Here is a 115343-nt window from a genome sequence, read left to right on the forward strand (position 1 = left end):
GCTCAGGTTCTGCTCGCTGCCGTATTCCCGGATGAAGAGGGAGTACATCGCAATTGCCTGATCGTAGTCTCCCACCTGCTTGTAGGAGTAGGCACCATTCATCGCCGCCTCGGGAGCCTCATCACGCGCTGGCGCTTTCTCCAGCGCAACCTGATAAAGCGCCGCCGTCTCCCGCCACGCTTTCACTCGCTCGGGGCCATCCGGCATCTTCTCGGCCTTGTCGAAGGCCCGAGCCGCGTCGAGATAATACCCACGAGAAATGGTGGGGCGCGCTATTTGCTCCTGCTTGAGCCGCTGCTCTTCGTTGACGGCGCAGCTCTTGGCCAGCGCCGCCTCTGCGAGCTTTCTGCTCATTTCCACGTTGCTCTCGAGGTTGGACATCGTGGTGAGCCGCTCCCAGGCGCGATAGCCCCACTCCGTCTTGCCACACTGCTCGTTGTAGATGGGCTCGAGCCGCCGGCGCGCCTCGTCGAACTGACCATAGAGGAAGTAGAAGTCGCCAGCCTGGAAGGCGTAGAGATCCATGTTCTTCGGCGCATCCAGCGCCGGCGGTACCCGCTGAATGTATTCTTCACGGGCCGAGATGGCGTCGAGGATGGGCTTGGGCACCGTCTCCTTCACCACCTGGAGCTTCTCGCCTTCGCCGACCGTCTTCACTTTGTCTCGCTCTTCGATGCCCTCCTGACCGCCGCTGTGCTGGTACCGCTTGTACTGATCGACCAGTTGCTGGTGAGCAGTATCGACGACCATGTACGCGGCTTGCTGCAGGAATCTGTCGTCCTCGTTGGAGTCACGCACGGCAATCCCTGTCCGGCGCGCGGCCTCCACATCTGCGGCCGACGGAGAGCGATCCATCTCTACCTGGAGCACCACCACCATGTGGCTGGCGTCTGCGAGCCAGTAGCGGCTCTCGTAGGCATCCGGCGAGTTCTCATCCTGGCTGAGATAGCCCTCCCACCCTTGAGCGGCCATCCGGTACTCGCCAAGCGCACGCTCCAGGAGTTTGTCTCGCTCTTCTTTATCGCCGATTCCGGATGCTCGCTGCGCCAGTGCACTTCCCGAATTGGTGTGATCGGCCGCCGCCCGCCGAAGGCCACCACGCACGAGCCGCTCTGCCGTCTGCAGCGCCTCTGGATCGTCTTTGTTCGCCTCGGTCCACCCCGTCTTGCCCACGTACTGGGCGAGCTTGGTCCTGGCGTCGAGCGCCTTCGCAGCGTTCTGCGCACGCTCCGCCGTCCCTTCTCGCGATTGCGCAGCAAGCATCTCATAGACGTCGGCGATCTGGTTCTGCACGACCGGCGCATCCCGATCCAGAGGCCACTTCGCCAGGATCAGCTCCCCGACCTCCATCATGTTCCGGAACTGAGCGAGCTCTTTGAACTCCTGCATGAGCGCGCGATAGATCGCGACGGACCACTTCTCCTTCTGTGGAACGAGGGAAGGATCCTGGACGCGCTGGATGGCGATCCGGAGCTTCTGCTCGGCGACGCCAGGATCGCTCTCCAGATCCAGCACATCATTACGCGGAACGAACGGCTCCGTGGCCCCTGGTCCAACGAAATCGGTATAGGTCAGCGCGCTGGCAATGTACGTATAGGCTTCGGCACGAAAATCCGCCCCTGGATCTCCCGACAGCTTCTCCTGCTCGTCGTTGTAGCGAAGCAGCTCGATGAAGGAACGGACGGAGGTCTCGTACCGCTGCTGCTTGAAGTAAGTCCACGCGAGCTTGTACCTCGCCACGCCGTGGACCGGAGGCTTCTTGTACTTGACCGACTGTCTGTAGGCAGCCTCTGCACGATTGAAATTGAACGGTCCCCCCGCCGCATCAATCTCGTCGAAATGATAGTCACCGATCTGCCACCAGACCTCGGGGACGTAACGTGGCTCATCTCCCAGAGGGACTTTTTGCGCTATCGGCTGGCAGCTGTCTGAATAGAGATTCTTGTAGACGACTTCGTCCTCTATCTGCGGCGTCTCCGGTTCCTCTCCCGGAGTTCCGGTCGGCCTGCGCTGACCTTGTGGTGCCGGCTTCACCGCGCCTATCGGCGTCGGATGCCTCGCCTCCCATCCCGTCCAGTAATCAGCATCGTGATCTTGAGGGAGAGGAGCGACCGTGTCCCGCCTGGGGTCTCTGGGATCTGGTGCCGTCGGGTAGGGGAACTTGTTGTGACAGACCAGCGACCGCCACACCTGCTGCGCCTCCGGTAGCCGCTCGGAGTCGTTCAGTGCGTGACCGAGGTAATAATAGACTCCGGCCAGTTCACGGTATGCTGGGAACTCACCAATGATTCGCTTGTAGAGCGCAATCGCGGGCAAGAGACCCACGCCGAGATCTTCGCTCGCATCGGAATCAGTCCGTATCCGCTCTTCGTAGAGCGCGGCCAGACGAAACATGGCATCGGGCGAGGCCTCAGGCTGTGCGTTCGGCCCTGTGTAGCGCTGAATGAAGGCCTCGAGCCTGCGAATCGCTTCTTCACGGGCCTCTCTCAGCGCCTTCCTCTCAATGGCGATTTCATTGTCGAGCGCGGTGATGATGCGCTGCCGGCGCACCTCATAATGCTGCTTGATGAGCCGGGTGATGTTGTCACGATAGGCATTCGCCGCCTGCTCGTAGGCTTCCACCTGTTTCTCGAGCCTGGTCAAGTCGGCGACCTGCTGCGCAGTCGGCGGTGGCAACGGCGGGGCCGCCTTGCGAACCGCTCTTGGGGTCGCAGACCCCTGCGCGGACGTGGGCACGCCGGGCGTCTGCAACGCTGGCGTCTGAGCACCGAACAGCGGGGTCGCACGCAGATCCACGGGCGCGGTCCCCCTCGGTGGATTCGTGGAACCTCCGGCTGCCGTACTTCCAGGCGAAGGAGATGGCGCCACGGATCCCGCCTGGCCCGGTACGGATGACGACGCTCCCGGCTCCCCACCGGACGGGGCCTGTTGCCCCTGCACCTGTGGGGTTACCATCATCGTGACAGAGAGGCTCAACAGAGCGGCCAGGCTCCGAGGCCGAAGACTCCTCGATCCGTGCCGCTCGCTCACGGCACCTTCTCCTTGGTGCTCTCGTCGGCTTCCCCCCCCGTCGGTCCTCCACCGTCGTCCAGGACCTCGTTCAGCTCGTCGCGCAGCATTTTGTCTTCGCGCGTCCGCTCCACTTGCAGGCTCCGCACGCGGGTCATCTGCTCCTCGCGCACCTCCCAGGCCTGCTCCGTGATCCCCACATCGGCTCGAAGCACGATGTTCTTGAGACGATCGCGCACCTGCCCGAAGTTGCGCATGGCCACCTCGCCGACCACGAGCCGTGCCTCCTGGTCGAGCGCCTCGAGCTGCAATGAGTAGTTCACCACGTTGGCTGTCTCCTGGGCGACAGCACGCTGAAGCTGGAATGAACGTCGCTCCACCTCCCCCTCCAGCTCTTGCATCGTCCTCTCGAGGAAGCTCTCCATCCCCTCGGCCGTCCGCAACAGCGGGTGGAGCCGCCGAGCGTAAGCGGCGAGCTCCGGGCCACCTCCTCCCTGCAGCGCCAGGGTCACCTCCCGGCCCAGCGCTTCGCGGTAGGCCTGGCGCACCTGCACGTCCTCCACAAAACGCTGATCTCCGAAGCCCACTTGCACCCGCCCGGCGCCGATCATCTTGCGGAGCTCCTCGATCTGGTGCCGAAAGCTCGCCAGCTCTTGCTCACGCTGCGCCAGGTCCTGTGCGTATCGCCCCATCATTGCCGGGTCGCGCACCACACCGGTCGTTGGTCCCTCTCGGAGCATCCGTCGAAGACCGTTGACGGTCGCTTGCAGGGTGTCGACCTGGAGGTTCAGTCCCTGCAGGGCTTGAGAGGCCTGGTTCCATTGCTTGAGCGCCTCCTGGTCACGTTGCAGGAAGTCACCCTCCGTCACGGGAATGCGTGCGAGACGCGCCTGAAGTGCACGCCGCTGCGCCCGCGCCTGCCCGATGGGGCCCGCCAGCGCCCCCGGCGTCACGTCGTCCATCCCTTGCCCCACCGTCAGCCGGGCCAGGCCGAGCCGGTTGAGCAGCGACAGCGTGCGTTCCTCCCCAGCCCTCAGCTCCGTGAAGGCCCGGACCCGGTTCGGAGAGCGGAGCAACGCATTCAACTTGTCGACCATCTCGCTCGACTGCTTGAGCAACGCGCGGCACCTGCCGGTGTCGTCGATGATCGCAAATGCCGTAGGGCCATCCTCGGCATCGCGCGCCCACTGGAGCGCGATCGGCGGCAGGCCCGAGCTGCTGTCGAGAACCTCTTCCTGGCTCAGCAGATCGTAGTAGAGGGCAGGATCGGCCGACCAGCCGAGGAAAGCGTCGACCCGCTCACGCATCGGGTCATAGCTGGCCCTGGTCCCTTCATAAATCTTGAGCGCTTTGTCGAAACGACCAGCCCGAAGGTTGAGGTCACCACGCAGTAGCGCGCTGTCGGCGATGTTCTGACTATCGGGCTGAGCGACGGCGAGCACCTCCAGGGCACGCTGCGCTCGGTCCACGTCACCGAGTCGAACGTAAACCCACGCGAGCTCGTAGAGCATGGTCCCGAACTCGGCCGACGCCCTCCCGACGCGGGTGTACGCTCGCGCCGCCTGGAGAAACTGATCGGCATCGTAAAAAAGACGTCCGATCGCCATCCATGACAGATCGATCACCTGCTGATGCTCGGGCGTATCTGCGGGAAGCTGGGTGACTTGCTGGAAGCGCTCGATCGCAGCCGTGTAGCGACTCACCGGGACTCGCGCAGGCTCCGCCTCTCCTGGAGCCGCCTGGTTTCCCGCGTCGGCGGTGTGCACCGGTGCGGCCGCAGCCGTCGCCTCTTTCAACGCGATCAGCGCCAGCAGGTATCCAGCCTGATGAAGGAGGCCACTGCTTGCGTCGACCACGCCGAGCGCGGCCCGTGCCGCTGCATGGTCGCGCTTGACGAACAGTGCCTTGCCACGCGCATAGGCGAGGGCACCGCCACCTGCCTCGGGAGGGATGGCGGACATCCCAGCCAGGACTTCATCGAGCGCGGCGTGCTCCCGTAGACGAAGCGCGATGTCCACGAGCCGCCCCAGCGCCCGCACCTGGTACGTGGCGAAGCGGGGCTCACCTCTACGTTCCACCAGCTGCTGGAACGTACGCCGCGCCGAGAGGTACTGCTTCGAACGAAAATAGGTCTCACCGAGCAACGCCAACGCATCTGGCTGAGCCGTCGAATGACCGGGGTACTTCTCGATCACCTCGTTCAGAACGGCGACTGCCCGATCGTAGTCTTTCGAGCCCATGAGCAGCACGGCGTCGGCTATCCGTGCAGCCGGGCTGCGCTCTTCTCCACGCGATCGGCGAATCGCATCCTGGATGATGCCGAGATCGCCATTGACGCCTGCGATCTCCTGAGAGGCACGCTGCGCGGCGCGCTCCGCATCGACCGCATGAGCCGCACCGGCGGACGAGAGGCAGGTCAGCAGACCAAGCCCTCCTCCCACCATCCGCGCTCGCGACAGGAACCGCATCGTGGGAATCCTATTTTCCGCCAGCGACCTGAGGCACGCTCGGGTCGGCGAGCCCGCTCGTCACCTTCTCCACGTACCGGATTGCGGGTCGTTCTTCGAGGGGGGTGGTGACGCCCCCTTTCTCGTAGGAGACCGCCTGCAGCTTGATCGTCTTGCCCTCGACGGCCGTGAAGGAGTGACTGGAGCGGACCTCGAAGCGATACCCTCGCAGGTACGAGAAAACCCCGAAGCCATTTCCCTGCAGGGTGACGAGCACCTGAAGGGTGTGGTCCCCGGGAGGGATCGTCCCGTTGAAGATCGGGATCTCCGATTGCTCCGAGAGCAGACCGGACTGGTCCGCCTTGTTGTATTGAACAGCGCCATCCAGCACGACCAGCACCTTCGTCAGCCTGAAGGCGCTGGACAGCTCGTTGTCGAAGCGGATCACCGCGCGCGAGCCGGCCCCACCCGTCGAAAGGATGGTATCGCTGAGCAGCGATAGACGGGTGTGGCTGCGGCGGATCTGCTCTTTGAGCTCGTCGATCCGCTGCTGCAGCCCACGCAAGCGTACCGCATAGGTTCCCCCATCCATCACAGGAGCCTGGGCCGGTGGCTGGCCAGAAGCTGGTTGCGCCTGGGGTGTCCCGACAGATGTGGAAGCCTGTCCTGGTGCCACCTGGGCTCCATCGGCAACCGACGGAGATGATGTCGCAGGCTGCACGGAGGGTTCACCCGATGCTCCACCAGGCGGCGTGGATGACCCTGGCACGGCCCAGCCCGACGCAGGCTGAACAGGCGCCGTGCCTGGCTGCACGGAGGGAGGTGCGGAAGCGGCCGGCGCCACGACCGGAGGCGACGGTGGCGCCCCTGCGGTCTGCGCAGAGGCGGGCGCGACCGTCAAGAAGGTCCCGACTCCCACCGCGAGCACCTGAATCAGACGCATCATGGAACACCTCGCCGTCGAATCCGAGCACCGACCAGCTTGAAGGAGCGCTCCCGACCGGCGGACCGGAGTGTAGTTGCCAGGGCGTAGTAGGTGCAACGACCTGGGATCCATTGTAAGGCCACGTTGACCAGCCAGGCGCCCTGACGCTTTTGCTCCGGGCAGTCGAAACCGTGCTCGAGCGCACGCAGGGCTCCCCTGCCCCCTGTGCTTCACGGAGTGAGCCTGTCTCCCCGAGTCACCTCGCTCAGCCGAGAGGCATGCACCAGAGCCAGGTGTTTCTGCTCGGGGCTCGCTCGCAGCCGGGGTGATCCGCTAAGGTGCCCCCTGTGTCACTCATCGGAGGGCGCCTCAGAACTTGGCCACACCTCGTGCGTCCAATGCAGCGCATGCCCTCCCCCTCCCCGGCTTCCCGGGGCACCGCGGGACTAGCTCCTCCCAGGTTTCCCGGACGTCAGCCCCAACCTGAGACGGCAGTTCATCGTGCTCTCGGGCCGTTCAGGGGTTGAGCATGAGTTCGATCTCTCGCGCTGAGCTGACGGACGAAGTCCTGATGATGCGGTTCCAAGGAGGAGACCGCACGGCCTTCGCCGGTCTTGTCAGGAGGCACAAGACACCCATCTTCAACTTCATTCTGCGCCAGGTAAGAACGAGGCAAGCGGCAGAGGATCTCACCCAGGACGTCTTCGTCAAAATTGTGCAGAACGCAGCCGACTTCAAGCATGAGGCCAGGTTCTCGACCTGGGCCTACACCATCGCGCGCAACGTGTGCATCGACCACCAGCGCAAGATGTCGCTGCGTCGTCATCCTTCGCTCGACCAGGCGAGCGGTGAGCACGGCGATGGCCCCACCCTCGGGGATCGCACAGCCGACAATGCCCCTGGCGCCTCGGTGGACCGGGTGGCCATCGGTGCGGAGATGGGTCAGCAGATCACGAAGGCCGTCGAACGACTGCCTCCGGAGCAGCGAGAGGTCTTTCTCCTTCGCGAGCTCGGCAACGTCCCGTTCAAGGACATCGCTCAGATGATGGGGGTACCCGAAAATACGGTGAAGAGCAGGATGCGCTATGCGCTCGAGCGCCTGCAGGAGGCGCTCGCCGAGTACGAGGACTACGCCCGGGCGCTGCGGTAGGGCGCAGGGAGCGAGCCGCTATGGACTGCGAGAAGTTCGATCAGCACGTGATGGACGCGCTCTACGAGGAGCTCGACGAGCTCACCCACGCCGCCCTCAAGCGGCACCTGGAGAGCTGCGTCCGCTGCTCCTCGACGCTCGCCGGTCTTCGCGCCACCCGCGACGCAGCGGTGCTCCCCCTGGAAGAGCCCTCTGACGATCTCGATGCGCGCATCTTTGCGGCCGTCGAGGTCGCTCAGCAGCACACCCCCTGGCGGCGCAAGGCACTCCGAGCCCTTGCCTGGGCAGGTAGCCATGCGATGCGCCCTCAGCTCGCCATGGCGGCCCTCTTCGTCTTGGTCATCGGTTCGAGCTTGCTCCTCCTCAGAGCGCGACCCGGCACCGTCGGGATGGGGCCACTCCGCGTGACCGAGCACGGCATGCCCGCCCCCGAGTATGCCGAACCGGCCTATGCCCCTGCCACGCCGGCTCCTCCTGCTCCCCTTGCGAACCAGGTGGTCACCACGCAGAGCGAGGCGAAGCGCATGGAGGACCGCGCGGCCGACAAAGCGGAGAGCGGCAGCCGCACCGAAGCAGCGGCTCCTGCGGCGGACCAAGCACAGACCCGAGGCGACCAGGAGGGCATGAACCGCGCGCCCGCGGGGAGTGCAGTGGAAGCCCTCGCACGCGCTCAGGCGGCGCGTGCTTCATCCGGCTGCAGTGCGGCGCTGCCCCTCTATGACGAGGTGGGAACCAGCTATCCCGGCACGGCGGCGGCACACACCGCCATGTGGGAGGCAGCTCGCTGTTACAAGGGCGCTGGAGACACAGGGCGCGCAAGAGAACTCTTCCTCGCCTTGCGTGCCGTCGACGGCTACCGCGACCGTGTCGAGGCAGAGCTGGGCGAACAAGAAAACCTGGCTCAGAGCCAGACGAAGAACATCGCTGGAGCTCCGGGGGCCGGAGCAGGTCACAGCTACTCGGCACCAGCCCCCGCGGCGCCTCTCCGCGCGGCTGCGAAGCCTGCAGCCACGGAGACGAGCAGAGGGAAACAGGGCAACACGGCCGCAGAGCACGCCGACTCGGACAAGGGTTCGCCAGCACGCGCGACGGGCCAGCAGCGGTCCCAGCCCGCAGCGAGTCCCGCGCCGAGCGAACCTGCGCAGGCCCGCTGATCGACACGCTCACGCTCACTGGCTCCGCTGTCATCGCGTGAGCAGCCAGGTCCCACGCTGACGCCAGACCCTTTCCTGCGACGACGCAGCCGCCCCACAAACCACAACGCCTCAGTTCAGAGGGTTCGGAGCCTCGCGCAGGTAGGCGATGGTCCGTATCGCCTCGACCAGCTGCTCTCGCTCGTCACGTGTCAGGCTCACGAAGCGGATGCCCATGCCAGGGTTGGGCGTCGGACGCAGCGGCGTCACGGCGTTGATCCACTGCACCATCCCCTGCAGCACGAAGGACGAGGCCGCGCCCGGCGGAGAAAACCGCAACGTGATGCGCACGCCTATCGAGAGGGGCGTGGTCGTCCGAACGAAGATTCCCAGCTCGGAGATGTTCGCGATCGAGGCGTAGAGAAAGGTGTCCTCAGCCTCGCAGTCGACGAGCCATGTAACCTGCACGCGCTCTGCTGAGCGGCGATCGTTTTCGCGACCCCCATCCATTGCTCTCTCGCTAGTCCCTTTCATCACCCGCGTCGAGGGCACCTGCAGCAAGCAGACGCAGGGCTTCAACCATCACTGCGCTGACGCGACGAGTCGAGACTCATCCTCGAATCGGAGGATCAGCGGACTCGTACGGGACCAGCAATCACCCGATTTTCGTGCTGCGGCCCTTCCGTGATGCGAAATCTGGAATCTCCGCTGAAGAAACCGAAATACAGCGTGAAATCCCCGGAGAAGTACGGCTCCAGCACGACCTCATGGTCGTCCACCACGACATCGCCCGTCTGCCAGAGGTTCATGGGGTAGCGCCCCTCGAGCACCGCGTGATCACCGTTGTAGCGACGTTGAGAGCCGTCGATGTGGATGAACATCTTCCAGCTCGCCGCGATCGGTCGGAGGACGCGGAAGTATGTCCGTAGACGGTACGCTCGCTGCGTCACCAGGCTGTCGACCACGCGCCCTTCTGCATCCACGAACTCCCAGCCCAGCAGCTCGAGCTGATCCTCGAATCGCGCCTGGAGCGGTCGAGCAATGGATGCCGGCGCCGCATCGAGCACCATCGTCCCCAGCCAGTTCTCATTCGGGTGCCCACCCAGATCGCTGGACACGAGCAGAATCTGACTCGAGCGGCCGTCGAGCACGGGAACATTCCGACCCGATGATTTCCGGTACAAGCTGTTCAGCTTGGGCAAATCGTCAGCCCGTACCACGAGCCAGCGTCTCGCCGAAGGTGGCGGAGAAATCGGTGCTCCCGGAATTGCGGTCAACCACATGAACGCGCGAGCGACGTCCGGGATGGTCTGCACCTCGCCCCCTTGATAGTACGTCGCAGCACGAGCACGGACTCCGAGCACCGCCAGAGGCTCCCCCTCCTTCCGCAAACGCAGATAGGACTCGAACACCTCCTTGGGCGAGAGCTGTGAGGCCAGCGCCGGATAGTACCCGTATCCGAGGATCCCCCCCGCCAGGAGCCCTGCGATGAGCGAGAACACCGCACGCGGAAGCCGCGAGCGTGCGACCACCAGACGAAACCCATCGCGCATCAGGAAAACGAGCAGGGGGACCACGGCGAGCACGACGGGCAGCACCCACCATGCGTTCACCCCGACATCCGCCATCAGCTTGCTCATCTTGGCCACGGCGCCCCACCCGGCACGCCGTCCGACGAAGATCATGCCGCCGAGCCCGACCAGGGCCGCTTCGACGATCACCATCAGAAACACCAGGTTGCCAGCCCACACCGCCAGAAGCGCCTCCATACCAGCCTGGTAGGCGGCCACCAGATCACGCCCCCAGCCCCGGAGCGACGAAGCGATCCGCGAAGGCTGCGCCTCGAACCAGGTCAGGGCTGTAAGGCCGAAGAACGCCCCGAAGGTCGCCATCATCGAGAGCGCCGCCGTGTCCTCGAAGCTCTTCGGAAAGGGCGCCTTTTCCACCGAGAACACGGCGAGCCCTTTGTCCGGCTGCAAGACGAAGTCGCGGTACAGGACGAAGCCCAGCAACATGCTCCCCAGTGCCATGGCCCTGGAAGGAGGAGCCCCCCGCTCGAGATCCAGGATGGCCAGCGCTGCCCCGGCAGCGAGCAGCGCGGGAGCATTGAACGGAAGCGCCCCCGTGCGTGGCGCGAGCAAAGTGATGGCGCCGTAGGCGATGGCGACCGTCACCAGCACCGACACGCGCAGCGCCACCTCCTTCTCCAGCGCATCTCCCTGGGCCCTCACCGCAACGTCGCCGCCAACCGCGGCGCTGCCTGATCCATCGACGCGAGTCCCCTCGCCAGCGTCACGCGCGCCGGTCTCGATGCCCGCCACGACAGGCGGGGGACGGAAGAGACGCCCGAATGCGAACGGCAAGAAGGCGCTCCACGGAAAGAGCGCATGGCCGAGCTGGCGAACCGTGAGATCGAACGTCGACTCCACGGGGGGCTTGCTCAGCAGCGCCACCCCGAGCTCCCGGATCAGGGGTGCATCACTGGGGGTCCCGGAGAGCAACGAGAGCCCGCGCGCAGCAGCGGCCGCCCCCACCACCAGCGCGACGCCGCCAACCAGGTCACCCGTCCTCAGCCCGCCGCGCCTCCACGCCCCGAGCGCCGACGCCCCGCCGCCCCCGACCCGCAAGAGCGCCCAGGTGCAGCCGACCCCCAGCGTCGGAACGGCTACCCCCACGATCAACCCGCGACTCATGTACCCAGCGCACAGCCCGAGCGCGCCCAGCACCCCCCACGCCATGCGCGCCGCCCCACGATCCAGCAGCGCTCCCGTGAGTCCCCCCCAGGCCATCGTCAGGGCCGCCATCGTGACGATGTCCCCGAGCATCGTCCGCGCCTGCATCACGTAGAGGGGCATCGTGCAGACGACGATCACCGCGTAGAGACCCGCCCGCCGATCGACGAAGCGAGCCAGGACCCCGTACAGCACCCAGACTCCCACGAGCGCCCAGAGGGCGAGCGGCAACCGACCGGCCCAGTCATGCAGGCCAAAGAGCTTGAACCCGAGGGCCATCGACGTGAAGCCCAGCTCCCCCATCCGGAGGTCCGAGAGGGTCGGCAAGCCGTTCATCGCGCCAGACAGCTCGAGCTGCCGCGCGCCGAAGACGTTCACGGCAATGCGGCGCGCCAGATCGGCGCTGTCGAGCTCGTACGGATCCCAGATGCCGCTCTTGCCGAGCAGGGGGAACAGCATCACCACCGCCACGACCAAGGCCAGCGCCGGGGCCCAGGAGCGGAGGAGGCTCCCCCCGGGGTGAACCTCTTGCATCACCTGTTTTGGTCGGCTCGAGCCCACCTGAGGGGCATCCTCCTCGCTCGGCGCGCCAGGGCGCACCTCGTCACCGGCGCTTTCCACGGCCGACCCCTTACCGTTTCCTTCGACGCGCGGCCATGGATCGCCGGGATAGCGTTTGTAGCGCCTCCTTCCGTCTGCTATCCGCGCCACGTGACGAAAGGACGTAGCGACAGCGGGCGAGCCGGGCGCGACCCGAAAAGGACAGCGGGATCCCGCGGACCGAAAGCCAGGTCGGGTTCCCCGACCGGAGCGCCAGGCGACAGGCCCGCGCTTCGCAGCAGCCATCGGTCGGCGAACCGCTCGGTTTCACCTCGGCCCGACGACCCATCGGCATCGGACGCTCGCTCTCCACGCGAAGGCGAGCGCTCGACCGACGACACGAAGCCGGCCCGAGGCGCCCGGGAGGACCAGCGACGCGACGATCGCCGAGCACCCCAGGATCGGAGCCACCGCGCCCCCAAGGGCCCTGGCGAGGGCCGCTTCTCGGGAGAGCGTCGAGGACCAGACGCCCGAAAAGGGCGGCCCAAGCCGCGCCCCCAGGCTTCTACGGACGCAGACCCCCGAGCACGACGCGATCCACACGATCGCTCCTCGGCCAAGGCCGGAGAGGTTCGAGGCCGACCTGCGAAGGGAAAGCGACCGTCCTCCGACCGCCCGGCAGGTGCCAAGCGTTCCCCTCGAGAACCCCATCGCGCACCGCCGCCCCGCGAGGGTCGCGCGTCGCACCATGAACCGGAACCCGCGCGCAGCGAACAGCGCCCGGTGCCCGAAGGCCCCCAGCGCTCCGGCAGGGTCGCGCTCCTGGGCCGGCCGAACGTGGGCAAGTCGACCCTCCTCAACGCGGCGCTCGGTCATCCCTTGGCGATCGTCTCGCCCACCCCTCAGACCACCCGAGACGCCATCCTCGGCGTCACGCACCACGGCTCCGCCGAGCTGATCCTCCTGGACACCCCCGGCCTGCACCGCCCCCTCACCGAGCTCGGACGCGCCATGAACGACGCTGCCCGCGAGGCTGCGCGGAGCGCCGACGTGGTCCTGTTCATGGTGGAGGTGCCGCAGGTGCAAGGCGACAAGCCGCGTCTGCCTCGACCTCACCCGGGCGACGTCACCCTCCTCGCCGATCTAGCCCCCGAGACGATCGTGATCCTCGTCCTCAACAAGATCGACCGCATCCATGACAAGCGGCTGCTCTTGCCCTTGATGTCGGCCTTCGGGCAGCTCCGAGAGTTCACCGCCATCGTCCCCCTCTCCGCGCTGAAGAAGGACGGTGTGGCGCATGTGCTCGACGAGGTCGCCCGTCACCTCCCCGAAGCGCCCTGGCAACATGGCGCCGAAGAGATGACGGATCGTCCCACGCGGTTCTTCGCGGCCGAGTACGTGCGCGAACAGATCCTGCGCGCCACCAAGGCCGAGGTCCCCCACGCTTGCGCGGTCCACATCGATCGCTTCTTCGAGCCTGCGGGCGGAGGCGTCGTCCATATCGACGCGACCATCCACGTCGAGCGCCCTGGCCAGAAGGCGATCATCATCGGCGCGGGCGCGGAGATGCTGAAGCGCATCGGGACCCAGGCCCGCGGACGCATCGAGGAGCTGGTCGGACGCCAGGTGAACCTGAAGCTCTGGGTGCGCATCTCTCCGGACTGGCGCAAATCGTCGCGAGAGCTCCAGCAGCTCGGCTACCGCGACGCCACGGGCGGCGCATCTGCGACCGGTGGAACGCTCCTCTTCGCCAACTTGCCGGACGACATCGAAGCCCCCCAGGGCGACGAGGTCGATCTCGACGCCCCCGAAGAAGACGACGGCCTGGAGTCCGAGCAGATCGAGATCGACGAGGACGAGACCGACGACGACTCCGCTCTCTCCCCCCAGGGCGACGAGGCGGATGCCGACTCGGACGATGAGTCCGGTGACAGCGACGAGGCGGACGAACCCGCCGCAGAGGAGAACCAGTGAAATCGGCGCGACGAAAGAAGAAGGAGGAGGAAGAAGCCCTCCTCGACCAGGAATCCCTCACCGAGGGTGACGCGCCGATCCCCGAAGCGTCCCGGGCCCCATCCTACGGGCTCGTCGCGCTGGTCGGCCGACCCAACACGGGGAAGAGCACGCTCTTCAACCGGCTCGTCGGCAAGCGTGTCGCGATCGTGCACGACGAGCCGGGAGTCACCCGGGATCGTCACTACGCCGACGCGATTGCAGGCAACAAGCGGTACACCCTCGTCGACACGGGGGGTCTCGATCCCGAGAGCGACGACCCCATGAGGCAAGGCATCGCACGCCAGGTCGAGCTGGCGATCGCGGAAGCCGATGTCGTCATCTGCGTGCTCGACGCCCGCGTCCCCATCACCCCTGCAGAGCACGCCGAGCTCGGCCTCCTACGCCGTTCCCAGAAGCCTGTCATCTACGTCGCCAACAAATCCGACAACCCCCGCCTGGAGACGGAGGCCACCGATCTCTACCGGCTCGGCATGGAACAGCTCCTCCCCGTGAGCGCCCTCCACGGCCGGGGCACGGGCGATCTGGAAGACGCCATCGAGGCGGCTCTCCCCAAGGAGCCTCGCGTGGAGCCCCCGTCTCATGAGGGCGCCATCCGCGTCGCGTTGATCGGCCGCCCCAACGCCGGCAAGTCCTCGCTGGTCAACCGGGTCTTCGGCGAAGAGCGCATGCTCGTCGACTCGCGCCCGGGTACCACCCGCGACGCCATCGACACCCTCGTCGAGCGCCGCGGCCACCGCTTCCTCCTCATCGACACGGCGGGCATCCGGCGCAAGTCCAAGGTCCACAAGGAGGGGAGCCCCATCGAGGCGGTGAGCGTGCTCCAGGCCATCCGGGCCATGGAGCGCGCCGAGGTCGTGGTGCTCCTCTGCGACGCGGCCGAAGGTGTGGCGGAGCAGGACGCGAAGGTCCTCGGCCTCGCCGTCGATCGCGGCAGCGGCGTGGTGATCGCCCTCAACAAGATGGATCTCCTCGACCGCAAGACGATGACCAAGGCCGAAGAAGATGCCCGCGACAAGCTGAGCTTCGCCCCCTGGGCCGACATCTCCCCCGTCAGCGCAAAGACCGGGCGCGGCGTCGACCGCCTCCTCGATCACATCGCCAACGTCGCCGACGTCTACCGTCGCCGCGTCTCCACGGGAGAGCTGAACCGCTTCTTCGAGCAGGTCCTCGCGACGCACCCGCCGCCGACCCATGGAGGTCGCGCGCCCCGGCTCTTCTACATCACCCAGGCCGAGACCTCGCCCCCACTCTTCGTCGTCCTGGCCAGCGACCCGGAGAAGATCCACTTCAGTTACCGGCGCTATGTCGCCAACCAGCTCCGCAAGGCCTTCAAGCTGGACGGGGTCCCCGTCCGCGTGAAGTACAAGGCGAGACGACGCCGCGGCGCAGAGTGACCCTCGGCCGTCGCTCAGCTCGACGGCCCGACGCCCCCACATCAACCCGAGAACATCCCTGCCAGGTCCCCCGCCAGCTGGCGCACCGAGGGATCAGGATCGAGCGTGGCGGCCTCCTCGAGATGAGGCACCACCTCGACCCAGCCAGTCCCCCCTACAGCTCGTAACGCATCCCAACGAACCTCTGGCGTCGGGTGACGCGTGTCCGTGAGGAGCGCGTGCAGGATCTCGGCGTCTGCGCATAATGGCGCGACGGCCGACAGCTCCAGGAGCGCCTGCTGCCTCGCGCCCGACTCGAGATCCAGCGCCAGGTGCTCGAGGATCTGACGGCAGTCCCGCGCAGGCAGCACGCTCCTGATCTGCAGGGCGGCGGCGCCAGGATCCGGACCTTCGAGCCACAGCGCGGGAGAGAGCCCCAGCCGCAGCGTCGCGGCACACCCCTCCGGGCTCGTCCAGGTGATGCTCGCGTACTCGTCAGCGTCATCGCGCTCTGCGCCCGACCACGCCCAGCCCAGGTGAGCCAGGTGCCGGCTCACATCGTGGTGTGTCAGGGAACCTGGAAGCGCCAGCTTGAGCGCGGAAGTCGACGAAGCCACCGGATCCCCTTGCGCCGCGTCCGTGGGGATCAGCGCGAACGCCTCCGTCAGCCACCGCGTCAGCTCCCCCTCCTCGTCCCCACGGATCACGAAGCGCTGCGCCTGCCGGATCTCGTCCTCCAGGTAATGCAACACGCTCGCACCGTCGGGCGTCAGCCAGGTGAGCGTCAGCGCCCGGTCCTTCCCGGCAGGCTGCACCTCGTCGAGCCACAGCCCTGCTTCCCACGCGAAGCGCATCACGGCCCGCCTCAGGATGGGGCTCGCGGTGGTGAACCGCGCCGCCACCCCGAGGTAGTTCGGTGGTCGTGGCATGAACCCCGTCTGACCGAGACACCGCGCAGCGGCGGTACGAACACGCCGCATCGGATCCGTCAGGGCCAGCCCCTGCACGGCTTCCTCCAGTCCATCGATCGCATCCGGCGGCGCGAACAGGAGCGCGGCGTGGCGCACTTCGGCTTCCGGGTGCTCGAGCGCCAGCTGGAGCGCCTCCCCTACTGGCGCATCGGGTCGCAGCTCCGCGATCAACGCAACGCGCGACAGCCCGGCCATCCACGTCTCTCGATCGCGGGTGACCCGAAGACGCTCGAGCAGCTCTTCCGCGAGCTCTCCACCGAGCAGCGCCGACATCCGCTCCGCGATGGGTGCAGGGTCTTCTCCTCGCACGACCATGTAGACGACATCGAGGCCCGAGTCGTAAGCCGTCGTGACCGCGGTCCGCTCGTCGAAGGTCGACCACTCCACACGGACATCGTGACCAGGCGTCGCGGCGTGAAGATCCTTCCACCAGAGACGCACCTCTGCAGCAGCACGACGGATGTCGGCGCAGCGCGTCCCAGGAGGCAGCAAGACCAGGATCGCGTCCTCGGAGAGCTCGAGCGAATGCACGCCCGCCTCCAGGTCGTCGTCGTCGTCTTCATCCTCGGAGCCGAAGTCGCCGTCCTCCAGGTCGTCGTCGTCGAGCGACGCGCTCGCCATCGCTGCGGCAAGGAGGTCATCGTCGTCTTCTTCCAGATCCATCTCGTCGGCGGCTCCCAGCATGGCCGCCGAGCAAGAGAGTTCGAGGACCACCTGCGGACCGAGCTGCTCGCGAAAGAACGGCATGGCGATCATCAGCTCTGCGACGAGCTGACGCACGATGACGTTGACCTCCTCTTCCAGGTCGAGCCTCCGCACGCTGCTCAGCGCGGCATCGACCGTCTCTGCGAGCTGCTGCCCCGAGAACGAGAGCACCACGCCGATCTCATCCAGCAGCGACGCTTCCTCGGACAGCAGCACCGCACGCGCGTGGTCGAGCAACTCCTCGAGCGTTCCCTCCCCTGAAGCCACCAGCTCCAGCTGCACCGGCAGGAGCGCGAGTGAACGCTGCTCGAGACACGGCGCCACCACGAACAAAAGGTACACGACCCTGAGCAACACCTCTCGATCGCACGGAGCTGCGTCGAATGAAGAAGCAAGGGTACACCCATCGAGCAGCACGAAGATCGCTCTCGCGATGTCCTCGTCGTTGACGTCGCCCCCCGACTTCATGGTGACGAGCTGCTCGAAGGTCTCATCAACGACCGACTGCCACGACGTCATGGGGCAAGACGCTACCAGATCACCGAGCGTCAGGAGGTGAGATCGCAGCGCTGCGCATCAAGTGAATGGGGCGGGCGGGCGGAGCGACGTCGTCCTCGGCGGCCGCCGAGCAGAGGCGGGCAGATCAGGTCGTAGGTGCACCAGACGACGTGAACGGCGCGAGCACGTCAGAGACACGAGCCAACCGCACGACGTCGTAGATGTCGTAAGGGAATGCCGGAACATCCACCCGGAGAGACCCTCCCCGACGCTCGGTGGCAATTGCCATGTCGAGATCGATGAGATGACGCCGGTCGAGCGCGCCCACCCGGCTCTCGTCGTCGACGGCCTGGAGTAGACGCGCCGCGCCATGCGCGCCGAACTCTGCGTGCCCGGCGATCACTGAATCCACCGCCTCCGGTGAAGGCTTGGAGGCATAGACGGGGTGGACCCGGTTCACCACGAACGCGTCGCGCTTCATCTTCTGCTCCCGCAGACGATCGGCGAAGAAGAGGACCTCACGGACGCAGAGCGGGTCTGGCGTGGTGACCAGTACGTACGCCACGTCCGGCCCTCGGAGGGCCGCGGAGACCGTCTCGGCTCGAGCCCGCCAGCCGCCGAAAACGGTGTTGATCTCCGTGATGAACGAGGCGACCTGCTCCAGGAAGCCCGAACCCGTGAGCTTGCCCATCCCCTTCAGGACGGCCGCGGTCGAACGGGCGAGGAGGTTGAGCGACAGCTTGCCCGAGCTCTGGAACGCTTGCACGAACCAGCGCGTCGCGGCGCTGTCGATGGCACCGACGAGGCGCTCTGGAGCGTCGAGGAAGTCGAGCGCGTTCGTGGTGGGGGGCGTGTCCAGCAAGATGATGTCGTAGGCGGGGTCGTCCTTCACCGCGTAGAGCTTCTCCATCGCCATGTACTCCTGCGTTCCGGCGAGGGAGGTGGAGATGTACTTGTAGAGCACGTTCCCGAGGATGCGGTCCCGCTGCTCCGCAGAGGGAGCGAGCTGGGTGACGAGGCTGTCGAAGGTCGACTTCGTGTCGAGCATCATCACCGTCATCGAGCCCGGGACATCGACCCCCGCACGGGCGAAGACAGCCGGGTCGATGGTCTGCGCCTCTGTCGTCATCTCCTCGATACCGAGACTCTGAGAGAGTCGCCGGGCAGGGTCGATGGTGAGGCAAAGGACGCGCTTGCCGCGCCGTGCGGCGGCGAGGCCGAGCGCTGCCGAGGTGGTCGTCTTGCCGACACCGCCGCAACCGACACAGAGGATCACGCGGCGGCTGTCGAGCAAGGCGCCGAGGCCTCCGGGAGCGCTCTCGAAGCCGGCGGGCGAGCGCCATGCCGGAGGCGGGGATGCGGGCTGGCCAGGCCGTGCAGGAGGAGTCACGGGGCGCCTTTAGCACGAACAGGGGGTCGACGGCGCACCCGGCGTGCGCTGCGCTCGCGAGCGAACGCGATCCAGACCCTCCGATCGCGACGATCCACCACGCGACCCGACGATCCGCTCAGGCCGCTGCGCGCAGGATCCGCAGGCAACCTGCCGCCGCCCGGGTCATCGAGTCATTGCGGGCAACCGTCCCACCACGCCCGCACAACAGCACCTCTGCTCCATCGAAATCCAGGCAACGCACCTCGACCTCCGGGCTGAGCGACGCAACCCGGGAGCCCACGGATGCGCTCGCGATGGCGTGAGGATTCGCGAGTAGCGGTGCGTAGGCCGCGAGCTCCTCGCAGGCCGGCCATGCCCCGGCACCGGCGACCAGACAGCCACTGTCGTCCACGAGCACCACCGCCTCCAGGTGTCCCGAGGCACGCGCTGCAGCGAGCTGATAATGAAGTGCAGTGATGGGATCTTCGCTCCGGCGGCGCCGACGCTCGGAGAAGCTCAAAGGGGAAGCGCCCTCGGCTGGGGCGGCGGAGGCAGGACGCTCGTTCGTTTGCATCGCGACAAAGCATGCTCGTCCAGCGCAGTGCAGGCCAAATTTGGTAACGTAGCGGCACGATGCGCGGGTTCATCGACCTGCATGCTCACTGGGTCGCCGGAGTCGACGACGGCGCCAGAAGCTTCGCCGACAGCATGAACTTGCTTTCCGCGCTGCATTCTGCGGGGTTCGACAAGGTCGTGGCCACCCCCCACATGCGCCCCGGCATGTTCGACAACACCCGCGATCAGCTCTGCACCGCCTACGAAGCGACCTGTGAAGCGCTCCGGGGAACGCGGCAGACACTCCCCGAGCTCGGCCTCGCCTCCGAGCACTTCTTCGACGATGTGGTTTACCAGCGCCTCCTCGAAGGCCTCGCCCTCCCCTACCCCGGAGGGCACGCCGTCCTGGTGGAGTTCCCGAGCCGCAGCTTCCCCGCACAGGTAGCGCACAGGTTCTTCGACCTCCGACGGCGGTGCAAGCTTCGCCCCGTGCTGGCTCACCCTGAGCGCTACGAGCCAGTCTTCAAGGAGGTGAGGGTGCTCGACCCGCTGATCGACGGCGGCGCGTTGCTGCTCCTCGACGTCGCTGCGCTCGTTGGCAAATACGGACGTGCACCGCGACGGGCCGCCGAGGAGCTGCTCGACGAAGGCTACTACTACGCCGCCTGCAGCGACGCGCACCACGCGAAGGACGTGATCGACGTCGAGCGGGGTATTGCCGCGCTGTTCCAGCGGGTCGGTGAGGAAGAGGCGACCTTCTTGATGGTGGACGGTCCACGAGGGATCCTCGACGGCAAGATCGAGGACTGACATTTCTCATCGAGGGGTCAGCACCCTCATGGCGCCGCGAGTGCGCGCCCCCGCGGCTCGACCTCCTCCAGCGACTCCTCCCTGGAGACTGCTGAATCCGCTCCCTGCGGAGCCACTCCGTCCCGCAGGGGCCTCGCCGCCGGATGCGCAGGCGCAGTCAGCGTGTGGGTCGCTGGCCGGAATGGACTGTCCAGGGAGGGACGCGCTGCCGAGCGAGGAGCGCCCCCTTCACGTGAGGAAGGAGGATCTCGATCCAGCGCCGGAGGAGGAATGTTGCTGTCGCCCGTGGTCGCTGAGCCGAACAGCGCGCAGGTCACGGCAGCCACCACCATGGCTGTCCCAGCCCGCGCACCGCGGCTGACGGGACCCTCGCGGCGGCTCTCCGGCGGAGCCTCGACGGCCGACTCGGCCCGCTCCACACCCCCGACGCGCTCGAGCGCCACCGCGCGAGACCTGACCGGACTCGGAAAAATTCCTGAAGCGCTCGGGAACACGCCCGAAGCCTCGGTGGATGTCACCGCCAGGGTGTACACGCACGGCTCGACGTCCGAGGGGGACCCACACCGAGGCATCCGCCGTCGATCCCGCGGTTGGTGCTCCACTGCCTCCAGCGCCTCACGCAGCTTGCGAGCCCGCAGCTGCAGCGCCTCCCCGAGCACCTCGTGGAGCCACTGAGCCACGGCGTGATCGCTGCTCGGCAGCGCCGCGCCCGGGACGGCTTCGTCGAGCGCTTGCATCAGCGCTCCCGCCGTCTGGAAGCGTCGCTCTGGCGCCCTGGCGAGCGCGGAGAGCACCACATGTTCGAGCGCCGGCGGGACAGGAGGCCCGCTCGGCGCCGGAACCCGGAGGCGCGCTCGCGGTCGAGACGAGATGGGCGCCAGCGGATAATCGCTGGCGATGCGGGTCATGGTGATCTGGTCGTCGTCTGCGAGGAAGGGGTGGGTCCCGGCCAGCATCTCGTATAGAAGAATCCCCACGGCGAAGAGATCGGCGCGACGATCGCTCGGCGCGCCGAGGATGTGCTCTGGCGCCATGTAGGGCGCTTTCCCGCGCAACTCGCCGCGCTGCCCGGAGGACGGAGGCGCCGCGACCCACGCCTCGATCGGGATGAGACCGCTCCGTTCCGACAGCGGCGGACCACCATAGAGTGCCACCCCGAAATCGACCAGTCGGACCAGGCCCTCCGACGTAATCAGCACGTTCTCGGGCGAGACGTCGCAATGAACGAGCCCGAGCGGCCTCCCGTCGTCGTCACAAAGCTCGTGTGCCGACTCGAGCCCTGCGCAGATCTGGTAGGCGATCCGCGCGGCGACGAGCGCAGGTGCGGGCCGACCTGCTGCACCGCGGAGTGCAGCGGACAGCGGCTCACCGGCCACCCATTCCATGACCAGGTAGGGCGTGCCACGATATTGCCCACGATCGACGCCCTGCACGACATTGGGGTGTCGAATCCGTGCGGCGACTTCCGCCTCGTCGAGGAACATTCGCTGCAAGGCAGGATCCTCGGCGAGTTCCGGCCTCAGCACCTTGATTGCGAAGAGCTGCTGATACCCGTGCTCTCGCTTCAGCCGCGCGGCCCAGACCTCTCCCATGCCGCCCGAGGCGACCTTCAGGACGAGCTCATAACGCCCGAGGGTCGTCCCCGAGCCCAGATGCAGTGCGCCCCCCACCCTCTATTTGTGGCGCATTGAACGTTCATTCGCCAGTCTTCCTCGCCCTCGTCCAATGCGATTGTGCGCAGTTTGTCTCACTTCAGCGCTGGCGAGGTTCGAACCGCCTTCGACCCAGGCATGAGGCACCGGTGCGACGATCGGCAGCTCCGCGAGGTCATGGCGCGTCTCGTCATCGCAGAACCACGTCGAGGGACGATGCGCGGCGGAGGATGCTTGTCATGAACGGAAGCGGCACGCTGGAGCATGCGCCTGGGGCGACGACGGGTCTCGTGCCTGGCGAGAGAATCGGTCCTTATGAGCTGCTGTTCCAGGCGGCAGAAGGTGGAATGGCGACCATCTGGGCCGCCCGCCCCTGGAATACGAGCGGCGCGCAGAACGTGGTGGCCGTGAAAATCCTCTCCGACGTCCTGCGGGAAGACCCGGAGGGACGCGCCATGTTCCTCGACGAAGCGCGCACGGCGGCGAGAATCACCCACCCCAACATCGGACAGGTTCTCGATTACGGGGAAGACCGAGGCCAGCTCTACCTGGCCATGGACTGGATCGAAGGAGAATCGCTGGCACGCCTCGACGCCGCCCAGCGCGCCCGGGGCGGCAGACTCCCGCTGCGCTGGGTGCTCCAGGTCGCTGCTGCCGCCTGCGTCGGACTGCACGCCGCGCACGAAGCGAGAGACGACGACGGGGAGCTCATGCACCTCGTCCACCGCGACGTCTCCCCCCAGAACGTGATGGTCACCGTCGACGGCATGGTGAAGGTAGTCGACTTCGGCGTGGCGAAGTCGCGCCGCCGCGCCCAGGTGACGCGTGTCGGCGTCATCAAGGGCAAGACGGGGTATTTCTCTCCGGAGCAGATCGCCGGCCACGAGATCGATCGACGGAGTGACATCTTCTCGTTCGGGATCATGCTCTACGTGCTCTGCACCGATCACCACCCGTTCCGCGGGCGCAGCGCCATCGAGACGGTGCAGAACATCGCCACGCGCGACCCGTTCTCACCGCGTGACATGGTCCCCGACATGCCCCGCGCCCTCGATGCGCTCATCCTGCGCGCCCTCTCCAAGGACCCAGCAGATCGGTTCGACAGCGCGCTGGAACTCGGGCGCGCGCTGGAACTCATCAACTACACCCTCGGCTCGGCGGAGGCCTCGACCCGCGGTGACGCGCGTGTCGACGAGCACCTCTCGAACCAGCAGGTCGGCGCCCTGGTCCACACCCTGCTGCCCGGCTCGGCCGACGAACGCAGGGAGCGCCTGGCCCAGACAGCGGCGCGGCTCGATGCCGCCCGGGAGCGCACAGCAGCTCAGACCAGCGCCTGTCCAGAGGCGGAAGCGAGCGGCTCCTGTGCGCATGGAGCCGGGGAGTCCGCCCTCCGGGCGAGCCTCTCGCTCACGGGCGTGTCGACCCCCGAACCGCCGTATACGGAGGGGACATGCGCCATCAGCTCGCCTCCTCGCGGCGAGTCCGTGTCGACCGAGGTCCTGAACCCCCGCCTTTCGCAGGAGGGTGCCGGGAGCGCCCAGAAGCTTCGCCCCGCGCAGCCCAGGCCGCTGGGCTTGCTCTCCGTGCTTGCCCTCCTCGGCGCCCTCGCCCTGGTCACGCGCGCCGGAGAGCAGCTCGCTGGGTCCGCCGCTGCGTGGGACCGCCCCCCAGCCGCACAGGCGCGCGCTGGCGTGGCCACGGAGATGATCGGCGCCGCCTTCGCTGCCCAGGGGGCTTCCACGCCGTCGCCGCCCGACGACGCCACCCCTCACCTCTCCGGGACGACGCCACCCGAGCCAGCACTCCCCACGAGCGATCCTCGACGCGCCACGCCATCCGAAGAGGCTGCGTCGCCCAAACCTCCCCGCGGGACCTCGCGGCTGCGCTCCCCGTGCAGCGTCCCTGTCACGACGTCGACTCCCGCCCCCTCGTCGAGCGCCCATCAGAGGTCAGCCCCGAGGCCGGCCCCAGCCCCCTCACTCCTTGAAGATCCCGCAGACCCACGCCGAAGATCCCACTGACACACGCCGCCCAGCACTGCCCGTGGCCTCACCCCGCCGCCCAGGAGTTCGGCTCGAGCGCTCAGCTCAAGCGCTCACGGCGCGCAGCTCCGGCGCCGAGCGCATGCTCGGGAGCCGATGAACCACCCCGCGAGCCCCGCTCCGCTCGCGCAGACCGAAGGCATCGAACATCGCCCGGTGACGCTCGCTCAGCCCTGCCGTCCGATCGAGCACCGTCTCGAACGAGACGAACAGCTCTTCGCGCCTTCCGTCGCCCAGCGTCCGCTTGAGCGACAACTCCCGCGGAGACGCCGAGCGACGCACGATCTCGCGAATGATGGGCGCGACCGCGCCGATCACCACCTCCGCGATCACCTCCGGATGCACGATGTCACCCACCTGCACCCCGCCGAGCGTCGCCTCGGTGGCCCCCGTCCGGTGAAGCACCAGCTCACCGAGCGTGGACTCGACCCGCGCCCACAGCCGCTTCACCTCTGCCGAATCCGTCGCGTCGAGCACCTCCGGCTCGCCGACCGCCTCCCCCTGCTTGTCGAGGCGCGTCGCCGTGACGCCCGTCGACGACCCCGAGCGCAGCACGATCTCGATCCCCTCCTGCCGCTTCGGGTTGTGCACGAGCGTCATCCTCGCGTCCTCGGGCGTGTGCGTGACCGAGGCGACGAACAGCTTGTCGAGCCGCACCGGACAGGGCCTCGGCTTCCGCAGCCAGGGCTTGCGCATCATCTGGATGGTCACCTCACGCTCCAGCTGGTTCACCCGGGGAGACCGCGACCACAGGTGCGTCACCGGGATCTCCACCCCGAACGTCGCCTCCAGCCCACAGTGCGCCCGCGAGAACACCTCGGCGCTCGCGGAGGCGACGCCCTTCTCCGCACCCCAGCGAATGCTCCACGTCGTCTCCGGGAGCTGGTGCGCCGTGAGGAACGCGCTCAGCGCCGGGAGCACCTTCGCATGCGGGGCGGCGCGGCTCGACGCGGCGACCGCCGACTCGCGCAGACCGAGCACCTCGGCACGCGTCCTCTCGAGAGTCGCCCAGGCGTGCTCCGCGATGCGCGCCGCCGCGAGCTGAACGGGCCCAGCGTCCGGCGCCACCACCGGCGGGTTCGCCCCGAGGCTCTCCTCGATACGGCGCGCCACCGCGTCCAGCGCAGCCAGCTCCTTGGTCACCCGCGCGTCCGTCTCCTGCACCGCGCGGTTACCGCTGTCCACCAGCTCATCGGCCCGGAGCAGCGCCACGCTCGCTTCGGTCGCCGCGCACAGCGTGACCAGGAAGTTCTCGGTCAGAGGAAACGGGGTCGCGTCGCCGTACAGGTATTTCATGACCTCTCCGTGCCGTGGGCAGACCGCCAGTTCGCAACGCCCATGCCACGACGTGAGGAGCCCCTCACCAGCGCCTCGAACGCAGCGCGCACAGCATGCGACTGCACGACCCGCACTCGCGCTGGACAGGTCAGGCCTTGCAGAGAACTTGGCCCGAAGGGTGGACCGGGTGGTGGGTGGATCTATGGTCCCCCACCCGGTACGGCATGGCCCCGGACAGCGCCGCGTCCACACCTTCCACGTGCTCGGATGCTGACTGGAAAGGTCCTGTGACGCTCTCCGACCCGCGCTTCAGGGCACGGCGGTCGGACTGCCCCGCAGCATGAAGAAGATCACCACGCCGGTGATCGAGACGTAGAGCCAGATGGGCAGCAGGATCTTCGCCACCCGACGGTGCTTCTCGAAGGACGCCTTGAACGCGAAGTAGAACGACGCGAGCGCCATCGGCACGATCCCCATCGACAGCACGATGTGGGTGATCAGGATGAAGAAGTAGACGCCCCGGATCGCCCCCGTCCCCTGGAACTTCGTGTCGCCGTGCACGAAGTGGTACGCCAGATAGCAGACGAGGAACAGCGACGACGCCGCGAACGCCGCCACCATCAGGTACTTGTGGACGAGCACCGCGCGGCGCTTGATGGCCACCCACGCCGCCACGAGCAGCGCGGCCGCGAGCCCGTTGAACATCGCGTTGATGGGCGGCAAGAAGCGCAGATCCGCGCCTCCCCCCCCGCGACGCACCAGCAGGATGTATGCGAGGAAAGCCAGCGCCGCCGTCGAGAGGATGGCGTTGAAGACGTAGAAGCTCCTGTCGCTGGTCCGGGCGAGGAGCGCCACGGGGCGGAGGGGCGACGGCATCTCGGGGCCCGTGGGGGACGCGGGCGTCGTGGGGGACGAGGACGACATCGGGGCGATCTGCTCCTAGCTGCTGGGTGGGTCCGGCAGCGGCTCGCGCATGGTCACGAGCTCCTCTGCCGAGGTGGGGTGGATGCCGACGGTCGCGTCGAACTGGGCCTTGGTGGCCCCGCATTTCAACGCCACTGCGAAGCCTTGGGTGATCTCGCCCGCGTCCGGGCCGACCATGTGGACGCCGAGCACCTTGTCGGTCTCCTTGTCCACGAGCAGCTTCATCATCGTCTTCTCCTGACGCCCGCTCAGCGTGTGCTTGAGGGGGCGGAACGTGGAGGCGTACACGTCGAGCTTCTTGCAGGCCTCCCGCGCCTGCGCCTCGGTGAGCCCCACCGTGCCGATGCTCGGCTGGCTGAACACCGCCGTCGGGATGTTGTGGTAATCCATCTTCACCGGCTGCCCGCGGAACAGCGCCCGCGAGAGCGCCATCGCCTCGGCGATCGCCACCGGCGTGAGCGCGACCCGGCCGATCACATCCCCGATCGCGTAGATCGACGGCACCGACGTCTTGAACCCATCGTCGACGACGACCGACCCGTTCGGTGCCAGCGTCACCCCGACCTCTTCGAGGCCCAGCCCCTGCACATTGGGGACGCGACCGATGGCGAAGAGTGCCGTGTCGGCCTCGATCTCGGTGCCGTCCTGGAGCGCCACGCACAGCGCGCCGTCGTCACGACGCGCGAGGCAGCTCACCTCGGTGTTCGGCTTGATCTCGATCCCCTTCTTGATCATCTCCTCGGCCAGGAAGGACCGGATGTCGTCGTCGAACCCGTTGAGCAGGTGCAGACCGCGCACGGCCATCGTGACGCGCGCTCCGAGGCCGGCCAGGATGCCGGCGAACTCCACCGCGATGTAGCCGCCGCCGCTGATGACCACCCGCTTCGGCAACTCGGGCAAGTGGAACGCCTCGTCGGAGGAGATCGCCAGCTCCTTGCCGGGGATGTCCGGCATGCGCGGCTTGCCGCCCGTCGCGACCAGGATCCGCTCCGCGGTGACGCGCTGACCGTCCACCTCGACCTCGTGCGGTCCGATCACCCGGGCGCGCCCCCGGAAGAGCTTGACCCCGGCGTTGGTGAGCAGGCGATCGTAGACGCCGTTCAGCCGCTCGATCTCCTTGTCCTTGTTGCGGACCAGCGTGCTCCAGTCGAAGCCGGGCGCCGTCACGTCCCACCCGTAGCCCCGGGCGTCCTCGAAGTCCTCGTGGAAGTGGCTTGCGTAGTACAGGAGCTTCTTGGGGATGCATCCCGCGTTCACGCAGGTCCCCCCGAGGTATTTGCCCTCGGCGATGGCGACACGCGCACCGTAGCTGCCGGACATCCGGGCGGCGCGCACGCCCCCCGAGCCAGCGCCGATCACGAAGAGGTCGTACTGGTAGGATGTGCTCATGGTGGTCCGATCGGGGCGAGTTGCCCTCCCACCGTCCTAGATCAAGGTCGCAGCCCCGTCACCCTGGCTGCACCTGCTCTCTGAACCGACACGCCCTCCTGGCGATCCGACGACCACGACCCTTCCCCGACGCGGAGCCCCTGTCGCCCTCGTGGCGCCGTGGTATCAGCCATGCGCCAGGAGGATGCCCATGAAAGCCGTCGGCCTCACCCGCTACCTGCCGATCCAGGACCCCGAAGCCCTCGTCGACGTCGAACTCCCCGACCCCGAGCCGAGTGCGCGCGACCTCCTGGTCCGCGTCCACGCCGTCGCCGTCAACCCGGTCGACACCAAGGTGCGCTCCCCCAAGGACAAGGTCGAGCCTTCTCCTCGCGTCCTCGGCTGGGACGCGGCAGGCGTCGTCGAGGCCGTCGGCCCCGACTGCACCCTCTTCAAGGTCGGCGACCCGGTCTACTACGCCGGCGACATCACCCGACCCGGCTGCAACAGCCAGCTCCACCTCGTGGACGAGCGCATCGTCGGCAAGAAGCCCAGCTCCCTCGACTGGGCCGAGGCCGCCTCCATCCCCCTCACCGCCCTCACGGCCTGGGAGTCGTTCCAGGACCGCCTCGGCATCGACCCCACAGGCGACCACGCCGGCCGAAGCTTGCTGATCATCGGCGGCGGTGGCGGCGTCGGGTCCATCGGCATCCAGCTCGCCAAGCTCTGGGGTCTCCGCGTCATCGCCACCGCGTCGCGGCCCGAGAGCGAGGCCTGGTGCCGGGAACTCGGCGCCGATCACGTGATCGACCACCGCAAGCCCCTCGCAGAGGGCCTCGCCGCCATCGGCCTCCAGACCGTCGACTTCATCGCCAACTTCGTCGACACCGCCGCCTACTGGGACACCATGGCCGACCTGATCCGCCCCCAGGGCCGCATCGTCGGCATCGTCGAGACGAAGACCCCCGTGAACGTCACCCGACTCCAGGGAAAGAGCGCCGGCTTCATCTTCGAGATGATGTTCACCCGCGCCATGTTCAAGACCGAGGACATGCAGGCGCAGCACACCATCCTCGACCAGGTCGCCGATCTCCTCGACACCGGACGCCTCCGCGGCACCCTGCGGACCCGGCTCGGCACCATCGACGCCGAGAACCTCCGACGCGCGCACGCCCAGCTCGAGAGCGGCCACACCGCGGGCAAGCTCGCGCTCGAAGGCTGGGGATGAGTCCACGCGGCTCTGCCCGTCGATGAGCACTCCCCCCCCAGAAAGATCGCCTCACCAGGCAGCGCCACGCTGGCGCCGCGCCTTGCCGTCACTCGCGGCCGTCGCGCTCGTGGCCTTCGCCGTCTCCCGCATCCAGCCGGACGCCTTCCTGGACGCCCTCGCGCGCGTCGATCCCCTCGCCTACATCACTTTCTCCATCGCCTTCGTCTTCGCCCTGCTCGCGGCCGACAGCTTCGCCACGGTGCTCGTCTACCGCGGCGCCGGCCTCCCCGTGCGCTACCGCGACTTCTTCGTCCTGCGTGGCGCCTCGTACCTGCCTTCGCTCCTCAACCACCACGTCGGCCAGGCCTTCCTCACGCTCGCCCTCTCCCGCGCGCACGGCGCCTCGCTCGCGCGCACCGCTGGCTCCACCCTGCTCGTCTATGCCTCCTGGCTCGGCTGCTTGCTCCTCCTCGCCGCCGTGACCTTCCCCTTGCACGGCGCCTCGCTCGCCTGGACGGCGCTGACGCTCGCTCCAGGTGTTCTCTACCTCGGCGTCCTCACCGTGCGCCCCGCGCTGCTCGCCAGAACGCGCCTCCTCGCACCGCTCTTCGAGGCGGGTGTACGTGGCCATCTCGTCGCCTTGATCACCCGCCTCCCGCACCTCGCCGTGCTGTTCCTCGGCACCTGGATCCCCTTCTCGTTCTTCGGCGTCCACATCCCGCTCACCACCGCGCTCGTGCGCGTCCCGGTGCTCATGGTCGCCGTCACGCTGCCCATCACCCCGCAGGGCCTTGGCACACGCGACCTGCTCGCGCCTCCCTTGTTCGAGGCGTTCACCCCGGGTGACACCCACGAAGCGCGCCTCGCCGTGCTCTCCGCGTGCACCACGAGCTGGGCGGCAGCGATCACCCTCGTCGAAGCCGTTCTCGGCCTCGCGCTGCTTCGATCCGCCATGCCGCGCGTCATGACGTCGCGCGCGCATCACCGGACGATGTCATCCGACCGGTTTGCGCGGTCGTCAGTTCAGGAGGACATAGACAACAGCACGAGTGAGGATTTGAAGGAGCGATCCGCCTCGGCCGAAGAAGAGAAGAGGGCCGACTTGCCGTGAGCGAGATCGCGCTTATAGGACACCGCAAGCGCGCTTCGGGGTTCCCCCTACCACCGATCATTTGCAACACTGAGGCGTCTGAGCGGGTCTGGCACTCCGCTTACAGAAAAGGACTATGACGAATCCCTACCGATTCCTTGCCACCTCCGATCATCCCATTGCTCGCGCTGCGCGCAGCGTCCGTCGTGCGGTGCAGGACTTCGCGGTCCCAGCACCGAAGCCGGTCGTCTTGCCGCTGCGCCTCGCCTTCGAGGCAGCAAGGGAGGCCTATTACTTCGGGGCACGGGTCTTCGTCAGCGAACCGCTGCTGAAATCCTACGCCAAGGAGTACGGTAGCAACGTTCACAGCGGCACATGGATCCACTGGATCCGTGGCAACGGAGACCTGATCCTCGGCGACAACGTCACGCTCGATGGACGGGTCGTCATCGTCTTCGCCTCGCGGTTCTCCGAGCGCCCCGTGCTCCACATCGGCGACGGGACCACGATCAGCCACGAGTGCCGGTTCACCGTCGGCAAGTCGGTCAGGGTCGGCAAGGACTGTCGCATCGCCGCCCGCGTGTTCATGTTCGACTCCAACGGCCACCCGGCCGATCCGGAGACGCGGCTCGCTGGTGCACCGCCGCCCGAGGAAGAGGTCCGGCCCATCGTCATTGAAGACAACGTCTGGATCGGCACCGGCGCGATGATCTTTCCCGGCGTCACCGTCGGCGAGGGCAGCGTCGTCTCGGCAGGCGCGGCCGTCATCTCCGACGTACCGCCCTACACCGTCGTCGCTGGCAACCCGGCCCGAGTCGTCCGGTCCCTGCGCGATCAGCCCCCTTCCCCGAACCTCTCCGGGCAGGGCGCCCGCGTCGTCTCCATCTCCAGCGCCACCAGCCCTGCGCCAGCGCGCAGCAACGCCCCGAGCGCCGTCCCCCTGGCTGCCGCCGCCTTCGAGGCGCGCCCCAGCGAGAGCGCACCGAACACCCAGGTGACCGGCGGTGGGCTCGACGTCGTGATCTCCATGATCCTCGACCTCGGCAAGCTCTCCCGCATCGGCCCCGACGACGACATCCAGGACGCGGGCTTCACCTCGATCAACATGATGAGCCTCCGCAACGACCTGGAGGACAGGTTCGTCATCGAGTTCCCCAACGACCAGTGGGTTGCCGTGCGCACCCCGCGCGCCATCTGGGTGCTCATCCAGCAGCTCGGCTCGGCCCATGGCGCAGCGCTCGACGCCGCCGCCCTCGCCGCCCCGGTCCCCGCCGACGCCACGCCCGCGCCGCAGGCCGCGCGCACGTCTACCGAGTCTGCACCCCTCGGCCGCGCGCCGGAGGTCACCCCCGACCTTCCGATCGAGCCTGCCTCCCTCGCGCCCCTCGTCCGCGTCGAGGTCGAGCTCAAGCTCCAGGCCTCGGAGATGGCCCAGGAAGAGATCCCCAAGGACATCGCCTTCCTCGACAAGCGCGTCGGCGAGATCGCCTTCCTCGACGATGGCAAGTCCCTCTCGTTCCTCGCCCCCGCCGATCGTGCCGAGGCGCTCGGCAAGCAGGCCATCGAGATCGCCTACCAGAAGCAGCGCAGCCTCCGCGGCCTCGCGCGCAAGATCGTCTACCAGAGCCCCCGCGTCGCCACGGCCGAGTTCCGCGGCACCGGCATGACCGAGGGCATCCACGGCATGGGCCGCGGCCAGATCGCGCTGGAGGGCAACGCCTTGCGCCTCTACCGCTACTTCGACCGCACCCTCGCCGCGCTCGGTGACCCCTTCGCGCCGACGCCGATGCTCACCCCCACGCTCATCCCGACGACGACGCTGTCGAAGTGCGACTACTTCCGCTCGTTCCCGCACATCGTCACGTTCACGAGCCACCTCCCCGAGGACAGGCACCGCATCGACGACTTCCGCAAGCGGCACCACGATCGTGACGACCTCGACGACCGGGCCCTCTCCGACCTGGTGACCCCCGAGGCCTGCCTCTCCCCCGCAGTCTGCTACCACGTGTACGCCGCCAACCGCGACCGGGTGATCGCCGCCGAAGGCCTGCGCTACGCCGTCGTCGGCCGCTGCTTCCGCTACGAGTCGAGCAAAATGACCGATCTCCGCCGCCTCTGGGAGTTCACCATGCGCGAGATCGTCTTCCTCGGCAGCCGCGACGGCGTCCTCGGCCTCCGCGAGCAGGGCAACGTCCTCGTGTCGAACTACCTCGCCGATCACGACATCGCCGGCGAGATCCGGACGGCCAGCGATCCCTTCTTCATCGCCCCCGACGCCGACGCGAAGACCTTCTTCCAGCTCAGCTCCGACACGAAGTGGGAGATCTCGCTGCTCCTCCCGGGCAACGAGCGCCTCGCCGCCGGCTCCCTCAACTACCACTCCGACTTCTTCGGCCGCGCCTTCGCGTGCGACGTCGAGGGCGCGGGCCCGATGCACAGCGTGTGCGTCGCCTTCGGCCTCGAGCGCTGGGTCTACGCCTTCCTCACCCAGCACGGAGACGACCCCTCCCGCTGGCCGGAGATCATCCGTCGCGCGCCCGAACTGGAGGGCAGCGGTGCCGCACGCGGCGCCTCCGTCTCCATCCCCTCGCACCCCGCCTGGCGCGCTGGCCGCAGCAAGCCCGAGCCCATCCCGGCCTCCATCGATCTCGCCCAGGACATCGAGATCGAGCGTACCGACGCCGTGACCCTCTCCGAGCAGTCCGCCACCGTGCTGCGCGAAGCGTGGGTCCCCCCGGTCCTCAACTACAGCGACGAGTACCTCGAGTGGCAGCTCCGCTTCCCTGGTGCCCCCGTCATCGGCGTGACCGCACGCAGCGGTGACGACGTCGGAGGCTTCGCGGCCATCACCCCGCGCCGCCTCAAGTTCCGTGGCGAGGCCTCGCTCGCGTACCTGCTCTCCTTCGTCGCCGTCCGCCCCGCGTTCCGCGGCCGCGGCGTCGCCAGCAAGCTGTACGACGAGCTGCTCGACGCGCTCAAGGGCAGCGGTCTACCTGCGGTCGTCTACGTCGACGAGCACTCCCCCGCCGCACAGCGCTCGCTGCTCGGCTCCGCGGAGCGCGTCGGCATGCGCGTGAAGCACCTCGGCCAGTACGCAAACCACGGCTTCGCCCCCAGCCACGAGTCCGAGCGCATCCCGCTCATCGTCCGGGATGCCACCGACCACGGCGAGGTGCTCTCGCTCATCGACGCTTGCAAGGACGAGCGCGTGCTATGGGCCGCGCCCGACGACGCGCTGCTCGACTACTACGAGCGCGATCCACGCGGCCGCAAGCTCCTGGTCGTCGAGGAAGAGGGCGTCGCCGTCGGCGCTGCGTCGGTCACCCTCTGCGAGATCATGAACACCCTCGGCGAGGTCGACCGCGTCACCTCCGTCGACTCGATCTGGATTCCCGATCCCACCATGCCGCGCGTCGCCACCCTCTTCCGCGGCGCCGCCATGGCGTTCCTCGGACAGGCTTGCTCCCCGGTCGTGAGCGCCCCCAACGTCAGCGCCATCCCCGCCGACGTCCTGCGCGCCGCGCGTGTCCGCCCGACCGGGGCGGTTTACCAGGCCTTCGCGCTGCACAGCGGGGATCATCCGTTCCTCGAGGCCGAGCTGACCAACCTCGAGGTCGTCTAGCACGTCCGCGCGACCCGGCGCGCGTCCGGGTCGCTCTTCCTCCTCGCCCACCTCCCGCGCGTTTTCTCGCTTCTCCGCGCGCCTTTCGCCCATCACCCGGCCTGCGCGCTGCCACACTGGGGGCAGGTCATCATGGTCGCCCCTCACTCTTCGCACAGCCTGTCACGCCCCCTGCTCCGAGCAGCGCGCATCCTGCGTCGTGCCGCCGTCGAGCTCACCACCGCCTCACCATTAGCGGCGCGTGACTCGCTCCGCGCCGCGTTCGCCGTCGCGAGCGCGGTCTTCGGCTTGCGCGAGCGCGCCCCGCGCCTCTCGCTCGACCCCGAGCCCGCGCCACCGCTCACGCGCACCGCCGTCTTCCACGATCCCGACGCGCCCGCGCCACGTGCGTCGGCGCCCAGGGACCTGCCGCTCACGTCGGCTGACGCCGGCACCTTGGCGCTCCGGCTCGCCCCCATCTCCTTGCTCTCGCGCCCCGACAACGACATCGCCCCGCCGACCCCACGGAGCGAGACCACACCCGTGCAGTTCGGACTCTCTCGCGCCCCGCTCTCGGCGCCCGCGCACAGCCAGCCCCTCACGCACGGCCAGAGCGCCTTCCAGAGCGCTCCCCCCGGCCAGCCCCTCGCACACGACGACCTCCTCGCGAACGGCCCGAGCACCGCCACCAGCCAGTCCCTCGCGAACGGCCCGAGCACCGCCACCAGCCAGTCCCTCGCGCACGACGAGCCCTTCACGCACGGCCAGCGCCCCCCTCGCAGCCACATCACGGCCCCGCCGCCGCTCCTCCTCACCACCACCGAACTCCAGCACTTCCCTGCCGAAGCCGGCCAGCTCCTCCGCGAGGCCTCCCCACCGCCCAGCATCCATTACAGCGACGAGTACGTCGCCTGGCACCTCGGCTTCCCTGGCCCAGGCGCCATGACTGCGATCGCACGGAGCGGCGCCCAGCCCGCCGCGGTGTTCGCCATCACGCCACGCCGCTTCCAGCTCTGCGGCCTCGCATCCGACGGCTACCTCCTCTCCCTCCTCGCCATCCAGCCCGAGCACCGGCGCGGCGATCTCGCCGCCCAGATCTACCTCGAAGTCCTCTCCTCACTCCGCGACCGCGCCGCCCCCACCCTCGTCTTTGCCGACGCCCACAGCGCCGAGGAGCAGCTCCTTCTCTTCAGAACCGTCGAGCGCCTCGGGTTCAGGATGAAGCGCCTCCACCCCCTCGTGAACCACGGCTGGTCCTCTCGTCGCGCCCCTCGGAGCGCGAACCGCACCCCGCTCCACGCACGCGAGGCCCGCGATGTCGGCGAGATCCGCGAGGTCATCGCCACCTGCAACGACGACCGCATCCTCTGGGGCGCACCGGACGACGCGCAGCTCGAACACTACCTCCGCGACCCCCGCTCCCGCCGCCTCCTCGTCATCGAAGAAGAGGGTCGCCTCACCGGCGCCGCCACCATCCTTCTCGGCGAGATCGTCAACAAGCCCGGCAGCATCGTCCAGGTCCCCACTCTCGACGCCCTCTGGATGCCCTACCCCACGACCGACCGCGTCACCGCCCTGTTCCACGCCACTGAGCGCCTCTTCGCCGGCGCCGAGAGCGCGTCGCTGGTGAGCGCGCCCAACGTCTCGACCCTCCCCACCGCCCTGCTTCACACAGCAGGCCTCCGCCCCACCGGCGCCGTGTACGACGGCTTCTTGCTCCACGCGACCCGGCACCCCTTCCTCGAAGCAGACGCCACGAACGTGGAAGTGACATGAGGAGCGCAGCGCCCGCGGCGTAACGACGGCTTCCGCGCGGGATGCCCACGGACCGCCCTCGCTTGACCAGCCGCCCTCTGCGACCAACCATGCCTCATCACGCATCGCGCACCGCGCGTGAGCCTCCGGGCGGCGGGCGCGGCGCAGGAGGTCTCATGTCGTCGCAGCTCGGCCTGAACGTAGCGCGCATCCTCTCCGACATCCCCGATCGCCCCCTCCAGGACCCGGGCCTCCAGATCGAACTGAGCAAGGCCACCCTGGAGCGCCCCATCCAGTTCGACGTCGCGGGCGCACGGATCGAGATCACGCCCTCCACCGAGGCGACCATCGAGGCCTTCAACGCCCCGGGTGACGTCGACCGGGATGGCATCGTCGCGAACGCGCCACCCGCCACCAGTGCATCGAGCGACGGCAGCGACCCCACCCGCCCCACGCCCGTCCTCTTCCTCGGCAAGGACGCCTGGCTCAAGTACGCCGTCCGCGCCGAGGCCAAGGCCAGCGGCAGCGGCGAGATGCCCTACCTCGCGGCCAGCGCCAGCGCCGAAACCTCCGCACTCGTCGCCGACTACCGCCGCCACCCCCTCACCCAGAGTGCCCGCGCGGCCGTCCTCGCCGACGTCGCCGCCCTGCGCGTCCCCTTCCTCGCGGAGCACGTCACCGCCCTCGGCGTCGACGACTCCCTCGTCCTCCGCGTTGGCGCCAACCTGGCCACCCGGCTCACCTTGCGCTGGACCGACGTGTTCGCCACCCACCTCTCCGCGCTCGGCAAGCTCCTCCCCGCAGGGACTCCCCTCGGCCTCACCATCGAGGCCGGCGCCTCCGTCAGCGGCTCGGTCCGCATCGCCGACACCTTCCAGCTCGTCTTCTGGCGACACCAGCCCGGTCGCGTGCGCGTCCTCGTCCAGAAGGCGGCCACGCGCGAGGCCAAGCACACCGCCTCCATCTCCGTCACCGTCGAGGCCAGCGACCCCGCCGCCTTCCAGCAAGCGCTCGACGGTACCCTCGACGCCCTGGTCGGCTCCGTCGGCGTGAAGCGCTTCGAGGCGTTGCTCGACAAGCTCGTCCTCGCCCAGCTCGCCGTGAACGAGCTGCCCGTTCTCCAGCGCACCCTCGACCGGCTCGGCCTCGCCCACCTGGAAGCCGACCCTACCGCACTGAAGCGCGCCTGGGAGCAGCTCCAGCAGAAGGCGCGCGACATCCTGCAGAAGATCGCCACGCAGAAGATGACCGCGGGCTTCCGCTACGAGTACGACCGCATCGCCGAGAACGCCACGCTCGTCGACCTGGACCTCACCGACGCCCGCGTGAAGGAGCTTCACCCCCAGCTCGTCACCTTGCAGCTCGCTGGCGCGCTCGGCCGCCTCGCCCCCGGAGAGCTGAAACGGTACCTCCACCAGCGCTCCACCACCGTCACCGAGGCCTGGGGCTTCTCGCTCGACCTCGGCGCCTGGTCGGTCCTCGGGAGCAAGGACGGCAAGACCCTGCGCGAGGTCCGCCTCTACAACACACCGGATCACGAGAACGGACCGCAGAAGGTCGCCTTCCTCGGAACGCGCCTCTACGAGGGCCAGCTCTTCGGAGAGAAGGTCCGCTGGGGTGGCGAGCTCAAGGCGGCGATGAGCACCTTCCGCCAGCACCCCACCGCCGCCGATCTCGCGTACGGCGTGTACCTCCACCTCGCCCGCGGCAACGCGCTCTCCGCGGATGAACTCCGCCAGGCCGTCGACGAAGCCGCCGCCTGGGGTGCCTTCCCCACCAGCGAAGCCGACGCCATCCTCGCGCGGATCAAGACCGCCGCCGGCAACCAGCCCGTGCGCACCCGCCTCGAGCTGCGCATCGACGAGGACCGCGTCTGCCGCGAACTCCTGCGCCTCGTCGCGAGCGCCGCCGTCGACCCGTACGCGCGCGCGCTCTGCCGCGCCCTCCCCTCGAGCACCAACGCCGCCAGGGCCACCCCCGAGAACCGCATCCGCATCTACGGTCCCCTCTGGAAGATGTACCTCACCGAGAAAGGCAAGGACTGGACACCTGCGCGCGCCGCCCGCGAGGCCGAGCACCACCTCGCGAAGCGCCACCCCGAAGCCGCCGACTTCCGCCTCTGGGAGCAGCAACAGCGCGCCGGCAGCCTCGCGGACGTCCTCGAAAAAGAGTCCAGGAGCGGCGGCCCCAACGACTACCTGGGCCTCTACCGCAAGTGGAGCGGGATGACCTCCGCCGTCCAGCAGCTCCACCAGGGCATCCAGGGCCGCGCCGACTGGAGCTGCGTGAAGCGCGCGTTCCAGTCGGTCGAGGACCTCTGGAAGAACGCCTTCGAACTGAAGGCCTTCGGCGCGCTGCTCCTCGACCTCGCCGCGCAGACCACGGCGGGCGTCGGCGCCATCGAGCGCACGTTCACCGTCACCCTCGGCCAGGGCGACGCGGCCCGGAACCTCACCACCACCGCGACCCCCTCCACCTGACGCGAACACCTCTGCGTCCGACGCACGGCGACCCCCGAGAACCGGCGACGCCCCAGGGCCCCCGAGAACCAGCGACGCCCCGGGGCACCGAAGGCGGCCAGCACCGACCGCCATCGGCCACACCCACGGAGAAGATGCGCGTTACGGCGTCCCCTGGCAGGTCACCGCCGCGCCGGCCTGGCACGTGGGCGTGAAGGCCTCACCCGCCACGCGCGCCGAAAGGAACGTCAGGATCTCGGGCAGCGCGTTGGTGGTCGCCTGCGTGTGCGAGGAACCTGCGCACTCCAGATACTGGAGCGGAATCCCCTCGTTGCACAGCGTCGCGAAGGCTGCGCGCTCCGTCGGCGTGTCGACCAGCGAATCGTTCGTGCCGGTCACGAACAGGATGCCGTAGCTCGCCGCGTCCTCCTGGATGCGGGGCACCGACGTCGTCGTCAGCCCGTTCTCGACCCCCATGCAGCCCCAGGGCTCGACCGTGGAGAAATCCCCGCTCGTCGCCGCCGCGAGCAGCTCGGGCTGGTAGACGTCGGAGAGCGACGACACCTGCCCCCCGAGGCCACTGAAATCGCACGACCCGCCGAGAGCGGCCGGCACGTTGACGTCCCACGGCGACACGAACACCTCGTCCAGCCGGTCGGCCGCCCCGTACCACCCCGCGCTGGCTCCGTAAAACGCCGCCATGTTGCTCGACGACGAGCGGAGCGACGTCAGCGCCAGCGTGGCCTGACCGACCAGGTCCGCCGGCGGTACCGTCGCCGCCACGCCGACCAGCTCCAGCTCCCGCGCGTAGTACGGTGCCAACCGGTCGACCCAGAGCGCCGCGTGCCCGCCTTGCGAACCACCGACCACGGCCAGCTTCGACGACGGCAGCGCGCCCCCCTTGCGCAGCTCTTCCGGCCAGTGGCCCAGCACGCGCACCGCGTCGAGCGACGCGATCGCCGTCGCCTGCCCCACCAGGTAAGGATGCAGGAAGCCCGTCGCCGACCCCGAGTGCTTGAGCCCGATGTAGTCCGGCGCCACCACGATGTACCCCGACGAGGCCAGCACGGCCGCAAGCGCGCCCCACGTCGTGTCCGCCGACGAGCCACAGCCATCTGTGAAGCCCGTGGTGCCGTGCAAAAGCAAGAGCGTCGGCAGAGGCGCCGTCCCGGCAGGCACGTTCCCCGGCCACGCCACCAGCGTGGTCGCCTCGATCGGCAGCCCGCGATCCTGCGTCTGGTACGTCACCAGACGGACATCGACGTCGTACTGCAAGGTCACCGGCAAGCTGCCACCGAGCACCTGCCCGGCCAGCGCTTGCAACAGCGCCGCCGAGTACGCGCCAGCGCCCGCGTGCGCCGTCACCTGCCCCAGGGCGATGTCCTTGAGCCACGCATGATCGGCCTGCCCGCACCGGGCCGGCGCGCTCGCCAGCGCGTCGGTCTCCGGCGTCCCACCGACCTGCGGATCGGGGAAGTTCCACGCCGAGCCGCCCCCTTCCCCGCCAGCGCCCCCTTCCCCGCCAGCGCCACCTTCACCCCCCTCGCCACCGACGCCCGAGGTCGTCGTGGTCGTCGTGGTCGTCGTCGTACCGGGATCGGGATCGTCACCACCACAAGCTGCCAGCGCAGCCGCCGCGGAGACCAGCGTCAGCAGGAAGGGAAAGCGTGCATGAAAGAGCGCCATGACAGGACCTCGCTGTGTGGAGGCGCGCAGCCTACACGACCCTCTGCGGCGGAGAAACGCCGCGATGTCCTGCTGGCCCCGGGCGCACACGCCACGCGCGTTCTCCGAAGCACCGCACGATCACACGAGAAATCCCGCACGAAACACGATCCACGAGGCCATCACGCCCTGTCGCCTCGAGCGCCCCCGGGGTGACCCACGGGAGAAAAACAGGGAAGATCAGGCCTCGACCTCCGGCACGGAGCAGTGCGTCGACGACGCGAACTCCCGGACCACTTCGAGGAGCGCGTTGAATGAGACCGGCTTGCGAATGAACCGGACCGCACCATCCGGTGGCCCCTCGTGCGACGCGCTCACGACGACCACGGGGATCGCCGCGAGCCGGTCGTTCTTGCGCATTGCTTCGAGCACCTCACGGCCATCCATGATCGGCATCATCATGTCCAGGAGCACGAGACACGGCCGGGTGAGGCGCGTCAGGATCGCGAGCGCCTCCCGGCCATTGCAGGCGGTCTCCACGTCGCAGTCGGTCTCCATCTGGATGAATTCCTTGACCACATCGCGGATGTCATCCTCGTCATCGACGATCAAGATCACGGGTTTCGGGATCACGATGGACGGAGAAGCAAACTCGCTGCCAACCCGCAACCCCAGGGGAACGACCTGCGCCGATGGCCTCATCTCCAGCCAGCTTCGTCCGCTTCCGGGCCTCCCCGCTGGCGCAGTCGCGCTCACGCCGCAGGGCCGGTCGGGCCCCTCGACGGCTGCCGCCCCCCTGCCGAGCCAGCCTCTCGACGGTCGACGTCGCCCCCCGGGTGGTCCATCGACCCCTCACCCCTGAACCGCACGGCAGGGCCACGCGCCCCCCCCGCACCCAGCCGAGCAACACCGCAACCCCCGAACAAAGCCGCAACCACGAGGCGCTCCACCGATCGACCGAGCAACGACGGAAGCCCTGTCGGGACAGGCTCTCAGCGCTCCGGTATGCTGCGCCCCGACATGGACGCGAACCACCCGAACGCCAAGATCATCCGCGATTTCTACGACAGCTTCGGGCGCAAGGACGCCGAGGGCATGGTCTCCCACTACACGCCCGACGTGCACTTCTCCGACGCCGTCTTCCTGAACCTCCGCGGCGGCGAAGCGTTCGCCATGTGGCGCATGCTCTGCGGCGGCGCGAAGGACCTGGAGATCACCGCCTCGCAGGTCGAGGCCGACGACACGTCCGGCAAGGCGCACTGGGACGCCATCTACACCTTCTCGGCGACCGGCAACCGCGTCCACAACCGCATCGACGCCCGCTTCACCTTCAAGGACGGCAAGATCGTGCGCCACGAGGACACCTTCAACCTCCGCACCTGGGCCGGGATGGCCCTAGGCCTGCCGGGGCGACTTTTCGGCTGGTTCCCGCCCTTCCAGCGCGCGATCCAGAAGAAGGCCGACGGCAACCTCCGCGCCTACCTGAAGGCGAAGCCCGCCGCCGCCGAGACCGGACCCACCACCTAGCGCGGTACAGCGTCGGCAGGCGCAGCGTCGGCAGGCGCAGCGTCGGCGAGCACAGCTCCAGCGAGCACAGCTCCGGCGGGCGCCGCGTCGACCAGGGACGCGGCATCGCCCACGGCGGGTGCAACTTCGGCGAGGAACGGGCAGAATCCGCGCCCCGGCGCGCACGCCGCGTGCCCCCTCACTGGAGCCTCCCTCGCTCATGTCCCAGCCCAGCGCGCCCGCCGCCACAGACAACCGGCTCCCGCGGCAGATCCCGTTCATCATCGGCAACGAAGCGTGTGAGCGCTTCAGCTTCTACGGGATGCGGAACATCCTCACGGTGTTCCTCATCGACTACCTGCTCGTCCACCAGAACCCGGACGTGCAGAGCCGCGAGGGCGCCGCGAAGAGCATCTTCCACCTCTTCGTCAGCGGCGTGTACTTCTTCCCCTTGCTGGGCGGCTACGTCGCCGACCGCTACCTCGGCAAGTACCGCGTCATCCTCTGGCTCAGCCTCCTCTACGTGCTGGGGCACGCCTGCCTCGCCCTCTTCGAGAACAACATCACCGGCTTCTACACCGGCCTGTTCCTGATCTCGTTCGGCTCCGGCGGCATCAAACCCTGCGTGTCCGCGATGGTCGGCGACCAGTTCACCGAGGAGAACAAGCACCTCGTGAAGAAGGTCTTCGCGATCTTCTACTGGACCATCAACTTCGGCTCCTTCTTCGCGTCGCTGCTCATCCCCAAGACCCTCAAGCTCTTCGGCCCCGCCGTCGCCTTCGGGATCCCCGGCATCCTGATGGCCATCGCCGTGGTCATCTTCTGGGCCGGGCGCCGTCACTACGTCGCCATTCCCCCCACCGGACCGAACCCGCACTCGTTCCTGCGCGTGATCTTCAGCGCCCTCGCCGGCCGCCGCGACGACGCCCCCACCACTGGCAGCACCGACGGCAGCACCGACGGCGAGCACTGGCTCGACCGCGCCCGCAGCGCGCACCCCGAGCGCTCCGTGGAGGGCGCCAAGGCCGTCTTCCGGCTGCTCGCCATCTTCGCCCCCATCCCCTTCTTCTGGATGCTCTTCGACCAGAAGGCCTCCACCTGGGTCGTGCAGGCCAAGAAGATGGACCCGAACTTCTTCGGCTGGAAGTTCGAGCCCTCGCAGATGCAGGTGGTGAACCCCGCCCTCGTGATGCTGCTCATCCCGCTCACCACGGGCGTCATCTACCCGGCCTTCAAGCGCGCCGGCCGCGAACTGACGCCCCTACGCCGGATGACCATCGGCATGATCATCGGCGCCATGTCCTACGTCGTCGCCGGCAGCCTGGAGGTCAGCATCGAGGGCGGCGCCTACCTATCCATCCTCTGGCAGATCGCGCCCTACATCCTGCTCACCACCGCCGAGATCCTCATCTCCACCACCGGCCTGGAGTTCGCCTACAGCCAGGCACCGCACGAGATGAAGGGCACCGTGATGAGCTTCTGGAGCCTGACCGTGACCGCCGCGAACCTCGCAGTGGCGCTCGCCGCCTACCTGAACGTGTTCACCGGCTCGGCACAGTTCTTCTTCTACGCGGGCATGGCGCTCGTCGCCGGCATCGTGCTCGGCCTGATCGCGAAGAACTACAAGGTCGTCGATTACTACCAGCCCAAGGCCGGACTCCCGCGCGCCGGGGTGAACCCGGATCCCAGCGCCGCCTGAAAGAAAGCGCGAGCCCTGACGAGCGCCGTCAGGGCACCGCCACGCCGGCCAGCCCTCCAATGCGACGCGCGAGCTGCTCGAAGACGCGGTAACAACCTCGCACGGCATCCAGGTACGCGCCGCGCACTCCATCCGCAGGTTTCAGCAGGAATATCGGTTTTCGAGCGGCCATGGCGAATGACATCAGGCTGTAGTAGGGCCTGAGAACAGCGAGTCGGAAGGGGTCCTCGTCCGGCACAGGGATGTTGCCTCCCTTCTGATCAAGCACCGCCTCCCGGTAGACTTGGGGATCTTCTGGAGCCAGACATCGTGGCTCTTGGAGCGGGTAGAGAGAGCGGCGAAGCTCGCCAGCACGTACCCGATCGGCATCATCCGCCCCGCCACGTTCACCCGCTGGCCCCGTGGCATGCCTCGAACGCGCGCTCACTCCCGCAAGGACAGACCCGCGGCCCAGCCTCCCCCGACGCCTCGCCTGCCTTCGCCTCGCTCCCCTCGCGGGCCAGCACCACGGTCAGGTGCTGCGTGTGCGGATGCTCCGGCCCCAGACGCTCCAGGAACACCCCGTGCGCGTGCCTCAGCAGCGCGAGACCGTGCACCCGCTCTCCGTGAAGCACGTGGAACTCACCGAGCCCTGCCTCGCTCAGTGCCACCCCGAGGTGCTCCCGCGTGCCGTGGACGCGGACCTCGATCGCCAGCGCCCGCTCCAGGTGCGAGCGCATCCCTTCCAGATCGCCCTGCTCGCTGAGCACCCCGGCCATCTGGTGCAGCGTGGCGGCGACCGATGGGTGCTCCTCGGTCCCGAACACAGCACGGTGGATCTCCAGCGTCCGCGAGAGGCACTCCCGCGCTCCGGCCAGATCCCCTTGCGCCTGGAGCACGTTGGCCATCGCGTGGAGCGACACCGCGAACGACGGATGCTCCTCGGTCCCGAACACCTTCGCCTTGATCGAGAGCGCGCGCTCGAGCAACGCCCGCGCTCCGGCCAGGTCGCCACCGGCTTCGAGCACGCCGGCCAGCGAGTTCAGGGACGCCGCGAACGACGGATGCTCCTCGGTCCCGAACACCTGCGCCTTGATCGCCAGCGACCGCTCCAGCAGCGCGCGCGCTCCCGCACGATCGCTCTGCGCATGGAGCACACCCGCCAGGTCGTGGAGAGCGAAGGCGACCTCCGGGTGCGCCTCGGTCCCCAGCAGCTTGCTCTTGATCGCCAGCGACCGCTCCAGACACGCCCGCGCCCCGGCCAGGTCGCTCTGGTCCTGGAGCACGCTGCCCAGCAGGCGCAAGGACACCGCGGCGGCCGGGTGCTCGTCGGTCCCGAACACCCGGGTCTCGATCCGCAACGACCGCTCCAGGTGCTCACGTGCCCCGGCCAGGTCGCCCAGCGCGCGCAGCACGCTGGCCAGGGAACTCAGCGACGCGGCGACCTCGGGATGCTGCTCGGTCCCGAACACCTCGGTCTTGATGTGGATCGCGCGCTCGAAGTGCGCCCGTGCCCCCACCAGATCCCCCTGGGCCTGGAGCACGCAGGCCAGCACGTGCAGCGTGATGGCGACCTCGGGATGCCGTTCGGTCCCGAACACATGCGCCTCGATGCGCAGCACACGCTCCAGGACCGCGCGCGCTTCGACCAGGGCGCCTTGCGCGCGGAGCACGTCGGCCAGCATGCCGAGCACGGGAGCCACATCCGCGTGCATCTCGGTACCGAGGACGGCCACCAGGATACCGAGCGCGCGCTCCAGGAGCGCGCGTGCCCCGGCCAGATGGCCTTGCGCATGGAACACGCGCGCCAGGGAGCTCAAGGAGGCGGCGACCTCGGGATGCTGCTCGGTCCCGAACACCTGCGTCTTGATGCGCAGCGACCGCTCAAGAAGCTCACGCGCGCCCGCGACGTTGCCCTGAGACAGGAGGACACTGGCCAGCGTGTGCAGCGACGCAGCGACGCCCGGGTGCTGCTCGGTCCCGACCAGCCGAAGCAGCATGTGCAGCGACCGCTCCAGGTGTTCACGCGCTGCCGTGTAGTCCCCCTGTGCGTGGAGCCTGACACCCAGCTCGTGCAGCGAGAACGCCACGGCAGGGCTATCGCCGCTCGCTCCTTTGGCCTCGTTGCCAGCGAATCGCCCCTGCGTACCCATGGCCGCGGAGGCTAGCTCACCAGAAAAGGGCGTCGCCATCACTTCGGGCCGGATCCCTGGGCGAAATGCGCGGGTGAGACCGAAGGCGAGGGTGGGGAACCGCAGGAGCTTCGCCACGGGAGGACGCGCGAGAGGACGCGAGAGAGGGCGCGCTTCGAAGCGTCCTGCTGGGCGGGATGCCCGCGGAACTGGCTGCGCTGCGGAGCTGGATGCCCGCCGAGGAAGAGACCTACCGTGTCGGTGTCCACGACATCCAGGTGCGTAGGAAGCGTCGCGCATGAAGTCGGAAGCGAAGACGCATCGCCCACGCGATCAGGGCTGACGCAGCGGGCGCCTTGGTGCTCGATCACCCGAGATCCGTTGGCTCTTCAAGCGCACATGGTGGGCCGTTCGAGCACTGCCGTGCCTTGTCGATGGGGAGACCGAGACTTACCGTGAATGAAGAAATACGCGGATCCTGCGTGCAACCGACGCGTCCACGTCGTCCGTCGACGTGCTTGTGCGTCATCGCGCGCGCGGAATAAGGAACACGTCATGTCACGAGAACCGATCGCGATCATCGGCATGGGGTGCAGGTTCGCGCAGGCGGACGGCATCGATGCTTACTGGCGGATTCTGACCGACGGCATCGACGTCGTCGGCCCACGACCGGAGGAACGCTCGGAGGCTGGGCAAGGAGCGTGGGATGGGTTGCCCCGAGAGGGGGGCTTCCTGCAGGGCATCGATCGCTTCGACGCGACGTTTTTCCAGCTCTCGCCCCGGGAAGCGTCGCAGCTCGATCCGCAGCACCGCCTCTTGCTCGAGGTCTGCTGGGAGACCTTCGAGCATGCCGGCGTCATCCCCGAGGCCCTCCACGATCGGCGGGTGGGCGTCTTCGTTGGCATGGCCAGCAACGACTACGAAGCCCTCCAGCAGCGCCGCGGCAAGCTCGACCCGCACGCCGTGAGGGGGGGCGCCCGCAGCGGGGCCTCTGGCTGCATCTCGCGTGCGTTCGGCCTCGAAGGTCCGAGCTTCACGGCCGACGCCGCCGGCGCCTCCTCGCTCCTCGGCGTCCACCTCGCCTGCCAGAGCCTCTGGGCTGGCGAGGTGTCTCTCGCGCTCGCGGCCGGGGCGAACCTGGTGCTCCTGCCCGAGCACAGCCTCGGAACGCTGCGTGCCGGCCTGCTGTCGCCCGAGGGTCGCTGCAAGTTCGCGGATGAAACTGCGGACGGCTACGCGCGCAGCGAGGGCATCGGCGCCGTCCTGCTCAAGCCGCTCTCGGCAGCGCAGCGAGACGGGGATCCGATCCACGCCGTCATCCTGGGCAGCGCCGTCGACCACGACGGCGGACGTGGCCACGGCCTCCACGCGACACCCAGCCAGGCGGCCCAGGAATCGCTGCTGCGCGCGGCATACGCGCATGCCGATGTCGCGCCCACGAGCGTGCGTTACATCGAGGCCTGTGGCGCTGGCGCGAGCGCCAGCGACGCGGTGGAACTCGGCGCGATCGCGGCCGTCCTCGGCCAGGGACGCGCAGCGGATGCGCCCGTGTACGTCGGCTCCGTGAAGAGCAACCTCGGGCACACGGAGGGCTGCGCGGGCCTCGCCGGACTGATCAAAGCGGCGCTGTGCCTCCAACACGGCACCATCCCGGAGAGCCTCCACGTCCAGCAGCCCACGTCGCAGGTCGCATGGGAGAAGGTGCCAGTGCGCGTGCCAGTGGTCTCGACACCGTGGCCCGAGCACGATGGCCCCGCACGAGCTGGCGTCAGCGCGTTCGGGCTCTCCGGCACCAAGGTGCACGTCGTGCTCGAAGCGGCTCCTGCGGCTGCCGCCACGGCGCATGCCCACGCCAGCACCGAGTCCGAGGCCAGCAGCCAGACCAAGGCCAGCACCGAGTCCGAGGCCGGCACCACGGTCGGGACCGAGCACCTCCTGACGTTCTCGGCGCGGTCGCCCGAGGCACTTCAGGCGCGCGTGGCCGCGTTCCACGAGTGGCTTCGCGCGCTGGAAAGGGAGGACGAGGAGCGCTTCCGGGACGTCTGCGCCACCGCGCTGTACCGCCGGACGCACCACGAGGAGCGCTTCTCGCTGGTCGCGCGCTCTGCCGCCGATGCCCGCGCGCAGCTCGGAGCGTATCTCGCGGCGGAGCGTCGCGTCAGCGTGGTCCGAAGGAAGGTCCTCCCTGTCGGAGCGCGGCGTGCCGTCTTCGTGTGTACGGGCAACGGCTCTCAGTGGGCGGGGATGGGCCGCGAACTCTTGCGCACCGAGCGGGTGTTCCGGGATGCGCTCGGGGCCTGCGACGAGGCGATGCGGCGCTACCTCGACGTCGGCTCGTTGCTGGAACTCATCGAGGCGGACGCCAAGGACCCGCGGCTCACACGCACGGACGTCATCCAGGCGATGATCTTCGCGCTCCAGGTCGCTGTGGCGCGGTGGTGGCACCACACGGGCGTCACCCCGGCCGCGGTGGTGGGCCACAGCATGGGCGAGGTCCCGGCCGCGCACATCGCCGGCGCGCTCGATCTCGACGACGCCGTGCGTGTCGTCTGTGAGAGCAACAAGCTCCTGATGCGCGCCGCGGGCAAGGGCGGGATGCTCGCCGTGGGGCTGTCTCCCGAGCAGGCCCAGGGACTGCTGCGCGGGCTGGAGGACCGGGTCTCGGTCGCGGTCATCAGCGCGCCGACTTCGATCGTGCTGTCGGGTGACCGAGCGACGCTCGACGCGCTCGCGACCGAGCTCCAGCAGCGCGAGGTGTTCTGCCGTGCCCTCGCGGTCGATGTGGCCTTCCACAGCCCCCACATGGCGCCGCTCCTCGACGAGTACCGCGTGGCGCTCGAAGGGCTGCGCCCGCGGTCGACCTCCATCCCCATGCTCTCGTCGGTCCACGGCGCCTGGATCGAAGGGGAGGACCTCGGTGCGGCGTACTGGTGCCGCGTCCTCGGCGAGCCCGTGCGGTTCGCAGGTGCGATGGAGACCCTCCTGAGCGACGGGCACGAGATGTTCGTCGAGATCAGCCCGCATCCCCTGATGACGGGCGCGATCCGGCAGTGCGGCGAGGCCCTCGGGCGCGCACCGACCGCGCTCGGCTCCCTCCAGCGCAACGCGGGCGAGCGGGCCAGCTTGCTCACCACGGCCGGGCACCTCCACGCTGCGGGCCTCTCGCTGGACTGGAGCGCGCTCACGCCTCCGCCCTCGCGCGTCGTGTCGCTCCCGCCGTACCCTTGGCAGCGCACACGCCACTGGTTCGAGCACGACGAAGCCCGTGCGCTCGTGGCGCAGCACGCCTCGCATCCGCTGGAGCCCTCCCTGACGCGAGAGCGCACCGAACGCTCCTCCGAGCAGGCCGCCACGGCAGACCCGCCGGCGCATCTTGAGCCGGAGATCCGCGCCGAACTCCTCTCCGCACCGCTCGAAGAACGTCGCGCCCGGGTGGAGGCGCTCCTGCAGAAGCAGCTCGCGCACGTGCTCGGCGTCGCCCCCGAGGCGATCGATCCCACGGTCCGGCTCTCCGACAAGGGCCTCGACTCGCTGATGGCCCTCGAACTGAGAAAAGCCATCGAGCGCGACGTCGGTCTCCTCGTGCCCATCGCGCGCCTGCTGCAAGGTCCGTCGGTCGTCACCCTCGCTGGCTGGGTGGTCGAGCACCTCGAATCCCCGGAGCACGCAGCGTCGTCCGCCGCGACGCCCGAGTCCGATCGGACCCTCGATCCAGACATCCAGCCGCCTTCTGGCGAAGCATCGAGCACGATGCGCGCTGTGCTCCTCACGGGGGCGACCGGCTTCCTGGGGCCGTTCTTGCTGCGGGAGTTGCTCGAACGCACGGACGCCACCGTCCACTGCCTCGTCCGCGCGCGGGACGAGCGAGGCGCCGCTGCCCGCCTCGAACAGGCGCTGCGGGAGCGCGACTGCTGGGACGAAGCCCTCTGGAAGCGCGTCGTGCCCGTGGTCGGTGATCTCGAAGCGCCGCGGCTGGGCATCGCGGACGCCTTGTACGCCCGCCTCGCCGGCGAGATCGACGCCATCGTGCACAACGGCGCCGCCGTGAACTTCCTCTACGGCTACACCGAGCTGCGCGCATCGAACGTGCTCGGCACCCGCGAGATCCTGCTGCTCGCGACCACCCAGCGCCTGAAGCGCGTGCACCACGTCTCCACGCTGGCGGTCTTCCCCATGCTGGGACACACCGAGACCATCGCCGAGGACGAGCCGCTCACGCGCCCCGCCGAGCGCAGCGTGAGTGGCTACGGCGAGAGCAAGCGGGTCGCCGAGCAGGTGATGGAGATCGCCCGCGCCCGCGGGATCCCGGTCACCATCTACCGGGCCGGCTTCGTCACGGGCGACAGCAGGACGGGCTACCTCAACGCCGACGACATCCTGTCTCGGTTCGCCCGGGCCTGCGTCGACCTCGGCGCCGTGCCCGCCTTGAACCGCAGCGTGCGCGTCACGCCCGCCGACTACGTGAGCGCCGCGCTCGTCCAGCTCGCGCGATCCCCCGCGTCGGTGAACCGCACGTACCACCTGCTCAACCCGGAGGCGTCCGCGTTCGACTGGGTGTGCGACAGCGTCCGCGCCCGAGGCTATCCGCTCGACGAGGTGTCCACCGACGAGTGGCTCCGCCGCGCCCTCGCCGACGCCAGAAGCCGCGCCGAGAGCCCTGCCGCCCCGCTGAGGACCGTGCTCGCCCTGCTGAGCGGCGCGCTGATCGACGCCAGCCGCGTGGTCTTCGACACGCGAGACGCCGTGCATGCCCTCGCCGACACGGGCGTCCGCTGCCCGCCCATCGATGTCGCCCTGATCGACAGGTACGTGGACTTCGCCGTGCGCACGGGCGTGCTGCCCCCGCCATCCAGCCCCGCGCGCAGCGTGCGCGTCAGCAAGGACACGCGCCCACCGCAGGCTTCCACCAAGAGCGTGGCCACGATCGTGTGAACCTGAGCAGACGCTCCGGGAGCCCACCACGAGCCCCCGGAGCGCTTCGCCCCGTCGGGACGAAGCCTGTTCAGTTCCCTGCCGAGACCGCGCCGCGAGGTCTCGACGCGCATCCCTGGCCATCCACCGCGAGACCGTGACGAGGCGACGGACCTCCGTGGCTTCGTGAATCCGTTTCGCGTCACGAAGTCCGGCTTCCCGTCGAAGCGAAATGCTCTCGTGCGGGCGTGGTGCGCTCTGCTGCCGTCACGAAGATCCTTCACGTCCTCACGAGCTGGCTCCGCGTCGCACGAAACGACTTCGTGTCTTCAGGAAGATCTTTCACGTCCTCATGAACCAGCTTCGCGTCGCATGAAACGACTTCGTGCCTTCACGGAGATCTTTCACGTCCTCATGAACCGACTTCGCGTCGCATGAACCAGCTTCGTGTCTTCACGGAGATCTTTCATGTCCTCACGAGCCGACTTCGCGTCGCATGAACCAACTTCCTGTCTTCACGAAGATCCTTCACGTCCTCACGAACCAGCTTCGCGTCGCACGAAGCGACTTCGTGTCTTCACGGAGATCTTTCACGTCTTCACGAATCAACTTCGCGTCGCACGAAACGACTTCGTGTCTTCAGGAAGATCTTTCTCGTCCTCACGAAGGACCCTTCCTGACTTCACGAAGGACCCTTCGTGACCTCGCGAAGATCTTTCTCGTCCTCACGAAGATCCTTCACGTCTTCATGAAGGACCCTTCGTGTCCTCACGAAGCTCTTTCACGTCCTCACGAAGGAACCTTCACGACCTCACGAAGATCCTTTGCGTCCACGTGGGATCCCCGCTGGACCTCATCCAACGTGATTTCAATTAGTTACGCGCGGACCACCCTCTCGCGACGCAGTCCACCCCACAGACCTTCGTGCGACTTCACAGCCCCTCTCACGACCGAGCTCTCTTCTATCGCAGCTCCCGGTCTCGGCTCTCGAAGCGCGGGCGACATGAGCCCGCCGCGCCCGACGCAACCCAGCGTGGTTCAGCCGCGGCGCGCCTCAGTACACCCACCGGCCGTACACCGCGAAGGGCCGCTCTGCATGCACCTCTCGCGGGTCCGAAGACACGACCGGCTTCGGTGACAGGGACCGGGTGGAGGGTCTCTCCTCCCGCGCTCGCGTCCGTTTCCTGCGACCCCCGCCGATGTCATCGGCAAGGTCGGCGACCAACTCGCGCACCTGGTTGATGACGATCCAGAACGCCGTCGAAGCGAGCTTCCCATAAACGGGCCAGCGGGCCGAAGAGCGCTCGAAATGGCGGACGATGCCTTCATGAGCATCCCCCAGCTCCTCGTCCTGAAGCTCGCTCGCGACGAGCACGGCGAGCACGCTGAAGACGAGGGCGACGTGCGGCATGGTGCGTTCGGCAGCCCGCGCGTGCGCCCGAGGCAGCGCAGCGAGCCAGTCCGGAGGGCCGTCCTCGTCGAGGAGGGTGTCGTTCGACGATCGCTCGGAGAGCGTCGGCGCCTCACGGTCCAGTCGATCGTCGTCGGATTCCCCGGCGCTCATCGCGTGGTCTCCGGCGAAGGCCAGAAGAGCAGCAACACGGTGTCACGGTGCTCCATGGCAAGCTGTGCTCCCAGCGGCGTGAGCCGGTACATGATGCGCGGTCTGCCGCCGCGTTCCTTCAACCTCGGCGCTTCGTAGCTCTCGACGAATCCTTCACGGTTCAGGTCGCGCAAGGTTGGATAGATGCTGCCCTGACCCAGCACGAGCCGCCCTTCCGTCTGCTGTTTCACGCGCTCGATCAGATCGAGGCCGTATCCAGGGCCTCGCAGGAGCGCTTGGAGGAGGGCGGCTTTCGCGTTGATGGGCGCGTCCATGGCGAGCTTTCCTGCAACGAGGATACAGCGGACAGCGGCGTCACGGGAGACGCTGCTTCCAGCATGGCCTTCATCCTTTCGCGGTGGCCTTCCAGGCAGTGCGCATTTCACAGAGCGCGAGCGCAACGACGAAACCGACCAGAAAGATTGCGAGATCATGCATGTGCTCACCTCACCTCGGTGAAGACGACAGCAGCCTTCGCCGCGCTGGGACGCTGCCCGGCGGGACCGACTGTCGAGAGAACACGGTCATACCGCGCTGGAAAAACCGTTCAATTTTTCTCAAATCCCGAGGTTGAGATTCATCGCCGAGGCGCTGGCGTCAGCGGAAGATCGCGCCGTCCGTTGCTTCCAGGAGGATCTTCGCCAGCGGGCGGCTCGCGGGAGGGTCACCGAAGGCCGACAGGGGCGCCGTGCAGTCGACGGGGCGGCGCAGGGAGCAGAGGCGATCGGCAAGGTGGTTCCAGCGGCCGAGGGGAGAGTCGTCCTTCACGTGGCCGCGGATGTGGATGTACCGGAGTGCGGCAGGGCGGCGGGCGTCGAGCAGCGCGTGCGCTTCGGCGACCAGCGTCTGTAGATCCGGGTGGTTCACGTTGTACCAGCCGAGCACGTAGTAGATGCTCCACAGGAAGTCGGCGACGATCACGGCGCGCTCTCCGGGGACCAGGGCCTCCAGGGCGAGGAGGAGGGCGCTCACCTCGGCGCCCACGTTCTTCATGCCGCGGCGGCCTTCGCGCGCGATGAGGCGCGGGTCCTCACCGGGGCGGATGACGACGAGGCCGTGCCAGCCGCTGCCGCTGCCGTCGACGAACATCCAGGTGTCGTCGGAGTCGATGCTGCGATCGGGCTTGAAGTGGAGCGCGCGCTTGCGCTGCCCGGCCTCACGATCGTACGTCGACTGGGCGGTGGTCTCCACGCGCACGGCGGATGCCCAGGGGAGCAACAGCGTCATGCTGCGGGGGTAACGAGGTCCGTGACGGGGGACAAGAAGGCTGCGCAGGCCCCCCGGGCGCCTCGGTCCCGGTGTCACGGTTTCACGCGGGATCTGCGCCATGCTACGGCCGCAGTCGGGTGGCGGTCGAGAGCAGCAACCGGGGCGTGACGAGAGCGTGCGTGTGAGCAGGGTCGCTCGGTACAAGATCGGTTACGTGGTCGCGCTGTGCGTCGTGGCAGCGCTGGCCTTCGGTGTCGTCCACGCGCTGGGGCGTGAGCCCGAGGTCCTGCTCGCGGTGGGTGTCGCGCTGCTCGTGCCCGGGCGCGTGCAGGGGGTGGTGTTCCGCGCGCTGTTCCAGGGGCGTCGGGCGTTCGCCACAGGGCACGCGGAGGTGGCGCTGAAGCACTTCGAGCGGTTCCTCGGGCAGCTCCGCGCGGCACCGTGGCGCAAGCGGATGCTCTGGCTCTCGTGGTCCGTCTACACGCCGGATGCGGAGGCGATGGCCCTCAACAATGTGGGGTCGACGCTCATGGTCCTCGGGAAGTTCGATGAAGCAGCGCGGGTCTTCGAGGAGGCGCTCGCGGTGGACCCGCTCTACCCGCTGCCGCACTTCAACATGGCCATCGTGGAGCAGGTCCGCGGCAACAGCGCCGCCGCAGCGCGGTTGGCAGGCGAATCTGCAAGGCTGGGGTACGCGCACAGCACGCTGGATGTGGTGATCCACCGTGCGCAGGCGTTGCTGGCGACCGTGGAGGGACGTCGCGCGGGAGAGGCCTGAGGGCGGAGCAGGGAGGGGGCTGACGTGAGAACGTCGAGAGGACTACGAGGGCGGGGAGCCGAAGGGCAGGATCGGCCCCGCTGGCGGGCCAAGGAACGGCATCGGCGCGAGCGCGTGCGGCGCGAGGCCGTCGATGCCGGAGGGATGCTCGAAGCGTGGATCGCGGCACAAGGTCTTCCGCATGCGCGCGTGGAGACGCTGGAGGCGCTCGATCCGAGGGCGTACTTGCAGGAGACGGCGCAGCTCGATCTCACGCTCACGGCGGCGGAGCGGCTGCGGCGCCTCGCCGTGGCGCTGGAGGGTCGCCTGAGCGAGGCAGAGCAGCCACGCGGGTGGCTCTCACTGGAGCGGCTGTACGCAGTGGCGCAAGCGTTGGATCCGAAGGACGCGGAGGTCGAGATCTCGCGCGCGTTCACGGCAGAGCGGTGTGCGTCGCTCGTGGAGGATCGGCCGGAGGTGCGACGCCGGATGCTCGGTGTGGGCCGAGCCGCGGCGCTCCGGGCGATCGCGCTGCGACCACGAGATGCCGAGGCGCGCGTCGCGCTCGGGATGCTCGCCTATTCGTTTCGCGATGGCTCGATCGAGGAGGCGCTGCGCTGGTTCGAGGAGGCCCTTTCGCTTTCGCCAGCTCTCGGCTGGGCGCGGTTGTACCGGGCCCACTGTCTGCACGATCTGAAGCGGTGGGGAGAAGCGGCGCAGGCGTACGAGGAGGTGAACCCGGCGTTCCTCGTGGGCAACCTGGCGTGGCGGCTCGATCTGCTGCATGAGCAGCGTGCGTGGTGTTTGCTCCAGGCGGGAGATCGCGCAGGTGCAGTCAGCGGGTTCCTGGAGGTGCTCCGGCGGTACGAGCGAGAGCCGGCGCTGGCAGAGCATCAGCTCTTGAAGGAGCTGACGGCGGCCGCAGAAGGGCCGTTGCAGGAGGAGCTGCAAGAGCGCTTTGAACATCTGCAGCGAGCGCTCGGGTGCAGCGTCGATCGTGAAGGGCTCGAGGATGTGTCGCAGGAGGAGCCTGCAGTCTCCTCACCGCACGCAGGCGGCAGCAGCGCGGACTGAGCCGGGAACGCGGAACGCACCCCGTCACCGGCCGCTCGGTCCAGGCTTGCTTGGATTGCAGGCTGTGGCGCGTGGCGCTCGGCGGCGTTGGCACTGGCGTTGCCCACCTGGAGGATCGTCACGGTCCGATTTCATCGCGAGGCGCCGAGCGCGCAGCCCGAACGAAGCAACCAGCGACGTCGGCTCCGGGCCGCCGGAGGGAGCCGGCAAAGCGCCCATGAAGAAGAGGAGTTACCGATGAACGGAGCAGGCAAAGCCACCATGGATCACGAGGTCATTCGACAGTGGGTGGAGCAGCGCGGAGGAACGCCTTCGCACGTCAAGGGCCGAGGTACGGCTTCGGACGCCGGGATCCTGCGCATCGACTTCCCAGGGTACAGCGGCGAAGACACACTCGAAGCGATCTCGTGGGAGCAGTGGTTCAAAACCTTCGACGAGAGCAACCTCGCGTTCCTCTTTCAGGAGCGAACTGCGGATGGGCAGGAGAGCCGCTTCAACAAGCTGATCAACCGCGACAACCTCGCGCCGAGTGTCGAGCTGGTGAAGCGTAGCGAGCCTGAAGAGCGCTCGGGCTCGTCCCGCGAGCGGCAGAGCGCCCGCGCAGAGCACGACACGCATGGGCCGCGAGGGGGTCACATCGAGGTCGAGATCTCTCCCGAGCTGAGCGACATCATCAGCGGTGAGCGCGCTGGTGAAGGCGAGGAGCGGGACACGTCTGGCCCGGTGGCCGCAAACGATCAGCAGAAGCGCCGAGCAAGCTAGCCAGGACACGCGTCACCCCGCCTGAGGCCACCTCGCGCTGGCGAGGACTCCGACCGAGCTGGCTGCGGCAAGCCAGGGTCGAGCGCGTCAGCCTCCCCTCCCACGAGCGCAACGCCATTCCCACGAGCGCAGCGCTGCGCGCGTTCTCGATGGCGTCCTCCTCGACGTCGTGCCAGCTCGTCCGGAACGTCGGGTCGCAGGCTGCATCTGGCGCGTCGAGTCACAGACGGCACGCATCGCTGGATGACTTCGTGTTGAAAGCCATTATCATCTTGCTGCCTTTTGTCCCTGCCTCCACGCGACCAAGGATTGTTGATGTCTTCTGTCCTCGACTCGAAGCGCTCTCCTCAGGATCTCAGCCAGCTCGCGCCCGGTGAAGCGGCCACGGTTCGTCGTATCCGTGGCGAGCGTCGCACCGTGGTGCGGCTGCTGGAGATGGGGTTGGTCGCCGGGACGCGGGTCGAGGTGAAGCGGAAGGCGCCGCTCGGTGATCCGCTGGAGCTGCGGGTGCGGGGGTATGCGCTGAGCATTCGCCGTGTCGAGGCGGCGGGTGTGGAGGTCGGTGACGTGGCGCCTGCACACGACGGGTCGGCGACGGCGCGGTCGGCAGGCGGGCTCGGGGCAGAAGGCGCAGGGGCGCCCGTCTCCGAGGGGACGTCGTGACCGAGAAGTCACTGGTCGTTCTCGTCGCGGGAAATCCGAACGCAGGCAAGACGTCGCTCTTCAACCGGCTCACGGGGTCGCGGGCGAAGGTCGGGAACTACCCGGGCGTCACCGTGGATCGTCGCTCGGGTGTGCTCGCGGCGGAGGGAGCGCCGAAGATCGAGCTGGTCGATCTGCCAGGCACCTACAGCCTGACGGCGCGCTCGGCGGAGGAGAGCGTCGCGGTGGACGCCTTGCTCGGTCGAAGCGGTCCGCTGCCGGATGCGGTGATCGTGGTGGCCGACGCGACGGCGCTGCGTCGCGGGTTGTACCTGGCCACGCAGGTGATCGATTCGGGCCGGCCGACGGTGCTGGCGCTGAACATGATGGACGAGGCGCGCGCGGCCGGGCACGCGATCGATGTGGCGCGGCTGGGCGAGGCGCTGGGTTGCGAGGTCGTCGAGACGGTCGCGACGAAGAACCAGGGCGTGGCGGAGCTGGCCAAGGCGGCGCAGCACGCCGTGGCGGCAGGGAAGTCAGGGGAGGGACAGGCGCCGGTCGGCGAGGGCGAGGGCACCGAGGAGCACGACGGCGCGAGCGAGCGCGTCGCGACCGAGGAGCAAGACCCCTCGGGTGAGCGCATGGCGCCCGAGGAGCACGATCGTTCGGGTGAACGCGTGGTCGCCAAGGGCCACGACCGCTCCGGCGAGCGCGTGGCCGCAGGGGCGCACGAACGCTCCGGCGAGTACGCGGTGTCCCGGGACCGCCGTGGTGCAGACGAGTCAGCGTCGACGACGGCACCTCGCTCGGTGCGGAAAGGGATGCCGGAGGCGCTCGCGCGGAGCTTGCGGCACGTGGAAGAGGCGGTGCGCGCGGCGAAGCTCACGGAGGATCCGGAGATCGCGTGGTCGCTCGCAATGTGGGCGCTGCTGTCGCTCGGCGACGATGAGCTGGAGGTTCCAGCCAGCCTGCGGGCCGCGGTGAAGGCGGCGCACGAGGAGGCGCACGAGGACGGGCGGAACCTCGACGAGGAGCTGGTCGGATGGCGTTACGGGCGGGTCGACGCGGCGCTGGAGGGAGCGCTGACGGAGGCGCGCTACACGGGCGAGAGTACGTCGAGCCGGGTGGACTCGGTGCTGGTGCACCCGGTGTGGGGACTCGCCGTGTTCGCCGTGGTGATGCTGTTCGTCTTCCAGATGCTGTTCGCCTGGTCGGAGCCGCTCGTGGCGCTGATCGAGGGGCTGGTCGGGACGACGCAGGACGCGGTACGCGGCGCGCTGCCCGAGGGGGCGCTCCGGGATCTGGTGGTCGATGGTGTGATCGCGGGCGTGGGCAACGTGGTGGTGTTCGTGCCGCAGATCGCGCTCCTGTTCGCGTTCATCACGGTGCTGGAGGACTCGGGCTACCTGGCGCGGGTGGCGTTCGTGATCGATCGGGTGATGGCGTCGGTGGGTCTGCACGGGCGCGCGTTCGTGCCGATGCTGTCGGGCTTCGCGTGCGCGATCCCGGCGGTGCTCGCGACGCGGACCCTGGAGAGCCGGCGGGATCGGTTGATCACGATGCTGGTGGTGCCGCTGGCGTCGTGCAGCGCGCGGCTCCCGGTGTACGTGCTGGTGACGGCGGTGATCTTCGATCCGGACACGAAGGTGTTCGGGGTGCTCAGCGTGGGCGCGGTGGTGCTGCTCTCGATGTACGCGCTGAGCGTCGTCGCGTCGCTGGGGGCCGCGGCCGTGCTGCGGCGGACGGTGCTGAAGGGACCGCGGCAGCCGCTGGTGCTCGAGCTGCCGCCTTACCGTCTGCCGGGTGTGCGGAACGTGGCGCAGGCGACCTGGTTCCGCGTGCGCGACTTCCTGATGGCGGCGGGGACGGTGATCCTGGCGCTGTCGATCGTGATCTGGGGGCTCCTGTCGTACCCGAAGGACGGCGAGGCCGAGGCGCGGTGGGAGGCGCGGCGGGCCGAGATCACCGAGACGGTGCCCGAGGGAGAGGCGCGCGAGGAGGCGCTGTCCGCGGCGGAGCAGGCGCAGGCGGGCGAGGCGTTGCGGCACTCGGCCGGTGGGCGGCTGGGTCACGCGATCGAGCCGGCGATCGAGCCGCTCGGCTTCGACTGGCGGCTGGGGGTGGGCATCATCGGGGCGTTCGCGGCGCGCGAGGTGTTCGTGTCGACGCTGGGGATCGTCTTCGACGTGGGCTCGGCCGATGAGGAGAGTCAGCCGCTGCGGGAGGCGCTGCGCGAGGCGAAGCGTCCGGACGGGACGAAGTTGATGACGCCGCTCGTGGGGGTGTCGTTGATGGTCTTCTTCGTGCTCGCGTGTCAGTGCATGAGCACCATCGCGGTGGTGCGGCGGGAGGCAGGCTCGTGGAAGTGGGCCGGGTTGATGGTCGGGTACATGACGGTGCTGGCGTACGTGGCGTCGCTGGCGGTGTACCAGGTGGGCCGGCTGCTCGGGCTGGGGGTGACGTGACGCCATCCAGGGACGACGTCACGGGGCCCGGGCAGGCCGTGAGGCGCACCGGGGCCCTCGTGACGTTCCAGGGAGGCACATGAACTGGCAGGACGGGGTGGCGCTCGCGGTGTGTGCGGTGGCGCTCGGGTGGCTCGTGCTGCGGTTGATCGTGTTGCAAGGGCCGCCCGCGGCGAAGCCGGATGTGACGCGGGCAGCGCTGGTGAAGAAGGCGCGGGCGCTGAAGAAGCAGCAGGGAAAGTCTTCGGGGTCATGCCACTGAGGCGCGCGCTGCTGGTAAAGGTGTTCGTCTGACGCGGATCCTGCCTTTCTTCTTGCTGATCGCCGCCGGGGCGGTGATCGCGCGGACGCGGCTCTTGCCTCGCGAGGGGGTGAAGGGGCTGTCCGTGTACGTGCTGTGGCTGGGGTTCCCGGCGCTGCTGATCCGGTCGCTCGGGACGGCGCCGCCCCCCGAGCCGGCGATGGCGCGCGGGCTGGTGGCGTACGGGGTGTCGGCGGTGCTGCTGCTGGGGGTCGCGCTCGCTGTGGGGCGGTTCGCACGGTGGTCGGGCGGGACGAGCTCGGGCGCAGGGATGGCCGGGGTGGTGGGGAACACGGCGTTCCTGGGGGCGCCGCTGGCGGTGTCGGTGTTCGGGCCGTCGGTGAGCGGGCTGGCCGCGGGCGTGATCGCGGTGGACTTCGTGGTGATCATGGCGTTCGCGATGGGGGCGATGCAGGCGACGACGGGGGCCGGGAGCGTTCGGCTCGCGCTGGGGCGTACGTTCCTGAACCCAGTGGTGGCGGCAGCGATCCTGGGGGCGGTGCTGTCGTTCACGGGGGTGCAGCTTCCAGTGCCGCTGGCCCGAGGGCTCGACATGATGGCAGCGAGCGCGAGCCCGGTGGGGCTGGTGGCGCTGGGCGCGGTGATCGGGCTGGAGGCGAAGCGGCCGACACGAGGCGAGCTGGGGCCGATCGGGCTGGCGCTCGGGCTGAAGCTCGTGGCGATGCCCGCGCTGGTCTGGGTCGCGGTGACGCTGGCCGGAGCGCCGCCTGCGTTTCGGGCGATCGCGGTGCTGCTGGCGGGCTGCCCCACGGCGGTGAACGTGTTCATTCAGGCGGGCGCCTACAGCGATTTCGGGCGGGGCGCGGCGCAGGTGGTGGTGCTGGGGACGCTGGTGAGCGCAGCGACGCTGCCGCTCATCGCAGCGGCGGTGGCGGAGTAGGCGTTCTCTGTTGCCACGCGCCATCGTTGGCAGGGACCATTCCAGCACCGACACAGGGGCCGACGCTGGCGCCGACGCCGACGCCGACACGGGAGCCGACGTGAACGTGGGTTGAAACGCCGGGGAAGTCCTCCGAAAGGGGGCCGCCGCGATACCGGGAGTCGGTCGAGGAGGATGGTTCGATGGAGGGGTTGAAGAAGCACGGACCCTGGATCCTCGTGGGCATCCTGGGGGCCCTGAGCCTGGGCGTCGTCGCGGTGAAGCGTGGCGAGCCGGTGAACGCGCTGTGGATCGTAGTGGCCGCGATCTCGGTGTACCTGGTGGCGTACCGCTACTACAGCCTGTACATCGCGCGGCATGTGATGCGTCTGGACCCGGAACGTCCGACGCCCGCGGTGCGGCACAACGACGGGCTCGATTACGTGCCGACGAACCGTTTCGTGCTGTTCGGGCATCACTTCGCGGCGATCGCGGGGGCGGGGCCGCTGGTGGGGCCGGTGCTGGCGGCGCAGATGGGCTACCTGCCAGGGACGCTGTGGATCCTGGCCGGGGTGGTGATCGCAGGCGCGGTGCAGGACTTCATGGTGCTGTTCGTGTCCATGCGGCGCGACGGGCGGTCGCTGGGGGAGCTGATCCGGTCCGAGCTGGGGCCGGTGCCAGGGGTGATCGCGCTCTTCGGGACGTTCATGATCATGGTGATCATCCTGGCGGTGCTCGCGCTGATCGTGGTGAAGGCGCTCGTCGGGAGCCCGTGGGGGACGTTCACCGTGGCGGCGACGATCCCGATCGCGATCTTGATGGGGCTCTACACGCGGTACGTGCGGCCAGGGCACGTGGGCGAGGTTTCGGTCTTCGGGTTCGTGCTGCTGATGCTGGCCATCGTGTCGGGTCAGCACGTGGCGGAGTCGGCGTCGCTGGGGCCGATGTTCACGTTCACCGGGACGCAGCTCTGCTGGCTCTTGATCGGATACGGGGCGGTGGCGTCGGTGCTGCCGGTGTGGCTGCTGCTGGCGCCGCGCGACTACCTGTCGACGTTCCTGAAGATCGGGACGATCGTGTGCCTGGCGGTGGGGATCGTGGTGGTGGCGCCGACGCTGCAGATGCCAGCCATCTCGCGGTTCGCGGATGGGTCGGGGCCGGTCTGGTCGGGGTCGCTATTCCCGTTCCTGTTCATCACCATCGCGTGCGGGGCGGTGTCGGGGTTCCACGCGCTGATCTCGTCGGGGACGACGCCGAAGCTGATCGAGAACGAGGTGCACGCGCGGTTCATCGGCTACGGCGGGATGCTGATGGAGTCGTTCGTGGCGATCATGGCGCTGGTAGCGGCGTCGATCCTGGAGCCTGGGATCTACTTCGCGATGAACAGCCCCGGCGCGGTGGTGGGGGTGACGGCGGAGAGCGCGTCGCTGGCGGTGACGCAGATGGGCTTCCCGGTGGCGCCGGAGGTGATCGCACAGACGGCGAGCGACGTGGGAGAGACGACGATCGTGTCGCGCGCCGGCGGGGCGCCGACGCTGGCGGTGGGGATGGCGCACATCTTCTCCAGCGTGATCGGCGGCAAGGCACTGATGGCGTTCTGGTACCACTTCGCGATCCTGTTCGAGGCGCTGTTCATCCTGACGGCGGTCGACGCGGGGACGCGGGCCGGCCGGTTCATGCTGCAGGACCTGATCGGGATGTTCGCGCCGCGGTTCCGGGAGACGTCGTCGCTCGTGCCGAGCCTGGTCTCGACGGGGCTGTGCGTCTCGGCGTGGGGGTTCTTTCTGTACCAGGGGGTGACGGATCCGCTGGGCGGGGTGAACACGCTGTGGCCGCTGTTCGGGATCTCGAACCAGATGCTGGCGGCGGTGGCGCTGGTGCTGGGCACGGTGGTGATCTTCAAGATGAAGCGGGAGCGCTACGCGTGGGTGACGGTGGTGCCGGCGCTGTGGCTGATCGCGTGCACGACGACGGCAGGGCTGCAGAAGATCTTCTCGTCGGATCCGCGGGTGGGGTTCCTGGCGCACGCAGGGCGCTTCTCGGAGGCGCTGGGTCGAGGGGTGGTGCTGGCGCCAGCGAAGAGCCTGGAGGAGATGCAGCAGGTGATCTGGAACGATCGGGTGGACGCCGCGCTGGCCGCGCTGTTCGTGCTGGTGGTGGTGAGCATCGTGGGCTTCGGGATCCGGTCGTGCATGAAGGCGTACAAGGCGCAGCGGTGGACGGCGCTGGAGGTGCCGCCCACCGCGGTGGTGGCGGAGTGATGGAGGGGTCGATGGGGGCGATGGCGAAGCGATGGGTGGAGCGGCTGGGGGCGCTGGGGGTGGGCCTGCGCGACATGGCGCGGCTGATGGTCGGGTTGCCGAGCTACGAGGCGTACGTGAAGCACGCGCAGGCGGCGCATCCGGAGCGGACGCCGATGACGTACGCGGAGTTCTTCCGGGAGCGGCAAGAGGCGCGCTACGGGGGGCGGGGGAAGGGGGGGTTCCGCTGCTGCTGAGGATCAGGAAGGGAGCGGTCCGGCGGTGCGACCGCTCACGGGGGAGCCGCGACGGCGGTGACCAGGCCAGGGAGGCGGGATAGCGTCGTTCGATGCAAGCCGAGACGGCGCTGGGGGGCGCGGGGGACCAGGAGCGAGGAGCGGGGAAGGCCGAGGGAGCGCCAGCTGAAGGCGCGTCAGCTGAGGGTGCGCAGGGAGAGGGCGTGCAGGGAGAGGGTGCGCCAGCGGAGGGGGGCGCGGGCGCACGTCCAGTGAGCGCGGGAGAGCGGCTCACGCTCCTCGATACGCTGCGGGGGTTCGCGCTGGGTGGGGTGTTCCTGTCGAACCTCTATGTGTGGCACAGCGGGCGCGCGTTCTTGCCGCCGGAGCGCATCAAGGAGCTGAGCGCGGACCCGGTGAACATGGCGATCGGCATGGTGCTGGGGTTCACCTTGTTCAACAAGGCGATGACCGTGTTCACCTTCCTGTTCGGCCTGGGGTTCATGATCCAGGTGGAGCGGGCCGAGGCGCGTGGCGAGGCGGCTGGGCGCTGGTACACGCGGCGACTCCTGGTGCTGCTCGGGATCGCGGCGTGCCATCTGTCGTTCCTCTGGTACGGCGACATCCTGAGCACGTACGCGCTGGTCGGGTTCGGGCTGCTGCTCTTTCGTCGCGCCTCGGCGAAGGCGCTGCTCGGGTGGGGGGTGGGTCTCCTTCTGGTCTCCGAGGTGGCCGCCGATTTCGTGCGCACCTGGCTGCCTCCTCTCCTGAACTCACCGGAGGAACTCGCGGAGGTGAAGAAGGCCCAGGAGGCGTGGAACGCGCAGCTCTTCGCGGATCTCACGAGCAGCTCGTACGCCACCCTGGTGGCGGCGAACGTGAAGGCGTGGTGGTGGATGCTCACGCGCCCCGGCATCTTGATCGCGAATGCGGGCGTGCTGGGGAAGTTCTTGATCGGGGCCTACTTCGGACGTCGACGGCTGTTCCACGATGTGACGCAGCACCGGCAGCTGTTCCGGCGCATGCTCGGCTGGGGGTTGCTGGCGGGGAGCATCGGCGGGGGCGTGGGGCTCTGGCTCCGGTACGCGCACCTGCACGACAAGATCGGGCCGGACAGCCTGCTGCCGAAGATCGTGAGCTTCCCAGCGCGGGAGCTGGGGACGCTGGGGATGGCGGCGTTCTACATCGCCGCGGTGGCGCTGCTCTACCAGGGTGTCCAGTGGCGGCGTGTGCTGTCGTGGATCGCGCCGGCAGGGCAGATGGCGCTCACGAACTACCTGAGCCAGAGCGCGCTCGCGCTGATGATCTTCACCGGGGTGGGGTTCGGGCTGCTGGGGCAGCTCAACTCGCTGGGATGTGTGGTGCTGGTCGCGGTGCTGTTCACGGGGCAGGTGATCGTGAGTCGGCTGTGGCTCACCCATTTCCGCTTCGGTCCCGCCGAGTGGGTGTGGCGTTCGTTGACCTACGGCAAGGCGCAGCCGATGCGCCGGAACAGGGCGACGGCGACGGGAGGTGTCACGGGGGTGGCGGTCGAAGAGACGGGGCGCTCGGAGGGATAGGCAACGCGTCGAGGATGCCACCGGATTCCTGGACGGGTTCCGGGGCATCCGGGCGTTCGACGTCGAGCGAGAGAGCCACGTCTCCGCAGGCATCGCCGTCGGTGTACGCGCGCTTCCTGGGACGCAGTTTCGCGGGCGGAGACAGTTTGTGCCGTGGGCTGGCGGCCCCGGGGGACTTCATTTATGAACCGAGCCGTGGGATTGCCCTCTCGAGAGCACGATGGCGCAATGCTCGCATCCTGGCGTTCACGCCCCGTGGTGCGCGCGCTCGTCGCCTCGGCGATCGGACTGCTGGCCCTGATGCCGACCGTGGGGGGTGGCCCCCCTGCCCTGGCCAAGGAGAAGGGCGGAGGTCAGGGGACGTTCGAGCACGGCTGCCGTGTGCAGAAGCCACAGGCTTTCTTGCAGCGGAAGTCGTTCGTGATCGGGGGAATGCTGGACGGGACGAAGCAGACGAAGGCCGTGCGCTACCTGAGCGAGCACTACGGCTACGTCGACGAGAAGCTCACCGCAGCGTGGAGCTCGGAGAGCGCCCTGGGTCAGGCCAAGTCGGTGCGGTTCATGGGGTTGCCCATCTCCGTGCATGCGCGGATCGCGCCCGCGCTCTCCTGCGTGGAGAAGCGCATTCAGCAGACCTGCCGTGGGAAATCGGCCTACACGCCGCGGGCCATCGGTGGGTTCAGGGGGGCGAACACGTACCGGGGTGGCGAGGTGTCGAACCACCTGTTCGGAATCGCCATCGACATCGATCCGGACCGCAATCCCTGCTGCGGCTGCGTGGATCCGTGGCCGAGTCATCCACTGTGCAAGCTCAAGGTGCGCAACGCGCAGGAGCGGATGGCGATGCCGTCGTGCTGGGTCAAGGCGTTCGAGCGCTTCGGGTTCTACTGGCTCGGAGACGATACGCTCGAGGATACGATGCACTTCGAGTTCCTCGGCGATCCCGACAAGATCACCCGGACGTCGAAGAAGCACGGGGCCGAGAAGGCGGGGGCGAAGGGGTCCGAGAAGGCGTCCGGGGAGAAGGGGGGGGCCAAGAAGGGGAGCGAGAAGCCCTCCAGCAAGAAGGCAATGGACAAGAAGGCGACGGACAAGGCGGGGGCCAAGAAGGGGGCTTCGAAGAAGGTTCCCACGACGAAGAAGGCGCCCGCCGTGAAGAAGAGCCCCGCCCCGACGCCGCTGGAGGCGCAACCCTCGGAGGAGCGAGGGGCCGAGGAGCCGGCAGGCGAGGCTCTGTCCGGCGAGAATCCGTAGGAACATCAGGCGACTCGAGCCGCCTTCGCGCGTCCCCGAGGGAGCTTTCGCTTTGGGTCAGCGCGCTGGCCCGCTACCCTCCAGGCCATGAGGGTCTGGACTGATGGAACCACTCACCTCGTCGTAAGCGCGCGTGGCCTGGACATTCACCGCGCCGGGCAGACCACGGCGCGTCGAGAGTTGCAGGGAAGCCCGTCCGGGGGGTGGCCTTCGCGGCACGTGCTGGCGGTGACGTCACGCGAGCCGCTGCGGGCCTGGGTGGGTCAAGGAGCCGCGGTGCGGCGCGTGGCGCAAGGTGAGGAGTGGCAGGTGGGTCGACCCGTGCCGGCGTATGTGCTGGATGCGGTGGGGCTGAGCGATGGGCGGGTGCTGGCCTGCATCGGGCCGGCGCGGGCACCGGAAGAGGGGCCGCCACGGCGGGCACGCCTGATGGTGCTGGACGAGGAGGTGCAGGACCTCGATGGCGTCGAGGAGATCGCAATCCCTGCAGCGACGCGCATCCGGTGGCCGGGCGGCATCTGGGCCGAGGGCGAGGTGCCCTGGCCCGAGGAAGAGGACGACGAGGAGGACGACGAGCCGACGCTGCTCGACGCGCTGGCCGTGGCGTGTCCTCTGCGGGACGGGGCGGCATCGTACGATCCCGTGACCTGCACGCTGAACGAGCACGGTGTGGCGCTGGCCGGCGCGTACGCTGGGCTCGTGGTGGCCCTGCCAGCAGGAGGGGGGTCGCCCGACTTCGCGCTCCGGGTGCCCACGCAGCGTGACAACACGGAGATCCACGCGGCGCGGACGCCCGCCGGGGTGGTGGTGGTGATCTGCGTGGAACGGCAGGAGTCGGCGATCCTTCACCTCGCCCCCGATGGGCGGGTGCTCGCGCACCGGGACAAGGCCGGCAAAGACACGCTGATCGGGCTGGGGCCGCCCGTGGTCCAGGGAGACCGGGTGCTGGTCTACGAGGCCGGGGGTGGGGTCGGTGGGGAGCGGCTGCACGAGCTTTCGCTGGCCGATCTAAAGATCACGAAGTCGGTGGAGGGCGCCGGGAAGCAGCGGGGAGAGCTCTCCGTGGCGAGCGGCGCGGGGGGAGCGCCGGTGGTGCTCGGGCTCGGTGAGACGGCGAGTATCGTGGAGCGGGGAGGTCGGGGTCGGGTGATGATCAAGGCGCTGGAGCCGCCGCCGCCGCCGCCGCCCAAGCCCTTGCCCAGAACGGGTCCCGCGCGCGCCGCAGGGCCGCCCTCGCTGGCGCTCGCAGGTCCTGGAGAGCCGCGGACCTGGGTGGTGCCCGCAGGCGAGACGCTGCGGCTGAAGATCCCGTTCACGAACCACGGGGGGCCAGGAAAAGGGCTGGCCATCGAGGTGAGTGGCCCAGGCCTGATGGCAGGGCTCGTGAAGCCCGAGCGGGCCACGGTGGGCGAGGTGGAGATGCCCCTCGAGGTGCGTGGGTCCATGGCGCGTCTGGAGCTGCCGGATTTCGCGATCCTCCCGGGGCTGCTGGAGCGGGGGCCGAAGAACAGTCCGCTTCCGGATCCTGCGGCCCAGCAGCTCCGGCTGGAGCTGCTGGGGGCGAAGGCCGGAACGGGGGTGCTCACCGTGCGGCTCATTCCCCTCGGGACGCCAGCAGGGCGAGGGTCGGTGCTCCAGGGCAAGAGCCTGACGGTGACCGGCTGAATACCTGATGGTGACCGGCTGAGTGTCTGACGGTGACCGGCTGAGCGTCTGATGGTGCTCGGCCGGCGTCTGACGGGATTGGCCGGCGTCTGATGGGGATTGGCCGAAGGAGGGAGGAAACCTCCGTCCCTTCACTTGGCGAGATAGTCTCGCGTGATGGCCTTGGGCTTCGCGAGAGGAGCCGCTGGCGCGGGGGGGGCGAGCACGGTCGATCCGTAGCCTTCGTCCGAGACCTGGTAGCTGTTGAGGTGACCGGCTCGGGTGGGTTCTGACCTGGCTTCGGCCGCGGCGACATTGTGGATGAAGCGCTCCACGGCTTCCTCGTTGGTCTGGCCGGAGGCCACGGGCCGCTTCTCGGCTCGGGCTTCCTGAGCCGCCGTGAGCGCGTCCTGTGCAGCCGTGCCGATGAGGGCGTCCTCGAACAAGAGGAAGAGCTTGCGGTTCATGAAGAAGCGCACGCCGCGGACCTGGCCGTCGACCGCATAGGCAAAGCCGACCACGTCTTCCACGGCCTCGACCTGACGGAGCCAGGCGGAGGCGGAGGCGGCGAGGGTCTGGCGTTCACGCGCCACGTCGCCGTGCTCGACGGCAGCGACGAGGGTCTCCGAGGGGGTCTGGGTCTGGTGCGCGCGGTTGACCTCGCCGACCTTGGACCAGACCTCTCCTTGGTCGCGCTTGTACTGGCCCGCCTCGCGGACTTTGGACGAGGCGAGCATCTTCATCGTGCTGAACTTGCCTTCGGTCGACTCGCCACTGCGGATGCCCGTCCAGCGACCGCGCTCGACGCAGAAGGCGTCGACGGGAGCCTGGGTGCGCGCAGCGACCAGGAAGTCCTGTCCGATCTGTCGGTCTTGCTTGCCCCCCTTCACGATGGTCCCCGCGAGGACGAGGATGGGGAGGTCGCCGTTGTTCTCGATGATGAGGGTGTTGACCTGAGCGCCGTCGCCCGAGACGTTGCCGTAGTGTCGGTGGTGGTGCCGAGGTCGCTGGGTCTGGGTCTGGGATGCGCGGGCCTGCACCGGCAGCGGGATCGGGTCGTTCTGGGGTGGCTCTGCCTGCTGTTCGGCATGGGGCGCGGTGTCGGCCGCTGGTTCCAGCTCTCGAACCACGGCCGTGCCTTTCTCCAGCGCTTCGTCGAGCGTGGTGAACTCACCGATGTCCTCCTGGGTGCTGGCGCGGATGGGAAACACCGCCAGGTTCCCGAAGACCTTGGGGGAGCCGACCGTGTGGCCGTCGTCGATGGGTCGGCCCGGGATCTTCTTGGGCGTGGCGAGGCCCGCGACACGCTGGGGATCTGGAGCCTTCGGGTCTCCACGCGAAGCCGCCGGCTCCTTCGACGAGGAGTCCGACGGGGCATTGCTCGCGGCAGTCACGGCCACGCTGCCCAGGCCCGTGTCGCCCGAACCCGTCTGAAGGGCTTTCCTGGAGCAGCCCATGAGCAAGGCCAGGGTGAACCAGAACGCGAGCACACCCCTCCCCGTCCGGTGAAGCCCGCCACACCAGTCACGTCTCCACATGTTCCACCTCGCCCGCCTTGAAACGGACGTGGGAGGAAAATGATCTGTGCCGCGGTGCCTTTCTGAAAACGACACCGCTGCGAGCGAGACGGGGAGGAGGCTCACTGGCGCGGCATGATCCCTGCTGGACTTCACGGCGGGTGATGCTGGTGCTACTGCCGCGCGCCATGGCGCGAGGCTCTCAAAACCCCCCGGCGCCCGGTCAGGCCTCCCCGCCTGCCGCGCTCCCCCCTCCGTCCACCGAGGGCTGGACCACTCGCCTGGGCGAGGCGTGTCTGCTCGGTCTCGGCGTCGCCTCGCTGGCTGCCGTCCCCACGGGCTTGCGCACTGCTGGCTCAGGAGGGGCGTTTCTCGAGGGGATCCTCGTGGGTGCTGCCGCGCTCCTGCCGCTCATCACCCTGGCGCTCGCGCTGGCGCGCGCGGCTGGGCGGGGGTTCCGCGGGATCGTGGGACAGGGCTCGGCGCGGCTCTCGGTGCTGCGGATTGCGCTCTGGATCGGTGTGGCGATGCCGCTGCTGGCGGGGCTCGCCGCGCTCCTGAAGGCGGTCACCAACCACCGGGGGCTCGCCGGAGCGACGTTCGGGGTCTTCGGGTTGCTGGTGGTCGCGGCCGCGGCGCTGGTCGCGCACCGCCTCGTGGTGCTGGGGGAGCGCCTGGCTGCGCGAGGAACCCACCCCTGGCTCCTCTCGGCTGCGGGGACGGCCATCGGGGTCGTGCCGCTGCTGATCGTCGCATCGCCGCTGGCGAGTGGAGGCGGCGAGGGGAGCGCTCAGGCCATCCGCGCCGCCCTCGTGGATGGGGCCATCGCGCTCGTGGCGACGGCGCTCGTGGCGAGCCTCGCCCTCAACGCAGGGACGCGGCGGGCTGCGCGTCTCGCTGGCGTTCCAGCGGCAGCGCTCGTGCTGATCTCGGCCGCGGCGCGCCTGGAGTCGTCGCCACCGCTCGGGCGCGCGGTGCGGGCAGGTGGCGGTCTGGCGGCCACGTTGCTCGGCGCGCTGGAGCGCTGGACCGATCGTGACGGGGACGGTGAAGGGGCGCATTTCGGGGGCCACGACTGCGATGAGGGAGACTCGAGCCGACACCCGAGCGCCCTCGAGATCCCGGGAGATGGGATCGATCAGGACTGCGATGGGATCGATCCGGAGCACGAAGCGCCGCTCCGCCTCGCCGCCGTCACGCCGACCGCCGCAGCGACCGCGGTGCTCGACGGGGTCCCTGCGCTGACGAAGGGACCCGGCGCGGCGTCGCCGTCCGGAGGGGCGGGGACGGCCGGGGATCGACCCGACATCGTTCTAGTCACGCTGGATACGGTCCGCGCGGACCACACGTCGGCTTACGGCTACGAGCGCGATACGACACCCCGGCTCAAGGAACTCGCCTCGCGGGGCGTTCTGTTCGAGCGCGCTTATGCGCCGGGGAGTGACACGCAGCGGGCCATCGCACCGCTGGTGATGGGCCGGCGTCTGAGCAGCGTCGCCCGTGACCGGCGGGAGTGGCCCACGCTGTTTGCGGAGAATGATTCGGTGGCGGAGCGGCTGAAGCGCGCCGGTTACGTCACCGGGGCCGTCAGCTCGTTCACCTGGATCAGCGAGGAGCGCGGTTTCGCTCAGGGCTTCGATCGTTTCGAGGAAGCCTTCCGCGACGCGCACCCCGAGCGCGAGGTCACGGGGCAGCACGCAGTGCGACGGGCGACGCACATCCTCGAGGCGTTCGCGAAGCGCACCGAGCCACTCTTCCTCTGGGTCCACCTCTTCGACGCCCACGATCGCTACGTGGAGCACCGGGGCATTCGCTTCGGCAAGGGGCCAGCCGCCACCTACGATGGCGAGATTGCTTATGTAGATCAGCAGGTAGGCGCGCTGGTCGAGGCCATCACGACCGGGCCTCGGGCGCGGAAGACCGCCATCATCGTGCACGGGTCGCACGGAGAGGCGCTGGGGGAACACGATGTGTCAGGGCATGGTGTGGAGGTCTACGAGGAGGCCATCCGGGTTCCTCTCGTGATCGTCCTGCCCCCTGGTCATGCCAGAACGGCTCCTGCAGCGGCCGAAGGGGACACCGGTGCGAGCGCGGGGGGTCAACGCTACAAGACCCCGGTGAGCACGGTGGACATCGCTCCGACGATCCTGGAGATCGCGGCTGCGCAGGCGGAGGCGAAGGGCATCGAGGGGAGCTCTCTGCTCGCCGTGGCTCAGGGGGACCTGTCCGTTCAGCGGAGCCCCGTCTACGTGCGCGGAGGCCGTCGGGGTGCCCTGATTGATTGGCCCCTCAAGCTGGTGGTGGTGGAGCGCAAAAAGCGGAATCGTCACCTGCTCTTCGACCTGGACACGGACCCGGGCGAGCAACGCGATCTGTCGTCGGCGCGCGGGGAGGACCGGGAACGGATGGTGACGGCGTGGGAAGAGGCGGAGGCGAAAGCGAGCGCCGGCGCCCCCGCCCGCTGACCCGCGATGGTGTGACGTCCTGAGGGGCGTCATCCCGCGACGAGGCCTCAGCTCCACGACGGTTCCCTTTCTGGACGGCATGCCCTCGGTTGGCATTGGCGCTACGCCGCTACGGCGCTTTGCCGATTGACGCGAGGCGGCAGCAGGAGGGCGTGCGTCAAGGTCGTCCTCGGGGTTCGCGTCCACGAAAGAAGTCACGCGTCGCAGGCGTGCGGTATGCGCTCGAGGCGCAAGCATTTCTCCGCTCATCGACGTACACTGATGTGGGAACGTTATGCTGAATCTTGGCCCGGCTGGTGAGAGGCGCTCACGATCGCGGTCGATGTCCACCCGGGTCGCCTTGGCGGTCGGATTCACGCTCGGCGCAGCCACGCTCGCCACGTTCGTTTACCGCTCCGGGCTCTCCGGCGACCTGCCCTCGCTCGACCTTGCCAAGGGGGCCATCAAGGGCGCAGCGCCAGACAAGTTGCGCTTCCAGTGGCAGCTCAAGCGAGACCGGCACTGGCAGATCATCGGCTCACCTTCCGAGAGCCGCGAGACGACGGATCAGCTCGAGAACAACCGGGGGGCATGCCAGAGCGGTATGGTCGAAGTGAAGGGGCAGATGAAGATCGATGCCTCTCCCAACGCTCAATACGACGGCAGCTCGATCGAGGAGCTGCAGAAGACGACCTGCAAGCGCTGGATCAACCGCGAGTACCCCGAGCGGTGCGGCGAGTTCGATCGCGAGAAGTGGCTCAAGGTTTCCCAGAACCTGCCCACGCGGCAGATGAGCTACTGCATCGATCGCTTCGAGTACCCGAACCAGAAGGGGGAGCACCCGTGGATCATGGTGTCCTGGTACGAGGCGAAGGATCTCTGCGCGGAGGAAGGCAAGCGTCTGTGCACCGAGTCCGAGTGGACGTTCGCCTGCGAAGGGGAAGAGGCGATGCCCTACCCCTACGGCTACGTGCGTGAACCCGAGGCGTGCATCGTCGATCAGAAGTGGCGCGCCTTCCACGAGAGCGCCTTCCAATCGCGCAGCGCTCTCCCGGCCATGGCGGAGGTGGATCGGCTCTGGCAAGGGCTCCCCTCGGGCGCTCAGCCGCGCTGCCGCAGTCCTTTCGGCGTCTACGACATGACCGGCAACGTCGATGAATGGACGCGGTCATCGAGAGACGGTGAGCGGCCCTCCATCCTCAAGGGAGGCTACTGGGGTCCGGTGCGCACGCGATGTCGCCCAGCAACGCGGTCTCACGACGAGAACCACACATTCTACCAGCAAGGCTTCCGCTGCTGCGCCGATCCGGGCGCACCGGCCGTGCAACGTGCATCGACCTGGCAGGATCCTGCTTCTGCGCCTCTCCCTCGTGAGTTGAAGTAGACGAGGCGTGTGCTCCCCGCCATCCCGAGTCATGTAGGGCGCCTGGCCATCATCGCTCGGTGGAAACCCGTCCATGCGGGGCATGCCGCCGTGCTCGGGTCGCTCGTGGAGCGTGCGGATGAGGTGTTGATCGGGATCGGTAGTTCCAACCGCTACAATGCGCGGAACCCCTTCACCTCGAGCGAGAGCGCCACCATGATCCAGCTGGTGCTGCGAGGGCACTGCAACTACCGCGTCATCGACGTCCCCGACCTCGATGATGGTCCTCGCTGGCGCCAGATGGTCAAGGAGATGCTCGGTGCCATCGATCTGTTCGTCACAGCGAATGGCTACGTCCGCAGCCTGCTCATCGAGGATTATCCCATCCTGCACCCTGTGCATCTCGTCCCACCGGAACTTCGCGTTCGCGTCGATGGGACGATGGTCCGGGTGGCGATGGCACGAGGCGATGCGTGGCGCTCGCTGGTGCCTGCCGAGGTGGAGCACTACCTGGAGGAGCACGGGCTCGTCGAGCGTTTGCGGTCCGAGTTCGGAGCCGAGCTCCTGAATGCGAAGGATGCTGGCTCGTGAGCTGATGTGCACACGCCGCTCCGTGGCGGCACGTGAGGAGGAAAGCGATGTACTCTTGGGGTGACGATACGAGCGACTGGGCGAAGCCGGACGCCTATGCGTACTCTCCCGCGGCCAAAAAAGAGCGTGCCGCCGACGCCGCCCGCGCTGACGCCCATGGGCCGCGTACCTACGGGTCACGTCACGCGCCGAACGAACAGCTCGCCACACCTCGAAAACGGGTCACATCCCACTCGAAGACGCCGCTCATCGTTGCGGTCGACGTCACAGGCTCGATGCAGCGCTGGCCAGCCGAGATCTTCGATCGGCTTCCCTTGCTGTACCAGACGCTGTCCCAGTATCGAGACGAGCTGGAGATCTGCTTCGCGGCCATCGGCGATGCGCGCAGCGATCGCTGGCCACTGCAGGTCACTCACTTCGCACGGGGCTTCGATCTGGAGACCCAGCTCGCTGCGCTGTACGGCGAGGGTGGTGGTGGCGACATCCCCGAGGGATATGGCCTCTTCGCCTACTGGGTCAACACGTACGTCCAGGTGCCCAATGCCGAGCGGCCTTTCCTGATCGTTTTCGGGGACGCGCCAATGCACCTCGAGGTCTTCGAGAAGGAAATCGAGCATGTCCTGGGTGAGGGGCCTGCGCAGTCGGTCGATGCGCTCGCTGCCTGGCGTGAGGTCTGCCGCACCTGGAACGCCTGGTTTCTTCGGCGCCCCGGGGGGAAACGGGGAGACGAGATCGATCAGCAATGGGGCAAGGCCATCGGGGCTCAGCAGATCGTGCACATGGATGACGAGCAGCGCGCCGTCGATTACGCGATGGGCCTCATTGCGCGAAGCTGGGGTCACTTCGACGATTTCAAGATCAACATGACGGCCCGGCAAGACGGCATCAAGGTAAGTGAACTCGAGCAGCGTGTGAGCGCGCTGGAGAGCGCAATCGAGGAGGCGCGTGAGCCCCGGGCGCTTCTCTGCCCGCACTGCAATGCTCCATTGCCCGACAGCAAGTCATCACGCCTGACGTGCAGCTTCTGCACTACGACCATCCGCGTACCACTTCGATAATGAGGGACATCCGCGCGATCGTCACGTTGCCTCCTTACGCGCCGTTTGCGGAGGAAGTCGCGCGACACCCTCTGTGCGCTGGCATCCGGCTGAACACCGTCATGCCCATCGCCGGCCCTCCCAGCGGCGTGCTTTCCCGCCTCGCCTCTCTCGAGGTGCCCCTCTGGGTGGACCTCAAAGCGCGACAGCTCCGCGTGGTGCGGGCCGCCATTCCACCCTTCACCGAGGTGCGCGTCAGCCACCCGGTTCGGGTCGATGTCCCAGCCCTGGCCTTCTTCGGGGACGGTCGGGAGCACGCCCGCATCGTCGCCGTCGACGGCGACAGGCTGATCCTGGAGGACGGCCCTCGACGCCTCGTCGGCCCCGGTGAGTCCGTCAATATCGTCGACCCATCCCTCGAAATAGAGGGCACGCTGACCGACTCCGACCGGGCCTACCTCGCTGCCATGCGTGAGCTCGGCCTCCGGGGTGTCATGCTCTCCTTCGTGGAGCGCGATGAGGATGCCGCGGAGGTCGAGGCGGCGCTCCCTGGCGCCGAGGTGATCCTCAAGATCGAATCTCCTCGCGGTGTCGACTTTGCCCGACGCATGGGAGCGCATCATGGGCGAGGGCTCTCGAAGGCAGCTCCAGAAATCGCGCCAGCGAAGGGCTCCGGCTTGGGGAAGGAGCGACAGCGTTCTTCGATTCGTCGGTTGATGGCCGCTCGGGGAGATCTCTACGTGGAGGTGGTCCGACCTCATCGCATCCTCGGCGCTCTCCGTGATGTCCTGGCTGCCGATCCAGAGGCCATCGTGGCGAGTCGGCTTTTCAACTCGCTCTCGCGCGGGCCCGTGCCGGATTGCGCGGACATCAGCGACGCGGCCTTCTTGATGACCCTCGGCTACCGCACCTTCATGCTGGGTGATGATGTCTGCCTCGCACGAGACAGCGTCATCTCCGCGTTGAACCTGCTTGGCGCCATTGCGACAGAACTCCGGTGAGAGTTGGCCTCTGTCAGATCGACACGCGCGTCGGTGATCTCACCGGCAACACCGCACGCATTCTCGCCGCCGTACGCGCCGCGCGTGATGCGGGTGCTCAGCTATGTGTGTTCCCCGAGCTGGTGCTGCCCGGGGTGCCGCCTCGTGATCTGCTGGATGATGAGGACTTCGTAGACGCCGTGGTCGCGGCGACGCACGGGCTCGCCGAGAAGCTTGCGACGTGCCCCCCCGTCCTGGTGGGGACCGTGGTGCGGGTGGCCTCCACCCAGGCGGCTTCTCGACATGCATGCACGGGGGGCCGGTCTGTCGATGGGAGTTCGACCCCCCCAGGTCCCCGGGAGCCAGGCAGCTTCACCCGCTTGCGCTACGGTGGCCCTCCGCTACTCCACAATGCGCTCGCCCTGCTCGAGGCAGGCAAGATCGCGGGTTACTTCGGCAAGCGCTTGTTGCCCGGGTACGACGTCTTCCATGAGCCTCGCTGGTTCGCGCCGGCTCCCCCCTCTTCCCCTGCACATGTCGATGGCGTTCCGATAGGGCCGCTCCTCTGCGAGGATCTCTGGTCGGAGAACTATCCCGACGACCCAGGCCTGGATCTCCGGCAGCAGGGGGCTCGTCTCCTCGTCTGCGCGTCAGCCTCGCCCTACCGCCCCGCGGCTCTGTCGGCACGTCTCCACCATGCTCGACGCGCGCAACGGGCACACCCGGATGTCGGTCCGGCCGCGGTGGTCTACGTCAACGCTGTCGGGGCGCAGGATGAGCTGATCTTCGACGGTCGCAGCTTCGTGCTCGACGAGGACGGGCGCTGCATCTCCATGCTCGCCGCGTTCGAGGAGCGCGTCGAAGTCATCGACTTGAAAGCCGCACCCGAAGAGGTGCGCTTGCCCCCGGCCCCCCCGCGAGAAGCCGAGCTGCGAGCAGCCCTCGTTCTGGGAATTCGCGACTTCGCTCGCAAGAACCGCGTACACCGCGTCTATGTCGGTCTCTCGGGGGGCATCGATTCAGCGCTCGTCGCGTGCCTCGCAACCGAAGCGCTGGGAGCTTCTGCGGTGACGGCGGTCGCTCTCCCGTCGCGCCACACCGATCCACGGTCGACGGAAGCTGCCCGCAGGCTCGCCACCAACCTGGGCGTGAGCTTCGAGGTCACGCCCATCGAGACCCTCCACGCTGCCGCCGAGACCGCGCTCAGCCCACTCCTCCAGAGGGCGCCATCAACCGATACCACGCTGGAGAATGTGCAAGCGCGGCTTCGAGCCATGGTGCTGATGGCCTATGTCAATCGAAGAGGGGGGATGCTGCTCAACAGCAGCAACAAGACCGAACTCGCGCTCGGCTATGGAACGCTCTATGGGGACATGGCAGGGACGCTGTGCGTCATCGGGGATCTCACCAAGCTCGACGTCTATTCCGTGGCTCGCCATTTCGACGACGGTCGAGGGCTCATCCCGAGGTTCATTCTGGAGCGCCCGCCCACAGCCGAGCTGCGAGAGCATCAGGTAGATCCATTCGACTACTCACGGGTCGCGCCGGCAGTGGAGTCCATCCTTCAGACAAGACCCCGAGCGGGCGACGAGCACGAGGAGGAGGAACAAAGGCTTGCGCAACAGGTTCGTCTTGCGGAGCACAAGCGCTGGCAGACAGGCATCATCCTCAAGGTGAGCGATCGCGCCATTGGAACTGGCAGGATGATCCCTGTGACACGGGGGTAATTCGCTTGGCTGGCCGAGAGCGCCGCACAGGAGGCTCGGCTCGTCAGGCCAGTTGAATGAGGTCGGCTCTCGAGAAAATGACGACTGGCGATGACGTCGTCACATCGCCCAGACCTCGCGTTACCACAAAAAGCAGATCCCTCTCCCTGAATGGCATCAAGGAGAGGGCTCTGGAGGGCTCTGTCACCCCGTGACGGGGGGGCGTGTCAGAGCTCAGGGCGAGTAGTCACGCATCTGCTTCCGGATCTTGCCGAGTGCTTGCTCCTGAAGCTGCCGGATGCGCTCTCTCGAGAGGTTGTACTTGTCGCCAATCTCCTTCAGCGTCAGCTCATCTTCGTCATCCAGCCCAAAGCGCCACCGAATGATCCGGGACTCGATTGGCGTCAGCGTCGTCAGCAATCGACGAACCTCGTCGCTCCACTTTCGGTTGGCGAGGTGATCGAAGGGAGAGAGGGCATTCTCTTCCTGGAGGAAGTCGATGAACTTCCTTCCATCCTCGTCACCGACGGGCCGATCGAGCGAGAAGGGGGTCTCAGCGTAGAAGTCTTTGACCTTGTCGAGCTTCTCCCGAGGAATCCCCGTCTCTCGTTCGAGTTCCTCGATCGTCGGCTCTTTCCCTGTCCTCGCGATGATGGCCTGAGTCGCCCGCGCGACACGATTATAAGTGTCGAGCATGTGGACAGGAATACGCACAGCGCGCCCCTTATCGGCAAGCGCACGGCTGATCGCATGCCTGATCCACCAGGAGGCGTACGTGGAGAAGCGGAATCCGCGGTTGTGATCGAACCGCTCGACCGCCTTCATGAGGCCGATATTTCCCTCCTGGATCAGGTCAATGAGCGGCAGTCTCCCGCGGTTGTACCGGCGAGCAATCGAGACGACGAGGCGTAGATTCGCTTTGACGAATTTGTTCTTCGCCGAATGCTGCGCTTGAAACGTTCGTTCGATGAGATCGAGGTAGGCCTGGTATTCCGGGCTGCTCTCCAGCCGAGGCCGCACCACACGAGCTTCCTCGGGGTCGCTCACATCGTCATCGAAGTCGAACTCGCGGACGAGATCACGAGCTGTCGTGAAGGCGCCCGCCATCCACAGGCGGTCTGAGTCGGGGAGTCGAATGACGCCGGCAAGCTCTTCGGTCAGCTCAGTCCATGCCCGAGCTTGCTCCGCGATCAGCTTGCCGCCCTTCTGCTTGTGCGCCAGCTTGACGAGCTTGAGAAGCTCGGCAATCTGAGGGGCTTTGATCTCATCCTCGCCAGCCTTGGCGACATCTCTAGCGATATCTTCCAGGATGTACTCGGCCGCAGGGAGATGAGAGAGAAGCGCTACCCAGTGGTCGATCTCCGTCCGCTCCACTCCACGCGCAGCGTCGAGCTCCTCGTCCGGTCCCATGACAGGGTGCAACGCCATGTCACGGAAGTACCGCGCGAGCATGGAATCGCCGCCGCCATCCTCCACATCTCTCAGTTCACGTTCGAGTCGCCCCCCTCGCTCTGGCGCCTGCGCACGATCCAGGGGACCGATATCGAGGTCGAGAAACTCTGCCGCCGGCTCTTCATCGATGAACTCGGCAGAACGCGCTCGGATAGAGGTCTCTTCGGCCTGATCATCTTCCAGCAAGTTCATCGTGCCGAGCCCCTTTGCAGTCCCATGAGCCGGCACAAAAGAGTCCCCCTTCGCTGCGGTACTGTTCATCTTCCTCATGGCGGCTCCTTCGGTGCTAGCGGCTCCCGGCACGCGTGAGACCGGACGTCGGGACGCAACCGCCGGTCCAGCACCGTGCTTCGATGCCACACGCCGCGGTGAAGTCCTCTGAGAGGGTTTCGTGCTGATACGTGATGCTTCTGGACGGCGGGCTGTCGACGTGCTCATCTTATCCTTCGGTGCGACCTTCAGTTCCCATCGGCTACAATATGGAACTGGATGGCCGCAGCATGTTTGGTCCCGGTCTCGAATTCCTCACTGCAATAAGTGGAACAGGCAGCTTGCCTGCGACGATGCAGCCTGATCCCTGCTGCTGTCATTCCCAACAGATGGCCAGTACCAACCGTAACTGCTCGAACGCTATTTTGATTCCCGCCGATACGTTCTAGCCCCACACAGTTCGCAGAGACCTTCGGTCCGGCAAGAACCATGGTCTCTTCTGTGCAAAAAAGATGCCATCGTTACCTTGTGTTTCCTTTAAGCCATGTAGGTTAAAGTACACAGGGTCCCGCCAGCGTTATTACGCGACGACTCGGCTCGTCCCCTTACAGGGGTTCGAAACGCTCAACCGGTCGAGTCGGTCAGGAGAAGAGCAGCCAACGGGAGTCGACCGTTGGCCATCCCAGCGCTTTGCTCTGCTTTGGCCCGCCGAAGCATGTTTGGGGAATTTGCGGTCAGTTCCTGAAGTTTGTCGGAGCAACCGTCGACGCACAAGCGACCAAGCGCGCTAACCAGCGAGGACTAGGTCGAACTGGCGCTCAATCCAGCCCGACAAGCGCTGCTCGATGGCGCTCACCTGTCGTCTGTACCCTGCTGCTTTCGCGGGAGCTGGACGGGGGTAAGCTGACGCCGTTTCGTCAGGCCAGGACGATGACTCTTCCCTCGACGGAGGGGAGTGTTCGATCCACTCTTGAACTGACAGCTCCGCCCTCCCCCTTCCTTCGCCCACATCAGGGCGCAAAAGTTCCACGGGGAGTGAGATGCAGGGTGCGGAATTAGCGCATGCCAGGTGAGTAATTAGTACTCACCACTCCGACATTTATGTCAGAGCCTAAAGGCGTTCGCTGGTCTCAGAAGTCTGCCAGAAAACGAGGATCGTTCTCGAACATGGTTCGAATGTTCGGGATGCCGTAGCGAAGCATCGCCACCCGTTCGATCCCCATGCCGAACGCAAATCCCGAGTACTTCTCGCCATCCAGTCCACACTGGCGGAAAACTTCCGGGTGAATCATCCCGCATCCCAGGATCTCGATCCAGCCGGTGTACTTACAAACTCGGCACCCCGCAGAGGTACCGTCGGATTTGAGACAGAACACACATCCGACATCGGCCTCGGCGCCAGGCTCGACGAACGGAAAATAGCTGGGCCGGAATCGGATGCGCGCCTTCGGGCCGTAGAGCCTCTCTGCGAAGGCAGTCAGCACACCCTTGAGTTCGGCCATGCTCACCCGCTCATCGATGAGGAACCCCTCGATCTGATGGAACATGGGTGAGTGGGTAATGTCGTCATCCCGCCGATAGACCCGCCCCGCGCTCACCACGGCGAGCGGCAGCTTGACGTCGGGCCGCGTCATCTCCCGGACCTGGACGTTGCTCGTATGAGTGCGCAGGAGGGTTCCTGCGCGGACCCAGAAGCTGTCCTGCATGTCCGTGGCTGGATGGTCGGGCGGAAAGGCGAGCTTGGTGAAGTTGTTCTCTTCCAGCTCGATGTCGCGCCCGTCGACGGCTGCAAACCCGAGGTCCCGGAAGATCCCAATCAGTTCGTCGGTGACCTGCGTGATGGGATGAAGGTGCCCCCGTCCTCCGCTGAGACGACCGGGCAATGTCAGATCAAATGGTCTCTGGCGCAGTTCTTCCTCTCTCCGAGCGCGCGCCAGCCTTGTCAGCCGCTCGGAAAAGGTGGCCTCGATTTCCTCTCGGAGGAGATTTACCTGAGCGCCAACCGCAGCCCGTTCTTTCGGTGGGACCTGCCGCATCATCGCCATGATGCTGGCCAGTTCGCCCTTCTTTCCGAGAATCTTCGCGTGCTCTTCGCGGAGCACGACATCATTCTCGGAAGCCGCAAACACTTCGCGGACTCGACCCCGCAGCTTTGCAAGAGCTGCCTCGAGCGCGCTCACGGGGTCGATCGAATCGCTCAATGTAGTACCGAGTGCTTCAGGAGCGCGGAGCTGCAGCAGCCTGAGTTACGAGCGTGAATGCCTTGGGCTCGTGAATCGCGAGCTCGGACAGGATCTTCCGATCGAGGAGGATGCCTGCATTCTTCAGCCCGTTCACCAGACGCGAGTAGGTCGTACCATTGAGCCGGGCGGCTGCATTGATACGAGCAATCCACAGACGCCGGAAATCGCGCTTCTTCAGCTTACGGCTGATGTAGCCGTACTCCCAAGCGTGGCGCAGGACTTCGACCGCCTGGCGAAAGCGGTTCTTCCGGCCCAGGAAGTACCCTTCGGTCTGGTTCAGGACGCGGTTGCGACGGCGGCGAGCTTTGAACCCTCTTTTTACGCGCGGCATGCTGTTACCTCTCGCTCGCTATCAGCCGTAGGGGAGAAGGAGCTTGACGCGCTTCTCCATCGCCTTGTCCACGGTGTCGTTCTTGCGAAGACGGCGGAGGCGCTTCTTGCTCTTTTCCTGCATGCAGTGGTTGAGACCACCCTTGCTGCGGCGGATACGACCGGAGCCAGTGACCCGGAACCGCTTCGCAGCGGCTCGGTTGGTTTTCATCTTGGGCATCGATGACTCGTCTGTGTGTCTCCGCTCCCCGCGGCCGTCTTGCTCGCCCACCGAGAAGACTGTTACGCGCCGTACTGAGGATGCGGAGCGCCGGTTATGGCGATCCATGCAGTTGTTGTCAAGGCTGGGCCGAAGAGAACCATCAGGAGTTCCCTTGGCTTGACCAACTTCGAGAGGGGCGACTGGCGACCTCGGGAGAGCAATCCCCGATACCGGCTCCTGCCGGCGGGGCTCCGTCAGCCGCTGTTCGCCCATTATGAACCGTTCGCCGCCCTCAGCCGACAGCACAGCTGGATGCGACCCGACAAGCAGGCCGCCTCTCAGGAACTGTCATGCGTGCGGCTCGTTTCGAGGGGCCCTGGTTCGACCCCTACCGATCAGGTACGGCCGTAGACGCGGTTCCGGCGCCCACGATTCTTGGCCTTGAACTTCGCGCGATTGCGGTTGGACTTGGAGCGCGTCGTCTTACGAGGGCCTTTGGACAGCATTAGAAACATGGTGGCTCCTTGCGATGTGATAGCCTCCGGGCGTGCCGCAGGCTACGAGGAGAGGCGCTCTCTACGGCATCTGCATCGGGAGCGCAACCAAGATGCTCCCTCCTCGATGGCCACGGTCTCGCGGGACCTCCTCCAGCGTCCGGTGCGTCGACCTTGGATGCAAGTTGCACCACAGGTCGAAGGAGCCCGTGTGACGGTCTGGACCAGGCTGGGCAGTGGGCTGCTCGCGCTTCTCACCACCGGCGGATGCGGTGCCAGCCTGAACGCCGTTTACGAAGGCGACGTGCGATTCGAGCACTGCATGGCGTTGGACTCGATGGCAGACGTGAAGCCCACGATTCGGCGCGCTTGCTGGGAAGAATGGTCCACCTACTACACGTTTGGTCAGACTCGCGATCGCGTCGAGTATGCGGCCATTCGGCAGCGGCAGCTGGTTCGGGCGAGCAACTTCGATGAGGAAGAGTGGACCCCCCCTGAGGCGACACAGCCGATACAGCGGGTGAACCCCTGAAGCGCGTCATCGAGGTCACCAGGCCAGTGACGACGCCACGGGTGCTCGGGATACGGCTCGTGAGCCGTTGAGGCGCGTCGTCAGGCGCAGCGCAGGTTGTTGCTCAGCTCGCTGGCATCCATCTCACGCGAACAGCCAGGCAGTATATGCCCCCTATCACCGGACTCCCCTGGTGAGCCGGAGTCTCCCTTCGCCAGCTCTTCTGGCATCGTTCGCCGCTCCAGGCTCCTCACAGTCGGACCAGGCAGGCGCAGCTGGGAGCGTCCGACGGGCACTTCATTATCTTGACCGTGGCTCAGGCTTCAGTCTATCGGCGACGTCGATGGCATCCGTGTTCGCCAACGCAGACGCTGATCCACACTCACAGGAACGCGAACGGGTCTCGCCGCCAGGAGATGGCTCATCGATGGTGCGCGTACTCTACCCCCGCCGCGCTGCCCCCGCCTCTGCGATACGCCCCACCCGGGCCGAGATCAACCTGGCGAGCCTGCGACACAACCTGAACGTTCTCTCACGGAGCATTCAGGCGAGCCAACCTCGAACCAGCCATCCGCAAATCTGGGGGGTGCTCAAGGCCGACGCTTACGGGCACGGTGCGCCAGCGGTCGCGCGCACCTTGGAGCGAGCAGGGATCACCGGCCTGTGCGTGGCGCTCCTGGAAGAGGCCGTCGAGCTGCGCGAAGCTGGAATTCGGATCCCCATCCTCGTCATGGGCGGGTACTACGGCTTGCGAAATGATGGGATGGAGGAGCTCATCGCGCGGAACCTCACGCCAGTCATCTACAGCGCCGCTCAGGTCGAAAAACTGGCTGCGATAGCGAGCTACAGAGGATCCAAGGGGGTCGATGTCCACCTGAAGGCCGATACCGGCATGGGCCGCCTCGGCGTCGACTCCTCCGAGTTCCAGGACGTACTCGACGCAATCGCTCGGACTCCGATGATTCGTCTGCAGGGCTTGATGACCCACCTGGCCTGCGCAGACGCAGACGATCTGCATGCAACGAACGAACAGCTCTCTCGGTTCATGGAAATAGAGCGTCGCGTTCGGGCCGCAGGCCTCACCCCCACGCTGCGCCACGCCGCCAACAGCGCCGCGCTGTTCCGGCTCCCGGCGTCCAGGCTGGACATGGTTCGACCAGGCATCGCCCTTTTCGGGCTGGAACCACGCGTCGGCCTCGCCCCCGAACTGCGCCCCGTGATGAGCGTACGAAGTGAGATCGTCGCCATTCGCAAGATCGAAGAGGGGCATTGCGTTGGCTATGGATACACGTGGAAGGCGACTCGACCGAGCATGGTGGCCACCGTGCCAATGGGTTACGCCGACGGCTTGAGTCGCAATCTGTCCAATCGCGGCAGCGTCCTCGTTCACGGCAAGCGGGCCGCGATCGCGGGAACCATTTCAATGGACTTGACCGTGATCGACGTCACCGACGTCCCTTGCGCAAAGATTGGTGATGAGGTCGTGTTTCTTGGCTCGCAGGAAGGCTCTTTGGGGCAAGCGAGCATCACGGCCGTTGAAATGGCCGACCTCTCGGGCACCATCTCCTGGGAAGTGCTGACGAGCATCTCGAGGCGCGTACCACGCTTTTACCGAGAGCCATGAGCCGAGAACGACGTCTCTTGCTCTGGTGCCCTCCCGGCATCTCTGTACATCATTCATTCAGATAGTGCCTCACGGCTTCTGGACTCTGAAGCGAGTCTGGCCTCTCTGACTCTGCGCATGGGACACGAGACCTGATCTGGCGCGCGGAACGGCCTCACGAGGGGGCCGAGGCCCTTTGAGATTCCCGGACTCGGCTTGTCAGGAAGCTCGCTTCGAAGGCGTCATCAATGAGCGGCGAGATGACGATTTCGTGCTTGGGGCAAAATGACCCACCGCGTTTCGTCTTGCCGCACTGCGCAATCCGACGCCTCACGGGTCGAGCCGAATCCAACAACAGCTCCGTCACCCCTCCAGAAACCCCTTGGTTCTCCGAGGTTTTGCACGCTGCCCTGCTGCGCCCTCAGGGCGTGTCGCCGCATCACGACGGCTCGAAGACATCGAAGTACGGTTTCCTGCTCGACAGGTTCGTCGACACAGAGCTTGCTTCCGCTTCGCTCGTCACCGAGTTAGATTCGAACTTCTCTCGGTGGATGCGGGAGCCTCTCCGTGCCTGCCGACCATCCTCCAACGTACCTTCACACCGGCGGGGCCGGCAGAGGTGAACCCGAATGAAAACCGTAAGAAATAAGCTCGCTCTTCTCGTTCCCGCCCTCACCGCTCTGCTGCTCGCAGTGACGAACCTATGGGCGCTCGACCCGGGGGCTGACGGCTATTACAAGACGGGTGAAGGGATCCGCGAGAAAAGCATCGCCTTCATCAGCGTCAATGTTTACCGAATCAGCCACCACATCAAGGAGCTGCCCTCGGCGAAGTCGAAGCAGGCTCTCATCGATGCCGACGTGGACAAGAAGTTCGTGCTGACGTTGATGCGCGACGTCGATCGCGAGAAAATGCAGAATGCCCTCAAAGACTCTCTCGCGCTGAACGGCTATACGAACAAGGCCAATATCGACAAGTTCCTCGGAGCAATGACCAACGAGCTCAAGGAAAAGTCGCACGTCACCTTCAGCTACAGCGCAGAGAAGAAAGCGACGACCATCAAAGTCGATGGCGGTGGGACCGCGACCGTCGCTGGCGTCGACTTCATGAAGGGCATCTGGAGCATCTGGTTCGGGAAGATCGACCAGCCGAAGCTGACCGAGCAGCTCATGAGCAAGCTCCCCTGAACCTGGCCTCTCTGCGCCAGCGTTCCGCCTCCCCCGTCGACACCACGCCACCTGGCACTTCCTCCCCTCCTCCTCCCCGGTGAGGGCAGCTACGTCTGCAGCCGCAGACCGTTCTCCATCACAGGCGGTGCAGCTCGTCCCTTCCTCCGCACTCCTGCGTCTCCTACCATGCTGCCGCATGCGGAGGCTCTCTCCCCGCCTGCGCTTCCCCACGGAAGCTCTCCTGGCCGTAGCAGCCATGCTGGCGACCCCCACCGGCTGCTCCAGCAACCTGGAGCACCAGCCGGTCGCGTCGGTGCCTACGTCCGTCCCGGAAGGGCGGGTCACCGAGTCGACAACTCCCCTTCCGGGGCCGCTGAAGGACCCAAAGGATGAGCCCCAGCGCGACCCTGCGGTGGACCCAGCCATCGCCGGGACCGAGCCGCCTTGCGACGACGGACTCACCTGCGCCAAGCTCGGCAGGCAGCACGAACTCGGTGACGGTCTTCCCCCAGATACAGCCGCTGCGCTCAGGTACTACCTCAAAGCATGTGACTTCGGTGAGCGCACGGGCTGCAACAACTTCGGGTACATGACCCTCAACGGCGTGGGAACTGCTCCCGATGCTCGACGAGGGCTGGCCTATCTCGAGAAAGCCTGTGACCTCGGCAGTGGCGCAGCCTGCCATAACATTGGATACGCGTATGAGAACGCGCAGGGGGTCGCACGGGATCTCGACGTCGCAGCAGACATGTTCCGGCGCGCTTGCGTTCTGGAACAGGCAAGCGGGTGCCGAGCACTGGGACTCTGTTACCACTATGGTCTCGGTGTTGCTCCAGACCGGCAGAAAGCGCGCGTGTATCTGCGCAGAGGGTGTGAAGGGGGCGATGCCGTCGCGTGCGACACGCTGGAGGAGATCGGGCCACTACCTGCTCCGTGATGCCTCTCTCCCAGCAGCTACTGCTCACTTCAATGGCAAGTATGGGGCTCGAGAACTCGAGCATCCCCGCAATCACCTCCTGCTACCTCCCTCGAACAGGACGAAGAATGCCGTCGTTCGATCCCGAGCCCAGGCCGTCTGGGAAAGCAGAGCTGCCGGAGTCTCGCAAGACGTCACGCATGTCGATGCTGCTTTCGTCCGCCGCTTCCCTGCAGATGCTCGCCGTCGCCAGCGTCTCGCGCTGTAACGTCCATGAAACAGCGGCGTCTCGAGCGCGCTGTCCACAAGTGAGTCCCGCGCTATCGGCCGTGGCGAAAACGTGAGGCGACAAAGACCGTTTCGCACACCTTCCTCGCCTCTCCTCTCACGCAGGCCATAGCACGGACGAGCAACCGCGACCCGTGCGGATTGCGCCCACTTCGAAGCGCTGACGAGCCGGCACGACGGTCGCTGGAGACCGGGGCGGGTGACGCACGCTCCCGTTGCACGCTGCGATGTATCCCCTGAGCACAGCCTGTGCGGCGAATGTCACCGTTCTTCACATCCGCCCTAGCCATTGCATAGACAATTTCCATCCACGTCGGCGTACTCTATGACAGAAACACAATCCATCATTCCGAGACATATACATGATGAATCACCAACATAATGCTCGAACCCGACTGACATTCGGACCCTCGGCACACCTCTGGCTATGAATCCCTGCGACCCATTCAAACGATTGAATATGGGCAACGCAACTCGACAAGGAGATAGCCATTGATGAATAGCGTCATGAAGCGTGCGCTCCTCGCCATCGCAACCGTAACCGCGCTGTGTGGCGCCCCTGAGGCGGCTCAAGCCACCCAGACGGAATGTCTCGGCGACCCGGCCGTGTGCTTCTGCAACGCGGACAGCCTGTACTACTCCGTATCGAACACCGTGAACAACGTGGCGCTGCTCTCCGTTCTGGAGACCCTCATCGTCGATCACGTGTACCTGGTGAACGTCGAGGAGGCACTCAACGGCGATATCATCGACATCCTCAACTTCTATCAGACCGACATTCTCCACAACCTCAATGTCCTCGCTCTCCAGCACGTGCTCTCACAGCTCGTCGTCGTCGCCGCGGGCGACGACCTGGTCTCACTGGAAGGGTTCCTGAATGCCAACACGATCGGCATTCACGACATCATATCGGTCGATCTGCTCAGCGGGAACCAGATCGTCATCTTCCACCAGTAGTCGGTCTGGTGTGCTCGTCCCTGGCCGGGCATACCGCGTGTACGTGTGAGTTTGCTTCGACCTATGAACACTTGGCTTCGGGGGGGCTTTCAGGCCCGCATAACAGAAGAGGAGAGAGCCATGAAGAGCATTATCAAGCAGGGGTTCATTGCACTCAGCGCGGCCAGCATGATGCTCAGCGCTTCCGCCGTGGCGCAGGCGAATGACTGCTGCGCAATGGAACTCGAGGCTTCTTCCTCGTGGAGCTGTGGCTGCAACTCGAGCAGCGTCTACTACGCGCTGGAGCACATGTCGTTCGAGCTCTCGCTGCTCGAGCTGCTCGAGTGGGTCAACATCGAGGACGTTTATCTCGTGAACATCGAGAAGGCGCTCAATGGCGACATCATCGACATCCTCAACTTCTATCAGACGTCGCTCCTGCAGAACGTGAACGTGCTCGCCCTGCAGCACGTCCTCTCGAACCTCATCACCGTCGCCGCCGGCGACGACCTGATCGAGCTCTCGCACTTCCTCAACGCCAACTGGATCGACGTGTCCGACATCGTGGCGGTGGACGTCCTCTCCGACAATCAGGTCGTGTTCTTCTACTGGTGACCAGGCGACCTTAGGGCGCCCACGACGGGACCGGGGTGTGGCTCAGCCGCCGTGCAATGGACGGCGGGGGCTTGGCCCCGGTCCCTCGTGGGTCGCGCACGTAGCGAATTCGAGAGCAAGGAACGGCCGTCGATCCCACCTATGACACAATCGTCTTTCTCACCTGCCTTCGAGGGCGATGACAACCCGGGCGGGTCCGAGAGTCACGATGCGCTATCACGCCGCGCCTGGGGCAATGGCGTGTCGCTCCGCCCCTCTCCGTGCCGCGCCGGCTTCACCGTGGGCGGGAGGTATCGACTGCAGAGCCTTCTCGGGAGTGGCTCCATGGGCGAGGTCTGGCGAGCCCTCGACCTGCTGCTCGGGACCGAGGTGGCCATCAAACTGCTCCTCCCCGTCGCCATGGATCAATTCCCCAGGGCGCGCGAGCGCTTCCGGCAGGAGGCCCAGATCGCGTTCCGACTCGGGAAGATGACGCCCCACGTGGTGATGACCCACGATGCGGGTGATGATCCCGAGGCTGGCTCGTACCTCGTCATGGAGCGCGTGCAAGGCCTCACGCTGCGCGAAGAGATGCTGCGACGGGGACCGCTGCCCGTCGAGTTCGTCGCGGAGCTGATGGATCAGGTCGCCGAGGCACTCAAGATTGCCCACGGCCGAGGGATTCTTCACCGAGATCTGAAGCCATCCAACCTGCTGCTCATGGATACCGAAGATGGGCGGCTCCACGTCAAAGTCGCCGATTTCGGGCTGGCGAAGGCGGCTCCAGGACTCACACAGCTCGATCGGCCACGCAGCACCTGCGAAGGCACCGTGCTGGGGACGCTGTCCTACATGAGCCCGGAGCAAGCACAAGCGCTGCCCGTGGACCACCGCACCGACCTCTGGGCGCTCGGAATCATCGCCTACGAAGCATTGCTGGGTCAGGCACCGTTCAGGGCGTCGAGCTGGGGACAGGTGTTGAGACAGCTCTTGATGGAGCGCCCCGCACCTCTATCCGAGCAGCGCCCGGACCTGCCGGCTGCCCTCGATGAGTGGTTCTACCGTGCGCTCGCCAAAGAGCCTGCGGATCGCTTCAACAGCGCCGAGGAGATGGCCATTGCATTCAGGCTCGCCCTTCAAGGTGACAGAGGCCGGCTGCGCCCGGTTTTCCGGAGAAAGGTCAGGGCAAGGAGCCGGGGTCGAGCGCCGCGCGGAATCATCGCTGGGACGGTGGCGCTCGCTCTGGCTGCCCTTGGTATGACCCTGCCATGGTGGCCCAAGCAGCAAGCCGACGCCGCCGACAGGACGGCTCTGACGATGCGTGGCAGAGCGGTCGAGCTCCTGGGGGGACCGGAGATGGAGGAAGAGCCACGCACAGAGGTGGACGCCATCGACGAGGACCACGAGCCGGAGCAACCCACGGTCGAAGCCACACGCCGTCAGGGGAAGCCCGCTCCAGTCTCCTCGGAGAGGGTAGGGAGTGAGAGGGCTCGACACCACGCCGCGCCAGGGATTCAGCCAGCGGCCGCCCCCGCTTCGAGCGCCGCGTCACGGCCAAGCGCCGGGCCAGGGGTCACCGAGAAAGAGCCCCCACGCCGGAAGAGCGAGATCTTCTGACGCTCAGTCGTGCTCGGTGGGGTGCGCCTCATGCGCCGGCTCGACCAGCTCCACGAGTACGCCCCCGGTCGCCTTGGGGTGCAGAAAAGCGACCTTGTGGCCACGGGCTCCGATGCGAGGCGTCTCGTCGATGAGAGGAATGTTCAGCGCCTTGAGCGCGGCGAGTGCGCCCTCGATCCCCTCGATCTCGATGGCGATGTGGTGCAGCCCGGGTCCACGCTTCTCCAGGAATTTCTGGAGACCTTCATTCCCCTTCGGCGAGATCAACTCCAGACATGTTTCCCCGAGCGGCAGCAGCGCGGCTTCGGTGCGCTGCGAGGCAACGACCTCGCGGTCCGTGGCCTCGATGCCCAGGATCTGCCGGTAGCGTGCGAGGGCCTCGTCGACATCCGTCACGGCCACGGCCACGTGGTCGATCTTTTTGATCTTCAGCATCAACTTGACCTTACCGGGTGGATTCAGGACGCCGCTTCAGCAGCGTTCCCCCGATCTCTACCATCTTCTCTTCGAGTACGCCGACAGACTCGGTTGCTCCGCAAGGTGGCCAGACGGGCTCCGCCCTCCACGCGGAAGCTGCAAGGCCGCCTTCACCTGACGAAACACGCCATGCTAGATCGCTCTTCGCTGAGATGGTTGCGATCACGCGACGTAAAGCGTCTGCCGGAATGGGACGCTCGGCCCGAGACGAACGGCTGCTTCGAGCGCTGGAAGAGGTCCGCGCGCGCTGTCCGGTGAACGAACGCAGGGCCTCTGATCCCGTCGAGTTCGTTCACCAGTACGCCGATGTCCTGGATCGCGAGCTCGTCGCCCTCCTCGCGTCGGCGATGGCCTTTGGAAACGTGAAGGCGCTGCGCGCCAAGATCGCAGACGCCCTCGCCCGCATCGGTCCGGAAGTCGCCCGCGCCGCAGAGGACCCTGAGGCCCTCCGGAGCTGCCTGCGCGGCTGGAAGCACCGCGTCTACACAGCGGAAGACCTGGTGTGCTTGCTCCTGGGAGCCCGTCGAATGCAACGGGAAGCCGGCTCTCTCGGGGAGGCGCTCGCGGACGCGCTCCGCCGCACGGGGACGCTGCGCGAGGCGCTCTCCTCCTGGACGCAGGGGATCCGTGTGGCTGGGGGACTTCAGCATCGCGCCACGCGCGGCGCGGCCCACATCCTCGCAGATCCCGGCAAGGGTAGCGCGGCCAAGCGCTTGCTCCTGATGCTCCGCTGGATGGCGCGCCCTGCGGATGGAGTCGACCTGGGAATGTGGCCGATCCCGCCGGCTGCCCTCATCATCCCCGTCGATGTGCACATCCAGAAGCTCGGCTACAACATCGGCCTGACCGACCGACGCACGACGAACTGGAAGACGGCCGAGGAGATCACCGCCGCCTTGCGACGGTTCGATCCGGAAGACCCGGTGAAGTACGACTTTGCACTCTGCCATCTGGGCATGCTGCAGCGTTGCCCTTCACGGCGAGATCCGGCCCGCTGTGATGGCTGTGGTGTCATGCCGGTGTGTCGGCACTGGAGCCAGGAAGTCCGTCGAGAGGGTCGCAAGGCTCAGACGGACGGGTAGAGGCCGATGAGGAGGACGCCAGAGACGAACGTCTCCGCTTCGGAAGTCGCACCGTGAGTTCGGTGAACTCTCCTTCCTTGCTCTCCAGGGCCATCGTCCCCCCGTGCCCCTGGACCACGATGTCGTAGCTGATCGAGAGACCCAGCCCCGTACCCACGCCCGTGGGCTTGGTCGTGAAGAACGGGTTGAAGACCTTGTCGCGGATCTCGCCCGGGATCCCTCCCCCGTTGTCACAGACGCGGATCTCCACCTGGTCGCCCCGGTCACAGCTGCTCACCCGGAGGGATGGCGTGTAGTCAGGCCCCTCCGCGCGACGCCTCGCCTCCAGGGCATAGATGGCATTGCTGACCAGGTTCAAGATCACCCGCCCGATCTCCTCGGGAACCAGGCGTACCGACCGGAGGCTCGGATCGAGCTCCCAGCGAACCGAGAGCGGCGGGCATGAGGGCTGCGCCTGAAGCGCCGCCGCCGTGTACTCCCGCAACAGCTTGCCGAGCTCGACCTCCCGCGCCTCTCCAACGCGAGAGCGTGAGTGCTCCAGCATCGCTCGGACGATGCGGTCTGCGCGGCGCCCGTGTTCGCCGATCCTCGTCACATTCTGGTGAAGGTCCGTCGTGAGGGCGGAGAACGATGCGGCGACGTCCGGTGCGACGTGGGCGCCGAGCATGTCCACCTGTCCTGCCAGCTCGTCGATCATCTCGACGGATACGTCTGCAAAGTTGATGACGAAGTTGAGAGGATTCTTGATCTCGTGGGCGATACCCGACGTCAACATGCCGAGCGACGCGAGCTTCTCCTGGAGCACGAGCTGCCGCTGCGCCTCTCGCAGCGACACCAGCGCCTCACTCAGCTCGAGCGTGCGTGCCTTCACCCGATTGTCCAGCGTCTCGTAGAGCTGTGCATTCTCGAGAGAGATGGCAGCTTGAGCGGCCAGCATCTCCAGCACCTTGCATCGAGACGGCGTGAAGACGTTCGATGCCAGCCCGTTCTCCAGGTACAGCAGCCCGACACGCCGCTGCTGACGGAGGACGGGCATGCACAGCACCGAGCGCAGCCGCCTCGCCACGACCGAGGGATCCTGCTGGAAGGTCCCACTCACCGCCGCATCCGCGAGCACCACGGTCTCTCGGGTTCGCTCCACGTAACGCACCACGGAGAGGGCGACATCGCTCCGGCCATCCAGGGAGGACCCGCGCACCACCTGGGCCTCACCAGCAGCAATGTCCGCTTCGACGACGAGGCTTCCCTCCTCCTTGTTCCCATCGACGACGAGGAGGCCACGGCGCGCCCCGGCCGCCTCGAGCAGCGTCTGCATCATCCGGCGCAGCAGGTCATCGAGCACGATCTCCCCCGAGAGCGCCTGCGATGCCTTCAGCAAGCTGACCAGATCGAGTTCGTCCTCGCGCTTGCTGGTCGTGGTCGTCGTGGTGGACGTCATGCCATTGAGCCCCGAAAGCGAGCCTTCTTTTCCCGCACCGTGGCGCTCCAGCACGAACGGGTACCTCACCTCCAGCTCTCGCGCCTTGGCCTCGGCTCCCCAGCGCTGGTAGGCATGGTGCGCCTCGCGCGCATACACCTCGACCAGGTGGGGAGCCTCCGTGCTCACGTAAAATCGCGCCGCATACTCGCCGGCGAGCGCCTCGACGAGCAGGGATCCGTGCTCTCGCGCAAGCCCCATCGCCTTGTCGTAGTGCGCCCGAGCGCTCCCCCTGTCCCCCATCACCCGCGCGAACTCCGCCTCGACCAAAGCCACCCAGGGAGCGTGGTTCGACGGCGCACGGCGCGCCCATCCACGCAGGCGCGCGAGGGCACCTCGGACCCGCAACAGGGCACGTGGCGCCACGGAGGCGGCAAGCCATCGCGAAGGTGAGCGCTCCCCTCGCTTCGGCACACCGAGAGTTCCCAGCTCGGCCAGTGCTCGATAAATGTGGAGCTGCGCCACGTTCTCGGTCGCCAGCATGTGCTGCTCCCCTCGCTCGGCCAGCGCTGCATGCCGCAACGCCTCCGCATGGTCGCCGAACAGCGTGCACAGGATCAGCTTCATGACGTGGAAGCTCGCCTCGGTGTAGCGATCCCCCCGGGCGCGGGCCGCAGACAGCAGCTCATCCTCCGAGCAGATGGCACCACTCAGGAGGCGCGGATCGACTGCCTTGCCCATCAGATTCTGGATGGGCTGCTGGAGGAGCTGAAGGCGTCGGAGCACGTAGGGATCACCGATCCGACGCATCGCCTGACCGAAAGCGACCGCCGAACGATCCAGGGACTCGAGTGGCAGCCCAGCGTAAAAGCCGTGCCCCACGAAGAGCAGCGCGCAGTAGTACGCATATTCGAGATCGCCGGAAGCGAGCCCGCTCTGATACCCCTCCAGCGCGGGATCCAGGGTCTCGCGCAAGGGTCGGCACCAGGGGCTGACGAAGCAATGCGCCATGAAAATGCTCCGCGCGCGCAATGGCTGAAGCGCAGCATGCTGCGTCAGGTGCAAAGCGAGCTGCGCCAGCCGATCGGCCATGCCCACATCACCGAGCACCCCACCACAGAGGAACGCCGCATTGAGGTAGGCGGAGACGGACTCCGGTGCGCTCCCGTGGTCCAGGGTCGAGCGGAGATGCTCCAGCGCGTGGTACGGCGCAAGCTCCACGGCCGTGTTGTAGACGGGGCCCGAGGTCAACGCGAACAGGCGCATTGCAGCGAGCCGTTCAGGATCCCGCATCGGCGGTAACGCGGCGAAGTCCTCGACGCGACGCCCGACGAGGAGGCCCCGGAGGCGTAGCAGCGCGACGCCGGCCGCAAGCCTCCCGTGACGCGCTGGCAAGCTCACCCCCAGCGAGGCGAGTGCCGCCAGCCCGACGCGCAGGCTGTCTTGCTCACGGCCCTGGTGAACATAGGCCTGGATGCGGACCTCCTCGGCACGAACCCGGTCCAGCAATGTGTCCCCGAACTGAAGCACGTCACCAACGAGCTGTTCCATGCGCTCGTGGTCACCCGTGAGGTATGCGGTCGATGCAGCCGCCAGGCTCAGCTCGAGCCACCAGGCATAGTGCCCCGCCCAGGCCTGGACCCCCAGCAGCTCCAGACCGATGTCGAAGAAGCCTCTGGCTTGCTCATACGCCCCAGCTGCGCACGCCTTTCGCCCGGCCTCCAGATTGAGCCGCGCCAGCTCGCACCGTTCCTCCTGCACCTCGAGCCGGACGCGCCCGAGGTTCAGGTGTCCGACCACCTCGAACAGCTTCTTCCCCCGCTCCGCCTTTCCATTGCTCGCGAGCCCGGCCCTCAGCAGGCGCCCGATCTGCACGTGGGCATCGACACGCCCCTCTGGCGCGATGAGGGAGTAGGCCGCCTGCTGCACGCGATCGTGCGCAAAGCGATAGCGCACGTCACACGCGTCGGTGCTGTCCGCGAACTTGTAGGCAGCGTCGAGGGGCACGATGACGCCGGCCTCGAGCGCAGGCCAGAGCGCCCGAGCGACCTCCGTGCATCTCCGCCTGGAGACGACGCTCAGCGTGGACAGCGCGAATGTCCCCCCCACGCAGGCCGCGAGGCGCAAGGCATCCTGGCTCGCCTCGGGCAGCTTGCGCATCCGCTCGGCCATGAGCTCGACGACATTCTCCGTGATGCCCACACGCAAAATCTCGCCGAGATCGAAGCGCCACACGCCCGCCTCGCGATCGAACCCCAGCAGCCCTTCGGCGTGGAGCGTCTCCAGGAAGCGCCCCAGGAAGAAAGGGTTTCCCGCCGTCTTCTCGGCGCACAAGCTCGCCAGCGGTGCAGACTCCTGCACCGGGCAGTGCAGCGCATCGGCGACGAGCGCCGCGACATGCTCTCGGCCAAGTGGCTCCACCTCGAGGGACGACAAGGGCGCTCCTACGGCCTCGAGCGCTCTCACGAAGAGCGCGAGCGGATGCGCGGCGTCCACCTCGTTGTCCCGATACGCCCCCACGATCAGCGTATGGTGGAGTTCACCGCTGGTCACGAGGTGCTCCAGCAGCTTGAGTGAAGCACCATCGGCCCAGTGAAGATCGTCGATGACCAGCACCAAGGGGTGGAGTGTCGACACCAGCGCGCCGATGAAGCCCGTGAGGGCGCGATGGAAGCGCCGCTGAGCCTCCAGAGGGGGAAGCTCGGGCACTGGCACGGCACCGGGACGCTCGAACAAGGGTGCCGCCTCCGGCAGCACCCCCAGCACGACCCCAGCCATCTCGCCGACCGCCACCGCGACCGCCTGCCGGTAGGCCGCAAGCTCCGTATCTCCTGCCGTGAGGACCTGACGAAGCAGCTGACGCAGCCCCTGGAGCAGCGCCGAATTGGGGATGTCTCGCCGCAGCTGATCGAATTTCCCCACCGCGTGATGGCCCTGCCTGGCGACGATCGGCCGTTGCAGCTCCAGCATCAGGGAAGACTTCCCGACGCCCGCTGCCCCTGGCAGGAGCACCAGCTCCACGCTTCCCCCATCCGCGGTTCGCTCGACCGCGGCGAGCAGCTCCTCGAGCACCCTCTCTCGACCATAAAGCCGCTCCGGGATCAGCAGACGCTCGGAGCCATCGTGCCGACCCAGCGTGAAGACGCCGACCTCACCACGCTCGATGCCATCGAGACAGCGGAGCAGATCCGCCCGTACCCCCGCAGCGCTCTGGTATCGCTCCTCGGCTGCCTTCGCCAGAAGCTTCAGGAGAACGCACGAGAGCGACGCCGGGATGGCCGCATCGAGCGCGGTAGGAGCCTCCGGAACGCGCGCAATGTGGGCGTGAATGAGCTCGAGCGCATCCTCGGATCGAAAGGGTGGCCGACCCGTGCACAGGTGATAGAGCGTCGCGCCAAGCGAATACAGATCGGCGCGGCAGTCGACACCGCGGTTCATGCGGCCCGTCTGCTCCGGCGCGATGTACGCGAGGGTCCCTTCGAGTGCCTGCGGAAGCGCCGCCTCCGCCTCCTCGCGAGGGAGAGAGGCCGCGATTCCGAAATCGATGAGCTTCAACGTCCCACTGTCGGCGTTGTAGACGACGTTGCCTGGGCTCACGTCCTTGTGAATGACCCGGCATGCGTGGACCCGCTCGAGGATCTCCGCGATCCGCGCCCCCACGCGACACACCTCGGCGGGAGCCATCGCGCGCGCACGGAGGACCCGCCCCAGCGACTCACCCCCGAAGTCCTCGAATCGGATCAAGGCGGTGTTGCGGTAGCGCTCCAGCGAGAATGCCTCGATCACTCCGTCGCCAGCGACCGCTCGGGCGATCTCGAATTCCCGCGTGAACCTGGCGAGGCGGGACGCGCTCGGGTACTCGTCGTGGAGCACCTTGAAGACGACGCGCTGCCCATCGCTCCCCCGTCGCGCGCGGTAGACCAAGGACTGGCTGCTCTCGTGCAGCGTCTCGATGGCCGTGTACCCGGGGAGCACGAGCATGGGAACGTGGTGCAAGTAGAAGTCACGCCTCGACGTCCGAGCACGAGCAACGGGAAACCATCACGCCGATCGACGAGCGGCGACATGCCGTCGAGAGGGGCGCGACCGAGGCGCGAGGTCACTCGCCACGTCGAGAGAAGCACGCCTCCATGAGGCTCGCAACGACGCGATCGAGGAGAAATACCGTCATTTCGGGCCGGCCCTGGCCGGCCAATGGCCGGCCAAGGAGTAGCACCACCGCTGGGTTCGACGCAGCTCGCTGCGTTCGAGCGCCTTCAGGACTGACGTAGCTTGCCGCGATCGATCTTTCCCAGATGCGTGCGCGGCATGCTGTCCATGAAGATCACCTCACGGGGCGCCTTGAAAGGCTCCAGCTTCTCACGCACGAAACTCTTCAGCTCCTCGGCGAGCCCTGCGCGTCGCACATGAGGCAGCACGTAAGCGTGCGGCTTGGTGAGCCCCTGCGCGTCGGTCACGCCCACCACGGCGCACTCCTTCACGGCCTCGTGCTGAAGCAAGCAGTTCTCCACCTCCGCGGGTGCCAGCCACCTGCCGGTCACCTTGAGCATGTCGTCGCCACGACCGCAGTACGTGAAGTACCCCTCCTCGTCGCGACTCAGCATGTCTCCGGACACGTACCACTCCCCTCGGAAGGCCCGCCCCGTCTTCTCCAGGTCGTGCCAGTAGCCGATGGCCCGTGACGCCCCCCGCACCCAGAGCCACCCCACCTCACCAGGAGGAAGCTCTCGCCCTTCGTCGTCGCACACCTTCACGTCGAACCCGCCGACTGGACGCCCCAGCGTCCCAGGCCGCACGTCCCCGGGTCGGTTCGTCAGGAAGATGTGCCACATCTCCGCCGTACCCAGTCCGTCGCACAGCTCCACGCCGAAGGTCCGCTTCCAGCGCTCGTACAGCTCGACGGGCAGCGCCTCACCGGCCGACGTCGAGAGCCGCAGGGACGAGAAATCCTGAGCGGCCGCCTGCTCGTGCGAGACCATGTAGTTCACCATCGTCGGCACGTTGATCAGGATCGTCGGCCGGAAGCGCCGGATCTGTTCGAAGAGTGCCTCCACGGTACACCGCTCCGGGAACAGGATGGACGTCGCTCCCACCGAGAAGGGGAACAGCAGGTTCGCCCCCGTGGCATAGCCGAAATAGAGCTTCGGTACCGACAGGGTGATGTCGCTCGCCGCGTACCCCATCACCCGCTTGCCATACAGTTCGGTGGTGTTCACGAACGCCCCGTGCGTCTGGGCCACGGCCTTCGGACGGCCGGTCGTGCCACCCGAGAAGAGCCAGATCGCGGCATCGTCGCGGTGAGACGGGAACACCTCGGGAACGGCCGGCGCGCCCTCGGAGAGGGCTTCGAACGAAGAGTGGGACGACGCGCCGTCGCCGCCCACCACGAGGATGCGCCGGAGGTGTCGGGCATCACGCGCCGCTCCAGCGAACGCTTCCACGTGATCGGCGTGGACCACCACCACCTTGGCGCGCGTGTACTCGTAGAAGTAAGCGATCTCCTCCGGCTTGAGCTGGCTGTTGACCATCACCACGGCCGCACCCATGGCCAGGGTACCGAACAGCGCCCCCGCGAACTCGGGGATGTCCGGGAGGGCCACCATCACCCGCTGCTCCGATTCGATCCCGAGCTGCTGCAAGGCGTAGGCGAAGCGCGCGGCGAGCCGGGCCACGTCCGCATAGGTCAGGCTGCGCTCTCCGCAGAGGATGGCCGTCTTGTCTCCGAGTCCCTCCCGCAATCGAGCGAGGAGGAACCAGTCGGCCATGTTCACCTTCTCGGGGATGACGAACGACACGGCACACCTCCTGGACACGCAACGTGGTCCGTCGAGCCTGCCGAAAACCCACAGAACAAGCTCACGCGACCCGGCTCCCCTCTACCACGGGCGGCTTCTCGCGGGCCAGCACCGCATGGCGCCTGGCGAGGCGGACATTCACCGCGATCCACAGCGCGCAGACCGGCAGCATGGCCAGCGAGAGCCCCGCCGCACCGATGAGCGGCGCAAGCGCGTCGCTCGCCCACACGCTCGCCGCATCCCCACCGCGGTACACCACGGTGTCGATGAACCCCTTCGACGTGTACTTCTCCTCGCGCGGCACCACCGTGAACAGCACCTCGCGCGCGGGGCGCTCCAGCCCGTAATGCGCCGCCCGCCGGATCACCTGGAAGATCACGAACAGCGCGATGACCGGGGAGACAGCGAGTCCCAGAAAACCGACGGCGCTCACCACGGGGACGGCGGCGAGCGCCCACACCAGCCCGACGCGTCGCATCACCTGACCCGTGACGAACGCCTGCACCACGAGCGAGAGGATGTTGGTGTAGAGGTCCATGCTCGCGAACAGCGCCGTACGCTCTGCACGATCGGCAATCTGTGCGCTGATCACGTGCATCTGCTGCCAGTAGAGGACCGTCGACGTCAGCGTCGTGAGCAGCGTGATCCCCGAGATGCCGAGCAAGTAGGGCGAGCGGAACACCGGCCGTAGACCGCTGAAGAGCCCATGCCCGATGCGCTCCTCCGGCGCCTCCTCGCCCCTCCCTCGCGTCCCCTCCCCCGGCGCAGAGGGAGCGCCCTGTACCGGCGCAGAGGGCTCACCCCTTCCGGGCGACGCCTCCCCCCCTCGCGCCGTTTCCCCTGACGTCACCCGAGCGCTGCTCGCCCGACGCGAGAGCCACCCCGCGCATTGCGCCGCGAGCTCCAGCACCACGGCCGCGATCAGCAGCAGGTTGAGCACACCGATCCTGCCCGCGAGCTGCCCCGCCAGCAGCGGCCCTGCGAGCGCCCCAGCGCTCCCGCCGGCGGCGATGAACCCGAACAGACGCTTGCCCTCCTCGCTGCGCCAGAGGTCCGCCATGAACCCCCAGAAGACCGAGACGACGAAGAGATTGAAGACGCTCGTCCAGATGTAGAAGCCCTGCGCCACCCCCACCTGCCCCGCCGCGCGCTGGAAGAGCGCGTAGAACACGAGCAGGTTCAACGTGAAGAAGCGGTAGACGATGGGGATGAAGCGCCGCCGTGAGAAGCGCGCCACGACGGCCGCGTAGAGCGGCACCGCGGCGAGCATCGCCACGAAGGTGCCGGTGAACAACCAGGGCAGGTTCTTCACCCCCCCGGTGATCCCCATCTCTTCGCGGACCGGCCGCAAGATGTAGTAGCTGCACAGAAGGCAAAAGAAGTAGGCGAAGCTGCCCAGGAGCGCTCTCACCTCTCCCGGGCGCACATCGACGATCCTGCGGAGCAGCCCGTACAAAGCCTGGAAGCCGACCGGAAGTGCGTGGCCCTGTCAACCCGACCCCGCGCTCGACACCGCGCCGAGATCCCGCCGCTTCGGACCTGTCACCCGCTGCGCCGAGGAACGAGCGACGTCCCCCGACCGCCACCATCAGGCCGGCGTGTGGTCGCTCCCATCAGCTCGGCGGAGGCGCTCCCCCTGGCGCTTGCTCCGCGAGGCGAGCGCGCGCCTCCCGCACCAGCTCCACCATCACCACCCGCACCTGGTCCATCGACGTGACCTCACGGGGGAAGCCGAGCCGGGCCGATCGCGGCCCCTCCGGGGTCGCTGCCCGCAGCTCGAAGCCATGACGATCCACCGCGACCATCGTGGCCGACGTCGCGTCCACGATCCCTGCGAGCGCCTGCGCGTAGGCCAGCACCGCGTCGGCGTGATCCTCGTTCATGTGCGACAGGATCCCTGCCGCCGAGGGCGCGATCGGATCGGGCGCCGCCTGCTTGTACTCGATCGCGTCGACCCACGAGACGCGACCGAAGCCCCCCACGTAACGGATGGATCCTGGCTCCAGCCGGTACATCGCGAAGTCGCCGAAGCCCGCGTACAGCGCCGCCTCGGGCCGGGCCGCGAGGAACTCGGCCCGCGCCGCCTCGGCCTCGGCCGGCTCCTCGATGCGCTTGCAGGGCCCGAGCAGCGTCATCCGACCACTCGCGAGCGGATCGAGGGCCGGGCCGCTCTCGAGGCCGGGCGGCTCACCGACGAGCACCGACGCTTCCGGGTGCGCGTTCAGGTTGGTGGTGTGCTCCGCGAGCTCCGACAGCAAGAGCAGCGGTCGCCCCTCACCGTCGAAGGCGACGGCCACCAGCGACGTGTACGGGTAGCCGGCCGGGTCCTGGGCCAGCGTTCCCAGCGCTGCCACCCGCGCGCGGGTGGCGAGTGTCCGACACTGCTCCGCGTGGCTCGGGGACGGCCTCGACCCCACGTCTCCTTCGGCGGTCCTCTGTTCCTGGCTCATTCTGGAGGGCTAGCATGGGGCAGCCCGATCGGCGCGCACCGCGGCATCGCAGCGCCTCGAAGCCTGGTCGAGTTCGCCCGCGCCCGGCCCTCGCCGCGGCGGGCCGGCTACCCGACGCCCCTGGGGCGAGTTACCCTGGCGTCGAAGCCCGTGAGCACCGCCCCCTATTCTGGACACACCGCCCTCGGCGCCACCGTGGACGCGCCCACCCTGACCGATACCTCGCGGAGCACGCCAGGAGGTGCGCCCCCCACCCTCGCCAGTGCCAGCAAGTCCGAGGCGCCCTCCACGGGCTCCTCGGCTTCCTCTCCGCCGCCGCGCTCCGGCGAGTTCCCCACGACCAGCACCGCCTCCCGCACCACGACGCTCCCCCGCGTCGAGGGCGACCAAGGCGCGCTCCGCCTCATCTCCGACGTACGCGAGCGCTACCAGCCCTTGAAGGTGCTCGGCGCCGGGGGCATGGGCGAGGTCGTCCTCGTCCACGACAACGACATCGCCCGCAAGGTGGCCGTGAAGCGCCTCCTCTCGGACGACCACTCGCCCTCCACGCTGGCCCGCTTCGTCGACGAGATCCGCACCGTCGGCCGCCTGGAGCATCCCAGCATCGTCCCCATCCACGACGTCGGCGTCGACGCCGACGGCCGCTACTACTTCGTGATGAAGTTCGTCGAAGGCGAGACGCTCGAGTCGATCATCACGCGACTCGCCGCCGGCGACCCGGCGTACCTGCGGAAGTACACCGTCGAGCGCCGCGCCGAGATCTTCATGGCCCTGCTCCAGGCCCTCGCCTACGCCCACGCGCACGGCGTCGTCCACCGCGACGTCAAGCCGGCCAACGTCATGGTCGGCCGCTACGGTGAGGTCATGCTCATGGACTGGGGCATCGCCAAGCCCATCGCTGCCGTCCGCGACCTCGCCGCCACCGCCGAAGTCACGCTCGGCGAAGCGGGCACGAGCGAGCGAGGCCGCATGTATGCCACGCGCGTCGGCGCCCTCGTCGGCACGCCCGCATACATGAGCCCGGAGCAAGCCCGCGGCGACAACGACCGCATCGATGCGCGCAGCGATCTCTACAGCGCGGCTGTGCTCTTCCACGAGTTCCTGACCCTGCGCCACTACCTCGAAGGCAAGCAGACCGTCGACCAGATGATCACCAGCATCATCGCCGAGGAGATCACCTACCTGAAGCTCATCGCCTTCCCCCCTGCGGGCGCCGAGCGAGCCCCAGCCGAGCTCGTACACTTCATCTCTGGCGCCCTCGTCCGGGACCCTGCCCAGCGCTACCAGACCGCGACCGAGATGGTCGACGCCCTCCAGGCCATCATCGAGGGCAGGATGAACGTGCAGTGCCACATCACCCTGCAGAAGCGGCTCCTGCGAGAGGCCGCGCGCTTCGTCGACCGTCACAGCTTCATCGCCATGCTCTGCCTGTTCGGCGTCCTCGCGGCGGTCATTTTCTCGGGCATCCAGCTCATGCGCATGGTCGCCGCGTAGCTCGTGTCGCATCGCACGCGGTGCGTCACGTCGTACACTGCGCGCGTAGCGCAGACACTGCACGCGCGTAGCGCAGACTACGGTGCACACGGGACGAAAGCGCCAGCGTGGCGATGAAATGAGGCCACTCGCTTCTCGGTTCCGCGCCGGGTCCAGTAAGGTGCGGCGGACCGGAAGCAATGCACGCGATCCACGTCCACTGCCCTGCCTGCTCGCAAAAGCTCTCCGTGGAAGCGGAGTCCCTCCGAGCCTGGATGCGCTGCCCCCGGTGCATGAACGGCTTCGTCCCTCTCGACGTCCTCCCTCGTCAGAACACGCTGCCAGCCCTCCCGGCGACACCACCACCCCACGGCGTCCAACCTGTAGCGTCCCCCGGCAGGGGAGCGGTCCCCAGCCCCCTCGATGGCCTGCCCTCCAGGGCCTCGCTCTCCGACACAGGCGCGCTCCCGAGCCCCCGCGACGGCCTGCCCTCCAGGGCCTCGCTCGAGATCACCGCCGCATCCGCGCAAGCGCCGGCGCAGGCGCAAGCCGTGCAAGCCGCGCAAGCTGCGCAAGCTGCGCAAGCCGCGCAGGCCGCTCACGCCCCGACCGCGTACGCACCGCACGCCGCCCAGGCCGCACCGTCACCTGACGCAGGAGCGGTTCGGCATCCGCTCGACGGCCTGCCCTCCAGGGCCTCGCTCTCCGACACAGGCGCGCTCCCCAGCCCGCGCAACCCCCTCCCTTCCAGGGCCTCGCTCTCCGACGCAGGCGCGGTCCCCAGCCCCCTCGACGGCCTCCCTTCCAGGGCCTCGCTCGAAGCCACCGCCGCCTCTGCGCAGGCTCCCCACACACCTCCAGCGTCCCCACCAGCGCCTCGCTCCGCCGCCGAAGCGCCACCTGCACCTGCGCAAGCCTCGCCGCCGGGCTCCCCTCCGGAACGCAGCGGCGCACCGGACGGCAGCGTCTTCTCGGGGACCATGCCCGCAGCGAACGCAAAGGCCGCGGCCCGCGCGAAGAACGTCGCCACCACCGTCATCGACACGCCCCAGAGCAGCCGGCGCTCCTCGGTGAGCGCCCTCGCCGCCAAGGGCCGCGCGACCACCCTGGAGATGGCGCGCCTCGCCTCGAGCCTCGAGCTGGTCGCACGCCAGAAGACCCACCGCGCGGTCAGCTACGGCCACATCATCCTGGGCGCCACCCCCGTCGCGGCGCTCAGCTTGCTCAGCATGGCGCTGCTCAGCGCCACGGCCCTGCGCACCCTCGCCGCCGTCGTCGCGGCCACCTCGCTCACGGTCATCCTCGCCGCCAGCGCTGCCGCAGCGCTCTCTCGCTGGTTCCCTCAGAGCCTCCCTCCCCTCTCCAGCGCAAGTGGCCCCGCGGGCGCCACCGAGACCCCGCTCGATCGCCTCAGCGTCGCCACCGTCTCCAGGGCGACCCGCGTGGCCCTCGGCGGCAGCGCCCTCCTCGTCGTCCTCCTCGCGGTCCTCTCCACCTGGCGCTTCGCCGAGGTCACCGCGGTGAGCCGCCGCGGCCCCGCGCCTCCGCCGCCCGCCTCGGTGGACGTCGCCTCCGATCCCGTCCCCGAGCGGACCCCCGAGCAGCGAGCCGACCACGGGCTCCGCCGCGAGGGTCACGTGTTCGTCAGCGGTGGCGTCCTGCACGCCCCGCCCTCGTTCCACTCCGACGACGGCCGCTTCGACCTGGTGATGCACTTCCACGGCAACACCCAGCTCGTCCAGGAGAGCTTCGAGGCCGCCAAGGTCAACGCGCTGGTCTACGTGGTCAACCTCGGCATCGGCTCCGGCGCCTACGAGGACCGCTACGCCGTGCCTGGCGTCTTCGACGAGGCCCTCACCCGCATCCGCGATGCCGCCGAGAAACGTGGCCTCCGCAGCGCACGCCTCCACCGCGTCGCCCTCTCTTCCTGGAGCGCCGGCTACGGCGCCGTCTCGAAGATCCTCGAGGTGAAGAAGAACCAGGAGCGCGTCGACGCCCTGCTCATGCTCGACGGCCTGCACGTCGCCTACCGCACGGGCAAGGGCAAGTCCGAGCCCGACCCCCTCCGGCTCGCCCCCTTCCTCCGCTATGCCAAGACCGCGGCGGAGGGCCACCGGCTCTTCACCATCACCCACTCCCGCATCGAGCCTCGGACCTACGCCAGTGCCGAGGAGACGGCCGACGCCCTCCTCGACGCGACCGGCGCCAGGCGCGCCAAGCTCCACCACGAGCCCCCCCGGGTCGCGCTCCCCGCGCTGGCCTCCGTGTGGGCCAAGGACGCCGAGCGCTGGCTGGAGCAGACGTCTGAGGCGCACAAAGGCGGCCTCCACGTCCGCGGCTACGTCGGACAGACCCCGGAGCACCACATGGCGCATCTCATCCAGATGTCGGTCACCGTGCTCCCCGAGCTGGCCGAGCACTGGAAGTAGACCGACCATCCCCGTAGCCGCGGCGCCGCCGCATCGCAGAGGAGAGCGAGATGGGGTTTCTGGTCAAAGGTGAGTGGCGCGACCAGTGGTACGACACGAAGAAGACGGGCGGCGCCTTCAAGCGCAAGGAGAGCCAGTTCCGCAACTGGATCACCCCGGACGGCAGCCCTGGCCCCACCGGCAAGGGGGGCTTCCGCGCCGAGCCGGGCCGCTACCACCTCTACATCGCGCGCGCCTGCCCCTGGGCCCACCGGACCACCCTCTTCCGTGCCCTCAAGGGCCTCGACGACATGATCGGCCTCTCGGTCGTCCACTGGCTCATGGCCGAGGAGGGGTGGACCTTCGAGCCTGGCGAAGGCGTCGTCCCCGACGACGTGAACGGCGTCACCCGCCTGTACCAGCTCTACACCAAGGCCGACCCCGAGTACTCCGGCAGCGTCACCGTCCCCGTGCTGTGGGACAAGCAGCGCAACACCATCGTCTCCAACGAGTCCGCGGAGATCATCCGCATGCTCAACAGCGCCTTCGACGGCTGTGGCGCCCGCGCCGGCGACTACTACCCCAGGCCCCTCCGCACCGAGATCGACGCCCTCAACGACCGCATCTACGACCGCGTGAACAACGGCGTCTACAAGGCCGGCTTCGCCACCGAGCAAGAAGCCTACGAGGCCGCCGTAGGCCCCCTCTTCGAGACCCTCGACGAGCTGGAGACGCGCCTCACCGACCGACGCTTCCTCTTCGGCGCCTCACCGACCGAGGCCGACTTCCGGCTCTTCACCACGTTGCTGCGCTTCGACCCCGTGTACCACGGCCATTTCAAGTGCAACGTCCGGCGCCTCGTCGACTACCCCGCGCTCTGGGCGTACACGCGTGACCTGTACCAGTGGCCCGGCGTGAAGCCGACGGTGAACTTCACGCACATCAAGCGGCACTATTACATGAGCCACACCACCATCAACCCGCACCGGATCGTGCCCGTGGGCCCTGCGCTCGACTTCGACGCACCCCACGGACGAGCGCAGCTCAGCGAGGCCTGAGCCGCTGACGGCCAGGGCCAGCCTCTCGCACGATGAGCCTCATGCGCGACGCGAGGAGAGGCGAGCCCTCAGACCCCCCCTCGATTCTCCCAGAGATCACCCGTCCCGAAGACCTCCTGCGCGAGGGACGTGCTCCCTGCGAACGGGATGCCCCCCATCGACCGCGCGCACGAAGCATCCACCGGCGCCTCGGGATCCTTCAGGAAACGCATCCACAGCGACAGCGCACACGAATCCAGCGCAGGGATCCCCTCTGGCGCATCGAGCTTCAGCCCTCGCGCCGCGGGCTCCAGCGCCACCAGCGTCTGGTGCGCCCCCTGGAAGCGGCTGGCGATCTCCTTCGCCACCTCGACCGGCACCTGCGGATCCAGCGCGCCATGAAGCATCAGCACCGGCACCTCCGTCGTCGGCGCCACCTCCGAACTCGCATCCGGCACATAGCGCGGCCACGTGTCGTAGAGCGCGCGGTGCAGCTCCCCCCGATCGGGGGACACATGCGCCGCCCGCTGGATGGCCTTCAGCTCCTCGGCTGGCGGCGGAGCCTCGGGCGCCAGCTCCGACAGCATCAAGTGCATCCCCAGCGCCGAGGACGTGCGCTGCGGCGACCCGGAAGGAGGTGAGAGACGCGCCGCCACGTCGACCGCGTGCAGGATCGCTTCCGCGTCGCCCGGCTCGCAGCGCAGCCCTCGGTACACGATGGCAGGGATCGCCGCCCGCAGCGCCTCGTGCGGCATCAGCGTGGCGAACACCTGCCGCATCCGGGCGCGACTCACCCGCCCATCGTCGAGCGGCGCACACCGCGCGGCGTCGATCCGCGCGAAGAAGGTCTCCACGGTCACCCGTGGCTGATCCCCCACCTTCGCGCGACAGACAGGGTCGTCCATGCAATGCCCGAACAGCGCATCCCCTGCCCGGTCGTGCCACGCATCGACCCAGAACGGCTGCCCTCCCCCCGCCGTCAGCAGGCCATCGAGGGTGATCGCGTCAGGCTGCTCCGGAAAGAGCTGGAGATAACGCTGAGCCCACACCGCGCCGTAGGACGTCCCGTAGACGTGGACGGCGCGCCCCGGCTCCCGGGTCGCCTCGATCAGCGCCCCCAGATCCCGCGCGGCCGCCGTCGTGTTGAAGTGCTCCAGCCGATCACCCCAGGTCGACCGCAGCGCCTCGACGCATCCTCCCCACACCTCCAGCGGGAGCGCCGCCTCGCCGAACGGCTCCCCTGGGCAGCCGAGGGGTGTCGACCGCCCCGCACCGCGGTGATCGAGCAGGAAGATCTCCAGCGCCGGGTCCATCTCCAGCAGCGCTGGCACCGCCGCCTCGAAGCTCGCCCCGGATGCACCGGGCGCCCCTGCGAGCAGCCAGAGCGATCGACGCGGCGCCTCGGCCCCGCGCACCCGCTTGACGAACAGGGTGAGCACCTCCCCGTCGGGAGCGGCCCAGTCGAGCGGCAGACCGACCAGCGCGCACGCCGCTTCCGGACCGCCTCCCCCTTGCACCGGCGCGCAGGGCTCCCAGACGATCGCCCCCTCCTCGACCGCGGTGGCGTCCCCCAGGGGCGACGCATCGGCCCCGCAGCCCCCCAGCATGGCCGCACCCAGGATCACCGCGGCCGCCCTTCCCGTGCTGCTGTGCAACCGGCTCACATGCCCTCCTCGCGCCGAGCGCGCAGGAGGACACAATGCAATCGGCCGGCCGCTCCACGACGCCCGCCCCCTCGGATCGCTCACGCCGAAGCGGCGGGGCCCTCCAGGATCTCGACGTACCCCCCGTCGCCATGCACCCGGATCCGCTGTCCGGTGCGGATTGCACGCGTCGCCCCCGGCACGCACACCACCGCCGGGATCCCGTACTCCCGCGCGACGACCGAGCCGTGGGTCATCATCCCACCCACCTCCATCACCAGCCCCGCCGCGTTGACGAACAGCGGCGTCCATCCTGGATCGGTGAACGGCGCGACCAGGATCTCGCCGCGCTCCAGCACCTCCACGGCGGGATCGAGCACCACCCGCGCCAGCCCCTCCACGATCCCCGACGACGCCGGGCTCCCCACCAGCGCACCACGAGGCGCCGACCCCTCCGCGTGCTTCGCCGTCACGATTTCCCCCTGCTCCGTCATCACCCGCGGCGGCGACAGCTCCTGGAAGCGCGCCAGCGCCTCACGACGGCTGGCCACCCGCTCTCGCAGCGGCTCCTCCGGATGCCGCAACGCGGCCTCCAGCTCGTGCAGATCGAGGAAGAACACATCGTCCGCGCGCTCCAGCCGGCCCGCCGCCACGAGCCCTGCGCCCGCCGAGAGGACGAGGTGTCGAACCGCATCCAGCGTCTTGATGAGCAGCAGCTTCGGGTGCTCCCGCGCCGCGACCAGATCCCGGTGCGTCCCGATCAACCGGCGCACGAGCGGCACCTTCACCTTCCCGAGCAACCCACGCCGCGCCGTCTCGAGGAGCCGCCCCGCAGCCATCTCCGCCTCGCGCGCAAGCCGAGCGTGGTGCGCGCGGTGGGCCCCACGCCCGCTGTCCTCCACCACCTCCGCATCGCTCATCTGCTTCGCCGTGCGCAGGTTCCCGGCGACCACCGCCAGGATCGACCCAGGTGCGTCTCGGTACCGAGGCCTGCTGAGATCGATCTCCGACGGCCCACGCGCACCGTACCTGTCGAGGAACGCGTCGAGCCCTCCCAGGAACGCCTCTCCGCCCTCCACGCCCCGCAGCGTCTCCACGGTGGCTCCCCCTTCGACGAGCCGCGCCGCCACCGCGGGGTGCTCCCGGGCCAGATCCGCCAGGTCACCGACCGCGAGATCCATCTCCGTCGTCACGTTGCCCGACAGCCCTCGGCCGAGGGCCACGAAGTCCTCCTCCGGCCCCTCGACGAGCACGCGCAACAGCCTCCCCGCTGCGATCCCGGCCAGCACCATCGGCGGCACCTTCCGGATCAGCGGGTAGATCCTCAGCGCCATCAGCGCTCGCGCGGTCCGCACCCGCTCGGCCAGTGGCGCCTCGTTCAGCAACGCGAGCCTTCCCGCCTCCGCCTCCGCCTCCAGCCACCCCGTCAGGTGGCTGATCGCCCCTGACGTCGGGCGGAAGAACATCCACCCCACCGCCGCTCCAGCGACCGGCACGATGTGCCCCAGGAACTTCCGCGTCGACACTGCAGGCCCGCTGCCCGGCGACAGCTCCGGCCGCGCCCCGGCCTCCCGCACCGCAGCCTGCACCAGCCGATCCGCCGCACCGAGCGCCGTGGTCACCGCGCGCGACACCACCCGCGACCGGAGCGCGTAGGACAGGTCCACGTAGACCCTCCCCCCCGCGTGACTCGCCCAGGGACTCTCCCGCACCTCCCCGGGCGTTCTCCCGAACGGCAGCGCCAGCTGCCACACGTGCAGCGCCATCGGCGGCATCGCGTCGGTCATCACCTGGAAGTGGTTGAACGACATGTACAGGTGCCCGAACCCGTCCTCGGGGGCCGGCGACGGCAGTGGAAACAGCGACGTGATCGGCCGCGCCTGGAGCAGGAACAGCGTCCCTTCGGCGATGGCCCACTCGATGTCCTGCGGACACCCCCGCAGCGCCTCCACCCGCGCGCCGAGCGCCGTCAGCTCCGAGAGCTCTCGCTCGTCGAGCACCCGCGCCCGCTGCTCCGCCTCGCTCAGCGTCTGCGTCTCCGTCCCCCCACCGGCGACCGACCGGATCGCCACCAGCTTCTCCCCGCACGCCACCTCCACCACCCGCCCATCCCGCCGGTCCACCGTGTACCGATCCGGCGACACGATGCCGGAGACGAGCGCCTCACCGAGCCCCCAGCCCGCCTCGATCGACATCCGCTGCCGGTGCCCGGTGATCGGGTGCGCCGTGAACAGGATCCCCGCCTTCTCCGCCTGCACCAGCCGCTGCACGATCACGCACAGCGCCACATCCCGGTGCGGGATCCCTTGCTCGATCCGGTAGAGGATCGCCCGGTCCGTGTAGAGCGACGCCCAGCACGCGCGCACCTGCGCGAGCAGCGCTTCGGGCCCCCGCACGTTGAGGTACGTGTCCTGCTGCCCTGCGAACGAGGCGTGCGGCAGATCCTCCGCGGTCGCGCTGGATCGCACCGCATACGCGTGCCCCTCGCCCACCACCGAGAACGCCTCCAGGATCGCCGAGCGCATCGCCTCGGGCATCCCCCGCCCGCTCACGTGCTCCCGCAGCGCCGCGCCCACGGTGCGCGCCGTGGCCAGCTCCCCCGCCTTCACCTCGTCCAGCCGATCGAGGAGCGCGGTGAACGCCGGATCCCCCGCGAGCGCATCGCGGAACGCGGCCGTCGTCACGCAGAACCCATCCGGCACGGGCAGCCCTGCGCTCCGCAGCGCCCCCAGGCTCCCGGCCTTCCCTCCCACCAGGGGCACCTCGGCCTCCCCGATCGACGAGAACGGCAGCACCCACGGCGACTTGCTCTCAGCTCCCATGACCCACTCCTTCCCCGCCACCTCGCGTGGCATGCCCCTCGAGAAACGTGCGCACCAGAAGCCCTGCGGCCGCGTCGAGGTCTCCCGGCCCGGACCTCTTCAGCGCCAGCGCGACCACCATCCCCACGAACAGCTCGGCCAGCAGCGCCGCGTCTTCATGGCGCAGCCGACCCCGCTGCATCTGCGCGTCGAGGTAGCTCGCGAGCGCCTCCCGACCACGGTTTCCCCCGTTGCGCAGCGGCCGCAGCAGCTCGTCTTCCTCGGGATCCGGCGAGATCAGCATCCGCACGATGTGCGGGAACGCCGCCGCGAACCCCAGCGCCCTCCGGGCGAGCGCCGTGAGCACCACCTCCGGCACCTCGTCGTTCCCGATGCCCTTCAGCAGCGCGCGCAGATCCCCTCGGGGCGACCGCTCCTCCATGAACGCCCGCAAGAGCCCCGGCCGATCTCCGAAGTGACGGTAGACCGTCATCGCCGAGACCCCCGCCTCGCCCGCGATCTCCTCCACCGTGAGCCGACCGAAGCGCTGCGTCCGGAGCCGCTCCGTCATCGCGTCCAGGATCCGCTCTCGCGCATCGGTCCGCGCCGCTTCCCCTTCATCGACCTGCCCCGCCGCGCGCAGCGCGCCCAGGATCGCCTCGTGCCCACCCACCAGCCGGTAGACGGCCGCGCGCGACAGCCCCACCCGCTCGGCCAGCCCGGCCACCGAGAACCCTTTGCTCTCCCGGATCAAGGCGGCCGCCTCCCCGAGCAAGCGCGCGCGTTCGTCCAGTGGCGTTTTCATGACGTCTGGACATCATGTTAGTTACAATTAACAACATGTCCAGCACAGGAAAGGTGCACCCCCGCGCAACGCCAACCGAGGCGCATCGCAGGCCTGCGACCGTCCGCTCCGTCAGCGCATCGGCGCGAACGCCCCCGGGTGGCCCGACGCCCGACCCCGCGTGCTCCCTCGACCCACCGACCGCCTGACGATCACCGACCGCTGACGACCGCCTGACGACGGACCACGGGCCGCCTAACGACCGCCTGGCTTCCCGCTCCCCTCGTCCTCGTCATCCCCGGGGAACTCGTCGTCGCTCGGGAACTCGTCGTCGTAGCGCCCCTCGCCCGCGTCGCCTTCTTCCGCATCGCCTTCTTCCGCATCGTCTGCGAACTCGGCGAATGCCCCCGAAGCGCCGAACTGCGCCCCGATCTTCCGCTGCATCTCGGCCAGCGCCTTCGTCGGATCTTCTGCCGAGATCAGCGCGCCCAGATCGAAGCTCGACAGGAGCTGTTGCGCCAGATCGGCCACCTCCCGCAATCCCATTCCGGCCATCCCCGCAGCCGCAAAGGGCAACGCGCTCCCCTCCCCTTCCACCTCGGCGGGGACCAGCGCCGCCATGCTCACCCAGACGCCCTGCTCCCCCACCTCGGCCACGACCGCTTCGTAGGTTTGCCCCTCCGGCTCGATGCTGTCGGGGAAGAACAAGATCCCTCGCGGATCATCGTGGATGTCGCCGACATCCTCCCCGAACTGCGCGAGCCACTCCTGCCCTGCGCCCGCATCCTCCGCGAACAGCGCGTACTCCTGGAACGTGTGGACCAGGAACGATCCATCGTCGAGCGCCTCGGCGTAGAGGCCCTCGCTCTCCTCGCTGTCCTCATCGAGATCGAGATACGGCTCGAGCACAGCAGGGTCTCTCGGACGCAGCACGGCGATGGCGTCGATGCTCATGCGCTCGTGGTAGCACGTGAACTCGGCCGCGTGGGGGCCGCTCGCACCCTCACGACCGCGACGGTCGTTCGGGCAGCCGCCGCAGGATGTCCGTGGTCTCGGCACTCTTCTTGAGCGCGGCCATGCGCTGCTCCATGTCCCGCGTCATCACCCACCTGGCCACCGGGTCGAGCAGCGGCGAAAGGATCTCGGGCCGGAGCGCGAAGTGGTACCGGAACGTCACCCGCGTCCGCGTCTCCGTGACCGGCTTGAGCACCCACGCCCCCGAGAACTGCCGGAAGATCGCCGGCCCGCGCACCATGTTCACGGCCACCTGCTCCGGTGGCCTGAGCGTGATGTACTCCACCTCCATCGACAGCCCGTTGTGCGCGCGCACCCAGACCCGCACCCCGACCGCGGCCTCTGGAGCACCGTCCTGGAACCGCATGGATCGCAGGAACGGATCCCACTCCAGCCTCAGCCCGTAGTCCTGCATGAGATCGAAGAGCGGCGCGATGGGCGCCTCGATCTCGACGGATGTCTGGATGGTGGACATGACGGCTCCCCCCCCGAAGGTCCGACGCGAACGCCAGGACGTGATCAGAACGTGAACTGCGCGCCGAGCGGCGTGACCACCCCGCGCGTGCTCTTCGTCTCCACCGCGACCCCCGCGGGGAGCAGGTGCAGCCTGGCCCGGGGCCCCTCCTCCCGGAGGCTCATCTCCATCTTCCCCGACCGATCGTGTGCGAACCACACCCAGCACAGCGCGGCCAGCGCCACCCCGCCGACGCCGACCGCGATCGACGTCACCGACGCCGCGACCCCGGACGTGTTCGACTCTGCCTCGACGTGCCCAACCCCGGCGTTCACGCCCCCGTTCACGCTCGTCGTCGTGTTCTCCGAGCCCGTGGCCAGGCTGGCGATGCCGATGCCGAGGAAGCTCCCTCCCATCAGGGAGAACACGGCCCCCAGCGGCGCGGCGATGTATTTCCCCATCGTCCCGAGCCCGTGCGTGCGGTCCACGCTCACCGTCAACACCTCGTCCCCGTGACCGGGGAGGTACGCCGGCACGACGTACGACGTATCGGACAGCTCCGCCCGATCGTACCGCTCGAGCTGCACCGTGAGCGGATTCGCTGGGTCCACCCAGTACCGACAAGGCAGCCGACACACCACGGACTCGTCCGCGCGGCGCAGCGACCACGTCTCGCTGGAGCGCGCCTCGAACTGAACGAGGACCGCGGCCTCCGTGCGGATGTTGTCGGGGGTGCGCGCCATCGGCGCGACGGCGCTCTGGCCCCCCCCGCAAGCGCCCGTCCCGAGAGCGACGAGCGCGGTGAGCAAGGCGAGCCCACCACGGGCCTTCACGACGCAGAGAGGGGTCCGGTTCTCTTGAAACATACGTTGGTTCGGTCGGCGCGCCTCGAAACGCACCGCTCGGCCGCGAGGATACATCGCATCCCCGACGCCAGAAGCCTCCACGCAGCCTTTCGTCGCCACCAGGAACGGCGTCACGCACTGCGAAACCACGGCGTCACGCCCCGCGAAACCACAGCGTCACGCACCGCGAAACCACGGCATCACGCACTGCGAAACCATGACGTCACCCCCTGCGAAACCGCGGCGTCACGCCCCTGCGAAACGACGACCGCGCCGTGAGGGAATGAACGGTGGTGGTACAGTCCCCCCGTGCTTTCCCTGACCCGCTCCTTCTTCCTCGCCGCCGCGACCGCGCTCGTCACGCTGGCCCAGCCCGACGTCGCCTCGGCCTGTAGCTGCATCCCCTCGCCCCCCGTCGAGGTCGCCCTCCAGAAGGCCTCCGCCGTCTTCGCTGGCAGGATCATCTCCGTCACCCGGCCCAAGGACGGCGGGAACGTCGTCGCGAAGTTCGCCGTCTCCCGGGCCTGGAAGGGCGTCTCTGGCAAGACCGTCGAGGTCTCCACCTCCTCCCACGGCGCGAGCTGCGGCCTCAACCTCAAGCAGGGCGAAGAGCGGCTCATCTACGCCGACACCTACGACGGCGGCCTCTGGGCGAGCATCTGCACCCGCTCTGCCCTTCTGGCCGACGCCAAGGAGGACGTCGCCCTGCTCAACAGCGGTCTGCCGACCGAAGCGCCACCGCCGCCCGTCATCCCGGCCCCTGGCGACGGCCCCCCCGAGCCGCCCGCGCCTCTCCCCGAGCCCACCGGCACGTCGACCAGCACCTTTGCCTCGCCTCCCCCCGGCGCTTCGCCAGTGCCCTCGGTCGCAGCGCCTTCGCCTGCTCCGACGGACAGCGCCCCCCCGCCCGTCCCTCCTGGCTCCGGCGGGTGTGCCTGCACCACGGCACCACCCCAGGAGAACTCCTGGGGGTGGCTCATGCCCCTCGCTGGCGCCCTCGCCCTGGTGGGCCGAGGCGCTGCCCGCCGCGGCGCGGCTGGTTCTCGCACCGCCCGCTGAACGCGCGACCGGCCTCCGAGCACGAGTCGGCGCCCTGGACTTCAGGGCGCCACGGATTTCAAGGCGCCACGTGCTGCGACGCCACGATCGCCGTCGAGGGCACCATCGGCGCAGCCGCCTTCTCCGCCGTGACCATCAGCTCGAACGCCACCAGCGGCACGCTCGCAGCGAGCAGCTCCCCGGAGCGCTCGTCCTTGTCGTAGTTCAGCGCCCCGACCCGTTGCCAGGGCCCATCACTCGGTCGCGTCCACACCACGAACGCCGTCCCGCTCTGCTCCAGACGCTCGGGCGGCGGCAGATGCGCGGCCTTGATGTTGATGCGCGTCATCGACGTCTCTTCGCTCACGTCCGCGCTCATCTTCACGTCGGCGCCCGTGGCCTGCCCACTCCCTTGCACATCGTAGTGGAGCGTCCCGCCACACCCGATCAGCGCGCTGCACGCCGCGAACGCAAAGGACATCAGGGTTCCGCACCTCTTCATGCTCGTCTTGCTCATAAGCTCTTCTGGCTCCTGCTCAGGTGCCGACCGCCGGCCGGCGCGAGTGCTTGATGCGACCTGGAATTGCAGAACGCATGCCACCCAGATCCCGCGGCATTTCAGCGGGTTTGCTACCCTCTCCGCCCTGGACCACCTGGCCTTGCGGTCTCTCGACGGCAGCAAGTGAGGCTTCGACCCCTCACCTTGCACATGGTTTCGTGGGATCGCGCACCCTTGCTTCGGCCGACGTGGCCGCCGTCCTTGCTGCACCGAGCTGCACGCCTGCGCTGAGCTGCACGGCTGCACAAAGGAAAGGGCGCAAGGGGAGTCCGCGTCTCGAACCCTCCTCGCGCCCTGATCCTCACGGTTCGGCAGCGCCGCACCTCTCGGCGCCACACCGCACGGCGTTGCCCGGAGCGCTGCTGCGTAGCCCGCCGGTCACGCCTGCGAACACACCTCGCATTCGACGCCCCCAGCGATCACCACCGCCGTGGTCTCCACCGCAGACAGATCCGCTGCCTTCTCCGCAGCCTCTGCGGCCTGCACGGCTGCGGCTTCCTCCTTCTGGCGCCGGGTCTGCGCCGCCTTCGCCCCGTGCTGCCCGTGGTAACCTACGGTCTTCTCGAAGGCCGTCATCAGCGCAGGATCCGTGCGCTTCGCCCCCTTGCGCACCGCTTCCACCACGAGGGCGATGAGGCCCTCGCGCTGGTCCTCCATGAACGCCTCTGTCTCCGCGGCCACCTCGGCCAGCTTGTCCGCGGTCCTCTTGAAGGTGCGCACCGCGTCGAGCCGCGCACTCAACGTCGCGATCTGCAGACCGAGATCCGAGGCGATCCGGAGCGTATCCGCGTGGACTGGCAAGCGCGTCGAGAGCTCCAGCGCCACCGCTTCCCAGCCCGGCTTCTGTCGTCGCAGCCCCCGAGTCCCTCGCCTCGGCAGCTCCCTCAATAATCCCCCCAGCGACTGAAAATCGAACACGAGGGGGCCCTCATACGTCTTCGTGAGAAGCGTCGTCATCGTCGTCGTTCCTTGGTTCGGTGCACTCCAGCAGGAGCGCGTGCGTAGTTATTGTGCCGCCCGCGAGACGCCCGGACGGTACAGCCACACTCAATGTGTCCGGCGAGCTCGTCTGTCAATGCGACCAGGCGCATTTCATGATTTGCGCGAGACGATTTTCACCTGACGTCGCCAGACAAGAACGCGCGCGCTCACCCACCACGAAGCACGCCCGTGACGCGACGCTGGCATACGCGATGCAATGTGCAGAAGAACGCAGGGTTCGTGCCACCCATGGCGATCTGACCGCAAGGCTGGGGACCCATGCACAATGCAAGCGGTGGACCGTGAGCAAGGCCTCCCAGGTCAGCTCGCGGTGAGCGCCATTCTTGTCACAGCGGAACCAACAATCGCTTCGGCAGTTCACGACATCGCGCCCGAAGGCCGAGGCATCTTGCTCCTGGAGACGGTCACACCGATTGGAGAGTTCCAGGAACCGATCGGGGAGTTTTGTGGACCGATTGGGGAGTTCCGCTCTCCAATCGAGGGCGACCACCCCTGAGAGAGACCACCCATGAAGGAGACCACCCTGAGAGAGACCACCCTGAGAGAGACCACCCCCTGTGATGAGGACGCGCCGAGCGGCGTGACGCTCCAGGGTCGCTCGTCGCGGAGCGGACCCAGGTCCCCATTCGGTCGCTGTCGCTGTTACCCGATCCAGAGCGCCGACAGCTCCAGCGCCACTTCCTCGAAGGGCGTCGCATGCGCGACGTCGTCACCCGAGAACACCTGCT

At 67.9% G+C, this 115343-nt stretch carries 82 protein-coding genes (2 of these 82 only partly in view); 44 read left to right on the forward strand and 38 right to left on the reverse strand.

What is annotated here, in order from left to right:
- The 3 genes from CMC5_RS48155 to CMC5_RS36495 form a co-directional block, all read right to left on the reverse strand.
- A protein-coding gene (locus CMC5_RS48155; RefSeq protein WP_245678048.1) for a tetratricopeptide repeat protein crosses the window boundary here: on the reverse strand, positions 1–2796 show its 5' portion. The gene continues 1305 nt to the left of window position 1, outside the view; only the first 2796 of its 4101 coding nucleotides appear in the window; the start codon lies at positions 2794–2796; its stop codon lies beyond the left edge, outside the window.
- A 230-nt stretch (positions 2797–3026) separates the two neighbouring features.
- The gene (locus CMC5_RS36490) at positions 3027–5477 is read right to left on the reverse strand and encodes a tetratricopeptide repeat protein (RefSeq protein ID WP_050434727.1); all 2451 of its coding nucleotides are present in this window, start codon (positions 5475–5477) and stop codon (positions 3027–3029) included.
- A gap of 10 nt (positions 5478–5487) precedes the next feature.
- The gene (locus CMC5_RS36495) at positions 5488–6048 is read right to left on the reverse strand and encodes a hypothetical protein (RefSeq protein WP_245678051.1); all 561 of its coding nucleotides are present in this window, start codon (positions 6046–6048) and stop codon (positions 5488–5490) included.
- Between the two features lie 862 nt (positions 6049–6910).
- Between CMC5_RS36495 and CMC5_RS36500 the strand changes: the two genes are divergently transcribed.
- A complete protein-coding gene (locus CMC5_RS36500; RefSeq protein WP_050434728.1) occupies positions 6911–7531 on the forward strand; it encodes an RNA polymerase sigma factor in 621 nt (206 codons plus the stop codon).
- A 20-nt stretch (positions 7532–7551) separates the two neighbouring features.
- Positions 7552–8685 carry an anti-sigma factor family protein gene (locus CMC5_RS36505; RefSeq protein ID WP_063796412.1) on the forward strand — a complete coding sequence of 378 codons (1134 nt, stop codon included), beginning with the start codon at positions 7552–7554 and terminating at the stop codon, positions 8683–8685.
- A gap of 111 nt (positions 8686–8796) precedes the next feature.
- Here CMC5_RS36505 and CMC5_RS36510 read toward each other — a convergent pair whose 3' ends face one another.
- Both CMC5_RS36510 and CMC5_RS36515 read right to left on the reverse strand, forming a co-directional pair.
- Complete coding sequence (locus tag CMC5_RS36510) at positions 8797–9198, reverse strand: PilZ domain-containing protein (protein ID WP_342673973.1); 402 nt, start codon at positions 9196–9198, stop codon at positions 8797–8799.
- Between the two features lie 95 nt (positions 9199–9293).
- Positions 9294–12017 (reverse strand): ArnT family glycosyltransferase, encoded by a 2724-nt coding sequence (locus CMC5_RS36515; protein WP_245678052.1) that lies wholly within the window; start codon positions 12015–12017, stop codon positions 9294–9296.
- 702 nt (positions 12018–12719) lie between these two features.
- Here CMC5_RS36515 and era point away from each other — a divergent pair.
- Together era and der are read left to right on the forward strand one after the other, a co-directional pair.
- Complete coding sequence (gene era / locus CMC5_RS46265; protein WP_050434730.1) at positions 12720–13910, forward strand: GTPase Era; 1191 nt, start codon at positions 12720–12722, stop codon at positions 13908–13910.
- Complete coding sequence (gene der / locus CMC5_RS36525; protein ID WP_082363127.1) at positions 13907–15346, forward strand: ribosome biogenesis GTPase Der; 1440 nt, start codon at positions 13907–13909, stop codon at positions 15344–15346. Before era ends, der begins: the two co-directional genes overlap by 4 nt.
- Positions 15347–15387: 41 nt before the next feature.
- On the opposite strand, the gene CMC5_RS36530 is transcribed toward der, so the two are convergent.
- From CMC5_RS36530 to CMC5_RS36540, 3 genes are all read right to left on the reverse strand, one after another.
- Complete coding sequence (locus CMC5_RS36530) at positions 15388–17520, reverse strand: hypothetical protein (protein WP_050434731.1); 2133 nt, start codon at positions 17518–17520, stop codon at positions 15388–15390.
- 124 nt (positions 17521–17644) lie between these two features.
- Entirely contained in the window at positions 17645–18889 is a 1245-nt protein-coding gene (locus CMC5_RS36535) for an ArsA family ATPase (protein ID WP_245678053.1), read from the reverse strand.
- 118 nt (positions 18890–19007) lie between these two features.
- Positions 19008–19445: a hypothetical protein gene (locus CMC5_RS36540; protein ID WP_245678054.1), complete on the reverse strand. Its 438-nt coding sequence runs from the start codon at positions 19443–19445 to the stop codon at positions 19008–19010.
- A gap of 59 nt (positions 19446–19504) precedes the next feature.
- Between CMC5_RS36540 and CMC5_RS36545 the strand changes: the two genes are divergently transcribed.
- The gene (locus CMC5_RS36545) at positions 19505–20236 is read left to right on the forward strand and encodes a tyrosine-protein phosphatase (protein ID WP_050434732.1); all 732 of its coding nucleotides are present in this window, start codon (positions 19505–19507) and stop codon (positions 20234–20236) included.
- 26 nt (positions 20237–20262) lie between these two features.
- Here CMC5_RS36545 and CMC5_RS36550 read toward each other — a convergent pair whose 3' ends face one another.
- Complete coding sequence (locus tag CMC5_RS36550; RefSeq protein ID WP_050434733.1) at positions 20263–21906, reverse strand: serine/threonine-protein kinase; 1644 nt, start codon at positions 21904–21906, stop codon at positions 20263–20265.
- A 221-nt stretch (positions 21907–22127) separates the two neighbouring features.
- Here CMC5_RS36550 and CMC5_RS36555 point away from each other — a divergent pair, with 221 nt between their 5' ends.
- A complete protein-coding gene (locus CMC5_RS36555; protein WP_050434734.1) occupies positions 22128–23909 on the forward strand; it encodes a serine/threonine-protein kinase in 1782 nt (593 codons plus the stop codon).
- A gap of 66 nt (positions 23910–23975) precedes the next feature.
- Here CMC5_RS36555 and CMC5_RS36560 read toward each other — a convergent pair whose 3' ends face one another.
- The 3 genes from CMC5_RS36560 to gor all read right to left on the reverse strand — a co-directional run bounded on the left by CMC5_RS36560 (position 23976) and on the right by gor (position 27521).
- On the reverse strand, positions 23976–25226 hold the full coding sequence (locus CMC5_RS36560; RefSeq protein WP_050434735.1) for a hypothetical protein: 1251 nt from the start codon (positions 25224–25226) through the stop codon (positions 23976–23978).
- A gap of 291 nt (positions 25227–25517) precedes the next feature.
- A complete protein-coding gene (locus tag CMC5_RS36565; RefSeq protein WP_050436347.1) occupies positions 25518–26084 on the reverse strand; it encodes a DUF420 domain-containing protein in 567 nt (188 codons plus the stop codon).
- 63 nt (positions 26085–26147) lie between these two features.
- Complete coding sequence (gene gor / locus CMC5_RS36570) at positions 26148–27521, reverse strand: glutathione-disulfide reductase (RefSeq protein WP_050434736.1); 1374 nt, start codon at positions 27519–27521, stop codon at positions 26148–26150.
- A 190-nt stretch (positions 27522–27711) separates the two neighbouring features.
- On the opposite strand from gor, the gene CMC5_RS36575 reads away from it, so the two are divergent.
- From CMC5_RS36575 to CMC5_RS36600, 5 genes are all read left to right on the forward strand, one after another.
- Positions 27712–28728 carry a zinc-binding alcohol dehydrogenase family protein gene (locus tag CMC5_RS36575; RefSeq protein ID WP_050434737.1) on the forward strand — a complete coding sequence of 339 codons (1017 nt, stop codon included), beginning with the start codon at positions 27712–27714 and terminating at the stop codon, positions 28726–28728.
- An 82-nt stretch (positions 28729–28810) separates the two neighbouring features.
- Complete coding sequence (locus CMC5_RS36580; RefSeq protein WP_050434738.1) at positions 28811–29821, forward strand: lysylphosphatidylglycerol synthase domain-containing protein; 1011 nt, start codon at positions 28811–28813, stop codon at positions 29819–29821.
- 115 nt (positions 29822–29936) lie between these two features.
- Positions 29937–33422, forward strand: coding sequence for a GNAT family N-acetyltransferase (locus tag CMC5_RS46720; protein WP_179955498.1), 3486 nt, complete (start codon positions 29937–29939; stop codon positions 33420–33422).
- Between the two features lie 132 nt (positions 33423–33554).
- Complete coding sequence (locus CMC5_RS43590) at positions 33555–35177, forward strand: hypothetical protein (RefSeq protein WP_050434739.1); 1623 nt, start codon at positions 33555–33557, stop codon at positions 35175–35177.
- Positions 35178–35332: 155 nt separating this feature from the next.
- The gene (locus tag CMC5_RS36600; protein ID WP_050434740.1) at positions 35333–37636 is read left to right on the forward strand and encodes a hypothetical protein; all 2304 of its coding nucleotides are present in this window, start codon (positions 35333–35335) and stop codon (positions 37634–37636) included.
- 141 nt (positions 37637–37777) lie between these two features.
- Here CMC5_RS36600 and CMC5_RS36605 read toward each other — a convergent pair whose 3' ends face one another.
- Together CMC5_RS36605 and CMC5_RS36610 are read right to left on the reverse strand one after the other, a co-directional pair.
- A complete protein-coding gene (locus CMC5_RS36605; protein ID WP_050434741.1) occupies positions 37778–39301 on the reverse strand; it encodes a lipase family protein in 1524 nt (507 codons plus the stop codon).
- A gap of 219 nt (positions 39302–39520) precedes the next feature.
- On the reverse strand, positions 39521–39982 hold the full coding sequence (locus CMC5_RS36610; RefSeq protein WP_050434742.1) for a response regulator: 462 nt from the start codon (positions 39980–39982) through the stop codon (positions 39521–39523).
- Between the two features lie 303 nt (positions 39983–40285).
- On the opposite strand from CMC5_RS36610, the gene CMC5_RS36615 reads away from it, so the two are divergent.
- Both CMC5_RS36615 and CMC5_RS36620 read left to right on the forward strand, forming a co-directional pair.
- Positions 40286–40807: a nuclear transport factor 2 family protein gene (locus tag CMC5_RS36615; protein WP_245678056.1), complete on the forward strand. Its 522-nt coding sequence runs from the start codon at positions 40286–40288 to the stop codon at positions 40805–40807.
- Positions 40808–41006: 199 nt separating this feature from the next.
- Complete coding sequence (locus CMC5_RS36620) at positions 41007–42485, forward strand: POT family MFS transporter (RefSeq protein ID WP_050434743.1); 1479 nt, start codon at positions 41007–41009, stop codon at positions 42483–42485.
- A gap of 28 nt (positions 42486–42513) precedes the next feature.
- Here CMC5_RS36620 and CMC5_RS47100 read toward each other — a convergent pair whose 3' ends face one another.
- Positions 42514–42657, reverse strand: coding sequence for a hypothetical protein (locus CMC5_RS47100; protein WP_218920146.1), 144 nt, complete (start codon positions 42655–42657; stop codon positions 42514–42516).
- Positions 42658–42871: 214 nt separating this feature from the next.
- Positions 42872–44617: a tetratricopeptide repeat protein gene (locus CMC5_RS36630; protein ID WP_218920148.1), complete on the reverse strand. Its 1746-nt coding sequence runs from the start codon at positions 44615–44617 to the stop codon at positions 42872–42874.
- 534 nt (positions 44618–45151) lie between these two features.
- Between CMC5_RS36630 and CMC5_RS36635 the strand changes: the two genes are divergently transcribed.
- Complete coding sequence (locus CMC5_RS36635) at positions 45152–49528, forward strand: type I polyketide synthase (RefSeq protein WP_050434746.1); 4377 nt, start codon at positions 45152–45154, stop codon at positions 49526–49528.
- 1033 nt (positions 49529–50561) lie between these two features.
- Here CMC5_RS36635 and CMC5_RS36640 read toward each other — a convergent pair.
- The 3 genes from CMC5_RS36640 to CMC5_RS36650 form a co-directional block, all read right to left on the reverse strand.
- A complete protein-coding gene (locus CMC5_RS36640; protein ID WP_050434747.1) occupies positions 50562–51071 on the reverse strand; it encodes a hypothetical protein in 510 nt (169 codons plus the stop codon).
- On the reverse strand, positions 51068–51385 hold the full coding sequence (locus tag CMC5_RS36645) for a PadR family transcriptional regulator (RefSeq protein ID WP_050434748.1): 318 nt from the start codon (positions 51383–51385) through the stop codon (positions 51068–51070). The genes CMC5_RS36640 and CMC5_RS36645 overlap by 4 nt, the downstream gene beginning before the upstream one ends.
- A gap of 322 nt (positions 51386–51707) precedes the next feature.
- Positions 51708–52337, reverse strand: coding sequence for a hypothetical protein (locus tag CMC5_RS36650; RefSeq protein ID WP_050434749.1), 630 nt, complete (start codon positions 52335–52337; stop codon positions 51708–51710).
- 163 nt (positions 52338–52500) lie between these two features.
- On the opposite strand from CMC5_RS36650, the gene CMC5_RS36655 reads away from it, so the two are divergent.
- The 12 genes from CMC5_RS36655 to CMC5_RS36710 all read left to right on the forward strand — a co-directional run bounded on the left by CMC5_RS36655 (position 52501) and on the right by CMC5_RS36710 (position 66154).
- On the forward strand, positions 52501–53097 hold the full coding sequence (locus CMC5_RS36655; protein WP_050434750.1) for a tetratricopeptide repeat protein: 597 nt from the start codon (positions 52501–52503) through the stop codon (positions 53095–53097).
- 24 nt (positions 53098–53121) lie between these two features.
- Positions 53122–54150, forward strand: a complete 1029-nt coding sequence (locus CMC5_RS36660) for a tetratricopeptide repeat protein (RefSeq protein ID WP_156339132.1) — start codon at positions 53122–53124, stop codon at positions 54148–54150.
- Positions 54151–54387: 237 nt separating this feature from the next.
- The gene (locus tag CMC5_RS47105) at positions 54388–54912 is read left to right on the forward strand and encodes a hypothetical protein (protein ID WP_063796413.1); all 525 of its coding nucleotides are present in this window, start codon (positions 54388–54390) and stop codon (positions 54910–54912) included.
- Between the two features lie 315 nt (positions 54913–55227).
- On the forward strand, positions 55228–55575 hold the full coding sequence (locus tag CMC5_RS36670) for a FeoA family protein (RefSeq protein ID WP_063796414.1): 348 nt from the start codon (positions 55228–55230) through the stop codon (positions 55573–55575).
- On the forward strand, positions 55572–58019 hold the full coding sequence (gene feoB, locus CMC5_RS36675; RefSeq protein ID WP_050434752.1) for a ferrous iron transport protein B: 2448 nt from the start codon (positions 55572–55574) through the stop codon (positions 58017–58019). The genes CMC5_RS36670 and feoB overlap by 4 nt, the downstream gene beginning before the upstream one ends.
- Positions 58020–58098: 79 nt before the next feature.
- Positions 58099–58281, forward strand: a complete 183-nt coding sequence (locus CMC5_RS36680) for a hypothetical protein (protein WP_050434753.1) — start codon at positions 58099–58101, stop codon at positions 58279–58281.
- Between the two features lie 40 nt (positions 58282–58321).
- Positions 58322–59221, forward strand: coding sequence for an AEC family transporter (locus CMC5_RS36685; protein ID WP_342673974.1), 900 nt, complete (start codon positions 58322–58324; stop codon positions 59219–59221).
- Positions 59222–59403: 182 nt separating this feature from the next.
- On the forward strand, positions 59404–61461 hold the full coding sequence (locus CMC5_RS36690; RefSeq protein ID WP_050434755.1) for a carbon starvation CstA family protein: 2058 nt from the start codon (positions 59404–59406) through the stop codon (positions 61459–61461).
- 20 nt (positions 61462–61481) lie between these two features.
- Positions 61482–61697 carry a CstA-like transporter-associated (seleno)protein gene (locus CMC5_RS36695; RefSeq protein ID WP_169796768.1) on the forward strand — a complete coding sequence of 72 codons (216 nt, stop codon included), beginning with the start codon at positions 61482–61484 and terminating at the stop codon, positions 61695–61697.
- Positions 61698–61789: 92 nt separating this feature from the next.
- On the forward strand, positions 61790–63235 hold the full coding sequence (locus CMC5_RS36700) for a DUF418 domain-containing protein (RefSeq protein WP_050434757.1): 1446 nt from the start codon (positions 61790–61792) through the stop codon (positions 63233–63235).
- A gap of 228 nt (positions 63236–63463) precedes the next feature.
- Positions 63464–64489: a M15 family metallopeptidase gene (locus CMC5_RS36705; RefSeq protein ID WP_063796416.1), complete on the forward strand. Its 1026-nt coding sequence runs from the start codon at positions 63464–63466 to the stop codon at positions 64487–64489.
- 228 nt (positions 64490–64717) lie between these two features.
- The gene (locus CMC5_RS36710) at positions 64718–66154 is read left to right on the forward strand and encodes a metallophosphoesterase family protein (RefSeq protein WP_156339133.1); all 1437 of its coding nucleotides are present in this window, start codon (positions 64718–64720) and stop codon (positions 66152–66154) included.
- 131 nt (positions 66155–66285) lie between these two features.
- On the opposite strand, the gene CMC5_RS36715 is transcribed toward CMC5_RS36710, so the two are convergent.
- Positions 66286–67623, reverse strand: a complete 1338-nt coding sequence (locus tag CMC5_RS36715) for an ARPP-1 family domain-containing protein (RefSeq protein ID WP_050434759.1) — start codon at positions 67621–67623, stop codon at positions 66286–66288.
- Between the two features lie 191 nt (positions 67624–67814).
- Here CMC5_RS36715 and CMC5_RS36720 point away from each other — a divergent pair, with 191 nt between their 5' ends.
- From CMC5_RS36720 to nadE, 6 genes are all read left to right on the forward strand, one after another.
- Positions 67815–70115, forward strand: a complete 2301-nt coding sequence (locus tag CMC5_RS36720; protein WP_245678057.1) for a sulfatase-like hydrolase/transferase — start codon at positions 67815–67817, stop codon at positions 70113–70115.
- A gap of 322 nt (positions 70116–70437) precedes the next feature.
- Positions 70438–71478, forward strand: coding sequence for a formylglycine-generating enzyme family protein (locus CMC5_RS36725; RefSeq protein WP_050434760.1), 1041 nt, complete (start codon positions 70438–70440; stop codon positions 71476–71478).
- 9 nt (positions 71479–71487) lie between these two features.
- The gene (locus CMC5_RS36730; RefSeq protein WP_156339134.1) at positions 71488–72048 is read left to right on the forward strand and encodes a nucleotidyl transferase family protein; all 561 of its coding nucleotides are present in this window, start codon (positions 71488–71490) and stop codon (positions 72046–72048) included.
- Positions 72049–72095: 47 nt separating this feature from the next.
- Entirely contained in the window at positions 72096–73106 is a 1011-nt protein-coding gene (locus CMC5_RS36735) for a hypothetical protein (RefSeq protein WP_050434762.1), read from the forward strand.
- The gene (locus CMC5_RS36740) at positions 73106–74086 is read left to right on the forward strand and encodes a pyruvate kinase (protein WP_050434763.1); all 981 of its coding nucleotides are present in this window, start codon (positions 73106–73108) and stop codon (positions 74084–74086) included. The genes CMC5_RS36735 and CMC5_RS36740 overlap by 1 nt, the downstream gene beginning before the upstream one ends.
- A complete protein-coding gene (gene nadE / locus CMC5_RS36745) occupies positions 74083–75792 on the forward strand; it encodes an NAD(+) synthase (RefSeq protein WP_050434764.1) in 1710 nt (569 codons plus the stop codon). Before CMC5_RS36740 ends, nadE begins: the two co-directional genes overlap by 4 nt.
- Before the next feature lie 213 nt (positions 75793–76005).
- On the opposite strand, the gene CMC5_RS36750 is transcribed toward nadE, so the two are convergent.
- The 4 genes from CMC5_RS36750 to rpmI form a co-directional block, all read right to left on the reverse strand.
- Entirely contained in the window at positions 76006–77493 is a 1488-nt protein-coding gene (locus tag CMC5_RS36750; RefSeq protein ID WP_169796769.1) for a sigma-70 family RNA polymerase sigma factor, read from the reverse strand.
- Between the two features lie 1070 nt (positions 77494–78563).
- On the reverse strand, positions 78564–79613 hold the full coding sequence (gene pheS, locus CMC5_RS36755; RefSeq protein ID WP_218920150.1) for a phenylalanine--tRNA ligase subunit alpha: 1050 nt from the start codon (positions 79611–79613) through the stop codon (positions 78564–78566).
- A 37-nt stretch (positions 79614–79650) separates the two neighbouring features.
- Positions 79651–80007, reverse strand: a complete 357-nt coding sequence (gene rplT / locus CMC5_RS36760; protein WP_050434766.1) for a 50S ribosomal protein L20 — start codon at positions 80005–80007, stop codon at positions 79651–79653.
- Positions 80008–80028: 21 nt separating this feature from the next.
- Entirely contained in the window at positions 80029–80226 is a 198-nt protein-coding gene (gene rpmI / locus CMC5_RS36765; RefSeq protein ID WP_050434767.1) for a 50S ribosomal protein L35, read from the reverse strand.
- A gap of 687 nt (positions 80227–80913) precedes the next feature.
- Between rpmI and CMC5_RS36770 the strand changes: the two genes are divergently transcribed.
- The 7 genes from CMC5_RS36770 to CMC5_RS36800 all read left to right on the forward strand — a co-directional run bounded on the left by CMC5_RS36770 (position 80914) and on the right by CMC5_RS36800 (position 88336).
- A complete protein-coding gene (locus CMC5_RS36770) occupies positions 80914–81234 on the forward strand; it encodes a hypothetical protein (protein ID WP_245678059.1) in 321 nt (106 codons plus the stop codon).
- A 406-nt stretch (positions 81235–81640) separates the two neighbouring features.
- Positions 81641–82837, forward strand: coding sequence for an alanine racemase (alr, locus tag CMC5_RS36775; protein ID WP_063796417.1), 1197 nt, complete (start codon positions 81641–81643; stop codon positions 82835–82837).
- A gap of 608 nt (positions 82838–83445) precedes the next feature.
- Complete coding sequence (locus tag CMC5_RS36780) at positions 83446–84003, forward strand: chalcone isomerase family protein (RefSeq protein WP_050434768.1); 558 nt, start codon at positions 83446–83448, stop codon at positions 84001–84003.
- Positions 84004–84181: 178 nt separating this feature from the next.
- The gene (locus CMC5_RS36785; protein WP_082363136.1) at positions 84182–84922 is read left to right on the forward strand and encodes a tetratricopeptide repeat protein; all 741 of its coding nucleotides are present in this window, start codon (positions 84182–84184) and stop codon (positions 84920–84922) included.
- A 774-nt stretch (positions 84923–85696) separates the two neighbouring features.
- Positions 85697–86146, forward strand: coding sequence for a hypothetical protein (locus tag CMC5_RS36790; protein ID WP_050434770.1), 450 nt, complete (start codon positions 85697–85699; stop codon positions 86144–86146).
- Between the two features lie 120 nt (positions 86147–86266).
- Positions 86267–86740, forward strand: a complete 474-nt coding sequence (locus CMC5_RS36795; protein ID WP_050434771.1) for a hypothetical protein — start codon at positions 86267–86269, stop codon at positions 86738–86740.
- Between the two features lie 141 nt (positions 86741–86881).
- The gene (locus CMC5_RS36800; RefSeq protein WP_082363137.1) at positions 86882–88336 is read left to right on the forward strand and encodes a serine/threonine-protein kinase; all 1455 of its coding nucleotides are present in this window, start codon (positions 86882–86884) and stop codon (positions 88334–88336) included.
- Between the two features lie 3 nt (positions 88337–88339).
- Here the strand turns inward: CMC5_RS36800 and mce are convergent, their stop codons facing one another.
- Complete coding sequence (mce, locus tag CMC5_RS36805) at positions 88340–88771, reverse strand: methylmalonyl-CoA epimerase (RefSeq protein WP_050434773.1); 432 nt, start codon at positions 88769–88771, stop codon at positions 88340–88342.
- A gap of 230 nt (positions 88772–89001) precedes the next feature.
- On the opposite strand from mce, the gene CMC5_RS36810 reads away from it, so the two are divergent.
- Positions 89002–89895: a TIGR02757 family protein gene (locus CMC5_RS36810; RefSeq protein WP_050434774.1), complete on the forward strand. Its 894-nt coding sequence runs from the start codon at positions 89002–89004 to the stop codon at positions 89893–89895.
- Here CMC5_RS36810 and CMC5_RS36815 read toward each other — a convergent pair.
- From CMC5_RS36815 to CMC5_RS36830, 4 genes are all read right to left on the reverse strand, one after another.
- Positions 89825–95293, reverse strand: coding sequence for a trifunctional serine/threonine-protein kinase/ATP-binding protein/sensor histidine kinase (locus CMC5_RS36815; protein WP_050434775.1), 5469 nt, complete (start codon positions 95291–95293; stop codon positions 89825–89827). The two genes, CMC5_RS36810 and CMC5_RS36815, sit on opposite strands and share 71 nt — an antisense overlap.
- 275 nt (positions 95294–95568) lie before the next feature.
- Positions 95569–97107 (reverse strand): benzoate-CoA ligase family protein, encoded by a 1539-nt coding sequence (locus CMC5_RS36820; RefSeq protein ID WP_050434776.1) that lies wholly within the window; start codon positions 97105–97107, stop codon positions 95569–95571.
- A 61-nt stretch (positions 97108–97168) separates the two neighbouring features.
- Positions 97169–98533, reverse strand: coding sequence for an NTP/NDP exchange transporter (locus CMC5_RS36825; protein WP_245678061.1), 1365 nt, complete (start codon positions 98531–98533; stop codon positions 97169–97171).
- Between the two features lie 187 nt (positions 98534–98720).
- Positions 98721–99557: a HugZ family pyridoxamine 5'-phosphate oxidase gene (locus CMC5_RS36830; protein ID WP_050434778.1), complete on the reverse strand. Its 837-nt coding sequence runs from the start codon at positions 99555–99557 to the stop codon at positions 98721–98723.
- 150 nt (positions 99558–99707) lie between these two features.
- On the opposite strand from CMC5_RS36830, the gene CMC5_RS36835 reads away from it, so the two are divergent.
- The 3 genes from CMC5_RS36835 (at position 99708) to CMC5_RS36845 (ending at position 104496) form a co-directional block, all read left to right on the forward strand.
- Positions 99708–101051 carry a serine/threonine-protein kinase gene (locus tag CMC5_RS36835; RefSeq protein ID WP_050434779.1) on the forward strand — a complete coding sequence of 448 codons (1344 nt, stop codon included), beginning with the start codon at positions 99708–99710 and terminating at the stop codon, positions 101049–101051.
- Positions 101052–101323: 272 nt separating this feature from the next.
- Entirely contained in the window at positions 101324–103459 is a 2136-nt protein-coding gene (locus tag CMC5_RS36840) for a hypothetical protein (RefSeq protein WP_156339136.1), read from the forward strand.
- Positions 103460–103509: 50 nt separating this feature from the next.
- Complete coding sequence (locus CMC5_RS36845) at positions 103510–104496, forward strand: glutathione S-transferase family protein (RefSeq protein ID WP_050434781.1); 987 nt, start codon at positions 103510–103512, stop codon at positions 104494–104496.
- Positions 104497–104564: 68 nt separating this feature from the next.
- Here the strand turns inward: CMC5_RS36845 and CMC5_RS36850 are convergent, their stop codons facing one another.
- From CMC5_RS36850 to CMC5_RS36875, 6 genes are all read right to left on the reverse strand, one after another.
- Complete coding sequence (locus CMC5_RS36850; protein ID WP_156339137.1) at positions 104565–106139, reverse strand: alpha/beta fold hydrolase; 1575 nt, start codon at positions 106137–106139, stop codon at positions 104565–104567.
- Positions 106140–106219: 80 nt separating this feature from the next.
- Positions 106220–108940, reverse strand: a complete 2721-nt coding sequence (locus CMC5_RS36855; RefSeq protein WP_063796729.1) for a phosphoenolpyruvate synthase — start codon at positions 108938–108940, stop codon at positions 106220–106222.
- Positions 108930–109724 (reverse strand): TetR/AcrR family transcriptional regulator, encoded by a 795-nt coding sequence (locus tag CMC5_RS36860; protein ID WP_050434784.1) that lies wholly within the window; start codon positions 109722–109724, stop codon positions 108930–108932. The genes CMC5_RS36855 and CMC5_RS36860 overlap by 11 nt, the downstream gene beginning before the upstream one ends.
- Positions 109725–109958: 234 nt before the next feature.
- On the reverse strand, positions 109959–110657 hold the full coding sequence (locus CMC5_RS36865; protein WP_050434785.1) for a hypothetical protein: 699 nt from the start codon (positions 110655–110657) through the stop codon (positions 109959–109961).
- 49 nt (positions 110658–110706) lie between these two features.
- Complete coding sequence (locus CMC5_RS36870) at positions 110707–111192, reverse strand: type II toxin-antitoxin system RatA family toxin (RefSeq protein ID WP_050434786.1); 486 nt, start codon at positions 111190–111192, stop codon at positions 110707–110709.
- A 44-nt stretch (positions 111193–111236) separates the two neighbouring features.
- Entirely contained in the window at positions 111237–112037 is an 801-nt protein-coding gene (locus CMC5_RS36875; protein ID WP_050434787.1) for a hypothetical protein, read from the reverse strand.
- A 288-nt stretch (positions 112038–112325) separates the two neighbouring features.
- Here CMC5_RS36875 and CMC5_RS36880 point away from each other — a divergent pair, with 288 nt between their 5' ends.
- Entirely contained in the window at positions 112326–113075 is a 750-nt protein-coding gene (locus tag CMC5_RS36880) for a hypothetical protein (protein ID WP_050434788.1), read from the forward strand.
- A 58-nt stretch (positions 113076–113133) separates the two neighbouring features.
- Here the strand turns inward: CMC5_RS36880 and CMC5_RS36885 are convergent, their stop codons facing one another.
- The 3 genes from CMC5_RS36885 to CMC5_RS36895 all read right to left on the reverse strand — a co-directional run.
- Positions 113134–113535, reverse strand: coding sequence for a hypothetical protein (locus CMC5_RS36885; protein WP_156339138.1), 402 nt, complete (start codon positions 113533–113535; stop codon positions 113134–113136).
- Between the two features lie 456 nt (positions 113536–113991).
- On the reverse strand, positions 113992–114570 hold the full coding sequence (locus tag CMC5_RS36890; protein WP_050434790.1) for a hypothetical protein: 579 nt from the start codon (positions 114568–114570) through the stop codon (positions 113992–113994).
- A 687-nt stretch (positions 114571–115257) separates the two neighbouring features.
- Positions 115258–115343, reverse strand: partial view of a Uma2 family endonuclease gene (locus CMC5_RS36895; protein ID WP_050434791.1) — the final stretch only. The gene runs 487 nt beyond the window's last position; only the last 86 of its 573 coding nucleotides appear in the window; its start codon lies beyond the right edge, outside the window; it ends in the stop codon at positions 115258–115260.

Source organism: Chondromyces crocatus (genome assembly GCF_001189295.1).
Lineage (GTDB): Bacteria > Myxococcota_A > Polyangia > Polyangiales > Polyangiaceae > Chondromyces > Chondromyces crocatus.

What these genes read in the sequence shown, in the direction of transcription:
- CMC5_RS36670 (WP_063796414.1), top strand. Translation starts at nt 55,228, where the DNA reads ATGTCTTCTGTCCTCGACTCGAAGCGCTCTCCTCAGGATCTCAGCCAG.
- CMC5_RS36780 (WP_050434768.1), top strand. Translation starts at nt 83,446, where the DNA reads ATGAAAACCGTAAGAAATAAGCTCGCTCTTCTCGTTCCCGCCCTCACC.
- CMC5_RS36645 (WP_050434748.1), bottom strand. Translation starts at nt 51,385, where the DNA reads ATGGACGCGCCCATCAACGCGAAAGCCGCCCTCCTCCAAGCGCTCCTG.
- CMC5_RS36785 (WP_082363136.1), top strand. Translation starts at nt 84,182, where the DNA reads ATGCGGAGGCTCTCTCCCCGCCTGCGCTTCCCCACGGAAGCTCTCCTG.
- CMC5_RS36615 (WP_245678056.1), top strand. Translation starts at nt 40,286, where the DNA reads ATGCTGCGCCCCGACATGGACGCGAACCACCCGAACGCCAAGATCATC.
- mce (WP_050434773.1), bottom strand. Translation starts at nt 88,771, where the DNA reads ATGCTGAAGATCAAAAAGATCGACCACGTGGCCGTGGCCGTGACGGAT.
- CMC5_RS36695 (WP_169796768.1), top strand. Translation starts at nt 61,482, where the DNA reads ATGGCGAAGCGATGGGTGGAGCGGCTGGGGGCGCTGGGGGTGGGCCTG.
- CMC5_RS36505 (WP_063796412.1), top strand. Translation starts at nt 7,552, where the DNA reads ATGGACTGCGAGAAGTTCGATCAGCACGTGATGGACGCGCTCTACGAG.
- rpmI (WP_050434767.1), bottom strand. Translation starts at nt 80,226, where the DNA reads ATGCCCAAGATGAAAACCAACCGAGCCGCTGCGAAGCGGTTCCGGGTC.
- CMC5_RS36735 (WP_050434762.1), top strand. Translation starts at nt 72,096, where the DNA reads ATGTACTCTTGGGGTGACGATACGAGCGACTGGGCGAAGCCGGACGCC.
- CMC5_RS36800 (WP_082363137.1), top strand. Translation starts at nt 86,882, where the DNA reads ATGACACAATCGTCTTTCTCACCTGCCTTCGAGGGCGATGACAACCCG.
- CMC5_RS36690 (WP_050434755.1), top strand. Translation starts at nt 59,404, where the DNA reads ATGGAGGGGTTGAAGAAGCACGGACCCTGGATCCTCGTGGGCATCCTG.
- CMC5_RS36875 (WP_050434787.1), bottom strand. Translation starts at nt 112,037, where the DNA reads ATGTTTCAAGAGAACCGGACCCCTCTCTGCGTCGTGAAGGCCCGTGGT.
- CMC5_RS36795 (WP_050434771.1), top strand. Translation starts at nt 86,267, where the DNA reads ATGAAGAGCATTATCAAGCAGGGGTTCATTGCACTCAGCGCGGCCAGC.
- CMC5_RS36865 (WP_050434785.1), bottom strand. Translation starts at nt 110,657, where the DNA reads ATGAGCATCGACGCCATCGCCGTGCTGCGTCCGAGAGACCCTGCTGTG.
- CMC5_RS36830 (WP_050434778.1), bottom strand. Translation starts at nt 99,557, where the DNA reads ATGAGCCAGGAACAGAGGACCGCCGAAGGAGACGTGGGGTCGAGGCCG.
- CMC5_RS36530 (WP_050434731.1), bottom strand. Translation starts at nt 17,520, where the DNA reads ATGACGTCGTGGCAGTCGGTCGTTGATGAGACCTTCGAGCAGCTCGTC.
- CMC5_RS36540 (WP_245678054.1), bottom strand. Translation starts at nt 19,445, where the DNA reads ATGCAAACGAACGAGCGTCCTGCCTCCGCCGCCCCAGCCGAGGGCGCT.
- CMC5_RS36490 (WP_050434727.1), bottom strand. Translation starts at nt 5,477, where the DNA reads ATGCGGTTCCTGTCGCGAGCGCGGATGGTGGGAGGAGGGCTTGGTCTG.
- CMC5_RS36790 (WP_050434770.1), top strand. Translation starts at nt 85,697, where the DNA reads ATGAAGCGTGCGCTCCTCGCCATCGCAACCGTAACCGCGCTGTGTGGC.
- CMC5_RS47100 (WP_218920146.1), bottom strand. Translation starts at nt 42,657, where the DNA reads ATGGCCGCTCGAAAACCGATATTCCTGCTGAAACCTGCGGATGGAGTG.
- CMC5_RS43590 (WP_050434739.1), top strand. Translation starts at nt 33,555, where the DNA reads ATGGTCGCCCCTCACTCTTCGCACAGCCTGTCACGCCCCCTGCTCCGA.
- CMC5_RS36600 (WP_050434740.1), top strand. Translation starts at nt 35,333, where the DNA reads ATGTCGTCGCAGCTCGGCCTGAACGTAGCGCGCATCCTCTCCGACATC.
- CMC5_RS36885 (WP_156339138.1), bottom strand. Translation starts at nt 113,535, where the DNA reads ATGTCCTTTGCGTTCGCGGCGTGCAGCGCGCTGATCGGGTGTGGCGGG.
- CMC5_RS36810 (WP_050434774.1), top strand. Translation starts at nt 89,002, where the DNA reads ATGGGACGCTCGGCCCGAGACGAACGGCTGCTTCGAGCGCTGGAAGAG.
- CMC5_RS36845 (WP_050434781.1), top strand. Translation starts at nt 103,510, where the DNA reads ATGGGGTTTCTGGTCAAAGGTGAGTGGCGCGACCAGTGGTACGACACG.
- CMC5_RS36565 (WP_050436347.1), bottom strand. Translation starts at nt 26,084, where the DNA reads ATGCCGTCGCCCCTCCGCCCCGTGGCGCTCCTCGCCCGGACCAGCGAC.
- CMC5_RS36640 (WP_050434747.1), bottom strand. Translation starts at nt 51,071, where the DNA reads ATGAGCGCCGGGGAATCCGACGACGATCGACTGGACCGTGAGGCGCCG.
- CMC5_RS47105 (WP_063796413.1), top strand. Translation starts at nt 54,388, where the DNA reads ATGAACGGAGCAGGCAAAGCCACCATGGATCACGAGGTCATTCGACAG.
- CMC5_RS36610 (WP_050434742.1), bottom strand. Translation starts at nt 39,982, where the DNA reads ATGAGGCCATCGGCGCAGGTCGTTCCCCTGGGGTTGCGGGTTGGCAGC.
- CMC5_RS36855 (WP_063796729.1), bottom strand. Translation starts at nt 108,940, where the DNA reads ATGGGAGCTGAGAGCAAGTCGCCGTGGGTGCTGCCGTTCTCGTCGATC.
- CMC5_RS36630 (WP_218920148.1), bottom strand. Translation starts at nt 44,617, where the DNA reads ATGGGTACGCAGGGGCGATTCGCTGGCAACGAGGCCAAAGGAGCGAGC.
- CMC5_RS36700 (WP_050434757.1), top strand. Translation starts at nt 61,790, where the DNA reads ATGCAAGCCGAGACGGCGCTGGGGGGCGCGGGGGACCAGGAGCGAGGA.
- rplT (WP_050434766.1), bottom strand. Translation starts at nt 80,007, where the DNA reads ATGCCGCGCGTAAAAAGAGGGTTCAAAGCTCGCCGCCGTCGCAACCGC.
- CMC5_RS36725 (WP_050434760.1), top strand. Translation starts at nt 70,438, where the DNA reads ATGTCCACCCGGGTCGCCTTGGCGGTCGGATTCACGCTCGGCGCAGCC.
- CMC5_RS36890 (WP_050434790.1), bottom strand. Translation starts at nt 114,570, where the DNA reads ATGACGACGCTTCTCACGAAGACGTATGAGGGCCCCCTCGTGTTCGAT.
- CMC5_RS36740 (WP_050434763.1), top strand. Translation starts at nt 73,106, where the DNA reads ATGAGGGACATCCGCGCGATCGTCACGTTGCCTCCTTACGCGCCGTTT.
- CMC5_RS36840 (WP_156339136.1), top strand. Translation starts at nt 101,324, where the DNA reads ATGAACGGCTTCGTCCCTCTCGACGTCCTCCCTCGTCAGAACACGCTG.
- gor (WP_050434736.1), bottom strand. Translation starts at nt 27,521, where the DNA reads ATGAGCACATCCTACCAGTACGACCTCTTCGTGATCGGCGCTGGCTCG.
- CMC5_RS36495 (WP_245678051.1), bottom strand. Translation starts at nt 6,048, where the DNA reads ATGGATGGGGGAACCTATGCGGTACGCTTGCGTGGGCTGCAGCAGCGG.
- CMC5_RS36545 (WP_050434732.1), top strand. Translation starts at nt 19,505, where the DNA reads ATGCGCGGGTTCATCGACCTGCATGCTCACTGGGTCGCCGGAGTCGAC.
- CMC5_RS36510 (WP_342673973.1), bottom strand. Translation starts at nt 9,198, where the DNA reads ATGAAAGGGACTAGCGAGAGAGCAATGGATGGGGGTCGCGAAAACGAT.
- CMC5_RS36750 (WP_169796769.1), bottom strand. Translation starts at nt 77,493, where the DNA reads ATGAGGAAGATGAACAGTACCGCAGCGAAGGGGGACTCTTTTGTGCCG.
- CMC5_RS36560 (WP_050434735.1), bottom strand. Translation starts at nt 25,226, where the DNA reads ATGAAATACCTGTACGGCGACGCGACCCCGTTTCCTCTGACCGAGAAC.
- CMC5_RS36555 (WP_050434734.1), top strand. Translation starts at nt 22,128, where the DNA reads ATGAACGGAAGCGGCACGCTGGAGCATGCGCCTGGGGCGACGACGGGT.
- CMC5_RS36680 (WP_050434753.1), top strand. Translation starts at nt 58,099, where the DNA reads ATGAACTGGCAGGACGGGGTGGCGCTCGCGGTGTGTGCGGTGGCGCTC.
- CMC5_RS36705 (WP_063796416.1), top strand. Translation starts at nt 63,464, where the DNA reads ATGCTCGCATCCTGGCGTTCACGCCCCGTGGTGCGCGCGCTCGTCGCC.
- CMC5_RS46720 (WP_179955498.1), top strand. Translation starts at nt 29,937, where the DNA reads ATGACGAATCCCTACCGATTCCTTGCCACCTCCGATCATCCCATTGCT.
- CMC5_RS36620 (WP_050434743.1), top strand. Translation starts at nt 41,007, where the DNA reads ATGTCCCAGCCCAGCGCGCCCGCCGCCACAGACAACCGGCTCCCGCGG.
- CMC5_RS36635 (WP_050434746.1), top strand. Translation starts at nt 45,152, where the DNA reads ATGTCACGAGAACCGATCGCGATCATCGGCATGGGGTGCAGGTTCGCG.
- CMC5_RS36575 (WP_050434737.1), top strand. Translation starts at nt 27,712, where the DNA reads ATGAAAGCCGTCGGCCTCACCCGCTACCTGCCGATCCAGGACCCCGAA.
- CMC5_RS36500 (WP_050434728.1), top strand. Translation starts at nt 6,911, where the DNA reads ATGAGTTCGATCTCTCGCGCTGAGCTGACGGACGAAGTCCTGATGATG.
- CMC5_RS36605 (WP_050434741.1), bottom strand. Translation starts at nt 39,301, where the DNA reads ATGGCGCTCTTTCATGCACGCTTTCCCTTCCTGCTGACGCTGGTCTCC.
- CMC5_RS36650 (WP_050434749.1), bottom strand. Translation starts at nt 52,337, where the DNA reads ATGACGCTGTTGCTCCCCTGGGCATCCGCCGTGCGCGTGGAGACCACC.
- CMC5_RS36815 (WP_050434775.1), bottom strand. Translation starts at nt 95,293, where the DNA reads ATGCTCGTGCTCCCCGGGTACACGGCCATCGAGACGCTGCACGAGAGC.
- alr (WP_063796417.1), top strand. Translation starts at nt 81,641, where the DNA reads ATGGTGCGCGTACTCTACCCCCGCCGCGCTGCCCCCGCCTCTGCGATA.
- CMC5_RS36870 (WP_050434786.1), bottom strand. Translation starts at nt 111,192, where the DNA reads ATGTCCACCATCCAGACATCCGTCGAGATCGAGGCGCCCATCGCGCCG.
- CMC5_RS36720 (WP_245678057.1), top strand. Translation starts at nt 67,815, where the DNA reads ATGCTGGTGCTACTGCCGCGCGCCATGGCGCGAGGCTCTCAAAACCCC.
- CMC5_RS36860 (WP_050434784.1), bottom strand. Translation starts at nt 109,724, where the DNA reads ATGAAAACGCCACTGGACGAACGCGCGCGCTTGCTCGGGGAGGCGGCC.